The sequence below is a fragment of the Sphingopyxis sp. MWB1 genome (genome assembly GCF_000763945.1).
In the GTDB taxonomy this organism is placed as follows: Bacteria; Pseudomonadota; Alphaproteobacteria; order Sphingomonadales; family Sphingomonadaceae; genus Sphingopyxis.
The window spans coordinates 2,294,795-2,407,590 of record NZ_JQFJ01000002.1; the positions used below are offsets into that span (position 1 = coordinate 2,294,795).

Below are 112,796 nucleotides of genomic sequence, written 5' to 3' on the forward strand. Positions count from 1 at the left end.
CAAAGACCGTATTCAGGTGCTCGAACGCATCGCCACCGACAATAACCGTGCCGTTAGTCTGGACGAGGAAATCGAACGGCTGCGCGACCGGTCCCATCCTTGATGTGACGTGAAAGGAGCCCACTCCATGGCTGCTCTTCCCTCTGACTTCAGTCTGAACCTGTTGTTCGCCGCGGTCTCGCTGAGCGCTATCGCCGTGATCAGCCTAGTTGCACTGCGCGGCTGGCGCGACTGGATCCAGCTCAAGCGTGAAGAATTGGCCGCTTTGCGCGGTCAGGAAATGGCCGATCCTGCGCCCCATCATACGGGCTCGCGGATCGAGATTGCCGACCTCAAGGAACGGCTGCGCAAGCTGGAGGCGATTGCCGCAGGCGTCGATCTTTAACGCGCCCGGACGCCGACAGCATGCACCGCCCCCTTCTTGCGGCCCTATTTTTCCTGCGATAGGCTCGTCCCTCATAATCGGGGCATGAGATGATCGGGGGCGGCAGTGAGTAAAAAATGGATTTATGCCGGGCTGGGCGCGGCCTTTTTGCTGGGCGCCGCCGCTCTCACCTCTCCCTATTATGCGGTGAAGCAGTTTCGCTCGGCGGCGGAGGCCGGGGACGTCAAAGCGCTCGAAAGTGCGGTCGATTTTCCCGCTGTCCGTCGCAGCCTCAAATCGCAGATGACCCTGGCTTTGAACCAGCAAATGGGCGGCGAGTCCCACAGGGCAGGCAATCCGTTCGCAAAACTGGGCAGGGCGGTGGCCCCGGCCTTGGTCGATCGGCTCGTCGACAGGGTTGTGACACCGAAAGGGATGGCAAATCTGGCGAAAAATGGCGGCGTAGGCGAAAAAGTGGGCGCCGCGACCGAGACCCAGCCGCTCCAGGTCTCCTATGGCTACAGCGGCCTCAACCGGTTTCACTTGAAGCTCAATCAAAGCGCGTCCGCCAAAAATGCCGCCACCCTTTATTTCGAACGGGAGGGGGTGTTCGGGTGGAAGGTCAAGCAGGTCGAACTGCCGCTGGGCGCACTGGAATAGCCACGCTGATCCAGGGCCGCTCGGCCCTCGGTGTCGCTGCCCCAGGCCGCACGCCCTCTTCCATCCCGGCGGCACTTCTGCCACTGCGGCGCTATGCGTAGCCTTTCCGATATTTTCGAAGAATATGATTTTCTCGACAGCGATGACCGCTATCGCCTGCTCATTGATCTGGGGCGCGAGCTGGAACCCATGCCCGACGCGCTCAAGACCGACGCCACGCTCGTGCGCGGCTGTTCGGCCAGCGTCTGGGTCTATCCGGTGCCGCAGGGCGACGGACAGGAAGCAGGACGGCTCCATTTCCTGGCTGACAGCAATGCCGCGATCACCAAGGGGATCGTCGCGCTCGTCCTCGCCGCTGTGCAGGACAAGCCCGCCGCTGAAGTCGCCGCAATGGACATAGCGGGCGCCCTCGCCCCCTTCGACCTCACCCGCCAGCTCTCGTCAAACCGAACCCAGGGCGTCCCCAACATGATCGCCCTTGTCCAGCACACCGCCCGCCGCATCGCGGAGGGCTAGGCAAGCGCGCGCGAACCCGCGCCTGCGCCGACCGCTCAAAGCCCCGTAAAAAAGGGCGCGGAAGTCTCCTCCCGCGCCCTGATTTTTTTGCGTGTCGCTGTGGCTTAGAAACCGACGATGATCGAACCAATGAAGGTGCGCGGCGCACCAATTTGGACGAACGGCACCGAATTATTGGCCAGCTGACCATCGAAACCGCCGACGTAAAGTTTGTCGAACAGGTTGGTTACGTTGAACTGGAAATAGGTCTTGTCACCCAGGCCGGCCCATTCCAGGCCCAGCCGCGCGTCCAGGTCGACGAGGGTGTAGCCCGGCGCCTTTGCGCCATAAACGACCGTCTTCGGAACGCCGTTGATCGTTTGATCCAGCGGAGTGTTCTGGTCGTTCACATAACGCGGTCCCGTACGCTTCACCTGCGCGCCCAGTTCCACCGGCCCCAAGATAGCCTGTACGCGGCCACCAAAGGTATAGACCGGGGCACCCGATTCCCGCTTGCCGGCAGTCGGAGCGAAGATCGGATCGCCGATCGCTGCACAATTGGGGCCAACCGCTGGGCAAACGCCATTCTGCACATCGTCCTTGATCTTCGATTTGAGGTACGAACCAAAGGCCGTCACTGCAAATTCGGGGATCGGGCGAACGGCCAGGCTGCCGTCGATGCCGTATTTGTCAACACGGCCAAGGTTACGATAGACGTTACGCTCGGTCTCCGGGTCGAAGGACGAGGCCAGACGATCGTTGAAGATCGTGTACCACAGGCCGACCTGCGCCTGGATCTGGCTGGTCGTATAACGAACGCCCAGATCGAAATTGTCGGTGGTTTCCGGCTTCGGATTGGCCGATTCCGTGTCCGCCGGGAAATAAAAGGCATTATAAAGATTATCGGTTCCCGGGACCTGAACGCCCTTCGAATAATTGGCGAAAAGGCTGACATCGTCGGTGGCATCAAATGTCAGGCCGACGTTCGGGGTGAATTTGTTATACTTGCGAATGCGCTGCTGCGGGCCTTGTACCGGCGCGACGATGTTGCTTGGCGGCGTGGTGGTGCGGTCGATGCCAATCACCACCGTCGGATTGGCAGCGAGCCAGGCGGCGAGACCCGCCTCGTTGGTACCGAAACATTCGACGAAGCCGGTGACGCTCGACGTCGCGCAATAATTGTTCAGCTCGCGCTTGAACATCTTGTACGAACCGCCGACTTGCAGCGTGAGGCGACCGAATTCACCGCGATATTCACCCCCGACGAGGTTCAGGCTGGCGATCGACTTGCGGTCGCGCTTTTGCAGGACATTTCCGTTCACGTCGGTGAGCGGATCATTGACGGGGAAGGGATCGACAGCCGAACCGTCGAGGTTGAGGAAACCCGTTTCCCCCGTCTGGCGATGACGTGCGCGGTCATAGCTGTAAAAGACGCGGAAGGTGTGGATATCCATTTCATAGCGCAGACCGGCGATCAGGCCATAACGGTTGGTCTGCGTCTGGCTCGGTGCAAGAACGCGGACCGAATCGAGAATGTCACCGTCGCCATTGAGGTCGCGGCCATAATAAGGGGAGCCGCCAATATAGCCGGTTTGAAGCGAAACGCCCGGACCGGGATCGACATCGCGGAAACCTTCTTGGCCGACAGCGGTCCCGCCGCCATTCGCTTTCACATATTGAAAGCTGGGATCGACCGTCAGCACCAGGCCTTCGGCGAGGGTGAAGCGCGAATTCAGGCGAACATTGCCCGTGTTGGAAGGGTTCATTCGCTCGTCAAAAGTCGAGCCGCAGCTGTTGGCCGCGTCTACCTGGCCCGGGCGAGCGACGGTGTTGATCTGACAGCGGGCAATACCATAGTCGCGATCTTCCTTGCTCTGCGGGAAGATGTTGGGGACAAAGTTTGACGCGGTATTGTGCAGATTGCGCAGGCCCACGGAACCGAAGAAATTGTTACGGTTCTCATTATAATGGCCCGACAGTGCGACAAAATCACCATCCTCGCCAATGGGCTGATAGATTTTGCCGTTGAACTGCTTCTTGTTGATGCGCCCGCGACGCGATTCAAAGGTCGGCTGGTCGACATTGCCAAAGACCGTGTCGTTCGTTGCGGTGCTGGCCGAGAAGAAGGCGCGGGTGCCCCAGGGCGTCAGGATGCCGGTGTCGACCATGCCAAAGATGCGGAAGAAGTTAAAATCGCCGGCTGAACCGACCATCTTGACGCCAAACTCTTCACCCGGCGTACGGGTGCGATAGTTTACCGTCGATCCCGAAGCGGCGGCAGTCGGGCTGTCGACATCGGTCGAGCCGAGGTTAACATTGACCTGGTCGATCAGCTCGGGGTCGAGCTGCTGGTTCGAGTAGAGGGCGTAATTCCCCGAATCATTAAGGGGGATGCCGTCGAAGGTCTGGTTAATACGGGTGTTGTCGAACCCGCGGATCGTCATCTTGCCGCCCGCCGAGCCAAAGGGGTCGTTATTCTGGAAGCTGACACCCGGCAGCTGGTTAATCAGATCATTAACAGTCTGCCCCGGCGACTGACGCGCGATAAATTCCTGGGTCAATACGACCTTGGCCTTGGGCGTATCCGGCGTAACCACTCCGGCCACGCCCTGGTTGGCGCGCGCGCCCGTGACGATGATCTCATTTTCGAAATCTTGTGAACCGGTCGACTGGGCGAAGGCCGGGGTGGTGAGCGCGAGCGGAAGCAGCGCGGCGCCAGCGGCGAGCGAATGACGTAGGTGCATTTGAGCGTGTCCCCTTGATTGGTAACCATTGGTGGGGGGCGCTAAGGCTTGCGCCGCCCGACCTGCGAGCGCCCCTGACGCCCGCGTGTGGCACGATTGTGACAGCAAATGTGACAGTGCAAGCCAAGCGCGCCGCAGCGGAGGAGGCGAGCCACGGAAAAGCGCGCAATTTCATTGCGCGACCGCTTTTCTTAACCGGCGCGCTTATATTTTTCTCTGCAACTGTTGCTGCAATGCAACATTAAAAAGGCCCGGAGCGGGATTGCGCGCCGGGCCTTTTCGAATCGGGAAAGCGAATCAGGCGGCGTCGCCGGCTTCCTTTGCTTTTTCGGCGTAAACCCGCACGGGCTGCTTGCGCCCTTCGACGACATCCTTGTCGACGACGATTTCGGCGACATCGGCCAGGTCGGGCAGGTCGAACATGGTGTCGAGCAGAATCGCCTCGACAATGGAACGAAGCCCGCGCGCGCCGGTCTTGCGCTCGATCGCCTTTTTGGCGACCGCGATCAGCGCATCGTCGGTGAAGGTCAGCGTGACATCTTCGAGGTCGAACAATTTCTTATATTGTTTGACCAACGCATTTTTGGGCTCGCCCAAAATCTTGACCAGCGCATCGACGTCGAGATCCTCCAGCGTTGCAATGACGGGAAGGCGGCCGACAAATTCGGGAATTAGCCCGAATTTAAGCAGATCCTCGGGTTCGATCTGTTTCAGCACTTCACCCGCACGGCGCTCGTCGGGGCCGGCGACATGCGCGCCGAAGCCGATCGACTTGCCCTGCAAACGGTCGCCGATGATCTTTTCGAGGCCGGCAAAGGCGCCGCCCGCGATGAACAGGATGTTGGTCGTATCGACCTGCAGAAATTCCTGCTGCGGATGCTTGCGCCCGCCCTGCGGTGGAACGCTGGCGGTGGTGCCTTCCATCAGCTTGAGCAGCGCCTGCTGTACGCCTTCGCCCGATACATCGCGGGTGATCGACGGATTTTCGGCCTTGCGGCTGATTTTGTCGATCTCGTCGATATAGACGATGCCGCGCTGCGCCTTTTCGACATTATAGTCGCTGGCCTGCAGCAGCTTCAGGATGATATTCTCGACATCCTCACCGACATAGCCCGCCTCGGTCAGCGTGGTGGCGTCGGCCATGGTGAAGGGCACGTCGAGGAAACGCGCGAGTGTCTGCGCCAGCAACGTCTTGCCGCTGCCGGTCGGACCGACGAGCAGGATGTTCGATTTCGCCAGCTCGACATCTTCACCGCGTCCCGAATTGGCGAGGCGCTTGTAATGATTATGGACCGCGACCGACAGCACGCGCTTGGCGGTGTTCTGCCCGATCACATAGCTGTCGAGATGCTGACAGATTTCGAGCGGGGTCGGCACCGCGCCATCCTTGCGCGCGGCGACGCCGCCCTTGATTTCCTCGCGGATGATGTCGTTGCACAGTTCGACGCATTCATCGCAGATGAAAACGGTCGGGCCGGCGATCAGCTTGCGGACTTCATGCTGCGACTTGCCGCAAAATGAGCAGTAAAGTGTGCTCTTGCTGTCGGAGCCAGAGAGCTTCGTCATAAAATTCCTTCTGACGGCCACAAAAAAATGCCGTCGATCTATCCTAGCCCGCGATGACCCAAATACAATATGGCATTTGGGTGACATGGCGGCACTGTTCCGGTTAGCGACAGGAGGCAAAGGGCACTTCAACAAAAGCGGTTACCGGAACATTGCGGGGTTGCCGCGCGCCCTTGCACCCGCACCCTGTTAAGGCGTGGGGCCTTCGCTCTGGTCGGCGGCCGAAGCGGCGCCTTCCCCGTCGGTCGCGCCCGGCCGGCGATCATAAACATGATCGACAATGCCGAATGCCTTGGCCTCTTCGGCCTCAAGGAAGGTGTCGCGGTCCATCGCCTTTTCAATCTCTTTCAGGCTGCGGCCGGTATATTTGACATAGAGGTCATTCATCCGCCTCTTGATGCGGAGGATTTCCTTTGCCTGAATTTCAATGTCCGACGCCATGCCGCGCGCGCCGCCCGACGGCTGGTGGACCATGACGCGCGCATTGGTGAGCGCGACGCGCATGCCAGGCTCGCCCGCTGCGAGCAGGAAGCTGCCCATCGACGCCGCCTGGCCGATGCACACCGTGCCGACGCGGGGGCGGATATATTGCATCGTGTCGTGGATCGCCATGCCCGCCGTCACGACCCCGCCCGGCGAGTTGATATACATGAAGATATCCTTCTTCGGATTTTCCGATTCGAGGAATAAAAGCTGGGCGACGATCAGCGAGGCCATATTATCCTCGACCTGCCCCGTGACGAAAACGATCCGTTCGCGCAGCAGGCGGGAAAAAATGTCAAAGCTGCGTTCGCCGCGGCTCGTCTGTTCGACGACTACGGGCACCAGGGCGGCTAGCGGATCCATCATCTGAAATTCGTCCTTCATCTTGATATGCGCCGCCAAGGACTGACGGGCGAAGCGTTCCGTCGCTTTACATCGGCGTCGAGCGCGCAGGTTTCAAGGGGAAAACGGCTCCGAAGCCGTCCCTTTGCAGCCTGAATGACAGCGTTAACCACAGCCCGGGCGCTGCCCGCGCATTGTGCACAGGCGCGGCAACCCTTCCGGGGCGCGTGCGGCCAGAAGGCGTGGTTCAGTCGCCTTGGCCGGGTTCGGGCGAGAAGAATTTATCGAACTTGTCGTCGACACCCTTAAATTCATCGGCGTCGGTGGGGCTGTCCTTCTTGACCGTGATATTCGGCCATTCGGCGCTGAATTTGGTGTTCAGCTCCAGCCATTTTTCCAGCCCGCTTTCGGTGTCGGGCAAAATCGCTTCGGCGGGGCATTCGGGCTCGCACACGCCGCAGTCGATGCATTCACTGGGATTGATGACGAGCATATTCTCGCCCTCGTAAAAACAGTCGACGGGGCAAACCTCGACGCAGTCCATATATTTGCACCGGATGCATGCGTCGGTGACAACATAGGTCATGGGTTTTCAGCTCCCTTCGAAGGCGGCGACCCGCCGCATATTCCTAATTGGCCTGCCTCTATGCCGCGCAAAGGCGGCACGTCAACGGTTTCGGACAGTTGCGAATCACTCTCACTGTCCGCCGCTGCTCTAGCGAGGCTGGCGAGCGCCGGGGAGGCAGCTTTTCAACGGACAGACAAAGCGCAGCTTGCCGCGCTTTGCTTAGTCGGCTGGGCTGCTCCTTCACCTTCGATCAGCCTTTTGTAGCAGGCGCGCGCCTCAGGCGGTGGCCCGCGCCGCAGGGGGAGAGAAAGCAGCCGGATCACTTCGATTCGCTCATCCAGCGGCAAAACCAGCGTCTGGCCGCAATGGACCGCACAAGAAGCGCGCGTCACGCGCCGTCCGTCCAGCCGGATATGCCCAGCGGCGATCATGGCCTGCGCGCGGCTGCGCGACCGAGCAAAGCGTAAAAACCAAAGCAGCTTGTCGAGCCGGATCGTCTCGGCCGCGCGCTTTGGGGTCATCCGTCCTTGCGTCCTTGCGCCAAAAGCTTGTCGAGCCCGGCAAAGGGGCTGTGGGGTGAGGGGGCGCGTCGTTGCGCGCCGCGCGCTGCGCGCGTTGCGCCGGCGGGCTCCAATGCCGGATTGTTTCGGCGGTTGGGTTTGCCTCCGCCCTTGCTGCTCCCGTTCCCGCGTCCCTTGGCTTCGCCATTGCCTTTGGCCTTGACGCTGCCGCCGCTCGCTTGGGCGCGGCCCTCGTTGTCCGCCTGCGACTGCGATTGGCGATGCTTGGAATGCGGGCGTTTGCGACGCCCTTTGTCGCGCTTTTTCAGCCCGGCCCAGCGCCAGCGTTCGAGCAAGGGGTCGCCGACGGCGCGAAAGCCAAAGGCTTGCAACAGCGCGCGGCGCGTTTCCTCGTCGAGGCCCAGCGACGTGGCGAGCGCCGGGTCGATGGCAAAACCGGGCGGATCGGCGACGCATATGGCGTCGGGGGTTTCGGCTTCCGCGCCTTGCTCCTCTTCCTGCTGCGCGTCGCCTGCCACCGGCGCGGTGGGCGGGGCGGCTGCCTGCATGCGCGCGGCATGCGCCTGACGCGCCAGCTTTTCGGCCATGTCGATACGTAGCCAGCCCGAGGCACAGCGGCGAAAGCCTGCAATTTCCAGCCCGGCAGGCAGGCCCGCCTTTTGCAGCACCGCGCCATGCGGGGGCAGGGGAGGCAGCGGCGCCGCCTGCTGTGCCGCGATCAGCGCGGCGCGCCAGCGCACCGCTTCGGGCTTCAAAAGCTGCGGGTGGAAAATATCGAGCGATCCGATGGTGAGGCCCAGCTTGCGAAGCTGCGGCCGTTCCTCCGCCGTGATCGCCTGCAGTTGGTCGTTGACCGATGCGCGTGCGATACTCCCGCCGCCATCGACCAATGCCGCCAGCAGCGCGCGAATGCGCGGCGGGGTGAACAAATCGCTGGCGGCGGCCCCCATGGCAGCGAGGGGCGCGGCGTGACGGGCCAATTGGTCGGCGACAAAGCGGTGGAGCCGTTCGGTCATCGCCTGCACCTGCGGCGGGTCGAGCCGGCGCAGCGTGGCATCGACCTGAATTGCGGGCTGCACCAGCGACGATCCCTTGCACAGCGTCGCCACCACCTGACCCCTCCAGCCGAGGCGCGGCGCTTCGTCCGCTTCGCTGATCAGCGCCAGGCCGCTGCCGTCATCTTCGGCCAGCGCCGCCGCCCGGCGGGAAAGCTCACCTTGCAAATGCCGCTCCGCCGCAGCGAGTAACAGCTTATGGTCGCTCGCCCGCGCCACCGGATCGACGCGGAACTGAAAGCCGTGCAGCGTTCCGATCGCTTCGCCATCGACCGCGACCGTGCCGTCGGCGGCAACCGCGACGGGAAGCGCGGCGCGCTTTTGTCCGGCATCGCGCAGCAACAGCGCCAGGCGGCGGTCGACGAAACGCTGCGACAAGGCGGCGTGCAGCGCGTCGGACAATCTGGATTCGAGCGCCTGCGTTTCCTCGGCCCAGCCCGCCGCGCCCGCGATCCAGTCGCCGCGCTGGGCGATGAAACAGAGCGTGCGGACGGCGGCGATGCGGCTTGCGAGCTGGTCAATATCGCCTTCCATCGCGTTCAGCTTCGCCAGGCGGCGGGCGAACCAGTCGGGGTCGATCATCCCGTCGCCCGCGGTGCGCCATTGCCAGAGCTTCAACACGGTGCGGCTGTGATGTTCGGCGCCCAATTGTTCGAAATCGGGCAGGCCGCACACGTCCCACAGGCGCCGGACCGCTTCGGCATCGCGGTCGCGCGCGCGCACCGTCATATCGCCTGCCAGATGCTTGAGCACCGCGAGGTCGACCGCTTCGGGCGCGGGACGCAGCGCCTCATGCGCGGGCGGCCGCGCAAGGTCGGCAAGCAACGTGTCGAGCGTGGCGAAATCGGGGGTGGGATTGCGCCAGAAGAAGCTGTGAAGCGGCGGAAAATGATGCCCCTCGATGGCATGAATTTCCTCGGGCGTGAAGCCGCTCTGCGGCGTGCCGACGGTGCCGAAACTGCCGTCCTGCTGGTGCCTTCCTGCGCGCCCCGCAATCTGCGCCATTTCAGCCACGGTCAGGCGCCGGACGCGCCGTCCGTCGAACTTTTGCAGGCTGGCAAAGGCGACATGGCGGACATTCAGGTTCAGCCCCATGCCGATAGCGTCGGTGGCGACGAGATAATCGACCTCGCCCGCTTCGAACATCGCGACCTGCGCGTTGCGTGTCTTGGGGCTGAGCGCCCCCATCACCACCGCCGCGCCGCCGGAAAAGCGGCGCAGCATTTCGGCGATGGCGTAAACTTCCTCGGCGGAAAAGGCGACAATGGCTGAGCGTTTGGGCAGGCGCGACAATTTGGAGGCCCCGGCATAGCTCAGCGTCGAGAAACGCGGGCGGGTGACAATCTCCGCCTCGGGCACCAGATCGCGCACCAGCCGGGCGGCGCTCGCCGATCCCAGGATCATCGTTTCCTCACGCCCGCGCGCGCGCAGGATGCGGTCGGTAAAGACATGCCCGCGTTCGGGGTCGATGCCGAGCTGTGCTTCGTCGATCCCGACAAAGGCGACGTCGCGCTCGATCGGCAGCGCCTCCATCGTGCCTAACAGATAGCGCGCGTCGGGCGGGATGATTCGTTCCTCGCCCGTTACCAGCGCCACCGCGTTTGCGCCCTTGATCGCTACGACCCGATCATAAACCTCGCGCGCCAAAAGGCGCAGCGGAAAGCCGATCATGCCACTGGCGTGCGCCGTCAGCCGTTCGACCGCCAAATGGGTTTTGCCGGTGTTGGTGGGGCCAAGGACAGCCTTGACCAGATGGGAAGAGGATGGCGCCATTGTCTTTGGCGCTACGCTGGCATGGGCTGCGCCGCCGCGCAACAGCCTATCGCCGCGAAATGGAGGGATGGCGTCTTTTCCTTGCCTGCGTTCCGTCCGTTCCACGTCCATGCCACATCATATCCTGATGAGGCCACGTTTTGCCGCAAGGGGCCGCCGCAGCGCAGCCGTTAAATTGACTTTAAGGGCCTTTGTTTACAGACAGGCAGGACGATTAATGTCGAGCGTCCGGCCAAAGCTTGGGACCGGCCGAGCGGGGGTTGCATCTTGTTTCAACGCCATGAGCCCATAGCGGGGATGTCTGGCAATGCGGCGGCGCTTGCGCTTTCGCAGGCAATTGGGGCGCAGGCAATTGGCCTGCAACCCGGCGATGCCGCGCCCGCCGACGCCGCGCCGACATGGCGCGACCGGCTCGCCAGCCTCGATCTCGTTCCTGACCTTGGCGATAATATCGGGTCCGCCGAATGGTGGCGCGGGCTTGCCACGCTGACTTTGCTGTGCGGGTCGGCGATTGCGACTTTCCCCGGCATGAAGCCGCTCCAAATCGGCGGCGCGCCTGTGCTTGATGCCGCCGATTTCAACGAAGCGCGCGCGCAGATGATCGTTCCGCTTGCCTTCGGCGGCGACAGCGGGCGGCATATGGCGGCGACCGATGCCGTGCGCCCGCTCACCAGCACGCCGGAACGCCCGCAGATCGAACTCACCGCCACCCTGGCGCGCGGCGACAGCTTTGCGCGCCTGCTCGAACGCTCGGGCGTCGGGCGCGACGAGGCGCGGCTGCTCGCCGATCAGGTCGGATCCGCGGTGCCGCTTGGCGATATTGCGCCGGGAACGCGCGTCAATCTGGTGCTCGGTCGCCGCGCCGCGCGCACCATGCCGCGCCCGGTCGAGGCGCTGGCGATGCGTGCGCGCTTTGACCTTCGGATCGAGATAGAGCGGATCGACGGGCGGCTGGTGATGCGCCGCATTCCCATCGCTGTTGATACCACCCCGCTGCGCATTCGCGGCCGGGTGGGTGACAGCCTTTACCGCGCGGCGCGCGCGGCCGGGGCGCCGCCCGAGGCGATCCAGGCCTATTTGCGCGTCATCAGCAAGCAAATCTCGGTCGGCCGCGATATCCGCGCGTCGGATGAATTTGACATCATCGTCGATTATCGCCGCGCCGAAACGGGGGAGAGCGAGACGGGCAAGCTGCTCTACGCCGGCCTGATCCGCGACGGAAAGTCCAAGCTGTCGATGCTCGAATGGACCAAGGACGGGCGCCGGCAATGGTTCGAAGCCTCAGGCGTCGGGCAGCAGCGCGGCGGCATGGTCCGGCCGACCAATGGCCGCGTCACCTCCACCTATGGCATGCGCCGCCATCCGATTTTGGGCTATCGCCGGATGCACAGCGGCATTGATTTTGGCGGCGGCTATGGCGCGCCCATTTACGCCGTCACCGACGGCACCGTCGCCATGGCGGGTCGCAACGGCGGCTATGGCAATTATGTCCGGCTGAACCATGGCGGCGGCCTTGGCACCGGCTATGGTCATATGAGCCGCATCGCGGTGCGCGCGGGCCAGCGGGTCAGCCGGGGGCAGGTGATCGGCTATATCGGTTCGACCGGCCTGTCGACCGGGCCGCATCTGCATTATGAACTTTATCGCAACGGCCGCGCGGTGAACCCCTCCTCGGTCAGCTTTGTCACCCGCGCCCAGCTTGAAGGGCGTGAGCTTTCCGCCTTCCGCGCGCGCATCCGCACCCTCACCGCCATCGCTCCCGGCGCGGCGCTGAAACCCATTGCGCCCAAACAGGCCGAAACCCCGATGCTCGGCTCGCTCGCCGATGTCGCGGCCAAGCGGGCCGAGGGCTCGGCTCCCTGAGCCAGGGGCGCCGCGACCCCAAGGCCAAGGCCCGCCCGCACCGCCCGGACCCACCCACCGCCATTATCCATTTGCCCGGCGGCGAAGCGCGGCTATGCACGGGGCCATGACTCACGCCGCTTTCCCCGCGCTGCGCCTGCGCCGCACCCGCCGCACCGGCTGGAGCCGCGCCATGGTGCGCGAAACCCATTTGTCGCCCGCCAATCTGATCTGGCCCTTGTTCATCTGTGCGGGTGAGGGGGAGGAACAGCCCGTCGCCAGCCTGCCCGGCGTGTCGCGCTGGTCGGTCGATCTTGCGGTTGCGCGCGCGCGCGAAGCGGTGGCGGCGGGCATCCCCTGCCTTGCGCTTTTTCCCTATACGCAGGCCGATCGGCGCAGCGACGACGGGGCAGAGGCGCTCCACCCCGACAATCTGATGTGCCGCGCGGTTGCCGCGATCAAGGATGCGCTGGGCGATGACATCGGCGTGCTCACCGACGTCGCGCTCGACCCCTATACCAGTCACGGGCAGGACGGGCTGCTGGACGAGCGCGGCTATGTGCTCAATGACGAAACCGTCGAAGTGCTGGTTGGACAGGCGCTGAACCAGGCGCGCGCGGGCGCCGATATTATCGCGCCCAGCGACATGATGGACGGGCGCGTCGGCGCGATCCGCGCCGCGCTGGAAGCCGAAGGCTTCGGCCATGTCCAGATCATGTCCTATGCCGCCAAATATGCCTCGGCCTTTTACGGGCCGTTCCGCGACGCCGTTGGCTCGCGCGGCCTCCTGAAGGGCGACAAGAAAAGCTATCAGATGGACCCCGCCAATGCCGAAGAGGCGCTGCGCGAGGTTGAGCAGGATCTGGCCGAAGGCGCTGACAGCGTGATGGTCAAGCCCGGCCTGCCCTATCTCGACATCGTCCGCGCGGTGAAGGAGGCCTTCGCCGTTCCCGTTTATGCCTATCAGGTATCGGGCGAATATGCGATGATCGAGGCGGCCGCCGCGGCGGGCGCGGGCGACCGCGACGCGCTGGTGCTCGAAACCCTGCTCGGCTTCCGGCGCGCGGGCGCGTCCGGGGTGCTGACCTATCACGCGCTCCACGCGGCGCGGCTTCTCGGCGCATGATCGAAAGCGAGCGGCTGCTGCTGCGTCCATGGAGCGACGCCGATGCTGCGCCCTTTCAGGCGATTTGCAGCGACCCCGCCGTCATGGCGACGCTCGGCCCGCCGCTCGACCTTGCCCAGACGCAAGCGCTGATCGACCGGATGCGCGGCATCATGGCCGAACATGGCCATTGCTTCTGGGCGCTGGAGCGACGCGACGATGCCCGCCTGATCGGCTGGTGCGGGATCATTCGCGGCAGCGCCGGACCTGTCGCGGGCAAGGCGGAAATCGGTTGGCGGCTTGCGAGCGACTGCTGGGGCGCGGGCTATGCGACCGAAGCCGCCAGGGCCGCAGTCGCATGGGCGTTCGACAGTCTGGATGACGATGCCCTGTGGGCGATCACCTGGCGCGGCAATGTCCGCAGCCGTGCCGTCATGGAGCGGCTGGGCATGCAATATCAGGCGGGGCTTGATTTCGATCATCCCAAGCTGTCGGAAGGCGATGCTTTGCGCCCCCATGTCACCTATGCCCTGCCGCGCTCGACATGGGATTGTTGATGATCGCGTCCAATTCCCCTCGCCGCTGGCTGTTCGTGCTGACGATCCTCGTCGGCAGCTTCCTCCTCTTCCTCGTCCAGCCGATGGTGGCGCGGATGGTCCTGCCCAAATTGGGCGGCGCGCCGGCGGTGTGGAACAGCGCGATGCTCGTCTATCAGGCGCTGCTTCTGGGCGGCTATGCCTATGCCCATTGGGTGGGGCGTTTCGCGCTACGGCGGCAGGCGCTGATCCATCTCGCGCTGCTGTTGCTCGCCGTCCTGTGGCTTCCCATCGGCATCGCCCATATCGCGCCGCCCGCGCCGGGGCAGGAGGCCCTGTGGGTGCCGCTGCTGCTCATCGCCTCGATCGGCCCGGTCTTCTTTGCCGTCTCGGCGCAGGCGCCGCTCATCCAGCGCTGGTTCGCCGCCGATCCCGCGGCGGGCGACCCCTATTATCTTTATGCCGCCTCCAACCTCGGCAGCTTTGCCGGGCTGATCAGCTATCCGGCGCTGGTCGAACCCAATTTCCCGCTCGCGGCGCAAAGCTGGGGCTGGGCGGCGGGCTATATGCTGCTGCTCGCGCTGGTCGCCGCCGCCGCCGCGTCGCGCTGGCAGGCATCGGGGGCAATGGCGCCGGTCGCCAGCGATGAAAGCGTTGGCGAGGAGCAAGAGGGGGCACCCTCGCTCCGCCGCCGTATCCACTGGCTGCTGATCGCCGCCGTGCCCTCGGGCCTGATGCTCTCGACGACGACGCATCTCACCACCGATATCGTCGCCATGCCCTTGCTCTGGGTATTGCCGCTCGGCCTTTATCTGCTCAGCTTCTCCATCGCCTTTTCGACCCTGTCGCGGCTTCGCGAAATTATCACCTTCATCGCGCCCTCGGCTTTGTTGCTCGTTGGCGGGCTCGCGCTGCTCGGCGCGGGCGGCAGTTCGATGTTCGTCGCCTTTGCCAGCCTGATCATGCTGTTCATCGTCGCGACCGCGCTGCATGGCTATTTGCACTATCTGCGCCCGTCGCCGCGTTACCTTACGCTTTTTTATCTGATCATGTCGGCGGGCGGGGTGCTCGGCGGCCTGTTCGCCGCGCTTGTCGCGCCCTTGCTCTTCGACTGGGTCTATGAACATCCGCTTCTCGTCATCGGCGCGGCGCTGCTGCTGCCGCTTCCCGCGCTCATTCCCTGGGACAAATGGCTGGGCCTTGCGGACGGACGGCTGCGCGTCGCGCTGGGAATATTGCTCGCCATCGCCGCCTTTTGCTGCTGGCATCTGGTCGAACATTGGCGCGGCGTCGCTGATGACGAGGCGTTCCTGTGGGGCGGCGCGCTGGTCGCTATCGGGCTCGCCGTCATTCCCTGGCGCGCCGCCTTTGTCGCGGTGCTGATGATGCTGATGCTGGGGATTGGCGGCTGGAGCACGATCGAGGAAAGCCTGACCGGATCGCGCGTTCGCAGCTATTTCGGCGTCTATACCGTCACCGACGACAGCTATCGCCAGCAACGGCGGCTCGCCCATGGCACGACGCTTCACGGGCTGCAGCGCACCGATGCGGGCCATGAGCATGAAGCGACCACCTATTATGGCCCGCAATCGGGGGTTGGCCTTGCGCTTGGCAAGCTCGACCGGCTGGCGCCAAAGGATGCGGCGGTCGGTATCGTCGGCCTCGGCGCCGGAACGCTCGCCTGCTATCGCCAGCCCGGCCAGACATGGACCTTTTTCGAAATCGACCCGGTGATGGTCGATATTGCGCGCGATTCCGCCAATTTCACTTTCCTTTCCGAATGCGCGCCGCAGGCCGCGATCCGGGTGGGCGATGCGCGGCTGGAGATTGAAAAATTGCCGCCCGCGCAATTTGACATGCTGGTGATCGACGCCTTTTCGTCCGATGCCATCCCGCTCCATCTGCTGACGAAGGAAGCGGTGGGCATTTATGCGCGCGCGCTCAAGCCCGACGGCATTTTGCTCATCCATATTTCGAACCGCTTTTTCGGGCTCGAACCCGTGCTCGATACAGAGGCGCGGGCGCGCGGCTGGGCGGCGGCGATCCGGCTCGATCCCGGGCCGCGCACGCGCGAGTTCACCAATTTCACGGCATCGAGCTGGGTTGCCCTTGCACCCACACAGGCGCGGCTCGATGCCTTCACCGGGGGCACGCGCCCACGCGCGGAAAGTTACGCCGACAATGTCTGGGTCCCGCTTGCGGGCCGGGCGGGCTTTACCCGCTGGACCGACGACTACGCCTCGACCCTGCCTGTGCTCATATGGAAGAATCTTCTGGGGAAACGCGAATGAACTATCCCGATGTCAGCATCATCAGCGTCAACGGAAAGACGCCGCAGATCGACCCCAGCGCCTTTATCGCGCCGGGTTGCCGCATCATCGGCGATGTGGTGATCGGACCCGATGTCAGCATCTGGTATAATTGCGTGCTACGCGCCGATGTCAGCCAGATCCGCATCGGCGCCCGCTCCAATGTTCAGGATGGCAGCGTGCTGCACTGCGACGGGCCGATGCCGCACCGCCCCGACGGCTATCCGACGATCATCGGCGAAGATGTGCTCATCGGCCATATGGCGATGGTCCATGGCTGCACGCTCGATGACCGCGCCTTTGTCGGCCTCAAGGCGACGGTGATGAACGGCTGCCGCATCGGCAGCGGCGCGATGCTCGCCGCCGGGGCGCTGCTCACCGAGCATAAGGAAATTCCCGCGCGCGAACTATGGGCGGGCGCGCCCGCGCGGCGTATTCGTGAGATTGGCGAAGAACAGGCCGCCGGAATGCAGGCCGGGGTCGCCCATTATGTCGAAAATGGCCGGATGCACAAAGCCGCGGTGGAAGGCTGACGCCTGCCCCCTCCCGCAAGCGGGAGGGGAGCGAAGGCCCTAGCTGAAATTCACCATCGCATAGAGCATGGGAATCGACAGCAGAGTGTTGGTGCGCGAAAAGATCATCGCGGTCCGCGCCGCCTTGGCCTTCGCCGCTTCATCGGCTTCGACCAGTCCCAGCGCCTTTTTCTGGTTGGGCCAGATCAGGAACCAGACGTTGAACGCCATAATCAGCCCCAGCCACATGCCCACGCCGATCAGCTGATAGGGCGCCTGCAGGCTCAGCGCCGGAATGGCATATTTGGCATGAAAGGCGATGCCGAGCCCGAAAACCACCGTTAACAGCGCCGCCCAGCGGAACCAGAACAGCGCCGCCGGCGCGATATGCTTGCCCACCGCCGGTTTCAGCTCGGCCGGAATCTTGGGCATCGTCGGCATCTGGACGAAGTTGAAATAATAAAGCAGGCCGATCCACAGCACGCCGAAAAATGTGTGCAGCCAGCGCATGATCGCATTGCCCGCCGCAATGCCATCCTCGAAATTCTGACCGTTCAGACCCAGCATGACGATGACGGCGAGCACCAGCCCCGCCGCCAGCACGGCATGAAGATTTCCGAAAAACCGATCCATCCCTGTTCCCCTCCACTTGCAGGGCGGGGCTTTTGCTCCGCCTAGCAGCTGGTATGCCAGCGGGAGGGGCGCGCATCAACTTTTGTCGGCGGGGCTTTCTTCCGCAATGGCGAGACCGTTTTTCAGCATCACCGGCACCTGCGTCAGCGTGAAGAGGAAGGAAAGCGCGGTAATCCCCCAGACCTTGACCGTCAGCCACAGGTCGAAGCTCATGTCTCCGCGCTGGATCAATTCATACATGACATGGTTGCCGATGCCGAGCGCGGCAAAGAACAGCCCCCAGTTGCGCGACAGAAGCAGCCAGCCTTTCTCGGTCACGCCTTCCAGCGCGGACTGGAGCAGATATTTGAGCAGCGGGCGCCCCGTCCACCAGCCGCCGAGCAGCATCAGCGCAAAGGCGCCATAGATGATCGTCGGCTTCATCACGATAAACCGCGCGTCATGGAACCAGATGGTCAGCGCGCCAAAGCCGATGACGAGCAGGCTCGACATCCACAGCATCGGCGAAATCTTGCCGAGCTTCCATTTCGATACCGCCATCGCGATGACGATGGCGACCATGAAGGCCACGGTGCCCTTGATCGCGCCCGTTGTCGCCGCAAAGGCGCCTTCGCCGCCCGAGGTCAGCTTGTACGCGATGAAAAAGACGAGCAGGGGCCCGAAGTCGATCGCGAAATTCAGCCAGCCATGTTTGGCGGGCGGCGGCGCGGGAACCGGCTCGGGTCCGGCGGGAAGCTGATCGACCGGTGTGTTCATCGGATATTTCCTGCAATAATCCCGGCAATTTCATCGGCGTCAAAGGGGCGCAAATCTTCCATCGTCTCGCCAATGCCGATGGCGTGGATGGGCAGGCCGTGGCGCTCTGCGGCGGCGACCAGCACGCCGCCGCGCGCGGTGCCGTCAAGCTTGGTCATCACCAGCCCCGTCACCCCCGCCACCTCGCGGAAGACGTCGATCTGCGACAGCGCATTCTGCCCGGTGGTCGCATCAAGGACCAGCACCACATCATGCGGCGCGGCGGGGTTGAGGCGGCCGAGCACACGCTTGATCTTGGCCAGCTCGTCCATCAGCTCGCGCTTGTTCTGCAGCCGCCCGGCGGTATCGACGATCAGCACGTCGATGCCCGTCGCCGTCGCTTGTTTCACCGCGTCGAACACAATGCCGGCGGCATCGCCGCCCTCGGGGCCTGCCATGATCGGCACGCCCAGCCGTTCGGCCCAGACCTTGAGCTGCCCGATGGCAGCAGCGCGAAACGTGTCCCCCGCCACCAGCATCACGCCATAATCCTGTTCCTGGAACAGGTGCGCGAGCTTGGCGATGGTCGTCGTCTTGCCCGACCCGTTGACCCCGATCACCAAGATCACCTGCGGGCGCGGAAAGGCATCAATGTCGAGCGGTTCGGCGACGGGGCGCAGCACGGCGGCGATTTCTTCGGCGACGATGCGCCGCAATTCCTCGGTGCCGCCAGCGGCAATGTCGCGGCGTTCGGACAGGCGGTCGCGAATGCGCGCGGCCATCGCCGGGCCAAGATCGGCGGTGATCAGCGCTTCCTCGATGCGGTCGAGATCCTCATCGTCGAGCCGCGCCTTGCCGGTCAGCCCCGACAGATTTTCGCCCAGCCGCTCCGACGTGCGCTTGAGGCCGCCGAGCAGCCTTTCGCTCCAGCTTGCGCCGCTCATGCCGCCTGCTCCTGCACGGCGGTGACATGCAGCCGGTCGCCGTCGCGCGCGCCGATCCGCACCGGCAAAATACTGCCCGGCGCGGCGGGGGCATCCAGCGCCAGCGCCGCAAAATTTTCGGCATGGCCGCTCACCCCGTCGCGTTCGACCAGCATCGCGGCGCGATTTCCGCGCTGTGCGTCGAGCCAGGCGTGACGGCGACGGGCATTGGCCTCGCGCAAGAGGGCGGCGCGCTGCCGCGCCACGCTGCGGCCGACCTGCGGCATGCGTGCGGCGGGGGTTCCGGCGCGCGGGCTATAGGGAAAGATATGGCCGAAGACGATGTCGATATCGTCGATCAGCGCCAGCGAATTGGCAAACATGCGTTCATCCTCGGTCGGAAATCCGGCGATCAAATCGGCACCGATAGCGATGTCGGGCCGCGCCGCCTTCAGCCGCTCGACCAGCCGCACGGCATCGGCGCGGCGGTGGCGGCGCTTCATGCGCGTCAATATCATGTCGTCGCCTGCCTGCAAGGACAGGTGAATATGCGGCATGATGCGCGCTTCCCCTGTGATCAGCGCGAACAGGCGATCATCGACGCGGTCGGGGTCGAGCGAGGACAGGCGCAGCCGTTCGACGGGAAGCGCGAGCAGGGCCTCGACCAGCGCGCCGAGGCTGCTGCCCATATCATCGCCATAGCTCGCCAGATCGACCCCGGTGAGAATGACCTCGCGCTGTCCGCGTTCCAGCGCATTGCGCGCCGCCCGCGCCACCGCCTCGATACTCGCCGACCGCGCGCCGCCTCGCGCGAGAACGGTCGCGCAAAAGGTGCAACTATGCGAACAACCCGTCTGCACCCCCAGAAAGGCCCGCGCATGATCGGCGCCCGAAAGGGCGGGGGTATAGGGGGCAGGGGTAGAGCGCGGGACGGGGGATGCGGCTTGTGCCGCGCCATAGCTTTCCGCCTGTCCCTTGGCGTCATTGGGCACCACACGCGCACCCATATCGGCAAAGCGCTTTGCCTCCAGCTCCGCCGCGCATCCGGTGACAATCACCTCGGCGCCGGGCCGTTCGCGCAGCGCGCGGCGCACCGCCTGCCGCGCCTGCCGCACCGCTTCATCGGTGACCGCGCAGCTGTTGAAGATGATCCGTTCGCGCGCGCTGCCCGGCTGCTGCGCGGCAGCGACGCGCACGGCCTCGCCCTCGGCAATGTTCAGCCGGCATCCGAAATTGACGACCTCGACGCTGTCGCCGCGGCTCATCCGAAATGGGCCCAGTCGGTTTCGCCTTCGAACACGCGGGTCGCCGCGCCGCTCATCAGGATCGGCTCGCCCTCGGCCCAATGGATGACCAGATCGCCGCCGGGCAGGGCGACGGTAACGGGCGACTGCACCAGGCCGCTGCGGATTGCCGCCACGGCGGTGGCACAGGCGCCGGTGCCGCACGCCTGCGTCAGCCCGACGCCGCGTTCCCACACACGCAGTTGCAGGCGGTCGGGGCCATCAAGGCTTGCGACATTGACATTGATCCGCTCCGGAAACAGCGGGTCGGTTTCGATCCGCGGTCCCAGTTCGGCGAGCGGCACCGCATCGGCTTCGGGCACGAAAAAGATGATATGCGGATTGCCGACATTGACCGCGGCGCCATGCTCCAGCTCGTCCCACGCGACGGGCATGTCGCGTGTGTCCATCGGCATGGCGAGCGGGATCGCTTCCCAGTCAAAACCGGGTTCGCCCAGCGTCACTTCGGCGCCGCCATCGGCGGGGGTGACGCGCAGCATTCCGCCCAAAGTCTCGATCACCGCTGGCTTGCCGATCAGCGTCGCGACGCAGCGGGTGGCATTGCCGCACGCCTCCACCTCGCTGCCATCGGCGTTGAAGATACGCATCTTCACCTCGGCCTTTTCGGACGGTTCAAGCAGGATGAGCTGATCGCATCCGATGCCATGGCGGCGGTCGGCGATGGCATGGGCGCGCGCCGGGGTCATCTCGACCGGCGTCTCGCGCGCGTCGATAACGACAAAATCATTGCCGAGGCCGTGCATCTTGGTGAAGCGATCTGCCATAGCCGCGCATGTAAGGGCGCAGGCCCGCGAAGTCTAGCAATGGGTCGTGTCAGGCGCTGTGCCGCAGCGGCTCCGCATCGGGGGCAGCGGCGGCGCCTTCGGGAGTGAGGGGCGCGCGCAGCAGCCCGCGGGAGGCGAGCAGTTTCGCCGTTTCGCCAGCGGAGGCGGCGCGGCCATAATACCAGCCCTGCCCCTTGGCGCAGCCCAGCCGGGTGAGTTCGCGCGCGGTGGCTTCATCCTCGACGCCTTCGGCGGTGATCGGCATCGACAAGCTGTCGCCCAGCCGGACGATGGCGACGACGATGGCCTGTGCATCGGCGCTTTCGCGCAAGGCGGTGACAAAGCTGCGGTCGATCTTGATCCGGTCAAAGGGTAGCGCGCGCAGATGCGACAGCGAGCTATAGCCCGTGCCGAAATCATCGAGGCTGAGCGATACGCCCTGATTTTTGAGGCTGGTGACGATCGAACGGACCAGCGCCAGATTTTCGAACAGCGAGCTTTCGGTAATCTCGACATCGAGCCGGCTGGCGGGAAAGCCCGTTTCGACGAGCAGCTTGGTCAGTTTCTGGCTGAACCAGGGGTCTTTCAATTGGCGCGGCGAAATATTGACCGCGAGGCTGATGGAGGGGTCCCAGTCACGCGCTATATTCATCGCCTGGCGAATGACCTGCAGCGACAATTCACCGATCAGCCCGCTTTCCTCGGCAATGGGGATGAAGCGTTCGGGCGGCACCAGCCCCTGTTCGGGCGAGTCCCAGCGCATCAGCATTTCGAAACCGACGAGGCGACCGGTGGCCATGTCGACCTGCGGCTCGAAATAGGGGATGAACTCGCCGCGCGGCATGCCGTCGCGAATGCCATTTTCAATCTGGTTGCGGACCTGCACCGCCATTTCCATGCCGGTTTCGAACCAGATGTGACGATTGCGGCCCTTTTCCTTGCAATGATACATGGCGATATCGGCCTGGCGGACGACGGTTTCCATCAAGGCATTGCTGTCGCGGGCGAGCGCAATGCCCAGCGAGGCGCCGACCCGGATCTGCTGTGTGTCATGATCGATCGGCTCTTCCAGAGCGCGCAGCAATTGTCCGGCCAGCGCGTCAATATCGTCGCGCGCCGCCGGGTCAAAGGGCAAAAGCGCGACAAATTCGTCGCCGCCGAGGCGCGCTTTCATCGCGCTCGGGGGCAGGGTGGCGGTGATGCGTTCAGCCGCAACCGTCAGCACGCGGTCGCCCGCTGCATGGCCGTGAATGTCGTTGACCGTCTTGAAATGGTCGAGGTCCATCAGGAACAGCGCGACATGGCGCTTTTCGCTCGCCGCCTCGGTCAGCAGCGCCTGCCCCTTGCCGATCAGCGCGCGGCGGTTGACAAAGCCCGTCAGCGGGTCGGTATCCGCCAGATAGCGGGCGCGCTGTTCGGCCTCGGTGCGTTCGCGAATTTCGCGATTGAGGTCTTCATAACGCCGCCAGCCGAACAGGATGAGTGCGATGTTGAGGATCATCGCGGCGGCCAGCGTCTGATCCGGCCCCCCGCCCAGCCCGGCGAGCGTACGGACCGCCGCTTGCATCACCGTGCCGCCCGTGCCGATGAAGAGCAGAATCGCGGCGACGACGATGCCCCCGCCGACGATATCGCGCTGCGCGCTGTCGCGTCGATCCTGCGGTTTCCCGTCGGCCGCTGATTTGGACATCTGGTCATTTCCCCCACTTGACCGCCCCGCTATGGACGGCAAGCGGTGAAATTTGGGTTAAGTCGGGTTAAGACCTGGCTTGCGCGCGTGTCCCCCCGCATTGCCGCTTGTCTTTTGCCGCCAATTTGCGTAAGGGCGCTGCGGTCCGTCCGCATCTTGCGGGCGAACAATCGACATCCGCGACGGAATTTCTGTCCACGGATAGCCGCTGGTTGGCGAGGTTTCGCTCACCGGCGTCTTTTGCGTTGCGGTGTGTCAGAAGGGATTTTTGAGGCGCATGTTCGACAGTCTGAGCAATCGGCTTGGCGATGTTTTCGGAAAGCTCCGCGGTCGCGGCGCGCTGACCGAGGCCGATGTGCGTGCGGCGATGCGCGAGGTTCGCATCGCGCTGCTCGAAGCCGATGTCGCGCTGCCCGTCGTGCGCAGCTTCGTCGATCAGGTCACCGAACTTGCAATCGGCCAGAATGTGTTGCGCTCGGTCACGCCGGGACAACAGGTCGTCAAGATCGTCAGCGACGCGCTGACCGAAATGCTCGGTTCCGAAACTGCCGAGCTGGAGCTGGCCGTCACGCCGCCCGCGGTCATCATGATGGTCGGGCTTCAGGGGTCGGGCAAGACCACGACCACCGCGAAAATCGCCAAGCGGCTGAAAGAAAAAGAGCGCAAGAAGGTGCTGATGGCGTCGCTTGACGTCAATCGCCCGGCGGCGCAGGAACAGCTTGCCGTGCTTGGCACGCAGATCGACGTTGCGACCCTGCCGATCATCGCGGGGCAGCAGCCGACCGAAATCGCGAGTCGCGCGCTGCAAGCCGCAAAGCTTCAGGGTTTTGATGTCCTGATGCTCGACACCGCGGGCCGCCTCCACGTCGATCAGCAGTTGATGGACGAAATGCAGGCGGTGGCGCGCACGGCGAATCCGGCGGAAACGCTGCTCGTCGTCGACAGCCTGACCGGCCAGGATGCGGTGCAGGTCGCGCAGCGCTTCACCGACCAGGTGCCGCTGACCGGCGTTGTCCTCACCCGTATGGACGGCGATGCGCGCGGCGGCGCGGCGCTGTCGATGCGCGCGGTTACCGGCAAGCCGATCAAATTTGCGGGCACGGGCGAGAAGCTGGGCGAGCTGGAGCTTTTCCAGCCCTCACGCATCGCGGGCCGTATCCTTGGCATGGGCGACGTCGTCAGCCTTGTCGAACGCGCCGCCGAAACCATCCAGGCCGAAGAAGCCGAGGCGATGGCGAAGAAGATGGCGAAGGGTCAGTTCGACCTCGACGATCTTCGTACGCAACTGAACCAGATGCGCCGCATGGGCGGCATTGGTGCGCTGGCCGCGATGATCCCCGGCCTTAAAAAGGCACAGGCGGCGGTGGCGCAGAGCGGCACCGACGACAAGACGCTGGTCCATATGGACGCGATCATGGGGTCGATGACCCCCAAGGAACGCGCCAATCCCGCGATTATCAACGCAAAACGCAAGGTACGCATTGCCAATGGCTCGGGCACCAGCGTGCAACAGGTGAACAAGGTGCTGAAAATGCACCAGGAAATGTCCACCGCGATGAAGAAGATCCGCAAGATGGGCGGGCTCAAGGGCCTCGGCGCGCTGTTGGGGCGCGGCGGCGGCATTCCCGGAATGCCGGGCCTTGGCGGCGGCGGAATGGGCGGCGCGGGCGGGATTCCCGGCCTCGGCGGCGGCGCCATCCCGCCCGACCTCGCCAATTTGATGAATAAAAAGAAATAATTCCGGCAGACAAGTTTAAAGCAAGAAGGACAATATCATGGCTACCTCCATTCGCCTTTCGCGCGGCGGTTCGAAAAAGCGCCCCTATTACAAGATCGTTGTTGCCGATTCGCGCAGTCCGCGCGATGGTCGCTTCATCGAACGCATCGGCAGCTACAACCCGCTGCTCGCCAAGGATAATCCGGAGCGCGTCAAGCTCGACACCGATCGCGCCAAGCATTGGCTGAGCGTCGGCGCACAGCCGACCGACCGTGTTGCCCGCTTCCTCGACGCCGCCGGCCTCAAGGAGCGCGCCGCGCGCAACAATCCCAAAAAGGCCGAGCCGGGCGACAAGGCCAAGGAACGCGCCGAGGAAAAGGCTGCTAAGCTGGCTGAAGCCGAAGAAGCCGCCAAGGAAGCCGCTGCGGCTGAATCGGATGCGACCGGTTCGGTGAAGAGCGAAGAAACCGCCGAAGCGGTTGCCGACGCTGTGGCGGACGAAGTCCCCGCCGATACGCCGGCTGAAGACGCCGCTGCCATCGCCGAAGAAGTCGCCGAAGGCGGCCCGGCTCCGGCCGAAGGCGAAGAAAAGGCCGAAGGCTAAACGCCTTGGCGCATGCCGATCGCCCCGTCACCCTCGCCGCCATTGCTGGCGCGCATGGGGTGCGGGGCGAGGTGCGGCTGAAACTGTTTGGCGAAGGCGCGGACACGCTCCGCGCCTTTTCGCATTTTGACGCCGGGGGGCGTCGGCTCACGCTGCAATCGGTCCGCCCCGCCAATCAGGGCGCGGTGGCGAGCTTTGCCGAGCTCACCGATCGCAATGCCGCCGAAGCCTTGCGCGGCACGCTGCTGACTGTTCCGCGCGCGGCGCTGCCGCCGCTTGGGCCCGGCGAATATTATCATCATGACCTGATCGGCTTGCCCTGCCTCACCGCCGACGGGAAAGCCGTCGGGCATGTGGCCGCGGTGGAAAATTTCGGGGCTGGCGATCTTCTTGAAATCGAAAAGCGCGATGGCAAACGCTTCATGCTGCCCATGAATGCGCAGGCTGTCCCTGCGTGGGATGAAGGGGCGGTGACGATCAACCCCCTCTTTGTTGAATAGGCCGGGCAGGGCGGTGCATATCTGACACGGCCATCGGCTCCGCCCGGCCTCTCCTGCCCGGGCGGTTTAGACAATGGCTTGGTTCAGGGGCGCGAGGCGCGCGGGCGGCGACCGTCCAGGGGGCGCGGCGCACCGAACAGCCGCTCTATTCCGGCGCCGATCCGGCCCAGACCGCGATCCATGTCGCGGCGAAAACGGGGCTGCACCTCGTTCCAGTTCCGCATCCAGATTTCATCCTGCATCATTCTTCTCCTGTCGGCCGGGGCATCGCCTTGTTGCGAGCGGACGAGAGATGCGCGTCTTGCTGCGCTTTCGCCAACAAAAGCTTTGGCATAGAGTATAAGCTCAGCTTATAGAGTGCGGATGACCCGTCTTCCGCCTCTGGCCGCCATTCGCGCCTTTGAATCGGCTGCGCGTCTGGAGAATTTCTCGCGCGCGGCCGAGGAGTTGGGGATGACGCAGGCCGCGGTCAGCTATCAGATAAGGCAATTGGAAAGCCGCCTGGGACGGTCGCTGTTCATCCGGGAAAAGGGGCGCGTACGCCTTTCGGAAACGGGGCAGCGACTGCTGCCGGCCATCAGCAATGCTTTCACCCTGATGGGCGATGCCTTTGCCTCGCTCGCGGGCGATGAGGCCGATGTGCTGACGATCAGCGTCGCCACCAGCTTTGGCGGCACCTGGCTTGCGGCGCGCATTGGCGCCTTCCAGCTCGCCTTTCCCGATCTCGCGGTGCGTATGTCGATGAGCAATGCGCTGGTCGACTTTGACACGGGGCAGGTCGATGTCGCCATTCGCATCGGCCCCGGGCATTGGCCGGGGTTGCGTGCCGATTTTCTGATGCGCCAATGTCTGGCGCCCATCTGCTCGCCTGCCTTTGCCGTCGCCCATGATCTGCGCGAGCCTGCCGATCTGCTGCGGGTCGAACGCCTTGCCCCCAATGACAGCTGGTGGGCCGACTGGTTTGCGCTGTCTGGGGTGGAGGCGCCTGCGCTCCCGTCGCGGCGCGGGGTGGAACTCGACAGCCAGCTTCAGGAAGCGAGCGCAGTGCAGGCGGGTTATGGCATTGCGATGATGACGCCGCTCTTTTGGCACTCGGAATTGGCGAGCGGCCGTATGGTTCAGCCTTTCGAGCCGCTGCTCATCTCTGACGCCTCGCTATGGCTCGTGCACCGCGAGGGGCGTGCGGGGGTCCGCAAGATAGAAAGGTTTCGCGAGTGGCTGCGCGCCACGCTGTATAAGGATCGCCACCTTGGCCCCAAGCAGCTATGGGAGCCCCCATCATGACCTTCACCGCCGTCCCATTGACCCTTTATCCCGACATGTTTCCTGGCCCCCTAGGGCACAGCATGGCGGGTCGCGCGCTCGACGGCGGGATATGGCGCTGCGCGCCCGTGCAGATCCGCGATTTCGCCACCGACAAGCATCGCACCGTCGATGATACGCCAGCGGGCGGCGGCGCGGGCATGGTGCTCAAGGCCAATGTGCTGGGCGCAGCGGTCGATCATGCTGTGGCGGCGCATCCCGGCCTGCCGCTGCTGGCAATGACGCCGCGCGGTGCGCCCATCACCCAGCGCCGCATTCGCGATCTGGCGGACGGCCCCGGCGCGATCATCCTGTGCGGCCGGTTCGAGGGATTTGACGAGCGCATTTTTGAAGCGCGCCCGATTGAACAGATTTCGATGGGCGATATCATCCTGTCGGGCGGGGAGATGGGGGCGCTGATGCTGCTTGATGCTTGCATTCGGCTGCTTCCCGGCGTAATGGGCGCGGCTTCCAGCGGTGATGACGAATCATTTGAAAATGGCTCGCTCGAATATCCGCACTATACCCGGCCCGTCACTTGGGAAGGGCGTATGATCCCCGAAGTGCTGCGATCGGGGGATCATGCGAAGATCGCCGCCTGGCGGAAACAAAGGGCGGAAGAAGATACACGGTTACGCAGGCCGGACCTTTGGGAGCGCCATGAGGGCGCTCGGGACCGACCTGCCTCTGGCGCGCGGCAACAGAAGAAGGACTAGAGGCATGAACCTCATCCAGACGATCGAAGCCGAAGAAATTGCCAAGGCTGGCAAGGAAATTCCGACCTTCCGTCCCGGCGACACGCTGCGCGTCGGCGTGAAGGTGGTCGAAGGCGAACGCACCCGCGTCCAGAATTTCGAAGGCGTGTGCATCGCGCGCTCGAACAAGGGCATGGGCTCCAACTTCACCGTGCGCAAAATGTCGTTCGGCGAAGGTGTCGAGCGCGTCTTCCCGCTCTATTCGCCCAACATCGACAGCATTACCGTCGTCCGCAAGGGCGCCGTCCGCCGTGCGAAGCTTTACTATCTGCGCGGCCGCACGGGTAAATCGGCGCGTATTGCGGAACGCCGCGAATACCGGTCGGAAGCCAAGGAAGGCTAAGGAGAGCTTCTCCTTCCTAAAGGCGAAACATCTTTCCAAAACGACCGGTTTTGCCAAAGCGCAGAACCGGTCGTTTTTCGTTTCAGGAACCAATCAAAGGATTATTTCATGGGCTATCGTATCGCAGTCGCCGGCGCGACGGGCAATGTCGGGCGCGAAGTGCTCGCCATCCTCGCCGAGCGTGAATTTCCCATCGCCGAACTGGCCGCGCTGGCATCGTCGCGCAGCCAGGGGACCGAGGTGGAAATTGGCGATACGGGCAAAACCGTGAAATGCCAGAATATCGAAAATTTCGACTGGTCCGGCTGGGACATGGCGATTTTCGCCATCGGCAGCGACGCGACCGCCGAATATGCGCCTAAGGCTGCGGCGGCCGGCTGCGTCGTCATTGACAACAGTTCGCTCTATCGCATGGATCCCGACGTCCCGCTGATCGTGCCAGAAGTGAATCCTGACGCGATCGACGGCTATACGAAGAAGAACATCATCGCCAATCCCAATTGCTCGACCGCGCAGATGGTCGTTGCGCTGAAGCCGCTGCACGATGCCGCGACGATCAAGCGTGTCGTCGTCTCCACCTATCAGTCGGTGTCGGGCGCGGGCAAGGACGGGATGGACGAGCTGTGGAACCAGACGCGCCAGATATTCGTCGGCGATGAAAAGGACATCAGCAAATTCACCAAGCAGATCGCTTTCAACGTCATCCCGCACATCGACAAATTCCTCGATGACGGATCGACGAAGGAAGAATGGAAGATGGTCGTCGAGACCAAGAAGATCCTCGATCCCAAGGTCAAGGTGACCGCGACCTGCGTGCGCGTTCCCGTTTTCGTCGGCCATTCGGAATCGATCAATATCGAAACCGAAAAGGAATTGTCGGCCGAAGAAGCACAGCGCATTTTGCGCGAAGCTCCCGGCATCATCCTTCACGACAAGCGCGAAGATGGTGGTTACACGACCCCGGTCGAATGCGTTGGTGATTTCGCTACCTTCATCAGTCGCGTGCGCGAGGATTCGACGATCGAGAATGGTCTCAACTTCTGGTGCGTCAGCGATAATCTGCGCAAGGGCGCCGCGCTTAACGCGGTGCAGATTGCGGAACTGCTGGGCCGCCGCCATCTGAAGAAGGGCTGAGGCCCGATCGCCCGCGCCGCCTTGTTGGCGAAGGCATGATGTTGCAAGGAAAGGGAGGAGGACGGGCCCCGTCTTCCTCCCTTTTTGCTGTGATCAATGCCCCATATCGGTGGCAGAGGCAGGCGCGCCGCCGCGTTTAGGCGGGCGCAGGAACAGCACCAGCGGCACCGCCGCCAGCGTCATCCACATCATCGCCCAGAAATCGTTGATATAGGCGATCATCGCCGCCTGCCGGTTGATCTCGGCGTTGATCATGGCGAGCGCCGTTTCGCCCATATCGCCAAGCCGGTCGGCGGTGGACGGGTCGAGGATGCTCGTCGTGCTCGCGGTGATATGGGCCGCAAGGTCGGCATGGCTCGTCTGGGTGCTGGTCGCGAGCAGCGTGGTGACGATCGAAATGCCGATCGACCCGCCAATGCTACGGAACAGGTTGAGCAGGCTCGATCCGTCGGTGCGATATTTGGCCGGGATCGTCGCAAAGGCCATGGTGTTGAGCGGGATGAAGATCAGCCCCATGCCCAGCCCCTGAACCAGTCCGCTCATGGCAATGGGGTGCGCATCCATCTCCAGCGACCAATGGCTCATCTGCCACAGCGAAAAGGCGGCGATGACGAGCCCGGTGCCGACAAGCCAGCGCGCATCGACACGGCCCAGCAATTGCCCCGCAACCGCCATGCTGATCAAGATGCCGACGCCCCGCACTGCCAGCACCAGCCCGGTGTCCACGACAGGCCAGCCGAACAATCGCTGCAACATCGGCGGCAACAGCGCCATCGATGCAAACATGACGACGCCGATCACGACCATGAAGCCCATGGCGGTGACAAGATTGCGGTCGGCGAGCATCTGGCGGCTGAACAGCGGCGCGCGCGCAGTGAACATATGGATGGTGAACATCCACAGGCAGGCGATGCACACGCCCAGTTCGATCCAGATTTCGATGCTGTTGAACCAGTCTTCATGCGCGCCGCGGTCGAGCATCAGCTGCAGTGCGGCCAACCCAAGCGCGAGCATGGAAAATCCGAACAGGTCGAACTTGCGCTCGATCTTGCCCGTTGCGGGTAGAAGCGCCCACATCAGCGCCAGCGTGACAAGGCCCACGGGCAGGTTGACGTAAAAGACCCAGCGCCAATTGGCCTGTTCGGTCAATATGCCGCCCAATACCGGCCCCAATATTGGCCCGATCATAATCCCCATGCCCCATATGGACATGGCGCGCGCATGGCGTTCGGGCGGGTTGATGTCGAGCATCACCGATTGGGACAAGGGCCCGATAAAGGCGGCGCTGATCCCTTGCAGGAAGCGGAACGCGACCATCTCTTCCAGATTTTGCGCCGCGCCGCACGCCATGGAGGCAAGGATGAAGCCGACAATGGCGCCCAGAAACAATTGCCGCCGCCCGATGCGGTCGGCGAGCCAGCCGGTGATCGGCATCGCCATCGCTGTGGCGATGATATAGCTGGTGAGCACCCAGTTGACCGTCTCGCTGGTCGCTCCCAGCGAGGATTGCATGTGCGGAATCGCGACATTGGCAATAGTCGTGTCGAGAATCTGCATGATCGACGCACCCATCACCGCCACCGTGAGCAGCCCGCGATAACGGACCCGCTCGTGCAGCGGGATGGATTCGTCAGCGGGCAGTGCCGTGACCGACGGGCGCCGGGGAAAGGAGCGGCTGGCCATCAGGGGATCCGTTTTTCTCTCGCTTGCTTCCAGGGCGCGGGCGCCAACAGGCGTGCGCCGGTGTCCTGCATCACTGGCTCTTCGCCGCCCCTTGGGCGGTAAAGACGGTGACATCGGCCGACAGGCCCGCGATCATTTCGCGCGCAGGCTTTTCGTCAAAGGCGATGCGCACAGGCACGCGCTGGGTGACCTTCACCCAGTTGCCGGTGGCATTTTGCGCCGGCAGCACCGAAAATTCGCTGCCCGTGCCTGCACCGATAGTCAGGACATGGCCTTTGACTTTCAGCCCCGGATAGGCGTCGAAACGAATTTCGGCGGGCTGGCCAATCCGCATATTGGCCAGGTCGGTTTCCTTGAAATTGGCCTCGACCCACGGATGGGCGGTGTCGACCAGCGTAACGGCGGGCAGGCCCGCGACCATCATCTGGCCGATCTGCAGCCGGTCTGACTGGGCAACGCGGCCCGCGCTTGGCGCGCGCACCTCGGTGCGGGCCAGATTGACCTTGGCCTGATCGCGCTGGACGCGCGCGGCCTCGACCTGCGGGTTGACTCCGCTGGCCGGGCCGACCGCCAATTTGGTGCGCGCCTCGGCGGCGCTGGCTTCGGCCTGACGCAGCCCTTCGCGCGCCTGGGTAAGCGCGTGGCGCGCCGCATCATAGGCCGCGCGGGTGGTAAAGCCGCGCTCCATGAGCGCCGCCTGCCGATCGAAATTCACCTTGGCAAAGGCGACATCCTCGCGTGCGGCATTGATATCGACATCGGATGTGCGCGCGCTCGCCGCCAGATTGCCGACCTGCACCTGCGCCGCGTCGATCGCGGCCGTCGCTTCGGCGACCGACAGGCGATAGGGCTCGCCGTCGATGCGGAACAACAGTTGACCTGCCTGCACCTCCTGGCCATCGCGTACCGCCACTTCGGTAATCCGCCCGCCGATCTCGGCCGCAACCGCAACCTTGTCCATCTGGACATAGGCATTGTCGGTCGATACCGAACCGCCGCTTGTCATCCAGTACCAGCCGCCCGCGGCCACCATGGCCAGCGGCACGCCGAACATCAGGAGACGCTTGCGCCACCCGGGTTTGTCCTGGATGGCCGCGGCGTCCGAACTGCCCGCAGGCGCGGGATCGGGGCGCAGAGAGGCGGGGGGAGCCGCGTCATTATGGGGAAGGGTGATGTCGTCCTGCGGACGGAGGGGAGCTTGTTGTTCCATCAGGCTATCTCTTGTTTGCCGACTTGCTTGGGACAGATGCGGCGCGACAAATTGCCGCGTACGCGCTCGACGAGGCGGGTGAGCTGATCGATTTCCGCAGCGCTCAGGCCCTCGGTGGCTTCGGCGACGAGCGCGTCAGTGGTCGGGGCAATGCTGTTGAGCAATTGCTGCGCGTGCGGGGTCAGATAAAGCAGCCAGGCCCGGCGATCGGTGGGATCGGCGCGCCGCTCCATCAATCCCGCTTCGGCCAACCGGTCTACCATGCGTGACAGGGTAATGGGCTCGACTTCGATCAACTCGGCAAGCGGGCCCTGCCTTATGCCTTCGTGGCGGCGCAGATAGATCATCAGCCGCCATTGCAACGCCGTTACCCCGCTGCCTTTGGTGCGTGCGTTGAAGGCACGCCGGAAAAGCCGTGCCGTGTCATTTAACAGAAAGCCCAGAGTTTCACTCATAGCGCGCTATATAATAGCAATAGCTACTATATCAAGATATTGCGAGGGGTGTTTCATTCGCTGCCAAACTGGCCCTTTCCCCGCGCTGCGCTTGCCTCGCGCCCAAATATGGGCAGGATGTGGGCGTGAGCCTCTCCGCTGATCTTTTCTGGTCCTTCCGTTCGCCTTACAGCTATCTGGCCATCGGGCGTTATCGTGCGCTTGCCGCTTCGCATGCGCTGACCATCAATGTGCGTCCGGTTTATCCGTTGGCCATTCGCCAACCCGATTTTTTTGAGCGCAGCCACCCCAATTGGCTCAGCTATACAATGCGCGACATGGTGCGCGTCGCCCAATTCCACGGCATTCCCTTTGGCCCGCCCCGCCCCGATCCAATTGTCCAAAATATCGCCACCCGCGCGATTGCGCAGGAACAGCCGTATATTTATCGGCTGACCCGGCTGGGGCAGGCGGCCTCGCGGCGCGGACAAAGTCTTGCCTTTTGCGAGGAAGTGGCCCGGCTCATCTGGGGCGGGGTGCAGGACTGGCATCAGGGCGACCATATGGCCAAGGCCGCAGCGCGCGCGGGGCTCGACCTCGCCGAACTGGATGCTGAAGCCGCCAGCGACGCCCAGGCGCTCGACAAGGAAATCGCCGCCAATCAGGTTGCGCTCGAAATCTCCGGCCATTGGGGGGTGCCGACATTGGTGTTCGAGGGGGAACCCTTTTTCGGACAGGATCGGATCGACATGGCCAAATGGCGCATGGAGCAAAAGGGGCTGAAGCCGCGATAGGAGGCAGGGGCTGCGATCGCTCCTCTTTCCTGCTGACCACCCCGAACAATCGTCATTCCGGGCTTGATCCGGAATCCATAGCCGCGCCGTTGGGCTGGATCCCGGATCAAGTCCGGGATGACGAGGACGAGGAGGACAATGTCGGCAATCGATCCTTCGCGGCCCGTCCCCCCTTGCCCGGTTGCATGAGCCCGTACAGAGCGCGTAAAGCAGCAGCATGACGATCGATCCCGAATTTTTCGAAGCGCGCGATGGCGTGCGGCTGGCGTGGCGCGAAATGGGGGCAGCGGACGGCCCGGTGTTGATCCTGCTGCACGGTCTCTTTTCCAGCGCAGAGGTGAACTGGATCAAATTCGGCACCGCGGCGCGCATCGCCGAAGAAGGCTATCGGCTGATCCTGCCCGATCTGCGCGCGCATGGCGACAGCGCTGCGCCGCATGAGGCCGATCATTATCCGCCCGATGTGCTGGTGCAGGATCTGGAGGATCTGATCGCGCATCTGGGGCTCACGGATTTTGACCTTGGCGGCTTTTCGCTGGGTGCGCGGACGAGTGCGCGCGCGGTCGTGGGCGGGCTGAAACCCCGGCGTCTCATCCTTGCGGGCATGGGGCTTGCGGGACTTGCGGGCTGGCAAAGGCGCGGCGATTTCTTTCAGCGCGCCATCGCCGAATTTGACACCGCCAAGCGCGGCGATCCGACCTGGCTGTCGATCCAGTTCATGAAGACGATGAAGGTCGACCGCATTGCGGCCGGTCATTTGCTCAACAGTTTTACCGATACGTCGCCCGATGCCTTGTCGGCGCTCGACATGCCGGTGCTGGTCGTTTGCGGTGAGGATGATCAGGACAATGGTTCGGCGGAGGAACTGGCCGACCATCTGGCCGATGCCCGGCTTGCGACTATCCCCGGCACCCATATGTCGAGCGTGACCGAGGCGGCGCTTGGCGAAGCCATCGCCCATTTCCTCACCGCTTGACCCGGCAGGCCGGGAGCGTCAATCTGGAAGGCATAGCGCGCACGAGCGCCCTGTCATTCTTCAGAGGACCAATCCCCATGAGAGCCATGATTTCCAGCCTGTCGCTCGCCATGTCGCTTGCGCTGGCGAGCCCCGTTCTTTCCGCTGAAAAGGCAAAGGATAACGCGACGTCCAAACAGGCGGCGCCGACGGCCGCCGATGCCGACGCCTTTGTCGCGGCGGTCGAAAAGGATCTGTTCGACTATTCGGTCGAGGCGAGCCAGGTCAATTGGGTCAACTCGACCTATATCACCGAGGATACCGACGCGATGGCGGCGCGGATCAATGCGGTGGGAACCGAAAAATCGGTCCAATATGCACTCGAAGCCGCCAAATATATGAATATTCCGGGGCTCAGCGCCGATACGAAGCGCAAGCTCGACATCTTGCGCACCGGCCTCGTCCTGCCCGCGCCAACCAGCCCCGGCGCCGCGACCGAACTTAATCAGATCGCGACAAACCTCCAGTCGCAATACGGCAAGGGCCGCGGCACGCTGAATGGCAAGGAGATTTCGGGATCGGATATTGAGGCGGAGATGGGCAATCTCGACCATAGCCCCGCCGAATTTGCCGAAATGTGGACCAGCTGGCACGATAATGTCGGCGCGCCGATGAAGGATGATTATGCCCGCATGGTGAGCATCGCCAATGCGGGGGCAAAGGAATTGGGTTTTGCCAATACCGGCGCCATGTGGCGGTCAGGCTATGACATGACGCCCGAGGAATTTGCGCAGATGACCGAGCGTCTGTGGCAGGAAGTCAAGCCGCTCTACATGGCGCTTCACACCTATGTCCGTTCCAAACTGAACGAGAAATATGGCGACGCCGTCCAGCCCAAAACCGGCCCGATCCGCGCCGATCTGCTCGGCAATATGTGGGCGCAGGAATGGGGCAATATCTATCCGCTCGTCGCGCCCGAGGGTGCGGGCGACCTTGGCTATGATATTGGCGACCTGCTCAAGGCCAAGGGGCAGGGTCCGCTTGACATGGTGAAGACGGGGGAGAATTTCTATTCCTCGCTCGGCTTTGAACCGCTCCCGGACACGTTCTGGAAACGCAGCATGTTCACCAAGCCTGCTGACCGCGAGGTCGTCTGCCATGCCTCGGCCTGGGATATCGACAACAAGGACGATATCCGCATCAAAATGTGCATCAAGGTGAACGCCGACGATTTCGTCACCATTCACCATGAGCTGGGGCATAATTATTATCAGCGCGCCTATAAGGCACAGCCGTTCCTTTATCTTAACGGCGCGAACGACGGGTTCCACGAAGCGATTGGCGATTTCGTCGCCTTGTCGATTACCCCGCAATATCTGGTGGATATCAACCTTCTCGATCCCGCCACGGTGCCGAGCGCCGGCAAGGATATCGGCTTGTTGCTGCGGCAGGCGATGGACAAGGTCGCCTTCCTTCCCTTTGGCCTGCTGGTAGATCGCTGGCGCTGGGGCGTGTTCGACGGCACGATCAAGCCCGCGAATTACAATCAGGCCTGGACCCAGCTGCGCCTGCAATATCAGGGTATCGTCCCCCCGGGCGAGCGACCGGCCAATGCCTTTGATCCCGGCGCCAAATATCATATCCCCGGCAACACCCCCTATACGCGCTATTTCCTGGCGCGGATCCTGCAGTTCCAATTTTACGAAGCGGCGTGCAAACAGGCGGGCTGGACCGGCCCGCTGCATCGCTGCTCCTTCTTTGGCAACAAGGAAGTGGGCGAAAAGCTGAACGCTATGCTCGAAATGGGATCGTCCAAGCCATGGCCCGACGCGCTCGAAGCCTTTACCGGAACGCGTGAAATGTCGGGCAAGGCGATGGCCGATTATTTCGCGCCGCTCAAAGCGTGGCTCGACGAACAGAATAAGGGCAAGCCGCAGGGCTGGTAATCTTCACCTGTTCAGAAGCGAAAGGCGCCGGGAGGGGCAATCTCTCCCGGCCCTTTTCATGGATGCACTGGCTTCAGTAAGTGATCAGCCGGTCGTCTGCCGAAACCGCGGCAAGAAAGCTGACGACCCCGCCCGCCTTGATACCGTCGACGATGCGGTCTGCGGTGAGGTTGGCGAGCGCAAGTCCCGATTGGCACACGATAATCTCGACCCCGCTTGCCAGCGCTTCGTCGATCAATTCGTTGAGGCCCGGGAGCCCCATAGCGCGCCGCGCGCCGTCGCCGGCAAAGCCCGCAGGTGCACGCAGCATCGCTGCGGCATCGCCCTGCACGAACAGACGCGCCGACTGCCCCAGCGCCACGGCCGCAATGGCGGTCTCCAGCGCAGCGCAAAAACGCCGCCCCTCTGCCGCTGCAATCATGATATTCATCCCCGGCAAATCGGGCACTCCGCTTCCTTGGAGACGCCGACCTCGCGCCAGCGGCGTTCCAGCATGTCAAGGATAGCGAGGCGTCCCGATAGCGACCGGCCCCAGCCGCTCAGCGCCCGTACGGCTTCCAGGGCAGCCATCGTTCCGACCATGCCGGCGATCCCGCCCATCACTCCCGTCTCGGCGCAGTTGATCCCCGGGCGGTCGGGATCATCGCCGACCAGACAGGCATAGCAGGGCCGGTCAGCGCGCCAGCCTTCATAGAGCGCGACCTGCCCTTCAAAGGCGCCGATGGCAGCAGAGAGCAGCGGGATGTGCAGCGCAACCGCCGCACGATTGACCGTCAGCCGCGTCGCGAAATTATCGCATCCATCGAGGATCAGGGACGCGCCCTTCAGCAGCGCCTCGGCATTGCCTGCCTCTATCCGCTCGATACGCGGAACCACCTCGACATGCGGGTTGATCCGCCGGGCGGCCTCTGCCGCGACTGCGGCCTTCGGTGCGCCGATATCGGCATCGGTAAAAAGGGGCTGGCGGTGAAGGTTGGAGCGCTCCACCCGATCATCGTCGATGATCGTCAGCCCCCCAACCCCGGCGGCCGCGAGATAGGTGATAGCGGGACAGCCGATCCCGCCCGCGCCGATGATCGCGACATGCGCCGCCTTCAGCCTGGCCTGACCGGCGCCGCCAAATTGCGGCAGGATGATCTGGCGCGCATAGCGATCAAGTTCGGCGTCGCTGAGCAAGGGTCAGGAGCGCCGTGTCTTGACCGCGGCAAGCGAGCCCATGGCGGCGGGCGCGCCCATGCCGGTCGATCCGAAGCCGCCTGCGCCGCGCGCGGTTTCATCAAGGCTTTCGACTTCGACAAAGGCCGCGCGCTGAACCGGCGCGGGAACGATCTGCGCGATGCGTTCGCCGCGTTTGATCTCGAAATTCTCCTCGCCCAGATTGGCGAGGATGACTTTCACTTCGCCGCGATAATCGCTGTCGATCGTGCCCGGGGTGTTGAGGCAGGTAATGCCATGTTTGAGCGCCAGTCCCGAACGCGGGCGCACCTGCACCTCATATCCCGTCGGAATGGCGATGGCGAAGCCGGTCGCCACCGCATGGCGCGCACCGGGACGCAGGGTCAGCGTTTCAGCCGCGACAATATCCATCCCCGCCGCGCCCTCGCTGGCATAGGCGGGCAGTGGCAGCCCGCCGCCATTGGGCAGGCGCTGAATGGCGATATCAATCGGTTTCGGGGGGGATGCGTCGGTCGAGCTCATCGGCAATTTTTTCCATCAATTTGCGCGCGACTGCTTCCTTGGGCAGGCGCTTCCAACTGTCCACCCCGTCATGGCTGACGATATGGACGCGATTATTTTCGCCGCCCATCGGGTCGGCGGACACGTCATTGGCGACGATCCAGTCGCAGCCCTTGCGAACGCGCTTGGCCTTGGCATGGTCCAGCACGTCATTGGTTTCCGCGGCAAAGCCGACGAGCAGCGCGGGGCGTTTCGGATGCTCGGCCAGCCCCGCCAAAATATCGGGATTTTCGGTCAGTGCCAGCGGAGGCACCTTGCCGCTGCCATCCTTTTTGATTTTTTGCGCGCTGGTATCGGCGGCGCGCCAGTCGGCGACGGCGGCGACCATGATGGCGGCATCGACGGGCAGGCCGTCCGCGACTTCTTCGGCCATTTCGCGTGCGCTTTCGACATCGACGCGGATCACCCCCGGCGGAGTGGGCAGCGATACCGGCCCTGCGATCAACAGCACGTCGGCGCCCGCCTCCGCGGCGGCGGCGGCAATGGCAAAGCCCTGCTTTCCGCTGGAGCGATTGGCGATATAGCGCACCGGATCTATCGGCTCATGCGTCGGCCCCGCGGTGATGAGGATGCGCCGTCCATAAAGCGGACGGCGCCGCGACGGCGCAAAGTCGGGCTGACCTGCCAGCGCCGGCAGCGGCAGGGGGGTGGCCGTCCGCAGCGCCTCGACAATCGCATCGTGGATCGCTTCGGGCTCAGGCAGGCGGCCGGGGCCAAATTCGCCACACGCCATCTCGCCCACATCGGGCTCCATCACCGTCACCCCGTCGCCGCGCAAGGTGGCGACATTGCGCTGGGTCGCGGGATGCAGCCACATGCGGACATTCATCGCGGGTGCGGCAAGCACGGGCTTGTCGGTGGCAAGCAGCAGGGTGGTCGCCAGATCATCGGCAAGGCCCTGGGCCATCTTGGCCATCAGATCGGCGGTGGCGGGCGCGACCACGACCAGATCGGCCTCGCGGCTGAGCTGGATATGCCCCATCTCGACCTCGTCCTTGAGGTCGAACAGGCTGGTATGAACCTTGTTCTCCGAAAGCGCCGCGAGCGTCATCGGCGTTACAAATTGCTCGCCCGCGCGGGTGAGGACGCAGCGCACCTCATGCCCCGATTTGCGAAGCAGGCGCAGAAGCTCGATGCTCTTGTACGCGGCGATGCCGCCGCCGATGATGAGCAGGATGCGTTTTGCGGCCATCGTCAAACCCCCGTCAGCAGCACGTCGAGCGCGTCGATAATGACAAAGCCGTGATCGCCGAGGCTCACGACGAAGTCGCCCAACTGACCAGCCGGAACGGCGGCTGCAAACTGCGTATACATGACATATTCGGCGTCTTCGATCGAGAATAGCGGATTAAGGCGGCAGGCAATCACCTCGAACTGGTCGGCGGGGAGCAAAGGCACGACGAAGCGCGTGTCGAGATGGTCGAGCAGGTCCGACTGGCAATCGACGACCAGATCGCCGTCAGGCGTGCGCCACACGTCGAATTGCGCCATCAGAACAACCGATATTTGGCGAGTGGCAGGCCATGTTTGCGGACATAGTCATTGGAGGCCTCAATCGCGGCGCGATTTTCTTCCTTCCATTTGTCCCAGCGCGCTTTTTTCACCTCTGCGGCCAAACCGGTCTGGCACGCCTCGCTGACATTTATACCGAGCTTCCGCGCCTCTTCGACCAGCTCGGCGCTCAGCGTAACATTGGTGGCTTTCTTCGGCCCCTCGAATCGCGCTGGACGGTTCATCGCCATTCTCCTTGCGCATAAGCTATGCGCATATGGAGCGATGATCAATGACCGACCATGCCGAGGCTCGCGAACGGTTTTTGGTGCTCCCCATATTTGTCGACCATCGTGGCGCTGGCTTCGTTGAGGCCGGTGACCTCGACCGTTTTTCCCTCGCCGCGCAGGCGCAGGACGATCTTGTCGAGCATGCCGGTCGCCGAAATGTCCCAAAAATGCGCTTCGTGCACATCAATGATCACTGTTTCGATCGCATCTTCGCCAAATTCCATCGCTTCATAGAGCATGTCGACCGAGGCGAAGAAGATCTGGCCGCCGATGACATAACGGCGCGTTTTGCCCTCGACCCGCGTCTCGATGGTCAGCAGCTGCCGCACCTTCCACGCAAAGAAAATACCCGACAACAGCACACCGGTCAGCACGCCGATGGAAAGATCATGCGTTGCGACGACCATCACCACGGTCGCGATCATCACGACATTCGACGGCCAGGGATGGTGCAGCGTTTCGGCAAAGCTTTTCCAGCGGAAGGTGGAGATGGAGACGAAGATCATCACCGCGACCAGCGCGGGCATAGGGATTTGCGCGACCCATGGCCCCAGTGCGACGATCAGGATGAGCAGCATCACGCCCGCGACAAAGGTGGAGAGGCGGCGGCGCCCGCCCGATTTTATGTTGATCACCGACTGGCCGATCATCGCACAGCCGCCCATGCCGCCGATGAAGCCGGTGACGAAATTGGCGAGGCCCTGACCCCAGGTTTCGCGCCGCTTGTCGCTGCGCGTTTCGGTCATATCGTCGACGATGGAGGCGGTGAGCAGGCTTTCGAGCAGGCCGACAGCCGCCATGGCGAGCGAATAGGGGGCGATGATCCGCAGCGTCTCCCACGTCAGCGGCACCTCGGGCAGATGGAACCATGGCACGCTGTCGGGCAGATCGCCCATATCGCCGACGGTGAAGACATCGGCGCGGAAATAGATCGACACTGCCGCGAGGAGAATGATCGCCACCAGCGGCGAGGGAATGGCGGTGGTGAGGCGCGGCAGGCCATAGATGATCAGCAATCCCGCCGCGACCATGGCATAGGTGGTTAGCGTCATCGCCTCGCCGGTCAGCTGCGGCAATTGCGCCATGAAGATCAGGATCGCGAGCGCGTTGACAAAGCCGGTAATGACCGACCGCGAGACAAAGCGCATGAGCAGGTCGAGCCGCAGCAGCGCGGCAATGCCTTGGAAAATACCCATCAGGATCGTTGCGGCGAACAGATATTCGACGCCGTGGTCACGCACCAGCGGCACCACCAGCACGGCAACCGCAGCGGTCGCGGCGCTGATCATTCCGGGGCGCCCGCCGACCATCGCAATGATGACGGCGATGGAGAAGCTGGCGTAGAGGCCGACGCGCGGATCGACCCCGGCGATGATCGAAAAGCCGATAGCTTCGGGGATCAGCGCCAGCGCGACGACGAGGCCCGACAAAAATTCGGCGCGCGGGTTTGCGAGCCAGTCGCGGCGAAAGTCGTTGTGAAGGGCCATGCTTGCTCCGGTACGGATGCGCGCAACGGGCCTGCGAGGCCCGCAACATGCGCTTGGAATCGGGAATGCGCGGCCTTTAGGGGGAGATGGCCGCAAAATCCAGAGCGGACCGAAGGGGCGGCCGTCCCATGGTGCTTCATTTCATCGTCATCCCGGACTTGATCCGGGATCCACTCGCGCAACGCTGGAAAAATGGATCCCGGATCAAGTCCGGGATGACGATGGGGGTCTTGTCTTCGCTCGACACTATTCCGGGCCGAAAGTCCCGGACTAAACCGCGAAACCGCCCCACAGCATTGCGGCGACCCCGGCGGCAGCGCCTGCCAGCGCAGTGAGCGCATAGCGCCAGCCCGTCCGGCGTTCGCCCTTGTCCCACATCAGCGGAATGTCGGGGAGCGGCGGGTTGGGCGGGGCGGCGCCCTTGCGGGGAAGTTGTTCGTCGAGGCGGCGGATGATGTCGGGGATCAGCGCCAGCGTCTTGCCCTGTTCGCGAATCCCGTCGGCGAGCGCGGCTTCGGGGCCAAGCTCGTCGCGGATCCAGTTTTTGACGAAGGGTCCTGATACGTCCCACATGTTGATCCGGGGATTGAGCATCGTCGCGACGCCCTCGACCATCACCATGGTTTTTTGCAGCAGCAAAAGGTGCGGCTGGGTCTGCATGTCGAAATCGCGGGTGATGGCAAAGAGGCCGTCGAGCATCTGGCCGACCGAAAGTTCGCTGACCGGCTTGCCGCGCATCGGCTCGCCCACCGCGCGCAGCGCCGTCGCAAATTCATCGACATTGTGATAATCGGGCACATATTGCGCCTCGAAATGAATTTCGGCGACGCGGCGGTAATTGCCGGTGGTGAGGCCATAGAGAATTTCGGCAAGCCAATAGCGCGCCTGCCGGTTGATCCGCCCCATGATGCCGAAATCGACGGCGGCGATGGTGCCATCGGCGCAGACAAATAAATTGCCCTGATGCATGTCGGCGTGGAAAAAGCCCTCGGCAATCGCCTGCCGCAAAAAGGCGTGGACCAGATTTTCGGCGAGCTTTTCCATGTCATGCCCGGCCGCAACGAGCTGGTCGCGGTGCGAGATTTTGATGCCGTCGATCCAGCTCATCGTCATCACGCGGCTGGTCGTGCGGTCCCAGTCGATGGCGGGCACGGCATAGCTGGGCTCTGACGCCATCGCCTCGCCCAGTTCAGACGCCGAGGCGGCTTCGCGCCTCAGGTCGAGTTCGCGCAGCGTCCAGCGGCGAAAATTGGCGATCACCTGCCGCGGGCGGAGCCGCGTGGCTTCGCCGCCAAAAGCCTCCAGATGCGCGGCGGCCCATTCATAGGTTTCGATGTCGCGCGCAAATTGCTTGTCGATGCCGGGACGGCGCACCTTGACTGCAACCTCGCGCCCGTCGGTGGTCACCGCGCGGTGGACCTGCGCGATCGAGGCCGAACCGACGGGTTCGGGATCAAATTCGGCGTAAAGGCTTTCGAGCGGGGCTTCGAAAACCTGCTCGATTTCCTGTTTGATCCGGTCAAAGGCGACCGGCGGCAGCGCATCCTGCAAGGTGAGAAGATTGCGCACCGCATCCTCGCCGACAAGATCGGGGCGGGTCGCGAGCGTCTGGCCGAGCTTGACCGCCGCGGGACCGATCGCCTGAAAGGCGGCGGCATAGTCGGGATATTTGGGCTGGATCGTTCCCAGCCGCGCGATACGGCACAGCCGCTTCACCCCCGCCGGGGTTTCGGGCGCGCTTTCAATCCCGCGCAGCGCGCCGTGGCGCGCGAGGATGCGGCCCCACTTAAGCAGACGGAAAATATGGGCAACAGGCCGCGTCACCGAACCTCCCCTCCCGCTTGCGGGCGGGGGTGACAATATCGTCCGCTCACGCTTTCCACCCGCTGTGGATCGCGACGAGCCCGCCCATTATTGGTTCGACCTTCACCTGCGAAAAGCCCGCGTCGCGGATCATCGCGGCAAATTCGGGCATGGGCGGAAAGCGGCGGATCGATTCGATCAGATAACGATAGCTGTCGGCGTCGCCCGCGATCAGCTTGCCGAGGCGGGGGACCATATGGTGCGAATAGGCATCGTAAATTTCGGCAAAGCCGGGCCATTCATTGGTCGAAAATTCGAGGCAGAAAAAACGCCCGCCATAACGCAGCACACGATGCGCCTCGGCCAGTGCGGCGGGAATGTCGGTGACGTTGCGAATGCCGAAGGCGATCGTATAGGCGTCGAAAAAATGATCGGGGAATGTCAGCTTTTCGGCATTTTGTTCGGACCAGACGAGGCTGTGGATACCGCGTTCGGCGGCGCGTTCCATACCGACGCCCAGCATGTTGGGATTGATGTCGGCGACCGTGATGCTGGCGCCCGATGATTCCATGCGAAAGGCGATGTCGCCGGTGCCGCCTGCCATGTCGAGAATCGCCTCGCCCGCGCGCGGCTTGACCCGGCGCACGAAACGGTCTTTCCACAAGCGGTGGAGCCCGCCCGACATGGCGTCGTTCATAATATCATATTTGCGCGCGACGCGGCTGAACACCTCGCCCACCATGCCGGTTTTCGCGTCGGCGGGAACCTCGTCATATCCAAAGCTGACGGTATCGGAAGCGGCCATGGCCATGCGCCTTTACGAAAAGGGGAGGGGGATTGTCGGGAGGCCTTTAACGTCCCCTTGCCTGCCGCGCAAATGGCGCGTAGCCGAGAGGGCGAGATGCCCGAGCTGCCCGAAGTTGAAACCACCGTGCGAGGCCTTGCGCCTTTTCTGGAAGGGCAGCGGCTGACCGCCGTCACCACCTTTCGCCCCGATCTGCGTCGCCCCTTTCCGGTGGACCTGGCCCAGCGGTTGACCGGGGCACAGGTCACGCGGCTGTGGCGGCGCGCCAAATATGGGATCATTTCCACCGACCGCGACGATCATATGATCTTTCACCTCGGCATGTCGGGGCGCTGGCGGACCGAGGGGGGCGAGGCGGGCAAGCATGATCATCTCCTGTTGCAGACGGGCGCCGGGCACCGCCTGTTCCTGTGCGACCCGCGGCGTTTCGGTTCGGTCGATCTGGTAACCGGCGACCCGCTGGCGGAGTTCCCGCCTTTCACCGCGCTGGGGCCGGAGCCGTTCGCTGATGAATTTGACGCCGCCTGTCTGGCGCGCGCGCTTGTCGGGCGGCGCGCGCCGATCAAGGCGATGCTGCTCGACCAGCGTATCGTCGCGGGACTGGGCAATATCTATGTCTGCGAGGCGCTCAACCTGGCGCGCATATCGCCGCTGAAACCCGCCGCCGATGTGCCGTGCGCGCGGCTTGACGCGCTGGTGCCCGCGATCAAGGCGGTGCTCGTCTCCGCCATTGCCGCGGGCGGGTCGACCCTGCGCGATTATTTAAGCCCCGAAGGGCAGCTTGGCTATTTCGCCAAACAGTGGCGCGTTTACGGGCGCGAAGGCGAGGCGTGCCGATGCGGCGGAACCGTCGCGCGCGTGTCGCAAGGCGGACGTTCGACCTTCTATTGTCTGAAATGCCAAAAATGACCTCGCGGGCAGAGGGTTTTGCCCCGAAAAATATTGACCTTCCTGCGCCTGCCGGCTATGGGCGCACCCTTCGAGCAGGGTCCGGTGTTCCGGAACCGGCTGTATCCGGACGTTGATTCGCTGCACTTCCCGCGATTCGGCTGCTCCGTTATGGCTGTGCTCCGACCGTTGAACTGATTTGGAAATTTTGAGGATATTATGGCCAATACGCCGCAGGCAAAAAAGCGCATCCGCCGCAACAATGCGCGGGCGCTCGTCAACAAGAATCGCGTTTCGCGGGTTCGCACGCTGGTGAAGAAGGTCGAAGCCGCCGTGGCTGCGGGCGACAAGGATGCGGCCACTGCCGCGCTGAAGGCTGCACAGCCCGAAATGGCGCGCAGCGTGGCGAAAGGCGTGTTTCACAAGAATATGGTCGCGCGCAAATTTTCGCGCCTGACCAAGAGCGTCAAAGCCATCGCCTGACGCTTTTCGCCGTTCCGGCATAAAAGACCCGCTGGCTGATGCTGGCGGGTTTTTTTCGTTCTTATTGTTACGGATCCAAGGCGGAACTGTTGCAGCGCGGTAAGTGGCGGATTTATCGCGATTCGTTGTGACCAATTTGGTTGGAACGGTATAAGCTCATGAAAAATAACGATAAAAATACTATCTGACGCTTTCCCTAGGGGGTCTGCGAGTCAAGGTTTTTATTTCACATATTTTACATGGCCGGCCCTTGATCGACTCGGCATCCGCTGACTAGACAATAGGGGTCATCGGCTCTCGCCGACGACCGCCACATCGACATGTTTCGTATTTTTTCGGACCGTGAGTCCGGGACGGGAAGGCTGTGTCCCGGTCCGGGGTAGCGATTGGCCGGTTGTCCGGCGAGGAGCAGATGGTGAACCAAGGGGGCAAGGCAGCGTGAACATGAGCGGGGATAGCCAGAGGGCGGGGGCAGGCGAGGCGACCGTGACCGGAAGCGATGCTGCCCTGCTCTGGCCGCAGGTGGCCGAGGGGCTGCGCCGCGACCTGGGTGCGCGCACCTTTGACCATTGGCTCAAGCCCGTACGCTTTGCCGATTATTGCCGCCTGTCGGGCGTCGTCACGCTGGAGGCCGCGAGCCGCTTTTCGGCCAACTGGATCAACGAACGCTTTGGCGACCGGCTGGTGCTGGCCTGGCGGCAGCATCTGGCCGACGTGCGCAGTGTCCAGGTCCAAGGGGCTGCGGCGTCCAGCGCGGTGCGCGCGCCGATTGCCGGCGAAGCGCCCAGCGCTCCGTCGCTGTCCGCCGATCGTCTGCGCCCCGCGGTGCAAAGCGCGGGATTTGCGGTGCCCAACGTGACCCCGGTAGGTTTTGCGTCTTTTGACGAGCGGCTGTCGTTTGACCGCTTTGTGGTCGCGCGCAGCAACATCCTTGCGGCCAATGCGGCGCGGCGCATGGCGATGGCCGAGGCGCCGCAGTTCAACCCGCTTTACCTGTGCTCGGGCACCGGACAGGGCAAGACGCATTTGCTGCAGGCAATTGCGCAGGCCTATGCGGCGATCCATCCGACCGCGAACATCATCTTGATGTCGGCGGAAAAATTCATGCTCGAATTTGTCGGCGCGATGCGCGGCGGCGACATGATGGCGTTCAAGGCGCGGCTGCGCGCCGCCGATCTGTTGCTGCTCGACGATCTGCAATTTGTGATCGGCAAAAATTCGACGCAGGAAGAATTGCTGCACACGATCGACGATCTGCTCACCACGGGCAAAAGGCTGGTGGTGACCGCCGACCGCCCGCCGGCGATGCTCGACGGGGTCGAGGCGCGGCTGCTGTCGCGCCTGTCGGGCGGACTGGTCGCCGACATTGAGGCGCCCGAAGATGATCTGCGCGAACGCATCATCCGCCAGCGACTGGTTGCGATGCCGATGGTCGAGGTGCCCGATGAGGTGGTCGCCTATCTCGTCAAGCATTTCACCCGCAATATTCGGGAGCTGGAAGGCGCGCTCAACAAGCTGCTCGCCTATGCGGCGCTGACCGGGGTGCGCGTCGATCTGGCGCTCGCCGAGGACCGGTTGGCGGAAAATGTCCGCAGCGCGCGCCCGCGCATCACCATCGACGAGATTCAGCGCGCGGTATGCGCCCATTACAAGCTCGACAAGGCGGAAATGGCATCGAAGCGCCGGGTGCGCGCCATCGCTCGCCCGCGTCAGGTCGCCATGTATCTGGCGAAGGAACTGACGCCGCGCTCCTATCCCGAAATCGGGCGCCGCTTTGGCGGGCGCGACCATTCGACGGTGATCCACGCGGTTCGCACGGTCGAGGCGCTGCGCGTCCATGACAGCGAGCTGGACGCCGAAATCGCCGCCATCCGCCGCAGCCTGAACGGCTGATCCACAGCCTTTGCCGGGCCTTTCCACGGATTTGTCCACAGGCGGCGTGTGTATGCGCTAATCCTCTGGCGTGGTTTCGGTGGGGAAGCGTGTGGATGCGTGGAGCGGAGCCAGACGCTTCGTCATCCCGGATCAAGTCCGGGATGACGAGGATCAAGTCCGGGATGACGAGAGAGAGGGGCGGTTGTTGGTTGCGGGGCCGATCTCTGCTTCCTCCTCCTTGAACACAAAAAAGCCCGCTCTTCGTGTGAAGAGCGGGCTTTTGCTTTATCTCGGGGGCCTTAGCGCTTTTCGGGTGGGGCCACGGTGATCTGCACCTTTTCGCCGGAATTGCCCGGGAAGTCGGTGAACATTGCTTCGACCAGATTGGGGACGATCTGGGTCAGATCATTGTCACGCGACTGCGCTTCGGCGCGGCCTTCGAACAGGCGATAGCCGTCCGCGGCGCGGCTGATCTGCAGATTGAGGTGGCTGGTGTAAACGGTGTAGCTTTCCACATCATTATAGCCCCAGCGCGGGCCGAAACCGCCCCACATGAAGGGATCGCGCCAGCCATAGACATAGCGGCGGCCATTGGGACCGCGCACGATCACCGGGCGATAATAATAGGGATTGCGATAGCCATACCAGGGGTCATAGCCAAAACCCGGCGTGGAACGGACGCGCTCGCGCCCATTGTCGATGCTGTAATCCATGCGGACCAGCATATCGGGCTGTTCGCCCGGCGCGGCGGGGCGGTAGCCGTAACGGGTCAGCTCCCCCGCGACCAGGCTGGCATAATGGCCAAACTCGATCCCGCCATCGAGCGAGGCATCGGTGGCGGTTACGGTAAAGCTTTGCCCCTGCGGCACGGGCAGCTGGGTTTGAAAACGGGCGACATCGGCGCGAAAAGGCGTGGCGGCGCAACCGGCGAGCGCAAGGGCCGCTCCTACCATGGCGGCTTTTCCCAGCCCGCGAAACTTCATCTTGATCATCGTCATGCTCCGTCAATTCGGTGCGCGCTCATCTGCGCTTATTACCATGACTAACCCAATGCGACTTAACCTTGGTTGAACCCGGTTCGTCGCACTTTCGTTCGCCGATCGTTCTGTCGCTCCCTAGCGACACAGGCCCAGCGCCGCATAGCTGGCATCCAAAGTGGGGGTTGCCAATTCACGTGCGCGCTCGGCCCCCTTCGCCAAAATCGCGTCCAGCGCCGCGCTATCTTCCCGCAAAGCGGTAAAGCGCTGATTAATGGGTCCGAGCTTCTCGACCATCAACTCCGCAAGCGCGGGCTTGAACTGGCCAAAGCCCTGGCCTGCAAAATCGCGCAGCACATCGGCAACCGACTGGTTGGCGAGCGTTGCGTAAATACCCACCAGATTGCGCGCCTCTGCCCGGCCTTCCAGCCCTTCGGGTTCGGACGGGAGGGGTTCGGGGTCGGTGCGGGCTTTTTTCACCTTCTGATTCATCAGGTCGGCATCGTCGGTGAGGTTGATGCGGCTCATGTCCGAAGGGTCGGATTTCGACATTTTGGCGCTGCCGTCGCGCAGGCTCATGATCCGGGCGGCCTCTTTCGGAATGATCGGTTCGGGCAGGGTGAAGACCGGCGCGTCGGGCGCGCAATAATCATTGTTGAATTTCTGCGCCACATCGCGGGCGAGTTCGAGATGCTGTTTCTGATCCTCGCCCACCGGCACATGGGTGGTCTGATAGAGGAGCACATCGGCGGCCTGCAGCACGGGATAGGTGAAAAGCGCCGCCGAGGCGCCCTCGCGATTCTTGCCCGCCTTGTCCTTCCACTGGGTCATGCGATTGAGCCAGCCCATGCGCGCGGTGCCGTTGAGCAGCCATTGCAGCTCCGCATGGGCGGGAACCCGCGCCTGGTTGAACAGGATCGAGCGGTCGGTGTCGATGCCGCAGGCGACGAGCGCCGCCGCCATGGCGCGCGTATTGGCGGTGAGCTGCGCGGGATCATGCGGCATGGAAATGGCGTGAAGATCGGCGAGGAAATAAAGACACTGGCCGCCCTGCGCCGAAATTTCCTCCTGCATCCGCACCCAGTTGCGGATCGCGCCCAGATAATTGCCAAGGTGCAGATTTCCGGTGGGCTGGATGCCCGAAAGGACGCGCATGTGAATTTCCCTATGTTTCATCAATCAAAGCTGGCGCCGGCGGAGCTGGCCGAGCGTGTCGCGGTTGACCACGCCGAAGAGGAAGGCGCAACCGAAGAATGTGACCGCACCGGTCGCGACCAGCGCTGCAAGGGCGGTGATACGCTCGACAATGCTGCCGGTGAAAGCATCGCCGCCATAGGGGAGGACGAGCCACAGGCACGCCCCCATGACGGCGGCGGCGAAGCCGATTCGGACGATGCGGCCCGCGACCTTCGTCGTGAGGTGAAAGGCGCCGCGGCGGTGGAGCAGCGCATAGAGAAGCGCGACATTGCACCAGGCGGCGATCGAGCCCGCCAGCGCCAACCCGACAATGCCGAAGCGCGGGATGAGGAGCAGGTTGAGGGCGATGTTGAGGATCAGCGATAGCGCCGCCGTGACCACGGGGGTGCGCGTATCCTTGCGCGCAAAGAAATTGGGAACGAGCACTTTCACCAGCACATAGGCGGGCAGGCCGACGACCAGCCCGCCGACGACGGCGCCGGTCGCAAGGCCATCGGCGCGCGTATATTGGCCGCCGACATAAAAGGCGCTGGTGATGGCCGGACCCGCGACGAACAGCGCGACGGCGGCCGGAACGGTCAGCAGCATGGCAAGCTCGACCGCATTGCTTTGCAGGCGAAAGGCGCCGTCCCTGTCCTCCTGCGCGATGAAGCGCGACAGGGCGGGCAAGATGGCGGTGCCGAGCGCAATGCCGATGATACCGAGCGGCAACTGATTGAGCCGGTCGGCCATGGCGAGATAGGTGATGCTCTTGTCGGGCAGGGTGGCGATGAAGAACAGGTCGATGAAGCGGCTGATCTGATAGACGCCCGCGCCGAACACGGCGGGCAGGATGAGCACGCCCATTTCGCGCACCTCCGCCGTCAGCCGGGGACGCCGCAGCCGGGGCGAAAAACCCGCCTTGCGAACCCAGTAATAGAGCCAGCCAAGCTGGAACAGCCCCGAGGCTGATACGGCAATGGCAAGGTAAAGCCCGGTTGCCGCCTTGCTCGCTTCATCGCCATTGCCCGTCACCATGCCTGTGAGCAGCGCAGCGATGAGGCAGATGTTGAGGAGGATGGGGGCGGCCGCAGCGGCCGCAAAGCGCGACAGGCTGTTGAGCACCGCGGCGAACAGGGTCGCAAGGCTCATGAACGCCAGATAGGGAAAGGCGATGCGCGCCATCAGCACCGCGCGGTCGAAGGTCGCGGCGTCCGCCTCCAGCGCGTCGCTCGCGAACAGTCCCATCACCCAGGGCATGATGAGCAGGAACAGCGCCGAAAAGACGATAAGGATCGGGATGAGCACCGCCATCACCGCTTCGGCAAAGGCGCGTGCTTCGCTATGGTCGCCTTCCTTCGTCATCCGCTGGTTGAACAGCGGGACGAAGGCGGCGGCAAAAGCCCCCTCGGCAAAGAGGCGGCGGAAGATATTGGGAAGCTGAAAGGCGAGCTGCCACGCGTCCGCGATGCCGCCCGCCCCCAGGATGCGCGACAAGAGCATGTCGCGCGCAAAGCCAAAGACGCGGCTCACCAGGGTGAGCCCGCCGATGGTGCCGACGCTTTTGACAAGGCTGCTCATCGTTCGAGCGGCCCCCGCGCGGCGGGATCAGGCCTGGCCGACAGGTGCCGAGGCTTCGCTCTGGCCTTCATCCTGCGCCGCCTGCACCTGCTGCATGAACAGGCCGTGGAAATCGACGGGTTCGAGGAGCAGCGGCGGGAAGCCGCCATCGCGAACGGCATCGGCGACGATGCGGCGCGCGAAAGGAAAGAGGATGCGCGGCGCTTCGGCGAGGAAGAAGGGCTGAAGCTGGTCTTCGGGCACGTTGCGGACACCGAACAGGCCGGCATATTGAAGCTCGATGACAAAGGCGGTGCCTTCATCGGCTTTCGAGGTCACGTCGATTTTCAGCGTCACTTCGAACAGATTGTCGCCCACACCTTCGGCGGCAATATTGAACTGAACGTCGATCTGCGGGGCCGACTGCCACTGGAAAGCGGCGGGAGCGCTGGGGTTTTCGAAGGACAGATCCTTCACATATTGCGAAATCAGGCCGATGGCGGGGCTGGTGTCTTCGCCATTGGGCTGGGGGGCCGGATTGGTTTCGGGGCTGCTCTCGTCGGCCATAGGTCACGCTTTCATTCGGATGATGAAAAAGGGTCGCGCCGCAGCCCGGTCGGGCTTCGACGGACGGTTCGCCGCGGCGCTTAGCAGCGGCGGGACGCAAGCACAATGGGGGGCGGCCGGACGCTTCGAATCGTTGACCTGCCGCCTTCCTGCGGCCATGTGGATTTGAAACCTTGCTGCGGATCGCCTATATTCGCGTTTGATCCCTTTCTTTCCCGTGCATATTGGACTCTTGCCTGTGACCGCATTTTCAATCGTCCTGCTCGCCATGATCGCCGCTTTCCTTGGGATGCGGCTTTATTCTGTGCTGGGGAAGCGTACCGGGCATGAGCAGGAGCCGGTGCTGCCGCGCGGAGATGACCAGCGGCCGGGCCCCCGCGCCCTGCGCGTCGACCAGGACGCACCCGCTGCCCCCGGCGCTGCCGATACGGATCTGGTCTATCACCCGGAGGCAGAAGTCGGATTGCGCCAGTTGCTGGCAACCGATTCGGAATTTGACGCAGGCCGCTTCATGGAAGGCGCCAAGGCCGCCTATCAGATGATTTACGAAGCCTTTTGGGCAGGTGACCGCGAAGCGCTGCGCGATTTGTGCGATGACGACAGCTATGCCGCTTTTGTCGAAGCGATCGAGGCGCGCGAAGCACGCGGCGAACGGCTGGAAAATCGCCTGATGGGGATCGAAGAAGCCAAGATTGTCGCGGTTGAGATGACGCGCGGCGAAGCGCGGATCAAGGTTCATTATCAGGCCGACATCAGCGCCATAACGCGCGATGCCGACGGCAAGATGATCGCCGGTTCGATGAGCGATGCCGTGCCGCTTAACGATTATTGGACCTTCCGCCGCAGCATCGGCAGCCGCGATCCCAACTGGCTGCTCGACGAAGCCGAAACCGCCTGACGGCGATGATGGGGATGTCCGTGGGGAAAGAGCGTCGCGCACGCGCATTCAAGGCCGCTTTTTTCCTGTCGATCCCGTTTTTGGCGGGATGCACATCGGTCATCCCCGATGCGGGAACGCGGCCCGGTACGGCAGCGCCCGCGCCGCGGCCCAGCCCGCCGGCAAGCGCCGCGCGGCCTGACGCGCCGCCACCCAGCTATCAGCCGCGTCCATCCGTTCCGGGGACTGCCGCCGCCAGGCCGATACCCGCCACGCCGCGCCCGCCGCTTGCCGCAGCTCCCGTTCCGGGCGATGCCGCGACGGCGGCGGCGAGCGGGGTGATCGCCGGGCCTGAATTTACCGAATTGGGCGTGAGCCCCGAAGAAGCGAGCGCCGCGCTCAAGGCGTTTCGCATTTCCTGCCCCTCGGTCCAGCGGCGCCAGGACGTCAGCGGGCTGACCCAGACGGGTGAATGGGCCGAAAGCTGCCGCGCCGCCGCCGACTGGCCCGACCGCGATGCGAGCAATTTCTTCAGCCGCTATTTCGGCACGGTGCAGGTGGGGGCGGGCACCGCCTTTGTCACCGGTTATTTCGAGCCCGAAATCGCGGCGTCGCGCACGCGCCAGCCCGGCTATGATGTGCCCATTTATCGCCGTCCTGCCGACCTGGTCGACGTGGATCTCGGCCTGTTTTCCGAATCGCTGAAGGGCCGGAAAATTCGCGGCCGCGTCGAGGGCAGCAATTTTGTCCCCTATTATGATCGTGCGGCGATCGTGCGCGGCGCGCTGGCGGGGCGCGGGCTGGAAATCGCCTGGGCGGCGGATGCAGCCGAATTTTTCTTCCTGCAAATTCAGGGGTCGGGCCGTCTGCGCCTGCCCGATGGCCAGATCGTCCGCATCGGATATGACAGCCAGAATGGCCGCGATTATGTCGGCATTGGCAAGCTGCTTCTCGACCGCGGTGAGCTTCAGTCGGGGCAGACCTCGATGCAGGGCATTCTCGACTATCTGCGCGCCGATCCGGTACGCGGCGCGGCGGTGATGAATGAAAACCCAAGCTGGATTTTCTTTCGCGAATTGACCGGGCCGGGCCCGCTCGGTGCGCTGGGCCTGCCTGTGACGGGGCGCGTCAGCGTCGCTGCCGATCCCAAATTTGTGCCGCTGGGCGCCCCCGTTTTCCTGTCGCTCGACCGCGCCGAACCGGGGCATTTATGGGTGGCACAGGATACGGGCGGCGCGATCAAGGGTGCCAATCGTTTCGACAGCTTCTGGGGCGCGGGCGAAGACGCGCGCGCCATTGCGGGCGGCATGGCGGCGCGCGGATCGGCGCTGCTGCTGCTGCCCCGCGTCAGCGTCGCGCGGCTGACCGCGCGCTGATCGGGCGGTGCCCCGGCGCCTTGCCCCCGACGAAGCCGCGCTGTGGAAAAAGGTCGCGGCGACGGTCGACCCCTTGCCGGGGCGAGTTCCGCCTGCGGCGCCCACCGCGCCGCCGACGGTAAAGCCGCCCAGTCCGGTGGCCAAGGGCGCCCCCGCTGCCGCGCCAGCTTTACGCCGCCTGCCGCCCGCAACGCTGCCGCCGCCGCGCCGCATCCATGGGCAGGCGACGCTCGACAGCCATTGGGACCGGCGGCTGCGCAAGGGGCAGGTGCGGCCCGATATCAGCATCGACCTGCATGGGCACAGCCTTGCGTCGGCGCAGGCGCTGCTGGACGAGGCCATTGCGCGCGCCTTGCTGCGCGGGGCGCGTGTGCTGCTGGTGGTCGCGGGGCGGCTGCGCCCCGGCGCCGACCGCCTGCCCGCCATGCATGGCGAACGCCGCCCGCGCGGCGCGATCCGTGCCTCGCTTGCCGACTGGCTCGCCGCATCGCCCCATGCCGACCAGATTGTCGCGCTGCGCCCCGCGCATATCAGCCATGGCGGCGCAGGGGCGGTCTATGTGATATTGCGGCGCGGGCGCTAGTCGAGCAGCGCGCGCATCAAAATGCCGCGATAAATGGCGGTGAGCTTGTGGAGGTCGGCGACGGCGACCGCTTCGTCGAGCTTGTGCATCGTCGCATTGGTGAGGCCGAATTCGACCACCGGGCAAAGGGCGTGAAGGAAACGCGCGTCGGATGTGCCGCCGGTTGTCGAAAGTTCGGGGCGGAGGTCGGTTTCGGCGTGGATCGCCTCGGCCACCAGTTCGGACAGATCGCCCGGCGGGGTGAGGAAAGCCTCGCCCGATATTCTGCCGAGGATTTTCGCGCGGGGTTCGACCGCATGGGCAATGGCTTCGACGCGTTCGATGAGATCGGCGCCGCGATGCTGGTCGTTGAAGCGGATTGACAGCCGCGCGCGCGCCGAGGCGGGGATGACATTGGTCGCGCCATTGCCCACTTCCATGTCGGTGAATTCGATGTTCGACGGCTGGAACCAGTCGGTCCCTTCATCAAGCGTGACCGCGTCGATCGCGCTCAATATGGCAACGATTTTGGGAATGGGATTGTCGGCGAGGTGCGGATAGGCGACATGGCCCTGCGTCCCCGGCACGTCGATCCAGATATTGACCGATCCGCGCCGGCCTATCTTGACCATATCGCCAAGCCGCTGCACCGACGTGGGCTCTCCAACCAGGATCATGTCGGGGCGGATGCCGCGTGCGTCCATATGCTCCATCAGCGCGCGGGTGCCAAAGACCGCCGCGCCTTCCTCGTCGCCGGTGATGATCAGGCTGATCGTGCCCGCATCGGCGGGAATGGCGGCGACGGCGGCGACAAAAGCGGCAATAGCGCCCTTCATATCGACCGCGCCGCGCCCATAAAGAAGCTCGCCGCGGATTTCGGGGGCAAAGGCGTCGCTGGTCCAGCCGACCCCGGGGGGCACGACATCGAGATGCCCGGCAAAGCCGAAATGGCGCGGGCCGCCGCCCTTGCGGACCGCGAGCAGATTTTCAACCGGCCCGTCGGGCTCGATCCCGTCGATAAAGCGCTCGACTGCAAAGCCGAGCGGGGACAGCGCGGCTTCGAGCACATCAAAGACCGCGCCCGTCGCCGGGGTGACCGACGGGGCGGCGATCAGCGACTGGGCGAGGGCGACGGGGTCGATGGTCTGGGTCATCGCCTGCCCTTACTCCGCCACGGCGCAGCCTGTCGAGCGGGTTGCGCCGAGCGGATCAGGGGCGCAGCGCGCGGGTGACGAGATCGACGAGCGCATCGGCATGATGGGTCGGCGGTTCGGGGGTGAGGCCGGTGAGCCACGACCGCGCGAGCCACTGGCTCGGCCCGAAGACGAGCGCTGCGACGAGCTGCGGGTCGAGCGCGCGCAGCCGCCCGGCGGCGACATGCGGTGCGCCCCAGACCAGAAAGCGCCGGGTGAATTCATCGTTCAGCGCCTGCACCGGGGCGGCATGGGCGTGCATCCAGGTGGAGCTGGCGCATTCGATCATGAAATTATGGCGGCGCGGATGGCTTTGCTGATAATCGAGCGCGGCGCGCACCGCAGCGCCCAACGCCTCGACCGGATCGCCGTTATGGCGCTCGACGGCGGCGAGGGCATGGTCCCAATAGGCGCGCCGCTCGGCCAGATAGACTTGCAGCGCGACGCCATTTTTCGACCCGAAATGATGAAAGAGGCTGCCATTGGAGACGCCCGACGCCTTGCAAATATCCTGCACCGATACGCGGTCGAGTCCTTGCTCGACGAACAGGGGCGTGGCGGCGGCGATAACGCGGCTTTTGGTATCGGGGGCGGCGGAGGTCATGGCAGGCGCCTTGTTCACATTGGATTAATGATCTAGAGTGATAATCTAATACATCGCTCCGGTCCGAGAATAGGAGGAGTGCCGGGGCGCTGCCAATAAGCTTTTGCATTGAAGGGAGATTTCCCATGAGGCTTATCATCGCCGCGGCCTTTGCCATGGCTGCCATCCCGGCCGCATCGGCGCAATATATCAAATTGAATGACCTCGACGGCGAAGCGCGCAAGAAGCAATGCCCGCCGCCTTCGCCGCAGGCCGATGAAGGCATTAACGGCGGGCTTAATCGCGACCTTATTCGCCGAAGGGGCGGGCCTCCGCCTGAACCCAAGCCCAAGCCACAGGAATCGGCAGCCAAGCCGCCCGAGTTGAAGGCATCGGCTGCACAGCGCCGCGCAACGCGCCCGGCCCAGGCGGCAAGGCGTGGGGACATCACGCTTAAACGCGGTGGCTGCTGAACGAGTCTGCGTCGAGGGGAGACGGGGCGGGACGACCGGACGGGTTATTGACAGGTCTTGATCGAGCGCGAATGTTTCAGGCCCAAACCACGCCGCGCCTTCTGGCCCGGCCCCGGAGAGCCTGATGCCCAAGATCGACCTCGCCGCAATCCCGCAGACCAATGCCACCGGCTATCCGCCGCCGTTCGATGAACCGGTGCAGGGGCGCTGGTATCGGCGGATTGCGCCCGCGACGGGTTTGACCGACTTTACCGCCAGCCATGTCGTGCTGAAACCCGGCGCCTGGTCGTCGCAGCGCCATTGGCATGCGGGCGAGGATGAAATGCTGATCATGATCGCGGGCGAAGCGGTACTGGTCGAAGATGACGGGCGGCATATCATGCGCCCCGGCGATATCGCCGTCTGGCCCAAGGGGGTCGAAAATGGTCATCATCTGATCAACGAGACGGACAGCGACTGCGTCTTCGTCGCGCTGGGCGGCGGCAAGGCGCGCGACACCGGCGGCAGCTATTCGGACATCGACATGAAATTCACGCCCGACGGCTATTTCCACAAGGATGGCACGCCCTATCCGACCAAGCGGATTCCTTGACCGTTGAAGAGGCGAGGTCCGAAAAGCAGCCCTACGCCCCGCCCGGTCCTTCAAATTGCTCGATCACCCAATCTTCGGCCTGCGCGCCGCCGATCCATAGCTGCATGTCCGGGTGGGCGATAACGGCTTGGCAATAGGGGACGGCAAAGCGGGGAAGCGGTATCGAATAGGTGATCAGCCGGGTCACCACTGGCGCGAACATCATGTCGGCGGCCGACCATTTGCCGAACAGAAACTCGCCCGCACCGCCAAAACGCGCCCGCGCCTCGGCCCAGATTTGCAGGATGCGCCGCACATCAGCCTCGACATCGGGTGCGAGGTCGGCGGCGGGATAGATGCGGCGGATGTTCATGCTGTGCTCGCGGCGGAGCGCAGCGAATCCGGAATGCATTTCGGCGGCCATGGAGCGGGCCATGGCGCGCGCGGCGATATCGTCGGGCCAGTATCCGCGGGTGCCGCCGGTTTTCTCGTTGAGATAGTCGATGATCGCGAGGCTGTCCCACACGACGATATCATCGCCGTCCCACAGGATGGGAACCTTGCCACCTGATGGCGCAAATTCATCGCCTTCGCGCCGCTGTGACCAGGCTTCGTCATACAGCGGGACGGTGACTTCCTCGAACGGCAGGCCGCTTTGTTTGGCGGCGAGCCAGCCGCGCAGGCTCCAGCTGGAATAGGCTTTGTTGCCGATGAAGAGTTTCATTCTGAACTCAGCTCCCGATTTCCGTTCGCATCGAGCGCAGTCGAGATGCCCCTCGACCATGCGCCAAACCCATGGGTGTCTCGACTTCGCTCGACACGAACGGACGAGACGTCAAGCGTCAAGCCCCGTCAACTCTCCACCGCTTCCAGAACGGCGGTGCGAAGCTCGGCTATTCCCATGCCCTTTTCGCTGCTCGTCGCGATCACCTCCGGGTGGGCGGCGGGATGTTTGCGCGCCTCGGCGATGGTCGCGGCATGAACTTCGGCCAGTGCGCTCGCTTTCACCTTGTCAGCCTTGGTGAGGACGAGGCGATAGCTGACCGCGGCGGTGTCGAGCATTTCCAGCACTTCGCGGTCGACATCCTTGATCCCGTGGCGGCTGTCGATCAGCACCAGCGTGCGTTTCAGCACCTGTCGCCCGCGCAGATAGTCATTGACCAGAAAGCGCCATTTCTTGACGATATCCTTGGGCGCCTTGGCAAAGCCATAGCCGGGCATGTCGACGAGGCGGAACACCAGGGGATTGCCGACGTCGAAATAGTTGAGCTCCTGCGTCCGCCCCGGTGTGACCGAGGTGCGGGCAAGGCCGTTGCGCCCTGTCAGCGCGTTGAGCAGGGAGGATTTGCCGACGTTCGAGCGCCCCGCAAAGGCGATTTCGGGCGCCGACGGCGCGGGCAGATGCTGAAGCGCGGGCGCCGATTTCAGAAAGGCGATGGGCCCTGCAAACAGCTTGCGCGCGCGTTCGGGCAGCGTCGGGTCAATGTCATCGGTCATATAGCCGTGCCCCCGCGAAGGCAGGGGTCCATCTCCTGTTGTTTAAGGTCGAAGCCACCGGCGATGGCCCCGCCTTCGCGGGGACATATGCCGGTGGCTTCGGCATTACTTCGCCGCCGCGGCCTTCAGCGCGGGATATTTGCGATACATCCACTGCTGCTGACCGATCGACAGGATATTGTTGGTGATCCAGTAAAGGAGCAGGCCCGCGGCAAAGGGCGCCATGACGAACATGAACAGCCAGGGCATGATCTTGAACACCTGTTCCTGCACCGGGTCGGTCGGCGTCGGGTTGAGGCGGAACTGGAGCCACATGGTGATGCCCAAGATCACCGCGAGCAGGCCGATGCTGAGCAGCGACGGCGGGGTGAAGGGCAGAAGGCCAAAGAGGTTGAGGATCATCGCCGGATCCTGCGCCGACAAATCCTTGATCCACAGGATGAAGGGCTGGTGCCGCATCTCGATCGTCAGCATCAGCACCTTGTAGAGGGCGTAAAAGATCGGAATCTGGATGACGATGGGAAGGCAGCCGGCCAGCGGATTGATCTTTTCATCCTTGTAGAGCTTCATCAGCTCCTGCTGCATCTTCGGCTTGTCATTCTTGTACCGGTCCTGCAGCGCCTTCATCTTGGGCTGGACGAGGCGCATCTGCGCCATCGACGCAAATTGCTTTTGCGCGATGGGGAACATGACCAGGCGGATGATCAGCGTCAGGATCATGATCGCGACGCCGAAATTGCCGACCTGTTTGAACAGCCAGTCGAGCAGTTTGAAGATCGGCACCTCGAAAAATTCAAACCAGCCCCAGTCGATGGCGTTCGACAGGCGCGGAATGCCCAGCTTGTCCTGATAGGTGGACAGGACATCGACTTCCTTTGCGCCCGCAAAGATGCGGCTGGTCACGCTCATCTGCTTGCCCGGCGCAATCTGCGAAAAATCGCGCGCGAACAGCGTCTGATAATGATTGGCCGACGGCGAGCTGATCGCCGCGGTCACCCGCTCGCCCTTGGAGGGGACGATGGCGGCGAGCCAATATTTATCGGTAAAGCCCAGCCAGCCCGCCGAATTATAGCGGATGCTGCGCGCGTCGGCATCCTCGACGTCGTCATAATCGACATCGAACACCGACTTGCCGCCCAGAAATCCGGTCGGGCCGACATGGATGGTCCAGCTGTCGGCTTCATGCGGGTCGGTCGGCTTGCCCAGCCGGTCGATCAGCGCAAAGCTGCTCGCCGTCACTGGCGCGCTGCCGGTGTTGGCGATCGTCTGTTTCGCAGTGATCAGATAATTTTCGTCAATGCTATATTCGATCCGAAAGGTCTGACCGCTGCCATTGGCCCAGCTCAAGGTGACAGGGGTGGTGGGAGTCAGCTTGTTGCCGCTGGCGGTCCAGAGCGTGTTCGGGCCGGGCACCGTGATGCCCTGTGCCGACCAGCCGAGGCTGGCGAAATAGGCGCCTTTGGTTCCGGCGGGTGCGAACAGGCGAACGGGCGGCGAATCCTTTTTGATCGTCTGGCGATATTTGGTCAGCGTGACATCGTCGATGCGCCCGCCAACCAGATTGATCGAGCCCGACAGGTCGGGGGTTTCGAGCGGAATGCGATTGCCTTCGGCCAAGGCAGCCTCGACCGGGCGGGTCGCTTGTGCAGGCGCGGCGGCGGGGACCCCGGGGGTTGGCAAAGCGCTTGGCTGGCCGGGCGCAGGAGCAGCGGCGGTGGGCGCAGCGTTGTCCGTGCCGGTTCCCGCGACCGTCGTGGTCACATCGGGCTTTGACGGAGTGGGGAAGAATTTTTCGGCCACGAAATTCCAGCCGATCAAAATCGCCACCGACAATAAAATTGCCGCGATCAGGTTTCGCTTGTCTTCCACGCTCTTCGGTCTCTCTTCAATATTTTCGGGGAGTTATCGCGTTACGGAACCGGATCATATCCGTGCCCACCCCAAGGATGGCAGCGCAATAGCCGCTTTATCGCCAGCCAGCCACCCTTGATCGCACCATGGCGTTGCAGGGCGACGATGGCATATTCGCTGCACGAGGGCGCATAGCGGCAGGTCGGCGGCAAAATGCGCGACGGGCCAATTTGCCAGCCGCGCGCGATCAGGATGAGCAGGCGGCGGATCATGGGTGCCCCCCGCAAAAGAGCGCATTTCCAGCGGTGGGGCGTTGCTTACTGATTTCGTCACCCCGGACTTGATCCGGGGCCCATTCACGCGGCGCCGGATGCGCGTATCCCGGATCAAGCCCGGGGTGACGAGGGGATGGGGGAAGGGCCATCACGAGGCCAATTTCTTGGCGGCGCGGCTCAGCGCCTGGTCGAGATGGCCGGCAAGGTCGGAAAAGCTGATGTCATTACCGCCGTTACGGCCGATCATCACATGGTCGGCGCCGACAATGCCGCGCGCGGGCAGAGCGGCGCGCGCGAGTTCGCGAAACCGGCGCTTCATCCGGTTGCGAGTGACCGCATTGCCGACTTTCTTGCTGACCGTATAGCCAATGCCCGGTGTATCGTCGCCGTCGCCGCGCGGGCGGACGAGCAGGACGAAACCGGGCATGGGAAAGCGAAGGCCGCGATTTGCGGCCAGAAATTCGCTACGTTTGCTGAGCGTGCGCACCAGCCGGGGCGGCGCGCCGGCCGATTAGGCCGACAGCTTCTTGCGACCGCGGGCGCGGCGGGCTGCCAGAACCTTGCGGCCGCCGACAGTGGCCTTGCGGGCGCGGAAGCCGTGGCGACGCTTGCGCACAAGGCGGCTCGGTTGATAGGTGCGCTTCATCGCGTAATCCTCAAATCTCTTCGATCATTAAAGAAAAGGGCCGCCAAACGCGGGCGGCCGCCATTGGGGGCGCGAATAAGGGAGTCGCGCGCGAAAGTCAATCGCTAGTCACGCCTTCCTCGCGCGTTGCGCCGATTTGATCGCGCGCACGGCGCCGCGCCGCGCTGACCCGGCGCAGCACCCGGTCGGCCCAGGCGCCATAGCGCGGATGGCGGCGTTTGAACCGGACATAGCGCCGCTTGGCCCAGCGGCTGTTCTGAAGGCACAGCATCAGCCCCGGCGGAAAAAGAATCAGGAACCCCGGTCCCGGCAGCGGACCGATGATGATTCCCGTCGCCATGAGGAGCAGGCCGAAAAGGAACAAGGCCGACCGCCCCCGCGGGTTCGCCCGAAGGCGCTGGTAGAGGGAGAGTCGTGCCATGCCCGCCCATGTGGGAGGCGTAGGAGCGGGTTGCAAGATTGGCGGCGCCGCCCCGCCGCTGCCATGCGGCGGGACGCGCGAAATTCACTGTTTCAGAGCATGGATACGGCCGTCGAGTGTCGCGATATAGACGATCCCTTCGGCAATGGCAGGGGCGACCGCGACCCCGCCGGTGACATAGCCGTTGATTTTGCCTTGGATTTTGGGCGGAGTGAAGCGCCATTTTTCCTGCCCCGTTTCGGCGTCGACGGCGAAGAAGCCGCGCGCCAGGGTCACCCCTTCGAAATAATGGGGAAAGGCGCTGATCGCCCCGATATAGAGCGTGCCCTTATCATGCACCGGCGTCGCCCAGCTCCATCCGCCGGTGGGAAAGGACCAGAGCTGGCGTCCATCCTCCGCTGCATGCGCCGACAGGGTCAGCAGGTCTGAACTGCCGATATAAAAGCGTTCGTCATGAAGCAGGGCCGAGGATTCGACCCAGCTTCCCTCGGGCACTGTCTGGCTCCACAGTTCGGCTCCGCTTGCCGGGTCGAAAGCGACCAGCTTGGCGCTGCGGCTGCCGATGATCAGCCGCTTTGCATCGACCGCAGGGGTCGATTGCACGATGCCGCCCGTGTCGCTGCGCCAACTTTGCTGCCGCGTCGCGAGATTGATTGCATAGACATGATCGTCCCAGCCCCCGAAATAGACATGGCCATTGGCGATGACGGGGGTGCCGCGGATTGCGTCGCTGGTGCCGAAGCGCCACGCGGCCTTTCCGCTTGTCGCTTCGACCACGAAGAGCGTGCCGCTGAGCGACCCGATATAGACATGCCCATCGTGCACCAGCGGCGAGGAATGGAGGAAATCATAATAGGGGTTGGAGAGCGCCGGTTCGCGTCGGTGCAGATCTTGCGATTCGAGACTGAAGCGCCAGCGTTCGGCGCCGGTCATATGGTCGAGCGCATAAAGATAGCCGTCATCGCTTGCCGCGATTACCAAATCGCCCGCGATGGCAGGTTTGGAGCGCAGCTTGCCGCCGGTCGCAAATTTCCATTTGAGCGCACGCTTCGCCGTATCGAGCGCGTAAAGATGTCCGTCATCGCTTCCCACATAAAGGATGCCGCGATCATGGGTGGGCGGGCTCCATATCGCATCGCCGGTTTGAAAATCCCATAAGGGCGTGCCCGCGGGGACGCCGGGCGTCTCCGCCGCTATCGCTGGCGCGGCGAGACCCAGAAGCAGCGCGCCAAGACCGGAAAGGCCGTGCAGCAGCAGGGCACGCAGCGGCGCCAAAAAGGCAAACATATCTCTCTCCCCCAAAAGGCGGGGCCTTGGCCCTCTGCCATGTCGGCGAGTGTTGCAGCGTCAATTTCGTTCGGCAAGCAGCCAGCCCGCTCTATTCGGCCTGCATAGCTATGGAATGATCGGGGCGAGGGGCGCGCCCGCCGGTGACCGGGCGGGCGGTTCAGTTTAGCAGCGCAAAGCGGGCCATGTCGGCGCGAGTAAGATAGCGCACCTCATCAAAAGGCGTGCTGTTGGTCAGCGCATAAAAGGCGCGCGCGCGGGCGGGGTCCATGCCCATTTCGCGATAGAGCGACAGATATTCGGCATGGACCGGATCGTCGGCCGGATAGTCGCGCGCTTCGCGTCCATATTCATCCGCCCAGCTATGCACGCCAAATTCCGCGTCGGGGGCCGCGCTGCGTTTCGCGCCCGCGAGCCATAGCTCGACCGCGCCCGATCGCACCGATCCGCCGCTTGGAACATGGGTTTCGAGCCCTGCGCGGCGGATCGCGCGGGCAAGCGTCAGATTGGCCTCTTCATCGAGGCTGCCGGGGCAATCAAGCATTTCCAGTCTTTGCAGACCGGGAAAGGCGGCCATCATGGCGGCGAACTGACGCGGCGTGATGCTATCGACATCGCCCGCCATGCGGGCCGTGACCCCGTCGATCACGGTAAAGGGGCCAAAGCGCGCCTTGGCTCGCGGCGCCGTGAGGGCGAGAGAAGGAGTGGACGCCGCATAGCGGCGCACCGCGCTGCGTTCGGAAACAGCATCGCCCTCCAGCGACAGCGTCTCGTCGGCCAGCAGGGCCTGGGGTTCCTCGTCCGGCCAGCCCTGTTCGACGTCCGCTGCGTCAACCTCTCCATCCTCCTCAGCGCTCCAGACCGTGGTGATGGTGGTTATGATCACCATTTGCTCCGCCCGCACGGGCGCAAAGGCCAGGGCGGCAGCAAAAAGGGCGATGGTCGCGGTGCGGACAAAGGCGGAAGGCATGGCCATGCCGCCGCTTGTGCGCGCGGTGATGCTGTCAAAAAGAAAAGCGAGACAGTCAGCGCGGCGTTAACCGAAAATAGGCGAGGGGGGTGATGGACGGCGTGGCAGCGCCTTTCCCATTTGCCATTCCCCAGGCAGCGGCCGCAGGCGGGGATGCTTTACGCGCGCGGCCTATCCGGCTTCGCAGAGCGCCTTCAACTGTTCGGCTACCGCGGTCCATCCGGGGGTGAAGCCCATATCTTCATGCTTTTGCCGAGCCTCGTTGGTCCAGTGGCGCGCCCAACCGGTATAGCGGGTGCCATCGCCATCGGGTTCGATTTCCCAGCCGCCGATCATGAAGGCTTCTGACGGCGCGGGCCGCCCATCGGCATCGAGGATTACGGCATCGGTGGAGACGAAACGGCGGCCGGGGATAACCTCCAGAAAAATCCCGTCGCTGGGCATGGTTTCGCCGTTGGGCCCGTGCATCGTCATCGCGCACCGCCCCCCGGTGCGCAGGTCGATATCGTCGAGGGTAACGCTCCACGGTTTGGGGCACCACCATTCGGTCATGCGCTGCGTCATTACCTCCCACACTTTTTCGGGGGTGGCATCAATGTGGATGCTGATCGAAAGCTGATGATTATCGGACATGATTTGCTCCTGAAAGCTGAGGAGAAGGGGGGGAGGACAGGTAAGGGGTCTACCCTTTCACCGCTGCTTCAATAGCAGCAATGTCGATTTTCTTCATTTCCATCATGGCATCGACGGCCCGCTTGGCGGCCGCCTCGTCGGGACCGGTCACTGCAGCCAGCAGCGCGCGCGGGATGATCTGCCATGAGACCCCCCATTTATCCTTGCACCAGCCGCACATGCTTTCCTGCCCACCATGATCGACGATGGCGTTCCACAGGCGGTCTGTCTCTTCCTGCGTGTCTGTATGGACCTGAAAGGAAAAGGCCTCGCTATGCTTGAAGAGCGGCGGGCCGTTCAATCCGACACAGGGCAGGCCGAGAAGGGTAAACTCGACGGTCAGCGCCGCGCCTTCCTCTGCGCCGGGGACATCGCGCGGCGCGCGGTGGACAGCACCGAGGCGACTGTCTGGAAAGGTCGCGGCATAAAATTGCGCGGCCTCTTCGGCGTCGCCTTCATACCAGAGGCAGAGGGTTACAGGGGAGGTGGACATCTTCTCTCTCCTTATGCTTGCAAGACAAGGTGCGGGTCAGCCCTTGCGTGGGCCGACGAGGCCGAAAATGGCGCCCTGCGGATCGCTGCCAACGACCGAAAATTCGCCGCCGGGGATTTGCATGGGATCGTGCAGCAAGGCTCCGCCTTCGCTGGTCACCGCTGCGACCGCACGGTCGATATCGTCGACGCCGATATAATAATACCAGCCGGGCGCCGGGGTTTCGGGCGTCATCGGCATCACCGCACCGACTCCCTCCTGCCCCTTTTGGACAAAGTGATATTGGCCCATCTCGCCCATGTCGACGCCGCCTTCCTGTTCCCAGCCGAAATGCTTTTTATAAAAGGCGATGGCGGCATCGGGATCGGGTGCGGCGAGTTCGTTCCAGCGGATATGCTGCGCCTCGGTCATCGAAAAGACGCCGCTCACCCGCTTTTCCTTCCCCGCGGGCGGGATGGGGTTCATGAGGTAAAAGACCGCGCCTTGCGGGTCGGAGACCATCGCCATGCGCCCGACGGGCAGGTCATGCGCGCCCATATGGACGGCGCCGCCATCGGCGACGATGGCATCGACGGCTGCATCGACATCGGCGGCATAAAGATAGCCGAGCCAGCCGGGATGCGCGCCGCCCGCGATCATCTCGGCGCCCAGGCGCAGCACGCCGCCCGCATGGCTGCCGTCCCCGCGCACGATCATACGGTAATCGACGCCGCCGGGGGCACCGGGATCGCTGTGCGCGGCGATCGCCCAGCCGATAACCGCGCCGTAAAAGCGCGCTGCTGCATCGGGGTCGGGCGTCATCAGTTCATACCAGATGAAGCTTTCGTCGGATTGGGTCATGAACGCTACTCCTTCGATAAACGGGGGGAGGGGGCTGGTCAGAGGCGGTAAAAACGCAAAGGCCTTGTCGCAGCGCGCGCCATTTGTCCCCGCGCTTCTAGATCGAGCTGTACGCCCTTTTGCCACCAGCCCGCCTTGGCACCGCCCGGAAACAGGGCGTCGGGCAGCAGGGGCAGCAGCTTCGTCTTTATCTCGGCAGCGGTCAATCCGGGCGGGGAAGCCGGAACCACCGCCAGCATCGCATCGCGCATCGCTTCATATTTGGCGCGGTCGACCCGCACGACATGATGGAGGCTGTTGATGTTCAGCATTTCGATCCGGGCATCGTCGTCCTTCATGCGGCGTCTCTCAAAATGCGCGCCATCGGGGGCGTCCGAAAGCCCATGGCGACCCATGCCGCGAGCAGGCGCCACATGAAGCGGGCCGAATGATGCGACAGATTGGGCACATCGTCGGGCAGCTCGATATGCGGCGGCTGGTCGGCGGTCATCGTTCGCAGCTCGACCGGCGGGCGGTCTCCCACTGGCAGGCGATCGCGATAGATGCTGAGCCAATGGCCCTTTTCAAATTCGAGGAACATCGGCGTGTTGCAGCATGCGGCGACCACCCGCCGCGTCGGGGCATCGGGGGACAGGCGATAATCGGCGAGCCGTTCGCTCCCCGCGATACAGCGCACCCGGTCCTTGCGGAACATTACAACGGGGGTGCCGGCATAGTCGTCGAGCGTCGACGTGCCCGTCGCCGCAAAATGCGCGCCCGCTGTCTGGCAGCTTTGGCACTGGCAACTGACCGTCATTATCGGTTCGCGGCTGAGTTCGAACGCCACCTGCCCGCAGGAACAGGCGGCGCGGCGGGGATGTTGATGGACGTGGCGGCTCATGAATATATCCCGAGATGTCAGCGGATCAGCGGTCGATCACGGGCACAAAGCCGCCATAGATGATCCGCATGCCGTCAAAGGGTGTCTTGTCGCTGTCGCCCTGCATCGCTCTCATTTTTTCCCAGCCCGCGGTGCGCGTCGCCTTGTCGGGCCATTCGACCCAGCTGAAAATGGCGACTTCATCGCCGCTTATGTGGAGCGCGCGGGCATAATCGGTAACCTCGCCCGTGGGCACATCATCGGCCCAGCCCTCGACGACACGGGTGGCACCGCATTCGACGAATTTCGGCGCCATCTTTTCGGCAAGCGCGCGATAGGCGTCCTTGTTTCCGGCGGGCACCGGGACAAGATAGCCGTCGGTATAGCCCATGGCGCCGCCGGGGCCCTGGTCGAGCAGCACCGCAAAACCGCCGACGATCATCCGCTTGCCGTCAAAGGGCATTTCGGCGCCCATTTTCTGCATGCGCGGGTCGCTCATCATTTTCTGGGTCGCGCTGTCGCGCGTTGCCTTGTCAGGATATTCGAACCAGCTGAAAACGATGCTTTCGTCGGGCTTTGCCTGTACCGCGCCCCGAAAGTCGTTCACCTTGCCGTCGGGGACATCGTCGCCCCAGCATTCGGCCATTCGCACAACGCCAAATTCGCTGAACAAGGGCCAAGCCGCTTCGGCATGGCGGACATAGGCTTCCTTGTTGGCGGTGGGGACGGCGCACACAAATCCTTCAACATAGGTCATTGTCGCTCTCCTTTGGGCAGGGGGGATATCAGGCTGCGACCGGATTGAGGCGCAGGCTTGCGAGCTGCGCCTCGAGCGCGCGGGTGAAGGCGGGGCGTGCCGTGCAGCGGTCGAGATAGGCTGACAGGTGCGGAAATTCAGCGACCAGCCCGGCCTCGACGCCTTCGCGCAGCACAGTCGCCATCGCGATATCGGCGACCGAGAAATCGTCGAGCAGATAGTCCTTCTCGCCCAGCGCGTCGGACAGGCGGGTGAGGCGGGTGCGGATAAAGTCTATCAGGCCGGGGCGGCGCAGCTTGGCCCACTCCTCATCCTTTGCGAAAATATCGACATTGCCCAGTTCGAACATCATCGGTTCGACACTGTTCAGCGCCGCAAAGACCCAGGCGATCGCGTTGGCACGGCGCTGCGGGTCGGCGGGCATCAACCGCTCATCCTTTTCGGCGAGATGAAGCAGGATGGCGCCGCTTTCGAAAATCGTCACTTCGCCATCGCGCAGCACCGGCACCTGACCCCAGGGCTGGAGCCGATAATGATCGGCGGGCCGCTCCATCGCGCTGATCAGATGCTCGGCATAATCGAGCCCCAACTCCTCGCACGCCCAGCGCGGGCGCAGGTCGCGGACAAAGCCGCGCGCGAAATCGGGAACCCAGTCAAAAGCGGTGATGACGATATCGGCCTGGTCGGTCACGGGCATATTCTGTCTCCTTGCAAAAAAGGGAGGGAGGAAGGGTGCTACGCTTGTCAGAAAAAACCTTCGGGCATGGGCGGCGCTTGTTCGTCGAGAAAGGGCAGGGCCTGCGCCGCGATGGTCGCGGCTTCGGCCATGACGCCGATGTGCGATGTCGCGGGCAGCACCGACAGGCGCGCCTTGGGCGGTGCGGTCATAAAGCCCTGGGTGGCGGTGGCGATATCGCTGCCGCCGCGCAGCCGGAACAGCTTGACCGCATGGTCGAGCGTCAGCCCGTCAGCATCGCCCAAGATGATCATCGTCTTGCCCGGAATGGCGCGCAGGTCGGCATCGCTATAGGCAAAGGGCACCGTATCAATATGCTTGATGGCCTCGACCAGCCGGGGAAAGGCATCGGGGGTCGGCGACAGCCGCTTGTAATCGCGTTCCATCGGTGTCCCCGCAAAAAATTCGGGGGTCAGCGTGGCTATGCCCTCCAGCACTTCGGGCACCCAGCCGTCGAGGCTGGCGCTGCCGGAAATGACGATCTGCTTGTCGATCAGCGCGGGGTGGCGGACCGCCATCGCAATGGCGGTGCTGCCGCCCATCGAATAGCCGAGCACATCGGCGCGCTTCACCCCCAGCGCGGCAAGCACCCCTGCGGCATCGTCGGCCAGTTGGTCATAGCTGAAAGTTCCGGCGATATCGCCAGTGCGGCCATGGCCGCGCGCATCGATGGTGATGACGGGGCGGGATGCGGTGAAGGGGGTGACCAGCGGTTTCATCGCCTCGCCCGACATGAAGGCGCCGTGCAGCATCAGCAGCGGCTTTTTGTCCGACGCCAGGTCGCCATGCACTTCATAATGAAAGCGGGCGCCCTTCACCTCAGCATAACCGGACCGGCTCTTGCTCTTTGCGGTGGTATCACTCGCCTTGGACGCGGGCGACTGGGCGTAAAGCGGCTGCGATGGGGCGGTGAGCGCCGCCATCCCTGCTATCAGAACGAGGGCAGCGGCAAGGCCGGGGTGCCGCCGACGGAGGAAAGGTGCTGGTGAGGGCATCGGATCATCCTTTTTGCAAAAAATGTGGCCAAGGCAGGGGGTCAGCTTCGCTTGCCCTTGATCCACGCGACAATGGTCATGGCGTGGCCATGACCCAGATCATGATCGGCCTTCAGCCAGTCGATGATGGCCCCGGCCTTCACGCCGGGGGCAAGGCCTGTGTCATCGGCCAGCCCTTGTTGCCGGGCCTCGGCATGCAGTTCGGCGGGCGAGCGCCCCGTCCTGGTTTCGATATAGTCGAGATAGCTTTGGAAAGACATGATCAGCTCTCCTTTTCATAAGAGGCGAAGGCCGTTTTTTGCGCTTCAAAGGCACGGGTAAAGGCAGGGCGCGCCGTGGCCCGCGCGACATAGGCAGTGATATTGTCGAAAAGCTCATACAGCCCCGCCCCCTCGATCCGGCGCAACACGCTGACCATCGCAAGGTCACCGACGCTGAAATCGCCGTCGAGCCAATCGGCCTTTCCCAGCCGCCGCGACAAATCGGTGAGCCGCGACCGGATAGCCTGGTCGAGGAGCGGCATGCGCTGGGCGTACCATGGCTCATCCTTTTCCAGATAATGCGCTCGCTCGCGGTCGAGGATGGGCGGCTCGATGGTGGAGAGAGCCGCGAATAGCCAGCCGATGGCGCGTGCGCGGACATGGGGCTCGGCGGGCAGGAGGCCGGGATAGTGGCTGGCGATATGCAGCAGGATCGCCCCCGATTCAAAAAGCACCAGCCCGCCTTCTTCGAACGTCGGTATCTGGCCGAAGGGATGACGCGCCCGGTGCGCGTCCGCCTTCATCGCGGCAAAGGACAGCGGGCGTGTCGTATAGGGCCTGCCCACTTCCTCAAGTGCCCAGCGGACGGGCATATCGCGCGCGAGGCCCCGCCCCTGATCGGGAGAGCGTTCAAAGACACTGATCATGATCCGGGGAGAGGGGAGGCGCGGCATCGGGAGCGCTTTTGGTCAGACCGCGGTTTCGGCGGGCATGTCGCCGCTCGCCGCCGCAGGGTCCATCCACATGATTTCCCAGATATGGCCGTCGGGATCTTCAAAGCTCCGGCCATACATGAAGCCGCCATGATCCTGTGTCGGCGTCGGGTCGGCCTTGCCGCCCGCTACAACCGCTTTGGTAACCTGTTCATCGACCTCTTCACGGCTGTTCATCGTTAGGCACAGCAGCACCTGCGCGCTTTGATGTGCGTCGGCGATGGTCTTGCTGGTGAATTGTGCCCATTTTTCATGGGTCAGCAGCATGGCATAGATGCTGTCGGTAAAGACCATGCAGGCCGCCGTTTCGTCGGTAAAGGCGGGATTATTCGCCGCGCCCACGGCTTCATAAAAGGCCTTGGACCGATCCAGATCGGTCACGGGCAGGTTCACGAAAATCATCTTGGCCATCGTTGTTCTCCTTGGGCTGAACAGATGATTGGGGGATGTTCCTTCTTGGGTCATGGATGCAATTACGCAGCGGGTAATTGCGGTTATCGCTGGCCATCCTTGCCAAAGAGCAGGAGGATATAGCGCTTTAAATGGGTGACGCTGTCGCGTGCGATGGCGGGGTCATTGGTGGTCTTGGCCATGATGAAGGCGCCTTGCAGCACCGCCTGCACATGGTGCGCGAGGCTGATGGCGGACACGCCGTGCGAAATGCCGTGGCGGGTGATAGCGGCTTCGATATCGGGGGCGAGCGCTTCGCAATAGGCGTTGATGCTGCCTTCGCACGCGCGGCGGATCGCGTCGCTGGTTGCAAAGGCTTCCTGCACCATTGTGCCCACGAAGCAGGTGAAATCCTCTACCGGCCCCTCCAGCATCGCCAGCCGGAAATCAATATGGCCGAGCAAACGGTCGAGCGGATCCTCCAGCTTTGTATGCGGCGGCATTTCGAACATGGGGCGGGCGCGCTCGGTCCAGCCTTCCGCTGCCGCAACCGCCAGCGCTTCCTTCGATTCGAAATGATGGAAAAAGGCGCCCTTGGTCACCCCGGCGGCCGCGCAAATCTGGTCGACCGTCGTGGCGGCATAGCCTTGCTTGCGTACCGTCTGATGCGCCGCCGCGATCAGCTTGTCGCGCGCGCTGCCGCGCGGGGTGCGAGAGGAAGGCAAAGGGTGATTCGTCATCATGATCATTTGCATACCGACTGGTTGGTATGTTGTCAAACGGCGCCGATAAGGGTGGAGCCTGCGCAGTGGGCATGAAGGGCGACCGCTCCCTGCACTGCCCCCGCAAGGCAATGCTGCGAGACCGGCAGTAATAGCGCTCGCGCTTCCTCGGACGGCTCGTAAAACAGGCCTCCTGTCAAAGCGGGCGGAGCGCTCGCCGCGTGGGGGCTGCTACATGGTCGCGATCATTTCCACTGTCGCCTATCTGGGGCTGGAGGCGCGCGCGGTGGAGGTGCAGTGCCAAGTGGCGCCGGGCGTTCCCGCCTTTGCGGTCGTCGGCCTGCCCGACAAGGCGGTCGCCGAAAGCCGCGAGCGGGTGCGCGCCGCGCTCTCGGCCATTGGCCTGGCGCTGCCGCCCAAGCGGATCACCGTCAATCTGTCGCCCGCTGATCTGCCTAAAGAAGGGTCGCATTATGACCTGCCTATTGCGCTCGCGCTGCTCGGCGCCATGGGGGTGGTCGACCCCGAAACGCTCGCCGCTTATGTAGTCGTCGGCGAATTGGGGCTGGACGGGCGCGTCGCCGCATCGCCCGGCGTGCTGCTCGCCGCGCTGCATGCAGGCAGTGTGGAACGGGGGCTGATCTGTCCCGTGGCGCAAGGGGGGGAGGCGGCTTGGGCAGGGAATGTGGAGGTGTTGGCTGCGCCGGATATTCTCGCTCTGCTTAACCATTTCAAGGGGCATGCCCCGCTGCTGCCGCCGGTGCCGGGGGTGGTCGAGGCGCCGGTGCGCGGCGCCGATCTGGCGCAAGTGAAGGGGCAGGAAACCGCCAAGCGTGCGCTCGAAATTGCGGCGGCGGGCGGACATAATCTGTTGATGGCAGGCCCGCCGGGCGCGGGAAAATCGCTGATGGCGGCGTGCCTGCCCGGCATTTTGCCCGACCTGACCGCGTCCGAAGCGCTGGAAGTGTCGATGATCGCCTCGGTTGCGGGGCAGCTGGAGGGCGGGCGGCTGATCCGCGCCCGGCCCTTTCGCGCGCCGCATCATTCAGCGTCCATGCCCGCGCTGGTCGGCGGCGGCCTGCGCGTACGGCCCGGCGAAATCAGCCTCGCGCATCTGGGCATTCTTTTCCTTGATGAACTGCCCGAGTTTCAACGCGCGGTGCTCGACAGCCTGCGCCAGCCGCTGGAGACCGGCGAGGTCAGCGTTGCGCGCGCGAACGCCCATGTGACCTTCCCCGCGCGCTTTCAGCTCATTGCCGCGATGAACCCCTGCCGCTGCGGCCATTTGGGCGACCCGTCGCTCGGCTGCAGCCGTGCGCCGCGCTGCGCCGCCGATTATCAGGCAAAGCTGTCAGGCCCGCTGCTCGACCGCATCGACCTGCATGTCGAGGTCGAAGCGGTGAGCGCCGCCGACCTCGCCCTGCCGCCCCCCGCCGAAGGCAGCGCCGAAGTGGCCGCCCGCGTTGCGGCGGCGCGCGCGGTCCAGACCGAACGCTATGCCAGGGAAAAGGCGCGCACCAATGCCGAGATCGACGGCGCGCTGCTAGAAAAAGTCGCAACTCCTGACGCGCCGGGCTGCAAGCTGCTGGCGCAAGCCGCGGAGGCCATGCGTCTGTCGGCCCGCGCCTATACGCGCATATTAAGGGTCGCGCGCACCATCGCCGATCTGGCGGGCGCCGACGCGGTTGGGCGCGTTCACGTGGCCGAAGCGCTTTCCTATCGTCGTCAGCCCCCGCGCGCCTGATCATTTCCGGCTTGTTTGCGGCCGATCCACTGCGCCATGCCGATCGAGGCGGGAGCGGTCGGGGCGAAGCCATATTGGGCGTAGAGGTGATGCGCATCGCCATCGGCGATCAGGCTGATATATGCCTCTGCCGGAGCGATTTCCCGCAGGCGCGCCATCAAGCGCGCCATGATCATCTTGCCTAGCCCGCGCGCCTGGTGCGCGGGTTCGACCGCCATATCGACGATCTGATAGAAAAGCCCGTCGCCCACCGCGCGGCCCATGGCGACGGCGCGGCCCTGGTGCCGCACGACGACACCGACGATCGTGTGGGGGAGCCCGGCGGCGGCGGCGGTTTCGCTGCGCGGGGTCAACCCCGCCTCGGCGCGCAGGCGGCAATAATCGGCGACCGACGGCGTTTCAAAGGCGGCAATATAATCGTCCATGGGCCTCATCCGTTTATTGCGGCGAAGAGCAAGTCTGGCGATGATATAGTGGCCCCGCAAGCGCCGGTCAGGAAGAATACGGATCTTCTTCCCCACCTTTTTTCGGCGCCATGCACACCCCGGCGCGCAAAAGCTTGTCAATTGCTGTTCCGAAATGGCACAGGGCCGCAAAGCCAAAAGCGGGGCAGTAAAGAAATCCCAAGCTTTTGATGCGAGGGGTGAAATATGTGGGTGGGGGCATCTCGGACATATTGGCGCGGCTGCTGGGCTTTGCTGGCGGTCCTGATCCTTTTTGCGCCCTTTTCCGCCCGCGCCACCTCGCTCCACGTCAATGATCCGCTGTGCCATGCTGTCAGTTCGCGAACGCTGACCGATCAGGATTTTTCCACCCTGGCATTTCAGTGCAGCGGGACGCCGCGCGGCTATCAGGAAGAGAGCCTGTGGCTGCGCGCCGATCTGACGGATTTGCCGGAGCATGGGAACACGGTCGCGCTGATGGTGCGGCAGACGCGCACCGACCGGCTGGCGGTCGCCTTTGTCTATGCCGATGGCGCCGTGCACTGGGATCATGTCGCGCAAGGCGCCTTTGGCAATCATTGGCGCGCGGGCGGACAGATTATGTTCGAAGCGCCGGAACGATCGGCGCCGCTTACCCATGTCATGCTGCGGTTCGATGGCCTTGCGGGCCATGAATTTCTGAATGCGCGCCTCTTGCCCCGCGAGGAAGCCGCGATGCAGTCCGCGACGCTGGCGGCGGCGGTCGGGGCGGCGCTGACCTTGCTGCTTGTCGGCTGCATCTATTGCGTCTCGCTCGCCGTGGCGGTGCGCCGCGACTATCTGGCATGGCAGGCGGGATGGTCTGCGACGATGCTGCTGTGGGGCGCCATCTGGTCGCAGGTGCATCTGGCGCTTTTCCCCGGGCTGGCGGGAAGCGTGTCGGCGCAGCTTGCGACTTTTCTTGCCTGCTTGGCCGTCGCGCTCGCCACGCTGAGCGCGGTGAAGGCGGTAGCGGTGGATGCGGCCCCGGCGCCCTTGCGGCTGACCGCGCTGCTGCTTGGTATCGGGGTGGGGCTGGCGGGCGTTCCGCTTGCGATGATGCGCACGGGGGAGCTTGGCCTGCTGTCGCAGATTCTGGGTTTTGTCATTCTGGCCGATCTTGCGATTGTCATCCTCTATCTGGCCTGGGCCTGGCGCCGGGGATCGGTGGAAGCACGCGATTTTCTCGCGGCTTGGGGATTGCCGATGGCGGCGCTCGCCTTTGTTCATCTGGTCGATGTCGGCCATGGATTCTGGGGCGGCGGGTCACAGCTGCCAGTGCTGCTCGCCGCGGCCTGGCAGGCCCTGTGGCTGGCGGCGTCGGCCACAAGGCGCTTTGCCCGGCTGCGCATCGAACGCGACCATGCCCGCGCGGCAGAGGCGCAGGCGCAGCGGCTCGCGCGGCACGATCCGCTGACGGGGCTTCTCAATCGCCGGGGCTTTACCGACAATGTAGCTCCCTTGCTGGACGCAGCCAGTGCGCAGGCGATTCCGGTCGCGCTGCTGCTGGTCGATGTCGACCGGTTCAAGTCCATCAATGATGCCTTTGGCCATGAAGCGGGTGACGAGGTGCTGTGCGGTATCGCCGCCTGCCTTGCCCGGTGGGAGGGGGAGGCATGCACGGTTGCGCGGCTGGGCGGAGAGGAGTTCGGCCTGCTGGTTATCGGCCTGGACGGCATGATGCTCGACGGTTTTGCCGAAAGCGTGCGGCGCGCCATCGCCGAATGCGATCATGGCGCGGTGCTGGGCGAGCATTGCGTCACCGCCAGCATCGGCGTGGCCGAAATTTATCCGGCCAGCGATTTTCAGGGGCTTTACCGCCTGGCGGATGCCGCCCTTTATGATGCCAAGCGCGCCGGGCGCAACCGGGTGCGCGTGCGGCGCGGCGCGGCCTGCGCCGATGGAACCGGCGCGGCGGCGTCGCTGGCAGCGCCCATGGGCGCGCTGGGTTGACGATAGCGGCTGTGGCGGCCCGGAGATAGCGGGCCAGCCTTTTGCCGGGATCAGCTGTTCTGGACGACTTCCAGCGGGGGCGGCAATTTGGCGGTGCCTTCGCCCTGACGGCGGTGGCTTAGCCGGCCTTCGACCTTGCCGCCGGTTTCGATGGTGATGCTTTCATAGGCAACGTCGCCGGTGATGCGCGCGCTGGCGTGAATGACCAGCGTTTTCGCCTCGATCGACCCGTCGATCAGCCCGGCGATCTTGGCGGTCTCCGCCATGACCGCGCCCTTGATCTCGCTCGCTTCGCCCTGCACCAGATTGGCGCATTTCAGATCGCCTTCGATGCGGCCATCGACATGCAGATCGACGCTGGCCGAGACATTGCCGGTGACGACCACGTCCGATCCCAGGATCGAAAAAGTGGTATGATGCGCCCCGGTCGCCATCTTAGCTGGCGCCCCGGGCGACGGAGCCGACGCGCTGGCGGGCGTCTGCTTTGACTTTGAGAACATCGGCTTTTGCCTCCAGAAAACGGCGCGGATTGACCGCGACGCCGTTCAAACGGACTTCGAAATGCAAATGGCTGCCGGTCGAACGACCAGTCGAACCCATTTTGGCGATTTGCTGCCCCGCGCGCACCTGTTCGCCCACCTGGGCGGTAAAGGCGGACAAGTGGGCATAGCGGGTCATGATTCCCTGGCCGTGATCGACCTCGACGACATTGCCATAGCCCGATTTGCGCCCGACAAAGCTCACCCGGCCCGGCGCGGCGGACAGGATGGGGGTGCCGATGGGGCCGCGGAAATCGAGGCCCGAGTGCATGGCGCTCGCGCCGGTGAAGGGGTCGCGGCGATGGCCGAAGCCCGATGACATCATCAGGACGTCGGCGGGATTGCCCGAAGGCACGGCGACAAGCGTGCGTTCGAGCACTTCCATGCGGAACAGCGCGCCTTCGAGCGCGGCAAAGGACGGGCCAAAGGCCTTTGCCTTGCCCTTGCCCTTGCCGCGATAGGGGATGAAAGGACCACCGCGACCGGCCGATGCGTTGCGAACCAGTTCGGTGGGGTTCAGGCCCAGCTTGGCCACGGCGACTTCAGCCTTGTCCGCCCGTTCTTCGACCGCGGAGAGCAGGCGGGTTGCAAAATCCTCCTGCCGCGCGGCAAGCTTGGCCAATATCTGCGCCTCGGGGGGCAGCTTGGGATCGATGACAGCGCTGGTCTTAACCGGCTGGCTGGTGGTCTCGGCGTCCTTGACGGCGCCGTCCGCACCGTCCGCGCCGTCTTCCGGCGCCTGGATCGCACCGGGCTCGACGCCGAAATGCACCTTCGACCATTCTTCGAGCTGCGCCTGCCGCTCGTCAAGGTCGGCGGCCATTTCGCCCACGCGGTTGCGATAGCGGGCAATGCGCTGTTCAGCGGCAGCGGCAGCGGCTTGTTTCTGCGCGACCTCAGCCCGTTCATCGGCGGTCAGCATCTGGTTGACCAGAAAGGCCAAGGTCACGCCGGCCCACAGAATGAGCACAGCGCCAAGCAGCATGGCCGCGCGCTTTTGCAAGCGAGCGCTGATCCGCAGAAAGCGCACTTGCCCGTGCGTGCGGATAAAAATTTCATGGTCCTGAAACAGCGCGGATAAGCGCTGGCGCCACTGGCGCAGGCCCGTTGTTTGCGAAGACAAGTCCCGACCCCGTCTTTATTTTGTAAGGAGCCCTCCGCCCCATGTGGTCAGCGCCAATATCAGGGCAGAGGGGGCGGCGCGAATCTTTGCCGCCCGAGTCGCGGCGAATCGAACCGGAGACGGGGTGAGTGGTGTCAGGGTGAGGGAACGCTGCCGATTTGGCGTTATTTTCCAGCCTCGAATCGGTGCAAATATTATTGACGGCTTGCTTACCATTTTCAGCTAGGGCGTGCCCATGACCGCGACGCAAGACCCTATCGCCCAGGGTGGGCAGCCGGACACTGCTTCCGCCAGCATTCCCGCTACCCGACCCCGCTCGGCTGTCAGCACGGGGGTTGGCATTGCCGGGATCGTCGGCCTTTTCTCCTATCTGCTGCTGGCGCGCTATGCGCCCGAGGTCGCGGCCTTTCTGGGCATCGACTGGGGGAACCGCGGCGTGATGAGCGGGCCCGGATCGGCGGTGGCCAGCGTGCTTGCCTGCGCCATTCCCATGGTGCTCTGGTCGATCTTCATCGACAAGGTGCACCGCAACCCGACCACCGGCATCGATTGGTCGCTGGAGCGGCCCTTTGGCGATACGCTGGATATCAGTCTGACCAAGATTGTCGGCCTGTGGGCGACCTGGGGGCTGATCGCCGCCGCCTATATCGTGCTGCGCTATTATTGGTCGGGCCAATATCTGTTCGCGATGGAATTGCTGGCGGCGGTGGCGCCCTGGCTGCTGCTGGCTTCGGTGCCCTATATATTGATCATCGACCGCCGTTCGGTCGAGCCGCGCGACGGTTGCTATGCCTTTGGGCGCTGGCTGCTGACGGCGGGGGGCGAGGCCGACCGGCGCGCCATCGGCCATCATTTTCGCGCTTGGGCAGTGAAGGGTTTTTTCACCGCCTTCATGCTGTCGATCGTGCCCGGCAATTTCTCGGCGCTGGTCAGCGTGCCGATACGCGACGTGCTCGCCAATCCCTATATGATCGCCATCTGGACGATCAATCTTCTCTATCTGGTCGATGTCCATGTCGCGACGGTTGGCTATATTTTGACGCTGAAACCGCTCGACGCGCATATCCGCACCGCTAATCCCTATGGCATGGCGTGGGTGGCGGCGCTTATCTGTTATCCTCCCTTCATCCTGATGAATGGCGGGCCGCTCGATTATCGGGTGAATGGCGCTGACTGGGGCCATTGGCTGGCAGGCAATGAGACATTGATGATCATCTGGGGCGCCCTGCTCTGCCTGCTGATCGCGGTCTATAGCTGGGCGACCATGGCCTTTGGCCTGCGCTTTTCCAATCTGACGCATCGGGGCATCATCACCCATGGGCCCTATCGCTTTACGCGCCACCCGGCCTATGTCGCGAAAAATCTGAGCTGGTGGATCGGCGCCCTGCCCTTCCTCGTCACCGGTGGCGGATGGATCGAAGCGGTACGCAATGTCGTGCTGCTCGGCCTTGTCAGCGGCGTTTATTATTGGCGGGCCAAGACCGAGGAAAAGCATCTGCTCGCCGATCCCGCCTATGTCGCTTACTGGAACTGGGCGCAGCATCATGCGCTGGTCCCGCGTCTGTTCGCGCGATTGACGGGGCGGAGCCGGCCCCTGATCCGGCTGGAGCCCGATCCGCGCGTCGGCCCGGTTGCCTGAGGCGAAGTTCACAAAAAAGCCCGCCGCCGGATGATCCGGGGCGGGCTTTTTATGGATCATTTGGTGCCTAGCAGACGCAGCGCGGCTTGGGCTTCGCCTTGGGCCGGGGTTTCCAGCTTTTCTTCTTGGCAATGCGTTTGCGCGTGGGCACATTTTCATAATAGGTGCGCGTCGTCGTCTCGACCGTTTCGGTGACCGCGGGCGCGCCGCTGGTGATGGTGGTCACCACCACGACCCCCGGCGAATACCAGCCATAGCCGTAACCGCCGTGATAGGCGCTGGAATATCCACCCTGATAATATCCGCCCGGATGGCCCTGATAATATCCGCTGCCTTGATAATGGGTCGAACGGCTGGCCCACCATTGTTCGCATTTCTTGCGGTCGGCGGCATTGCCGATCGCGGCCCCGGCCAGCGCGCCCACGCCGCCGCCGATCAGCGTCCCGGCGGTGCGATTGCCCTTGCCTGCGATACGGTTGCCGGCAAGACCCCCCACAAGTCCGCCGACAACCGCGCCCCCCACCTGACTGCCATGGCCGCAGCGCCTGGCCATGTCCTGATCTTCCGCCGACATATATCCGCCCGGATAGCCGCCCGGCGGCGGCGCATAGCCATAGGCCTGGCCATGCTCATATCCCGGACGGCCCTCGACCGTACCTTCATAGCGCCCGTCATAGCGGCGCCCGTCGCGCGTTTCGTAGGTGCCGTCCCAAGTGCCCGTCCAGCGACCCTCGGCATCATAGCTGCCGTGGAAGGTCGCATCGGCGGGCGGCGGCGGGGCATAGCTGGTGCCGCTATGCCGATAGCTTTGATGATAGCTTTCCGCGCTTCGATATTCGACTTCGCTCGGCACCCGGTCGGGATGCCCGGTATAGACGCGCGTATCCACCGTGGCGGGCGCCCCATAATCGAGCCGGGGGGCTTGCGTTTCGGTGCCCGCCGCCTGTCCGGCCAGCAGCAGCGACCCGGTGGCCGCGCCCAAAAGCAAGATGCTGCGCATGTCTAACTCCCTGTATCGCGTCCGGCCATAAATCGGATGGGCCGGCTGGTTAACAGTGTGTTAGCAAATATGACCCGTTTGCGCGAATCCGTTAACCTTCCGCCCTGCGTCCCATAATGGGGCAGGGGGTAAGGAAGCGGGGTAAATGGCGGGTGGTGGCAGCGGCGCCGGTCAGCCGAGCGCCGGGGCGATGCGCGCGACCAGCGCTTCGGCCCCTGCCTGATCAGCTGCGCTGAAGCGCGCGGGCAGGGGGCTGTCGAGGTCGAGGACGCCGATCAGCCGGTCATTGACCACAATGGGCACCACCAGTTCGCTGCGGCTCGCCGCATCGCAGGCGATATGCCCCGGAAAGGCATGGACATCTTCGACCCGCTGGGTGGCGCGCAAGTGCGCGGCGGCGCCGCACACGCCCTTGCCCAGCGGAATGCGGATGCACGCCGCCTTGCCCTGAAAGGGGCCGAGCACAAGTTCGGTCCCGTCAAAGCGATAAAATCCTGCCCAGTTAAGGTCGGGAATCGCCTGCCAGATGAGCGCGGCGACATTGGCCATATTGGCAATGGCGTCGGGCTCGCCGGCAACCAGCGCGGCGGCGGCTTCACCGGCTTCGGCCCAGCGCTCGGCAGGCTCCGTCGCCCCAAAGCTGAGGTCATAGGACATGGGGCAACGGCTCCTTTGGTTGTGGACCTATTCGACCGTCAGGCCGGTCCATTTGGCGGCAAAGGCATATTTGTCCGCCGCCTCGGCAATGATCTTGTCGGTCGGCTTGCCCGACCCGTGACCCGCGCGCGTTTCGATGCGGATCAGATGGGGCTTGTCGCCCGCCTCGGCATGTTGCAGCGCGGCGATATATTTGAAGCTGTGCCCCGGCACGACCCGGTCGTCGGTGTCGGCGGTCGTCACCAGCACGGCCGGATAATCCACGCCGTCCTTGATGTTATGATAGGGCGAATAGGTCAGCAGATATTTGAAATCGGCCTCTTTCGACGGATAGCCATAATCATCGACCCAGTAACGCCCGGCGGTGAAGCGGTCGAAGCGCAGCATATCCATCACCCCGACGGCGGGCAGGGCAGCGGCGAAAAGATCGGGGCGCTGGTTGGTCACCGCACCGACGAGCAGACCGCCGTTCGATCCGCCCTCGATGGCCAGCTTGCCCTTGGCGGAAATGCCCTCGGCAATCAGATATTCGCCCGCGGCGATGAAATCGTCGAACACATTCTGCTTGTTCTGCAGACGGCCCGCGTCATGCCATGCCTTTCCATATTCGCCGCCGCCGCGTAGATTGGCGATGGCGAGCACGCCGCCCTTGTCGACCCAGGCAAGGCGCGTCGGCGAAAAACCGGGGGTCAGCGAGACGTTGAACCCGCCATAGCCATAAAGCAGGGTGGGGGCGCCGCCGCTGCGGTCGATCCCCTTCTTGCTCACCAGGAACATCGGCACTTTCGTCCCGTCCTTTGACGTGAAGAAACGCTGCTCGACGTTGAAATCATCGGGGTTGAAGGTCAGCTTGGGCTCTTCAAATATCTCGCTTTTTCCGGTTTCGCTGTTCAGCCGGTAGATGGTGGTCGGGCGCGCAAAGCTGGAAAAGGCGTAAAAGGTTTCGGGGTCGCCCGCCTTGCCGCCAAAGCCCGATGCCGATCCGATCTGGCCGAGCTGGATATCGCCGACCGGCTTGCCGTCGAGCGCGACCATGCGCGCCTGCGACTTGGCATCGCCGAGGTAGGAGAGGATGATACGCTTGCCGACGCGCGAACCGCCAATTAAGGTCGCCTCATTTTCGGCGACCAGTTCGGTGAGCGCGCCGGGATTGGCGATGTCCATCGACACCAGCCGCTGGCGCGGCGCATCCTTGTTGGTGACAAAGGTAAAGCGCGTACCTTCGTTGGTCACATATTCCCAGTTGTTCGCAAAATCATCGACCAGTGTGACCGGCGCGCCAATGCCGCCCTTGATGGGATAAAGCGTCAGGCCATAGCGCTCGTCGGTGCCTTCGGACCCGATGACCAGCAGATACGCGCCGTCATCGGTGACGATGGCGCTGTTGTTGAGCTTGGGCTTGTCGGGGGTGGCATGGACCAGCACATCCGCACTTTGCGGCGTGCCCAACCTGTGGAAATAGACGGTGTGATTTTCGTTGAGCGACTGAAAGGCGGCGCCTTCGTCCGGCTCGGGAAAGCGCGAATAGAAAAAGCCGCCGCCATCCTTGGCCCAGTCAATCGCCGAAAATTTCACCCAGCGGATCTCGTCGGGCAGATCCTTGCCGGTCGCAACATCCTTGACGCGCAGGATGCGCCAGTCGGTGCCGCCGTCCTGCACGGCATAAAGAAGATATTTGCCATCTTCCGACGGCGTCCATTCGGCAAGCGCCGTCGCGCCGTCCTTGGCCCATAAATTGGGGTCGATCAGCACCCGGCCTTCGCCCTTCAGCCCGTCACGGACATAGAGGACCGATTGCGGCTGCAGCCCGTCGTTGCGGCTGTAGAAATAGCGCTTCCCTGCCTTTTTCGGGAGGCCGAAACGCTCATAATTATAAAGCTCGGTCATGCGGCCGGCGAAAATGTCGCGGCCCGGGAGCGTGTCGAGATAGGCGTCGGTCAGCTTGTTTTCCGCCGCGACCCACGCCGCGACCTTGGGATTGACGCGAACATCATCTTCCAGCCAGCGATAGGGGTCGGCGACATTGACGCCAAATTGCGGATCGACCGTGTCGCCGCGCGGCGTGTCGGGATAGGAAAGCGGCAAAGCCATGGCGCTGGTCGCGGCATCATCGGCGGCTGTGGCGGCTGTGGGCAGCGTCATCATCAGCGCGAGCGCCAGCGGCGTACGGAGCAATTTGCGGGGCATGGCTTTGGGGAACATGGCAAGGCGATCCTCATTGGCTTCATTGAAATGTCATTGGATAAGAAATTATCGTGCGCGCCAATGTAAGCATCGTAAGCAGCGCGGCAAGAAGATTTGGCAAGCCCGCTTGCCTCGCGCGAATGGCCGGTCGATCCGCCAAAACAAGAGAGGCGGCCCGCAGGCCGCCTCCCGATAGCGCCTGTAGCGCCTATGATATTTGCGAGGTCAGCGCGCCGCGAGGCGAAGCTGTTGCGCGCGGGCGGCCCACTGAATTTTCTCGCTGCCTTCCATCGAACGGATGAAACAGGGCTGACCCTGTGCCTTCAGCCGGACGCACAGATTGTCGGCATCGGTGCGGCTCGCCAGCCCGTTGACCGTCAGCCGGTGAAAGGTGCGTCCCTTCACCACCGCAGCATGGCTTGATGCCGGATAATTGGCGAGGACGCCATTGGCGCGCTTCAGCGAATCCCATTTTTCCTTCGCGACCGCCAGGCTGTCATAGGCGCCCAGCTGCACCGCCCAGCCGTCGGGCTTTTTGGCGTTGAAGGCCAGCGCCTTGGGAATGATGTCGGTGGCGAGTTCCAGCGCCTGACGCTGCGCGGGGCGCAGCCGCTCGGCGGGCTTTGCCGCATCTTCGGGCGCCGCGCGATAGGGGGTGTTATCGGCCAGAATGACTTCGGCGGAGGCCGCGGGGGCGGGTTCGGGCAGTTCGGCGACCGGCTCGACGCCGCTCGCTCCGCGTTTCGGCATCGGCAGCTCGACGCTGCGAATCGCGCCCGCGCTCGCCATATCGGCCGGCGGCGGGGGCGGGGCATAGGCTTCGACCGGCGCTGGGTCGGCCATGGCGAACCGCACCGGGGCCGAGGGGGCCTGGCTTTCTTCTGCCGCGCCGGCATCAGCAAAACGGGTTTCAGGGAAATTGGCGAGCGCGAGGCGGATCGGCATTCCGGCGTCATCGCCCTGCGCCTTGGTGCCGATCAGGCTGGCGACGCGGATGCTGCCATCGCCTTGCTCGGCAAGCTTGGCCCATTCGGCCATGCGCGGTTCGACCTTGTCGAGCGGCAGGTCCTGCGCGGCAAGGACGCGCGCCTGGGCCCAGCGCCCCGACAGGGCGAGCGCCAGCGCCAGATTCTGGCGCGTGCGGGCATCGGCGCCCGGGGCACGCGCCGCCTCGGTCAGCACATAAAGCGCGCCGCTATTGTCGCCTGCCAGCGCCAGCGCCAGCCCAAGGTCGGCAGCCGGAATGCTGCGCCGATGTTCGGTGAGCAGATTAACCGCGGCGCGCTGGCGATCATTGGCGATGTGGGCAAGGCTGAGCGCGATGATCACATTATGATCGTCGGCGCCCAATTCCATGGCTTCGCCGAGCGCCGCGCTGGCGGCAGCAAATCGACCGGCGTTGAGATAGGCCTGACCCAGCAACGCGCGATAGGCGGCGTCGCGCGGGCTTGCGGCGACCGCGGCTTCAGCCAGGGCGACGGCCTTGGCGGCCTTGCCCTTTTCCAGCGCTTCGCGTGCCTTGTCCGCCGATTTGACGGCGCTATCGGGCGTGCCGAGCATATTGCTGGGCGCATTGGCCATTTTGCTCATGCTGCACCCGGTGCCGGTGACCCCGATCACCAGGCCCGATACGGCGAGTTTCATCAACAGCTTGCGGTTCACGTTCAGTCCCCCTTGTTCCGTGCGCTCGCTTTGGTCTTGCGGGCGGGCGGAGCCGCAGGAAGGCGGCTCGCCATCGCGTCGATCTCGGGCAGCGAGGCCAGATAATCGTCGAGCAATTCGATCAATATGGTCTGCGCCGACCGGTTGGTGATTGCGCTGGCAAGGCGCAGGCGCAAATGGCGTTCGGCATCGAGGCGCAGGGTAAAGGCGGCCTTGTCACGGGCGCGTTCGCCTCGTCCACTGCCGCCGCCGCGCGCACCCGATTTTTTCGGCGCGGGCGCTTCGGTCGATTCTACCTTGCGCGCCACTGCCGCAACCCGGTCCTTCAGCGATTTTTGCTGGCGGACGACTTCGGGCGGGTCAGCGGCGAAAATATCGGCGCTGGCGGAGCGCGATGCGCGTTCGGCAAGCGCGTCGACCATCGGCGCAAGGCTCGCTGGCTCTGCTGCGGACGCGGGCGCGGAGGCCTGCGGCGCTTGAGCCTCTGGCACCACTTCCTCGCCGGACGGGTCGAGATTGCTGCCAGCCGACAAATCATCCTGCGCCGCCGCGTCGTGCGGCATCATCGATCCCGGCAGCAAAGGTTTCAGATCGACGCGCGTTGCGTCGTCCGAATGCGCGGGGTCGACATCATAGCCCATGTCATTCCAGCCGAGGTCGTCATAGCCCGTCTGGCCCATCGGCACGGGGCCGCTGCCCAGCGGCTGGCGGCGCATGGCAGGACGTGCGCCGCCCTTGCGTGCCAGAAGACCGGCGCTCAGCGATGCGAGGGGTTTGGGTTCGCCCATTGCTCCACGCTCCCTTACTGGCCCGCGATGCGGCGGCCAAAGCCACCGCCCATCGGGCGGACCGCGCCATATCCGCCCTGCGCGGGCATCGGCGCGGCAAAGATGGTGCGGCGGAAATTCTTCTCCAGCCGGTCGTTCATATAGGACCAGAGCTGGCGGACCTCGTCGGCGGAGCGGCCATTGGGATCGACCTCCATCACCGTGCGCCCGTCGATCATCGAGGCGGCATAGTCGGTGCGGTGGTGCAGCGTGACGGGGGCGACGGTGCCATGCTGCGACAGGGCGACAGCGGCCTCGCTGGTGATTTTCGCCTTGGGGGTGGCGGCGTTGACGACAAAGACCAGCGGCTTGCCCGCGCGTTCGCACAGGTCAACGGTGGCGCCGACGGCGCGCAGGTCGTGCGGGCTGGGGCGTGTCGGCACCACGATCAGTTCGGCGACCGAAATCACGCTCTGGATCGCCATGGTGATGGCGGGGGGCGTGTCGATCACGGCCAGCTTGAAACCCTGCTGGCGCAATATTTCAAGGTCGGACGCAAGGCGCGCCACCGTGGTCTGGGCAAAGGCGGGAAGATCGGTTTCGCGCTCGTTCCACCAGTCGGCAAGCGACCCTTGCGGATCAATGTCGATCAGCACGACGGGACCGGCGCCCGCAAGCTGCGCTTGCACGGCCAGATGGCCTGACAGAGTCGTTTTTCCCGACCCGCCCTTTTGTGAAGCCAAAGCCAAAACCCGCACCTTCGTCCCCCTCGGAAATGCCAATAATCGCGGGGGCAATGACATGGGGGCCGCTAAAATTGCGTTAACGTCGCCGATACCATGGTGAATCGATTGCGGAGGAAGATGGTAAATAAAGGCTTTTCCGGACGCTTTTTATCCCTTGTCCCAATATTGGGCAGTTTATGGGGGTAAAGAATGTTGCTAACGCGCTGTTAGCCATTTGAACCTATCCATGCCCGCGACCCTTGGCCGCGTTTCGCGCGGTCTCGCGCCTTTGGAGAATTACGATGCTGCCTGTCCGCGCTGCTGCGACCCTGGCCTTGCCCTTTCTCGCCGCCACCTTGGCTGTGCCCGCCTATGCCGATGTAAAGGCCGGGGTCGATGCGTGGCAAAAGGGGGATTATCAGGCGGCGGTCGCCGAATGGCGTCCGCTGGCGCTCGCGGGTAATCCCGACGCGCAGTTTAATCTGGGCCAGGCCTATAAGCTGGGACGCGGGGTCGCGACCGATCTGGCGCAGGCGGAAAGCTGGTATCGCCGCGCGGCGAACCAGGGGCATCTGCAGGCGCAGGATAATCTCGGCCTGATCCTTTTCACCGCCAATCGGCGCGAAGAGGCGATGGACTATATCATTCGCTCGGCGGCGCGCGGCGAACCGCGCGCGCAATATGTGCTGGGCACCGCCCATTTTAACGGCGATCTGGCGACAAAGGACTGGCCGCGCGCCTATGCGCTGACCAAACGCGCCAGCGATGCCGGGCTGGAAATGGCCTCGGCGCGGCTGTCGCAGCTTGATCAGCTGATCCCGCTCGAACAGCGGCAGCGCGGCCTCGCCATGCTGCCGCAGATGGAAAAGGATGAGGCGCACGCGCGGCTGGCCGCAGTCAATGCCGCCGCACCGCCGCCGCCCGCGCAGCCCGCCTCACCGATCAAGAGCGCGGCGGTGCCGCCCTCGGCACCGGGCACCAGCTATGCGCCGCCGCCGGTCATCGCTTCCGCCACGCCGTCCAGCCCCGCCGCCGCGCGCGCGGCAGAGGCGGCGAGTGAAGCGGCGCGTGCGGCCGCCGCCGTCACCACCCAGCCCGGCACCAGCTATGCCCCGCCGCCGACCAGCGGCCCGCTGCCACCGGCTTCAACGCCTGCCGCGCCCGCGCAGCCAGTTGTCGCGGCGCGGCCCGCGCCCGCGCCTGCACCCGCGCCCGCACCCGTGCCGACCCCCGCTGCTGCGGGGGACAGCCCGTGGCGCGCGCAGCTTGGCGCCTTTGGCGTCGAGGCCAATGCCCGCAATTTGTGGAAATCGCTGGAAGGCAAATATCCCGCGGTTGCGAGCCGCCAGCCCTATCTGGTCAAGAGCGGCAAGGTCACCCGGCTGCAGGCGGGGGGCTTTGCGAGTAAGGGCGATGCCAACAGCTTTTGTGCCGAGATGCGCCGCGGCGGCCAGGCCTGCCTGGTCGTCGAGCGTTAAGGCCGCATAAGCCTTCCTCCGTCGTCATTGCGAGCCCGGCGCAGCTGGGCGACGCAATCCCCAGCCATCGGCCTGCACTGCCGACAGCAGGAGATGGCTTCGTCTCCCGGACAGGTCCGGGACTCCTCGCCATGACGGTGTAGAAGAAGGAGGGGGCTTATTGCGCCCCTGCGCCCGCTTCGCCCCGTTCCTTCAAGAGCCGCGCCTCCAGCCGCTGCTGGGACTGTTCGGCATAGGTGCGGCAGGCGCCGGGGGCGTCGATATAGCGTTTGTCGGCGCCTGCGGGGTGGGAGGTAATCAAAAGGTCGCACGGAATTGTTTTCATCACGGCAAAGCTGTGGGCAAAGCCTGCAACGATGGGCGCACTTTCCGGGGCGCTATAGCGATAATCATCGCCTGACACGGCGTTGAGGCTGGCAGCGAAAACGATGGTGCGGCAGTTGTCGGCCTCGCAGGCGGGCCAGCTCCAGCTCATGCTCGCCATGGTATGGCCGGGGGTTGCATGGGCGGTGATCCGCGCATCGCCCAGCGCCAGCACTTCGCCATCGCGCATCGCGCGGACCGGTGCGGCGACGCCGGGAAAGCTGTGGTCATAGGAAAGCTGCGGATCGTCGGCGTCGAGCCGCCCGCTTTTCAGCGCCTTCACCCCGCGCGCGCCGGTCAAAACGGTCGCGCCCGTATCGCGCGCGAGCGCCGGGATACCGCCTCCATGATCGAAATGCGGCTCGGTGCTCAGAATAAATTTAATGTCTTTGGGGTCAAATCCCAACTTGCGGACATTCGCCAGCACATCGGGTGCAGACTGCGGCATCGCGCCATCGACGAGTATCAGCCCATCGCCCGTGTCGATCAGCGCGACGCTCAGCCCGCCGAAACCGACCAGATAGCTGTTGCCGAATAATTTTTCAGGCGGAACCGGGGCCAGCCATTGCTCTGTATAGGAAGAAGGGACGGGGCGGGTCAGCGGGTCGTCGGCCTGGTCATGGCCATGCCCCATCGCTGCTGTCATCGCGGCCAGTCCTGCCATCATCATTGTCGCACCGAACATCTGCGCCTCCTTCCTTATCTGTTGTTGCTGCCGCAAAATGCCCGGAGGCAAGGCGCGCGACAAAGCATGATTTCTCGACAAAGCCATGAATTTAATTAATGGACAGACTATATGGATCGCGCTCAACTTCCCCTGAATGCCTTGCGCGCTTTTGAGGCGGCGGCGCGTCATTTGAACTTCACCCGCGCGGGGCTGGAGCTGCATGTCAGCCAGGGGGCGGTCAGCCATCAGGTGGCGCAGCTTGAACAAAGGCTGGGCACCCGCCTTTTCCACCGCCTGCCGCGCGGGCTTGCGCTCACCGATGAAGGCCATGCGCTTGTTCCGGTGCTCGCCGAAATGTTCGACCGCGTTGGGGCGACGCTCGACCGTTATGCCGATGGCCGTTTCCGCGAGGCGCTCAAGGTCGGGGTGGTCGGCACTTTTGCGACCGGCTGGCTGTTGCCGCGCCTCGGCGATTTCGCCCGCGCGCATCCGATGGTCGACCTGCGCCTGTCGACCAACAACAACCGGGTCGATATGGCGGGCGAAGCGCTCGACTATGCCATCCGCTTCGGCGATGGCGCCTGGCATGGCACCCATGCCGAGCCGCTGATGGAGGCGCCGATGGCGCCGCTTGCCGCGCCCATCATCGCGCGGCGGCTCGCCGCCCCCGCTGATCTGGCCGCGCAGCCGCTGCTGCGTTCCTATCGCAGCGATGAATGGGCGCGCTGGTTCGACGCGGCGGGGCTGCCCGCGCCGCTGCTGCGCGGTCCCATGTTTGACAGTTCGGCGCTGATGGCCTCTGCCGCCGCCGCCGGGCTGGGGGTCGCGCTCGCGCCGCCGTCGATGTTCGCCCGCGAACTCGCCGCCGAACAGCTTGTCCAGCCCTTTGCGCTCAGCGTCGATCTTGGCCGCTATTGGCTCACTCGGCTGATCTCGCGACCAGAAAGCGACGCGATGCAGCGTTTTCGCAGCTGGCTTTTGGCGCAATAGCCGGACGGGCTTGGGCTGGCCGCCGCGCCGTGCTAGGCGCGCGCCGATGTTGACGATCAACGACCTGACCGTTCGCCTTGGCGGGCGCACCATCCTCGACCGGGCGAGCGCGAGCCTGCCCGGCAAAAGTCGTACCGGGCTGATCGGGCGCAATGGCGCGGGCAAATCGACCCTGATGAAGGTGATGATCGGTCAATTGGAGGCCGACGAGGGCGGTATTGAAATGCCGCGCAAGACGCGCGTCGGCTATATCGCGCAGGAAGCGCCGAGCGGCAGCGCGACGCCCTTCGAGACGGTGCTCGCCGCCGACACCGAACGCGCCGAGCTGCTCGCCGCGTCCGAAAGCGTCACCGACCCCGACCGGCTGGGCGATATTCACGAGCGACTGATCGCCATCGACGCCTATACCGCGCCCGCACGCGCCGCGCGCATCCTGACCGGCCTGGGTTTCGACGAGGAGATGCAGGGGCGCCCGCTCGACAGTTTTTCGGGCGGGTGGAAGATGCGCGTCGCGCTCGCCGCCTTGCTCTTTTCGAACCCCGACCTGTTGCTGCTCGACGAACCGTCGAACCACCTCGACCTTGAAGCGACGATGTGGCTCGAAAGCTTTTTGCGCGCCTATCCCGGCCAGCTTGTCGTCATCAGCCACGAGCGCGACCTCTTGAACAATGTCGTCGATCATATCCTGCATCTCGAAGGCGGGAAGGTCACGCTTTACCCCGGCGGCTATGACGCGTTCGAGCGCCAGCGCGCCGAACGCGCGGCACAGCTTGCGGCGGCGAAGGCGGCACAGGATGCGCAGCGCGCGAAGCTTCAGGATTATATCGCCCGCAACAGCGCGCGCGCCTCGACCGCGAAGCAGGCGCAGTCGCGCGCCAAGCAGCTTGCGCGGATGCAGCCCATCGCCGCCGTGGCCGAAGACCCCAGCCTGGCATTTGAATTTCCCAGCCCCGGCGATGAATTGCGCCCGCCGCTGATCACGCTCGACCTCGCGAGCGTCGGCTATGCGCCGGGCCAGCCGGTGCTGAGCCGGCTCAACCTGCGGATCGACCCCGACGATCGCATCGCGCTCTTGGGCCGCAATGGCAATGGCAAGACGACGCTCGCGCGGCTGCTGGCGGCGCAGCTTAAGCCTCAGGACGGCGCGATGGCGGCGTCGGGCAAGATGCGCGTCGGTTATTTCACCCAATATCAGGTGGAAGAACTCGACGGCAGCGATACGCCGTTGGGCCATATGACGCGCGTGATGGCGGGCAAGACGCCCGGCGCGGTGCGCGCGCAGCTTGGCCGCTTCGGTTTTTCGGGCAACAAGGCGACGACCGAGGTCGGCAAGCTGTCGGGCGGCGAACGCGCGCGGCTCGCGCTCGCGCTGATCACCCGCGAGGCGCCGCACCTCCTGATCCTAGACGAGCCGACCAACCACCTTGACGTCGATGCGCGCGAGGCGTTGGTGCAGGCGCTCAATGGCTTTGAGGGTGCGGTGATCATCGTCAGCCATGATCGCCATATGCTCGAACTTAGCGCCGACCGGCTCGTGCTCGTCGACAATGGCACCGCGCGCGAGTTCGACGGCAGCATCGACGATTATGTCGCCTATATCCTCGGCAAATCGGACGAAGGGGGCGAGGCCCGATCCTCCGCCTCAAAGCCCAAGGATGCGAAGCTTGCGCGGCAGGAAGCGGCCAAGGCGCGCGAGGCGCAGGCCACGCTCCGCAAGAGAGCCAAGGAGCATGAGGCGCGCGCCGCAAAGCTCGCCGCCCAGATTAGCGCCATCGACCGCGCGATGTTCGACCCCGCCAGCGCCGAGCCGGCGCTTGCGAAGCTGACGATGGGCGACCTTGCGCAGCGGCGCGGCAAGCTGGCGTCCGAACTGGAGAGCGTCGAGGCGGCGTGGATGGGCGCGCTCGAGGCGATCGAGACGGCGGCGGCCTGACCGCCTTCCTCCATTAAATCGTCATTGCGAGCCCCGTAAAGCCGGGCGAGGCAATTCCCAGCGGGCGTCCTTGCAAGGCCGATAGCAGGAGATTGCTTCGTCCCCCGGGCGGGTCCGGGGCTCCTTGCCATGACCAGCGCGCCCGGCGAGACGCCCGAAGGTTCGCGCAGAGAGCGCAGAGAGCGCAGAGATTGGGTTCGCGCGGAGAGGAGAAAGAGGAGGGAGGAGATGTGGGCTTTGCCGCCTTCTTGCCACTGGTTCGGACGCCAGCGTCGAATGGACCCCGGATATAGTCCGGGGTGACGAGGGAGGGGCGACGCGGCTATTCTCTCTGCTCTCTCTGCGGCTCTGCGCGATTCCTTTTCCTCCTCCCGCCCCGATTGACTCACGCGCGCCCTTCCATCATAATAGTTACAAATGAAACCATATGAGGAAATGATGCATGGCTGACCTGTTCGACAATCCCCTGGGCCTCGACGGATTCGAATTCGTCGAATTCTCCGCGCCCGAAAAGGGCATGCTCGAGCCGGTCTTCGAGCGCATGGGCTTTACCCGCATCGCGCGCCACCGGTCGAAGGATGTCGAGCTGTGGCGCCAGGGCGACATCAACCTGATCGCCAATTACGAGCCGAAATCGCCCGCCGCCTATTTTGCCGCCGAGCACGGCCCGTCGGCGTGCGGCATGGGCTGGCGCTGCCGCGATGCCGCCAAGGCCTATGCCGAGGCCATCGAACGCGGCGCCGAGCCGGTCGAGGTCAAGACGGGGCCGATGGAACTCCGCCTTCCAGCGATCCGCGGCATCGGCGGGTCGATCATCTATCTGATCGATCGCTATGGCGACGAGCTGTCGATCTATGACATCGACTTCGTCTACGAAGAGGGCGTTGATCGCCATCCGGTCGGCGCGGGGCTGAAGGTCATCGATCACCTGACGCACAATGTCTATGGCGGACGCATGGCGCATTGGGCCGCCTTTTACGAGCGCATCGCGGGCTTCCGCGAAATCCGCTATTTCGACATCAAGGGCGAATATACGGGCCTCACGTCGAAGGCGATGACCGCCCCCGACGGCAAGATCCGCATCCCCTTGAACGAGGAAGGCGCCGGCGGCGGCGGGCAGATCGAGGAATATCTGCGCGCCTATAATGGCGAGGGCATCCAGCATATCGCCTTTGCCTGCGACGATCTTTACGCCGCGTGGGACAAGCTGAAAGCGCTGGGCAATCCTTTTGCGCCCGCGCCGCCCGAAACCTATTATGAAATGCTCGCCGAGCGCCTGCCCGGCCATGGCGAACCGGTCGAGGAACTGCAGTCGCGCGGCATCCTGCTCGACGGGTCGACGACCGAAGGCGATCCGCGCCTGCTGCTCCAGATTTTCGGGCAGACGGTGATCGGCCCCGTCTTCTTCGAGTTCATCCAGCGCAAGAAGGACGAGGGGTTCGGCGAGGGCAATTTCACCGCGCTGTTCAAGTCGATGGAGCTCGACCAGATTCGCCGCGGCGCGCTCAATGTCGAGGAGCCTGCCGAATGACCAGCCCGATCAAACTCGGCGGCGTCCACCACGCCGCCTATCGCTGCAAGGACGCGAAGGAAACGGTCGAATGGTACAGCCGTATGCTCGGCATGACCTATACGACCGCCTTTGCCGAGGATCATGTGCCGTCGACCGGCGAATATGATCCGTACATGCACGTCTTCCTCGACGCGGGGAATGGCAACATCCTCGCCTTTTTCGAGCTGCCCAATCAGCCCGACATGGGGCGCGATGCCAACACCCCGGCGTGGGTGCAGCATCTGGCGTTCAAGGTCGGCAGCTATGACGAGCTGACCCAGGCGAAGGAGCATCTGGAGGCGAATGGCGTCGAGGTGCTGGGCCCGACGCACCACGGGATTTTCAAGTCGATCTATTTCTTCGACCCCAACGGGCATCGTATCGAGCTGGCGTGCGACATCGGTACCGACGAGCAATATGCCGAACTCCGCCGCGTTGCGCCGCTGATGCTCGAGGAATGGAGCCAGACCAAAAAGGCCCCGCGCCACGCCGACTGGCTGCACGCGGCGGCGAACGAGTAGCAGGAAAGACGGCTTTCCCTCCTATCGTCATCCCGGACTTGATCCGGGATCCACAAGCACGGCGTTGGCGCGAATGGACCCCGGATCAAGTCCGGGGTGGCGAACTATGGGCGCCTATTTCCTCTCCAGCCCCACGCTCTCCCACGTCGCGTTGCTGCACGCGTCCGCGGTCTTCTCGCCGTCGCCTGACAGCAGCCCGATCACCAGAAAACCGCCGATCACCAGCGCGACGAAGGCGGTGGTCACCATCCCCAGATATTTCTCGATAAACGCCTTGATCGGCGCGCCGAACAGGCGGAACAGCAGGCCGACCGCCATGAAGATCATGCCGCGCCCGACGATGCTGGCGCCGATGAAGGTCCAGATATTCATCCCCGCAAAACCCGCCGTCAGCGTCATCAGCTTGAACGGGATCGGCGTCGCGCCCGCGATGATGATCGCCTCCGCGTCATATTCATTGAGGTAACAGACGGCGGTGGGGAATTTGTCGGTCAGGTGCAGCGCGCCCAGCAGCCACAGGCCGATGCTTTCATAGAGGAAATGGCCGATGGCATAGCCGAACAACCCGCCCAGCACCGACCCTGCGGTGCAGATGGCGGCAAAGCGCAGCGCGCGCTTCGGATCGGCGAGGCACATGAGACCCAGCACCGGGTGCGGCGGGATCGGGAAAAAGCTCGATTCGATAAAGGCGATGGCGAACAGCCATGCTTCGGCGTGACGGTGCGTCGCCTTGGCGATCGTCCAGTCATAGAGGCGCTGGAGCAGCGACGACAAAGAGACTTTATTGGTCATGAGGGCCCTTTTTGCCGTCGTTACGGTCCGCCCTCTATGCCGTTGGCGTCGAGCGAAGTCGAGATGCGCTTTGGACGCGCATGCTTCGCGTGTCTCGACTTCGCTCGACACGAACGGAGGGTGTTTTTTAGTGGCGGAAGTGGCGCATCCCGGTGAAGACCATCGCAAGGCCTGCTTCGTTCGCCGCCGCAATCACCTCATCGTCGCGGATCGAGCCGCCCGGCTGGATGACGCAGGTCGCGCCTGCCTCGACCGCCGCCAGCAGGCCATCGGCGAAGGGGAAGAAGGCGTCGCTCGCGACCGCGCTGCCGACGGTGCGCGGGCTTGTCCAGCCATGGCTTTCGGCGGCCTCGCGCGCCTTGGCGGCGGCGATGCGCGCGCTGTCGCGGCGGTTCATCTGGCCCGCGCCAATGCCCGCGGTCGATCCGCCCTTGGCATAGACGATGGCGTTCGACTTCACATGCTTGGCGACCGTCCAGGCGAAGAGCGCGTCGGCAAGTTCCTCGTCGGTCGGCGCGCGGTCGGTCACGATCTTGAGGTCATCGCGCGTGATGCGGCCATTGTCACGGCTCTGCGCGAGCCAGCCCCCGGCGATCGTCTTCATCATCAGCCCGCCGCGCGCCGGGTCGGGCAGTTCGCCGGTCAGGAGCAAGCGGAGGTTCTTTTTCTTCGCGAACACCGCGCGGGCATCGGCATCGGCGTCGGGAGCGCAGACGACTTCGGTGAAGATGGCGCTGATCGCTTCGGCGGTCGGGCCGTCGAGCGGGCGGTTGACCGCGATGATGCCGCCGAATGCCGACACATCGTCGCATTTGAGCGCGGCGTCATAGGCTTCGGTCAGGCTGGCCGCGCTCGCGACGCCGCACGGGTTGGCGTGCTTGACGATGACGCAGGTCGGATCGGCGTCGCGAAATTCGGCGACCAGTTCGAGCGCGGCGTCGGCGTCATTGATATTATTGTAGCTGAGCTCCTTGCCCTGCACCTGTTCAGCCTGTGCGATACCGCGTGCGGCAGGACCGGCGGGGAGGTAGAGCGCCGCCTGCTGGTGCGGATTTTCGCCATAGCGCAGTTCATTGGCGAGCTTTGCGGTCATCGGCAGCGTGTCGGGGAAGAGCTTGCCCTGATCGGCAAAGGCGAACCAGCTCGCGATCATCCCGTCATAGGTGGCGGTGTGGGCAAAGGCGGTCGCGGCGAGGCGCTTGCGGAGCGCAAGGCTGGTCGCGCCGCCGTTTGCGTCCATTTCGGCGATCACCGCAGCATAATCCTCGGGTTCGGTGACGATGCCGACAAAGGCGTGGTTTTTCGCTGCCGAACGCACCATCGCGGGGCCGCCGATGTCGATATTCTCGATAATATCCTCGCGCGGCGCGCCCTTCGCGACCGTCGCGGCAAAGGGGTAGAGGTTGACGACGACGAGGTCGATCGCGCCGATGCCGTGCGCGTCCATCGCCGCGACATGCGCCGTATCATCACGCACCGCCAAAATGCCGCCGTGGACATTGGGGTGCAGCGTCTTGACGCGCCCGTCCATCATTTCGGGAAAGCCAGTGAGGTCGGCGACGTCGCGCACCTCATGCCCCGCATCGCGCAGCGCCTTGGCCGTGCCGCCGGTTGACACCAGCTCGACGCCATGGCGTACCAGCGCGGCGGCCAGATCGGCAAGCCCCGCCTTGTCACTGACGGACAGAAGGGCGCGGCGGACGGGAATGAGATCGGTCATGGGAAGGGCGGCCTTTTGCGTAACGGGAAAGACGCGCGCTCCCTAGGCGGCTATGCCTCTTATCGCAAGCGTTCCGGCGCAAAAGGCCGTGTGCTCCCGCCGGCGCGGGAGCACAGATGCCTTTATGTGTCCGCGCGGACGCTAAAGTCCCAGCGCCGCTGCAATATGGTCCCAGCGCACCAGCTTGAAATTCTGTGCCTTGGGCGCATTGTCGCCATCCTGCGCGATGAACAGTCCATCGGGAAAGGCGCTGCCGAAATTGCCAGCGACCGCCTCGATCCCGTCGGTTTCACTCACCGCGCCCAGCGCGCCCGCCGCGACCGAAAAGCGCCCGACATAATCCATGGCGGGCAGGCGAAAGACGGCGAACGCATTGTCGCCCTGGCTCGATGCGATCAGATAGCGCGCGCCCTTATGGTCGATGGTCGCGAGTCCTTCGACGTCGGCGACCAGCCGCTGATTGTCGACCGGCGCGACCATGGCGGCCTCGATCCCGTTCGGGCCGGGCGTCAGCCGCCAGATGCCCGCATCCTCTTCGCCGACATAAAGTGTGTCGCCGTCAAAGACGCAGCCTTCGCTCTGGGTCGGAATCTTGTGCTCCCATGTGACGGCAAAGCGGGGCGTGCCGTCGGTTGTCAGCGTGCCGACGCGCACCATGCCATCCTTGACGATCAGCGCGGCGGTGATCGGCTCGCCCGGCGCGCTGCGCTTGAGGCACAGGCCATAGGCTTCGCCCGGCCCCGCCGCCGCGCGCCCCAGCGGCGTGATGCCGGGGGCGTGGGGGTCGAGGCGGAAGACCGCCAGATGCGCGTTTGCCCCGTCATTGCGGTCGCTCGCGACGATGACGTCGCCCGCGACATCGACATTGTTGACCAGCCCCGCCTTGGCAAAGGCAACGCCCTTGCCGCTGAGGTCATAGACGTGCAGCCCCGCCTTTTTGTCGGTCGCGACGATCAGCGCGCGCGACGGATTGGCGGGATCGACCCAGATCGCCGGATCGTCGGCGGCATCGGCGCGGCTGGTGCCGACCGGTGCGGTTTCGCCGCTTGCGGTGACCGGAACGGGCGGCAGGCCGGTAAAGACCGGCTCATGCGCCGCACAGCCCGCGAGCGCGAGGCCGAACGCCGCGCCCGCGACAAGATGAAATTTCCGCATCTTCCTCATCCCCCGATCAGAAGTTCGCCGCCACGCCAAATTTGGCGGTCCAGCTATAATCTTCATATTGGAGCAGGCGGCGGCGGCCTTCATATTGCTGATAGGCAAAATAGGGCGCATCGGTGATGTTGATCCATTCGGCAAAAATTCGCACGCCGGGGGTGATGCGATATTTGGCCGACAGATCGAGTTTGAACTGGTCGGCAACGATCCGGTCTTCCTCGGCCTTGCCGCCCAGCTCGTCGAGATATTTGTCGCGATAGGTGCCCGCGACGCGCAGCGAAATCGGCCCCTTTTCATAACCCAGCACCGCGTTCAGCGTATGCTTGGACGAAGCGGGCAGATAGATGCTGCGCGGATCGTCGATATCGCCGTCGGTATACACCGTCCCCTTGGCATCGGTGTAGGTATAGTTGATCTGGGTCAGCAGCCCGTCAAAGGGCGCGGGCAGAAAGTCGAACGACTGGCTATAGCTGAACTCAAAGCCCTTGATCTTGGCCTTCTCGCCATTGATCGCGGTCGTCGCTTCGTCGAGCAGGACCCCATTATAGGTGACGTCCTGTTCGGTCAGGTCGACGATATAATCGCTGATGTCTTTCCAGAAGACCCCCGCCGACACCGCCGCATTGCGCCCGAAATAATATTCGGCCGAGAGGTCGATGTTCCAGGCGCGATAGGGCTTCAGATCGGGGTTGCCGAACTCTCCCTCATTATCCTCGATCACCGCGCGCGGCGCGAGCTTCGACAACTTGGGGCGCACGAGGCTTTTGTAACCGCCCGCGCGCAGTACGACATTGGCGGCCGGCTCATAGCGGATCGTTACGCTCGGCAGCCAGTCGGTGTAGCTGCGGCGGAAGGTCTGCGGGGTGATAATGACATCTTCTTCCTGGATCACCTCGCCCTGATCATCTTCCTCTTCGGGGATGAAGGTCAATATATTGCCGGTGATGATATTCTTGGTGCGCTCCATGCGCACCCCGCCGATGACGCGCAGCACATCGCTGTCCCAGCGGCCGAGCAGATAGGCGGCGGTCACATCCTCATCGACGCTGTAATCTTCCTCGGCCGAGGTTGCCTTGGTGTCGAGCGGATCGAGTTCGAAGCCCGCGATATTATCGCGGAAGAAGGAGCGAAAGCTTTTCTTGCCGGGAACGGGGTCGATGATGGCCAGGTCATAATCCTGCGCGCCGACAAAGCCTTCGAGCGTCAGATCATCCTCAAAGCCATCATAAATGTCGAACTGGCCGTCATAGCTTTTCTTGCGCCAGCGCTGTTTCGCGCCCGCCTGGATGGTGAAATCGCCGCCGGTCATGGCAAAGCTGCGCGCGACATCGGCCTTGATCGCCCATTCCTCATCCTGCGCGCTCGACAGGGCAGTTTCCTCAACCTTGTCGAATTCATATTCGGTGGGATCGAGGAAGACTTCGCTGCCTGCGGTGATGGCATAGGGGATGATCTTGTCGCGGCGATAATCGAAATCGACGCCGAAATCCTCGCCTTCAAATTTGCGTTCGAAGACGACGGGGTCGATCGAACCTTTTTCGCGCTCGCTCGCTTTGGCCCAGCTTCCCGAATATTTCAGATTCCAGGGGCCGCTTTCGGTCTCGCCGCCCAGGGTCAGGCTGCGGATGCGCTGGCGTTCGAACCGATCCTTCAGGTCGCGCTGAACGGCAATTTCGCCATCCTGCGCGTCAAAGCTGACGCCATCGGCATCGCCGTCGCTCGGCACTTCGTCCATTTCAAAAATCAGGCGGCGGCGAAATTCCTGATCGTCAAACTGGCTGTACAGGCCGCGCGCATAAAGGGTCGTGCTGTCCCCAACACGAAAGTCAAAGGAAAGCGAGGCGCTGATCCGCTCGCGCTCGACGTCATAGTCGCGATATTCAACGGCATCGGCATAGACGAGGCCATCTTCCTCGCCCCAGCCATCGACTTCCTGATTATTGGTTGCGAATTTCCGCTTATAATAGCTAAGGCCGCCGGCGACGCCGATATTGTCGCTGAGTTTCGTCGAAAAGTCGAAGCTGCCCTTGGGCGACAGGCTGTTGGTCAGGTCATTATAGCTGCCCTCGGCCTTGACGACGAGCAGGTCTTTCTTGCGGTCAAAGGCGCTGGTGGTGTTGATCTCGATCGACGCGCCGATGGTATCGCCGTCCATGTCGGGGGTCAGCGATTTCTTCACTTCGATCGATTCGATGATGTCGCTCGAAATCACGTCGAGCGCGACCGAGCGCACATCGCTTTCGGGCGCGGGCAGGCGCACGCCATTGACCGAGGCGGCGTTGAGTTCGGGGTCGAGCCCGCGCACCGAGACGAAGCGGCCCTCGCCCTGATCGTCGAGGATGTTCAGGCCGGGCAGGCGGCGCAGCGATTCGGCGACATTCTGGTCGGGGAACTGACCGATGCCATCGCGGGTCAGCACGCTTTCGACGCCATCGGCGGCGCGCTGGCGCGACAGGCTGCTCGACAGGTTTGCCGACTGGCCGACGACCAGGATCGACCCGTCGGTGCCCATGACGATATTGGCGGTAACAACACCATCGGCGGGCACGTCGAGCTTGCGCGTGACCGGCGCCGCGCCGACATAGCGCGCCTCCAGCGTATAGCTGCCGGCCGGCACATCGTTGAAGCGAAACCGGCCATCGCGGCCCGCCTCGGCCTCGCGGTTCAGCTCAACGATGCGAAGCTGCGCGCTCTGCAAGGCGCGCGTGTCGCTTGCGTCGGTGACCGTGCCGACGACTTCGGACGCCAGCGCCGCACCCGGCGCGATCAGCGCCAGCGATGCGGCGGTGCCAAGCAGGATGCGCGAGCGTTTTGCGAAAAGCGATGTCATGAAATTCCCCCAGCTGGAAAGCAGCGGCCCGACCGGGTCCGCCGAGTCGAGGGGGCATTGGCAGCGCCAAATGACCGCTGCGTTACACCGGTGTCACATGATCGTCATGAAAGGCGCATGGTCAGGGGAGGGGGAAAGGGGGGGAGGCGACTTCGGTTCCGCACCCGCCAGTGCCTGCTGCTTCCCGCCCGGCCCAGCGCATATGGTCCCTTACACCATCGTCACCCCGGACTTGATCCGGGGTCCAGCTGATGTCGTGCGAGGGCGAGGTGAGAATGGATCCCGGATCAAGTCCGGGATGACGAGGGAGCGAACAGGGTCGGCTTCCGCCTGCTGCCTAGCCGATATGTTTGAAAATCCAGCCGATGCTCGCCCCGCCAGCGGGGGCGCTGGCGCTCACCACCAGTTGCTGGGTCGGGTGCGGGCGGCCTTCGCCATCGACCCACAGGCTTTCCTCTATGTCGAGCGTGCCGTCGGACGTGCGGAATTGCCACAGTGGTCCGCCCTCGATCCGCAGCAACGCGCCCAGCTTGTCGGCGGTCAGGCTGGGCGAGACATTGCGCCCGAGATGAAAGCGCAAGGTGAAATGCTTGTCGCCCTTGCGGCGGCTGCGGGGCGCGGGCAGCAGCATATCCTCGCCGCGCAATTCGCGGCCATTGGGCGAGAGGATCAGCAGGCGGCGGTGGATCAGCCCGTGGCGCCGCGCATAGCCGTCATGGCTCATCTCCAGCCGGCTGCCCTGCGGCGTCTCGCGCCGGTCGAGTTCCACCTCGGTCACCCCTTTGCCCAGCGCGCCGCTGGGCAGGATGGCGGTCGAATTGCTATCGGCGAGCGTCAGCGTCGAATGCGCCGCCGTGGTCCGCAGCCCGCGCGCAAGCTCCGCCGGGATGGTCGCGCCGGTCAGCGCCGCGCCGCCGCAATTGACGATCAGCCGCTCCGGCCCGTCGGACAGTTCAAAGGCGAGGGTGGAGGCGCATCCCGCCTCGGTCACCCGTGCGATCGGCGGCGGCGCCGCATCGGCGAGCAGCACCACCTTGGCAGCGACCAGCCGCTGATAGCCCCAGTCGCGCGCCTGTTTCAGCGGGCGCGTGCGAATGCCGCTCGCGGTGATCACCGCCTCGATATGCGCCGCGGGGGTCGCGCCGCTGCCCTGCCAATTGCCCATGCCGCCGTCCGAATGGAGAAGGCCGAGCAGCGCAGGCACCGCGCGCGCCAGCACCTCCTGCAAAAAGGCGGGAATCTCCATGCGCCGCATGTCATAGATGCGCGCGAGCATCGCCAGCGCCATCACGGCATCAAGCTGAGCCTGCGGCGAACGGGCGATATTGCCGCCATCGGCGTAAAAGCTGGTTTCAATGACCTTGCGCAGCCCCGCCTCACCGAACACCTGCCGCGGCTCGCCGCCGGGCATGAGGAGCGAGGCCGCGACAATGCCGACCCAGACGACAAGCTGACCGGTGCCGGGGCGCGTCTTGTCGGCGGCGCGGTCGAGATGGCGGGCCGCGCGCGCCAGATGGTTGAGCACGGCGGAGCGATAGACAAGATCGCTCGACGACAGGATCAGCGGCGCGTGAAACGCCCAGAAAAGAATGCGCCAGCCGCTGTTTTCGGCGTCCCACGCAGGCTCGCTCACCGCTTCGCCATGCGCGGCGAGCCAGCGGCGTACCATCGCCTCGGCAATCGGAGCGCCATCGGCGCGCGTCGCAGCGGTCGACAGGTCGCGCAGCCAGGCGAAGCTGTGCAGATAATCGGCAAAGGCCGGCGCAACCTTCAGCGTCGCAAAATCCAGCTCGGCAAGCGGCAGCTTCAACCCGCGGTGAAGGAAATGGCCTGCGCGGATTGCGGTGCCCGCGCGCATGTCGCCCGGAATGGGATCGTCAGGCACGCCGAGCAGTTTCAGGGGAAACCGCCCTTTCAGATGAAAGGCGTGGAGCGGCGTGCGCCAGGTCAACCGGGTAATATGATTGGCGATGCGTTCGCCCAGCGACAGGCCCTTTTCGGCGGGAAGGCGGATCAGCCTTTTGCCCGGCTCGATGCTGTCCTCGACCTGCGGGGCATCATCCCCCGTGGTCGGAAACGGATCAACGGGAGCAGCGGTCAACGGTCTCCCCTTCATCGATCAGGCGCCGCGCAGCCGCCGGATATTGTCGGCATAGGCGTCCGGCCCGCCCTTGAAAGTGGCGGTTCCGGCGACCAGCACGTCGGCGCCCGCCGCTATCGCCTGCGGCGCGGTATTGGCGTCGATGCCCCCATCGACCTCCAGCCTTATGTCGCGGCCCGATTTGTCGATCATCTTGCGCACCGCCTCAATCTTGCGAAGCTGGCTTGCAATAAAGCTCTGCCCGCCAAAGCCGGGGTTGACGCTCATCACCAGCACCAGGTCGATCTCGTCGATCAGATAATCGAGCATCTTCGCCGGCGTCGCGGGATTGAGCGACACGCCCGCCTGCTTGCCCAGCGATTTGATATGCTGGATGCTGCGGTGGACATGCGGTCCCGCTTCGGGGTGGACGGTGATGATATCGGCCCCCGCCTCGGCAAAGGCGTCGAGAAAGCCGTCGACCGGCGAAATCATCAGATGCACGTCAAAGGGCAATTTGCTGTGCGGGCGCAGCGCCTTCACCACCGCCGGGCCGATCGTCAGATTGGGGACGAAATGGCCGTCCATCACGTCGATATGCACCCAGTCGGCGCCCGCTTCCTCAATCGCGCGCACCTCTTCGCCCAAGCGGGCAAAATCGGCGCTGAGGATGGACGGGGCAATGCGGACGGCGGGATTTGGGGCGCTCATGGCTTTCGGCCTTAACCATCCTATCGGTGCGGGGCAAGCGGGGTCAGCATCCCGGGGGGACTGGCGTACAATATTTCGTCATTCCTCCTTGGGCGGGCGGCCACGCCGGGGAGGGCGGGGGGGCTCCACCTTCACCCCGCGCCGGGCGAGCGCTTCGCGAAGCAGCACCTCAATCTCGGCATTGGCGCTGCGCAATTCACCCGCCGCCAACCGCTCAATTGCCGCATAAAGGGCAGGGTCAAGACGAAGGGCAAAGGCTTTTTTACCGGGCGGAGACATGGGCTAACCTTAATCCCCCTTCCCGTCGGCGCCTGGCTCGACAGGAAGGGAGGACAGTATCAATAAAGCGAACCGGCGTTGACCACCGGATGCGTGTCGCGTTCGCTGCACAGCACGACCATCAGGTTCGACACCATCGCCGCGCGGCGCTCGTCGTCGAGATGGACGACACCCTTGGCGCTCAATTGTTCGAGCGCCATTTCGACCATGCCGACCGCACCCTCGACAAGCTTGCGGCGCGCGCTGATGACGGCTTCGGCCTGCTGGCGGCGGAGCATCGCGCCGGCGATTTCCTGGGCATAGGCAAGGTGCGTGAGCCCGCATTCGTCGACGGTGATTCCCGCGACGCTCAGCCGTTCGATCAGCGCCTTGCGCAGTTCGCCGCCGACCTCCTCGTGATTGCCGCGCAGGGTGATTTCCTCATGCTCGATATCGTCATAGGGATAGCGCGAGCCGATCGAGCGCACCGCCGCCTCGATCTGGGCGATCACGAACTCCTTGTAATCGTCGACATCGAACAGCGCCTGCGCGGTGTCGGTGACGCGCCAGACGACCTGCGCCGCCATTTCGATGGGGTTGCCGCGCAGGTCGTTGACCTTGATCTTTTCCGAAATGATGTTGTTCGCCCGCACCGCGATCTTCTTGCGCGTCAGCCACGGGAGAACCCAGCGCAGCCCCGGCGTGCGGTCGGTGCCCTTGTAGCTGCCGAACAGCTGGATCGCCGCGGCCTCATTGGGGTTGATGAGGTAAAAGCCGGAAAGGATCAGCGTGCCGACCACTGCAGCCACGACGACAAGAATCCATTTCCACGCGGCCATCACCTCGGCATTGGCGTTGGTGATGCCCGCCCATAGCGCGACAGCCAGCAGCACCAAAAACAGGAACAGCATTGTATAGCCGCTCGCGGTGGCGGCACGCACCTCGCGGGTGGGGTTGAGACCCGCCGCTCCACTCGAATCACTCATCACATTCTCCGATATAAATGTGATATCATATTTATATCGAATGTGGCGGCGGTCAAGCGGAATCGAAGAGACGGGCTTTTCTTGATTCGCCATCCCGGATCAAGTTCGGGATGACGTCGAGGCGGAACCCTAACGCCGATCTTCGGGCGCGCTGCGCACGCGTCCAAAACAAAGGGGGCCGAAGCCCCCTTTGCCTTGTTCATCGTCGATCAGCCGATTATTCGCCCGTCGGAAAGCCGCGCTTTTCGAGCAGCGCCTTCACATCGGGGTCGCGGCCGCGGAAGGCGCGATAGGCCTCGGCGCGGTCGGTTTCATTGCCGGTCATCAACAGGATGGTGCGGAATTTGTCGGCGACATTGCGGTCCCAGGGGCCACCCGCTTCCATAAAGGCCGCCCAGGTGTCGGCGTCCATCGTTTCGGACCAGAGATAGCTGTAATAGCCCGCCGAATAGGCGTCGCTGGAGAAGAGATGGCCGAACTGGGGCAGGCGGTGGCGCATGACGATTTCCTTCGGCATGCCGATTTCCGCCAGCGTCTCGCGCTCGAACTTGTCGACATCGGTCGGCGGCACCTTGCGATTGTGCAGCTTCATATCGACGATGGCGCTGCCCAGATATTCGACCGTTTCAAAACCCTGGTTGAACTTGCCCGAAGCGAGGATCTTGTCGACCAGCGCCTGCGGGATGGGTTCGCCCGTTTCATAATGCGTCGCAAATTGCGACAGCACTTCGGGCGTCATCAGCCAATTTTCATTCACCTGGCTTGGATATTCGACAAAGTCGCGCGGCACCCCGGCGAGCGCGGGATAATAGACCTGCTGCAACAGATAATGAATGCCATGGCCGAATTCGTGGAACAGGGTCGAGGCATCGTCGATGCTGATCAGCGTCGGCTGGCCCGGCGCGGCTTCGGTGAAATTATTATTGTTCGACGCCAGCACATTGCGTTCGCCGCCCAGCGTCTGCTGGCTGCGATAGGTGGTCATCCACGCGCCCGAACGTTTGCCGTCGCGCGCGAAATTGTCGAGGTAAAAGACGCCGACATTCTCGCCGGACTTGAGATCATAGACCTCGAACGTCCGCACCTTGGGGTCGAATACGGGGATTTGCCCGGTATTTTCGCGGAAGCCCAGGTCGTAAAGCTGTCCGGCGGCCCAGAACATGCCATCGACCAGCTTGTCGAGCTGGAAATAGGGCTTCACCTCGCTTTCATCGAGGTCATATTTCGCCTTGCGGACCTTTTCCGCATAATAGCGATAATCCCAGGGTTCGATGGTGATCTTCGGACCCTTGCCGGCCTTGGCTTCGGCGTCGGCAATCGCCTGCATGTCGGCGACTTCTTCCTTCACCCGGGCGACAGCACCCGGCCACACCTTCATCATCAGGTTCATGGCATTTTCGGGCGTCTTGGCCATGGTGTCGGCCATGCGATAATGGGCGTGGGTCGGGAAGCCCAGCAGCTGGGCGCGCTGTTGGCGCAGCTTCAGAATATCGGCAATCACCTGATTGGTGTCGTTGGCATCGCCATTGTCCCCGCGATTGACGAAGGCGCGCCAGACTTTTTCGCGCAAAGCGCGGTCATGGGCGCCCTGCAGTACCGGCTGCGCCGACGAGCGGGTGTTCTTGATCGCCCATTGGCCCGGCTTGCCCTGCGCCTCGGCGGCGGCGGCGAGCGAGGCGATAAAGCCCGGCTCCAGCCCGGCAAGCTGCTTTTCGTCGGTGACGAAGGTATAAAGCTTCTCGTCGGCGAGCAGCTTCGACGAAAAGCTGGAAAACAGCGCTTCCAGCTCGGCATTCATCGCCACCAGCTTCGCCTTGTCGGCCTGCGACAAATTGGCGCCATCGCGCACCATTTCGTCATAGGCGCGCTCAACGATGCGGATCTGCTGCGCGTTGAGGCCGCTTTCGTGCCGCTTGTCATATACCGCCTTGTACCGGGCGAACAGCTTGGGGTTCAGGAACAGCTCGGTGAAGAAGGTCGAAAGCTTCGGGCTCCATTCGGCGTCGATTTCCTGAACGCGCGGGCTCGACTTGTTCGACGTCTGCACACCCCACAGCGCATAGACGCGCTCCATCATATCGCCCGCCAGCATCATCGGGATATGGGTGTTTTCAAAGGTCGGCGCTTCGGGATTGTCGATCACCGCCTGCACCTCGGCGCGGGTCGCGGCCATCGCCTTTTCAAAGGCGTCGGGGAACAGTTCGGGGTCCAGCTTGTCCCACGGCGGCACCCCTTCATAGGGACCGGTCCATTCGGCGGTCAGCGGATTGGCATCGGCGGGCGCGGATGCGGCAGGTTCGGCGGCGGTGGCGGTCATGGACCCATAACCCACGAACAACGCGGCGGATGCAAGCAGCATCGCCAGACGGCGGGCCGATTTGGGCGAGGAAAGGCGGGGCGCGATGCGCGGCATGTCTGGATTCTCCCGGTGGTCAGGTTTCGGATGAAACCATTATCGGAAGGCGTCTTAACCCGACATGACAGCAGCGCGCAAGCGGGGTGAGGGGGAAGGGTGTCAACGCGATGCGTCGCCCCGCGGCGCCAGCAACGACCGGAGGGGGCAAGCCGCACCCTGCAGCCCCGAAAACTATCAGCCCGCAAAGTCCGGTTGCGCCAACCCCGGCACATCGACGCGGAAGCTGAAGACCCCGCCCGCATGCGGTTGGCGCGCGCGTTCCTCGTCGGTCAGATTCTTGCCCGCGCTGGTGACAAAGGCGGTTTGCAGGTCATCGCCGCCAAAGGCGATCATCGTCGGGCGCTGCACGGGCAGTTCGACCGTCTGCAAAATCTCGCCCTCGGGCGACAGGCGCACGACGCGCCATCCGTCCCACAGCGCCGACCAGTAACAGCCCTCGGCATCGACCGCCGCGCCGTCGGGGCGGCCCTTGCCGGTTTCGAACTGGTGGAAAATCCGCCCTTCGCCCAGCGTTCCGCTGGCAGGATCGACGTCAAAGACGCGAATGGCATGGGTGGGGGTGTCGGCATGATAGAAACGCGTGCCATCGGGGCTGAAGGCCGCCCCATTGCTCGTCATCAGGCCGCCGAACATTGCGGTCATCTCGCCGTCGGGGTCGAGCCGATAGAGCGTTGCCTGCGGATTGGCCTTGTCGCTCGTCAGGCTGCCGACCCACAGCCGCCCGGCGGCATCGACGCAGCCATCGTTGAACCGCTGTTCGGCGATCCCTTCCAGCGGCGCGGGGCCAAAGCGGCGCGCATCGCCGTCCCAGTGATCGATCAGCGCGCAGCCATCCTTCATCGCCGCGATCAGCCCGCCACCCGCGCGCAGCGCGATACAGCCAACGGGCTGGTCGAACTGCATCACCGAATCGGCGCCAGTGGCCATATCGGTGCGGTGAATGCGAAAGGCGTCGATATCGACCCAGTAAAGATGCGAGTCGCGCGGATTCCAGCGCGGCGATTCGCCGAGCAAGGCCCCGGCATCAAGAAACAGATCAACCATGGCCCCTGTGTAACGCGCCCGCGCGCGCCTGCCCAGCACCCGCAAACCTATTCGGCCCCCAGCCTTTGCCCGGCCAGCAGGTGCGAAATGCTTAGTTTACGAAGAAACTTTTCTGCCGTAGCGTCATTTCCGCTTGACGTGGACGTAAACGTAACGTCATTTGCATCCTTGTAAGGTCACGCTGCGTGGCACTTCAAACATCCGCGCCCGTTTCGAAGGCGCGGGCTGCAGGGAAGGGAAAAACGTGTCGCTCGATAAGCTCTCGCGCTCCGTCTATACCGAGGATCATGAGGCGTTTCGCGCCACGGTTCGCCAGTTCCTCGAAAAGGAAGTCGCCCCCCATCAGGCCGAATGGGCCGAAGCAGGCGTGGTGCCCAAGACGCTGTGGCCCAAGGCGGGCGAACTTGGCATGCTTTGCCCGACGGTGCCCGAGGAATATGGCGGCCTCGGCCTCGATTTCGGCTATAATGCCATCGTCGACGAGGAAAGCGCCTATTATGGCCGCGTCACCACGGGCTTCTCGCTCCAGTCGGACATCGTCACCAACTATATCGTCCGCTATGGCAGCGAAGAGCAGAAGAAGCACTGGCTTCCCAAAATGGTCTCGGGCGAGGTGATCACCGCCATCGCCATGACCGAACCCGGCACCGGCAGCGACCTTCAGGGTATGCGGACGAGCGCCAAGAAGGATGGCAATCATTATGTCATCAACGGGTCCAAAACCTATATTACCAATGGCCAGAATGCCGACCTGATCCTCGTCTGTGCCAAGACCGATCCCGATGCCGATCCCGCCTGGAAGGGCGTGTCGATCATCCTTGTCGAAGCCGACCGCGAAGGCTTTGAGCGCGGGCGCAACCTCGACAAAATCGGGCAGGATGAAGCCGATACGTCGGAGCTTTTCTTCAACGACGTCCGCGTCCCAATCACCAACTGTCTGGGCGAAGAGGGGCAGGGCTTTATTTATCTGATGAGCGAATTGCCGCAGGAACGGCTGTCGATCGCCGTCTCCGCACAGGCTTCGGCGCAGCGCGCCTTTGACGATACGGTCGAGTATACGCGCGAGCGCAAGGCGTTCGGCAAGCCGATCCTCGATTTCCAGAACAGCCGCTTCGTCCTCGCGGACCTCAAAGCCAAGCTGCAGGTCGGCTGGGCGCACCTCGACTGGGCGCTTGCGCGGCACCTGAAGAAGGAGCTGACCCCCGAAGAGGGCGCGGCGGCCAAGCTGTGGCACACTGACCTCCAGTGGGAGGTGATGGACAAATGCCTCCAGCTCTTTGGCGGTGCGGGCTATATGAATGAATATCCCATCGCCCGCGCCTGGCGCTCGGCGCGCGTGACGCGCATCTTTGGCGGCACCAACGAGATTATGAAGGAGTTGATCGGGCGGAAGCTTTAAGCCCGTCACCCCCGCGAAAGCGGGGGGCGCTGGCCTTCTGAACGGGTGTTGCGCAACGCCTCCAACGGCCCCTGCCTTCGCAGGGGTGACGATAGTTTGAAAGGAATTCTCCCATGGCCACTGCTTATATTGTCGATGCCGTCCGAACTGCCGGCGGCAAGCGTGGCGGCAAGCTTGCCGGGGTTCATCCCGTCGATCTGGGCGCCGCTGTCTATGACGCGATCGCCGACCGCAATGACTTCGACCCCGCCGCCATCGACGATGTCATCACGGGATGTGTGATGCAGGGCGGCGAGCAGACGATGGACGTCGGCCGCAACGCCGTGCTCGCGTCGAAACTGCCCGACTCGATTCCCGCGGTCACCATCGACCGCCAGTGCGGATCGTCGCAGCAGGCGATGATGTTTGCGGCGCAAGCGGTGATGTCGGGAACGCAGGACATCGTGCTCGCGAGCGGCATCGAAAGCATGACGCGCGTGCCGATGGGCTCGACCGCGATGCTCTATATGAAGGAAGGCATGGGCAATTATAAATCGCCCCGGCTCGAGGAAAAATATCCCGGCATCATGTTCAGCCAGTTCATGGGCGCCGAGATGATCGTCAAGAAGCATGGCTTCACCAAGGACGACCTTGATGCCTTCGCGCTCGAAAGCCACCGCCGAGCCAAGGCGGCGACCGAGGGCGGGCATTTCCAGAAGGAAATCGTCGGGATCGAAATTGAAACGCCCGAAGGCAAGGAAATGCACCTGGTCGACGAAGGAATTCGTTTCGATGCGACGCTGGAAGGCATTGCCGGGGTCAAGCTGCTTCAGGAAGGCGGGTCGATCACGGCCGCGACGGCGAGCCAGATTTGCGACGGCGCCTCGGCGGCGCTGATTGTGTCCGAACAGGCGCTGAAGGACCATGGCCTGACGCCGCGCGCGCGCATCCACCATATTTCGGTGACCGCGGGCGACCCCGTCATCATGCTCGAAGAACCGCTGTTCGCGACCGAAAAGGCGCTCAAGAAGGCGGGGATGAAGCTTGAGGATATCGACGCCTATGAGGTCAACGAGGCGTTCGCGCCGGTGCCGCTCGCGTGGATGAAATATCTCGGCGGCGATCATGCGCGGTTGAACCAGCATGGCGGCGCGATCGCGCTTGGCCACCCGCTCGGCGCGAGCGGCACCAAGCTGATGGCGACGCTGCTCGGCGTGCTCGACGCGACGGGGGGCAGATATGGCCTCCAGACGATGTGCGAAGGCGGCGGTCAGGCCAACGTCACGATCATCGAGCGGCTTTGATATTTGGCGTCGCCCCGCCTGCGCGGGGGCGACGATTTAAGGGAGAATGACATGAAACTCGATTCCAGCATATCCGCCGTTGTCACCGGCGGCGCGTCGGGCCTTGGCGCGGCGACTGCGCGTTCGCTTGCGGCGAAGGGTGTGAAGGTCGCGATTTTCGACCTTCAGGAAGAAAAGGGCCTCGCCATCGCCGAGGAAATTGGCGGTGTGTTTTGCGAATGCAATGTCACCGATGATGCGAGCGTCGATGCCGCCTTTGCCAAGGCGCGCGAGGCGATCGGGCAGGAGCGTATCCTCGTCAATTGCGCGGGTACCGGCAATGCGATCAAGACCGCGAGCCGGTCGAAGGAAGATGGCAGCATCAAGCATTTCCCGCTCGATGCCTTTAACTGGATCATCCAGATCAACCTTGTCGGCACCTTCCGCTGCATCGCCAAATCGGCGGCCGGGATGATGACGCTTGATCCGATGGAGGATGGCGAGCGCGGCGCGATCGTCAACACCGCGAGCGTTGCAGCCGAGGATGGCCAGATCGGTCAGGCCGCCTATTCGGCGTCGAAGGGCGGCGTCGTCGGCATGACGCTGCCGATTGCGCGCGATCTGGCGAACGAGAATATTCGCGTCAACACCATCCTGCCGGGGATTTTCAACACCCCGCTGCTCGCGGCGGCGCCGCAGAATGTGAAGGATGCGCTTGCTGCATCGGTGCTCAATCCCAAGCGTTTGGGCGATCCGGCCGAATATGCCAATCTGGCGATGTGCATGATCGAGAACAGCTATTTCAACGGCGAGGATGTCCGCCTCGACGGCGGCATTCGCATGGGGCCGCGCTGATATGGCCAAACCGGAAGGCTGGCGGCTCAACCCCGCCAGCTATCCTGTCCATGACAGCATGCAGACGCGCTTTCAGGACCTGGATCTCAACGGCCATCTCAACAATGTCGCCTTTGCCGCGCTGTTCGAGAGCGGGCGGGTGCTGATGAACCGGCGGGTTCGGCGGTTCGACGAACAGCCGGCCAATGAGCGTACGATGGTTGCGGCGGTCGAGATCAACTATCTGGCCGAGGGACATTTCCCCGATCCGGTGGACCTTGCGACGGGGATCGGGCGCATCGGCACGTCGAGCTGGTCGATTGTGCAGGCGATGTTCCAGAAGGGGCGCTGTATCGCCACCTGCGATACGGTGGTGGTGTGCCGCACCGATGGAGCAGCGAAGCCGCTGCGCGCCGGTATGGTGGCGGAGCTGGAAGCCAATCTTGCCCATCCCGCCGATTGAGGGCGATGGCGAAGGAAGCCTCAATCGGGGTGTGCGGAAGTTGGCGAAAGTGTCACGGAACGTTGGTTCGGAAAGCTCAGGGTGTTCCGATTTTATCTATATTTATCAGACATTTAATTGGCCATAAAGCGATTCTGGAAAGGATGACGTGCGGGAATGGTGATGCGCGGCGTCCCAGATAGGCATCAAAGCGTCGGGTCGGCTTCCGGCACCGAGCGGATGAGGTCGCGGGCGAAGCCGATCAGGCCGACCTGACGGCGGCGTTTCAGCCGTTCGGCGCGTAGGATGGCCATGACTTCGCCGAAACAGCCTTCGACATCATCGTTGATGAGCACATAATCATAGCCGTCCCAGTGGCTGATCTCGTTCGCCGCGCGCGCCATGCGCGCCGCGATCACTTCGTCACTGTCGGTCTTGCGCGCGCGCAGGCGGCGTTCCAGCTCTTCCATCGTCGGGGGGAGGACGAAGACGCGCACCACATCGGGCCCGGCTTCCTGATAAAGCTGCTGCGCGCCCTGCCAGTCGATATCGAAGAGGACATCCTTGCCCGCCGCCAGCATCGCCTCGACCGGGCCGCGCGGCGTGCCATAGCGGTGGCCGAACACATGCGCCCATTCGAGAAATTCGCCGTCAGCCGCCATTTGCTTGAAACGATCGACATCGACGAAATGATAGTCCTTGCCGTCCACTTCGCCCGGACGCGGCGGGCGCGTCGTGGCGGATACCGACAGCGCGATATCGCGGTCGGCGGCGAGCATTTTTCGCGAAATGGTGGTCTTTCCTGCGCCCGAGGGGGAGGAAAGGACGAAGAGGACGCCGCGACGGTCGAGATGCACTTTTTCAGCCATTGGGGCTATTTGCGCGACGAAACGCCGCGGTCAAGCGCCAAGCCTTGTAAAGATGCCCCCCTTCCCATCGCGCATCAATGCGCGTGGGGCTGTTTTCCGTTGCCGCCGGCAGGGATGGACGGGGGCAGGGCGTCGGCGATTTTCTCGCCATCAGGAATGCCCGCCGTGCCCGCATAGGGGGCCACCATGCCCTCATATTGCAGTGCCTCGGCCTCCCGCATCCGCTTTCTTTCATCGGCGCGTTCGGCCCATCTTTTGGTAAGATAGGCGGCGGCGACCGTCGCGCCGAGAACGGCATAGCGTTGGGGCAGGAGGCGCCGCGCGGCCATCATCGCACCCGCGCCGATGACCGTCCCGGCAATGGTGTGGTTACCTTTTTCGCGGCCAATGGCCCTGCCGAGCATGCCGCCGATCATTCGGCCAATCATATCTGTCTCCTTTCAGGTACGAGCGCCATGCAGCGCTGGTAGCCTGCAAATGTCGATCCGACCTAATCTATTAATCGCCGGATGGGGACGAGGGTTCCGGACCCAGCATTTTTCGCGGATCGACCAGCTGGTCGAAGGTGGCGGCATCGA

General features: G+C 63.9%; 114 protein-coding genes (2 of these 114 running past the window's edge). 39 read left to right on the plus strand and 75 right to left on the minus strand.

All coding sequences use genetic code 11. From position 1 onward, the window contains the following. From JV18_RS0111460 to JV18_RS0111475, 4 genes are all read left to right on the plus strand, one after another. Positions 1-103, plus strand: the 3' end of a protein-coding gene (locus JV18_RS0111460) for a hypothetical protein (protein ID WP_033074593.1). It extends 161 nt beyond the left edge of the window; only the last 103 of its 264 coding nucleotides appear in the window; its start codon lies off the left edge, out of view; it ends in the stop codon at positions 101-103. Positions 104-127: 24 nt separating this feature from the next. Continuing rightward, the gene (locus JV18_RS0111465) at positions 128-385 is read left to right on the plus strand and encodes a hypothetical protein (protein ID WP_052071937.1); all 258 of its coding nucleotides are present in this window, start codon (positions 128-130) and stop codon (positions 383-385) included. Positions 386-490: 105 nt separating this feature from the next. Next, positions 491-1,024 carry a DUF2939 domain-containing protein gene (locus JV18_RS14750; protein WP_052071939.1) on the plus strand — a complete coding sequence of 178 codons (534 nt, stop codon included), beginning with the start codon at positions 491-493 and terminating at the stop codon, positions 1,022-1,024. Between the two features lie 93 nt (positions 1,025-1,117). Further along, positions 1,118-1,540: a SufE family protein gene (locus JV18_RS0111475; protein ID WP_033074594.1), complete on the plus strand. Its 423-nt coding sequence runs from the start codon at positions 1,118-1,120 to the stop codon at positions 1,538-1,540. Positions 1,541-1,644: 104 nt separating this feature from the next. Here the strand turns inward: JV18_RS0111475 and JV18_RS0111480 are convergent, their stop codons facing one another. The 6 genes from JV18_RS0111480 to JV18_RS0111505 form a co-directional block, all read right to left on the minus strand. After that, a complete protein-coding gene (locus JV18_RS0111480; protein ID WP_033074595.1) occupies positions 1,645-4,263 on the minus strand; it encodes a TonB-dependent receptor in 2,619 nt (872 codons plus the stop codon). A gap of 297 nt (positions 4,264-4,560) precedes the next feature. Next, on the minus strand, positions 4,561-5,829 hold the full coding sequence (gene clpX, locus JV18_RS0111485; RefSeq protein WP_033074596.1) for an ATP-dependent Clp protease ATP-binding subunit ClpX: 1,269 nt from the start codon (positions 5,827-5,829) through the stop codon (positions 4,561-4,563). Between the two features lie 189 nt (positions 5,830-6,018). Further along, positions 6,019-6,678: an ATP-dependent Clp protease proteolytic subunit gene (locus tag JV18_RS0111490; protein ID WP_033075293.1), complete on the minus strand. Its 660-nt coding sequence runs from the start codon at positions 6,676-6,678 to the stop codon at positions 6,019-6,021. 223 nt (positions 6,679-6,901) lie between these two features. Then, the gene (gene fdxA, locus JV18_RS0111495; RefSeq protein ID WP_033074597.1) at positions 6,902-7,240 is read right to left on the minus strand and encodes a ferredoxin FdxA; all 339 of its coding nucleotides are present in this window, start codon (positions 7,238-7,240) and stop codon (positions 6,902-6,904) included. A 164-nt stretch (positions 7,241-7,404) separates the two neighbouring features. Then, entirely contained in the window at positions 7,405-7,743 is a 339-nt protein-coding gene (locus JV18_RS0111500) for an RNA-binding S4 domain-containing protein (RefSeq protein WP_052071940.1), read from the minus strand. Then, on the minus strand, positions 7,740-10,571 hold the full coding sequence (locus tag JV18_RS0111505) for a helicase-related protein (RefSeq protein WP_033074598.1): 2,832 nt from the start codon (positions 10,569-10,571) through the stop codon (positions 7,740-7,742). The genes JV18_RS0111500 and JV18_RS0111505 overlap by 4 nt, the downstream gene beginning before the upstream one ends. Positions 10,572-10,868: 297 nt before the next feature. Here JV18_RS0111505 and JV18_RS0111510 point away from each other — a divergent pair, with 297 nt between their 5' ends. From JV18_RS0111510 to JV18_RS0111530, 5 genes are all read left to right on the plus strand, one after another. Then, complete coding sequence (locus tag JV18_RS0111510; protein ID WP_052071943.1) at positions 10,869-12,434, plus strand: M23 family metallopeptidase; 1,566 nt, start codon at positions 10,869-10,871, stop codon at positions 12,432-12,434. A 106-nt stretch (positions 12,435-12,540) separates the two neighbouring features. Continuing rightward, positions 12,541-13,539: a porphobilinogen synthase gene (gene hemB, locus JV18_RS0111515; protein ID WP_033074600.1), complete on the plus strand. Its 999-nt coding sequence runs from the start codon at positions 12,541-12,543 to the stop codon at positions 13,537-13,539. After that, the gene (locus tag JV18_RS0111520) at positions 13,536-14,075 is read left to right on the plus strand and encodes a GNAT family N-acetyltransferase (protein ID WP_033074601.1); all 540 of its coding nucleotides are present in this window, start codon (positions 13,536-13,538) and stop codon (positions 14,073-14,075) included. The genes hemB and JV18_RS0111520 overlap by 4 nt, the downstream gene beginning before the upstream one ends. Further along, entirely contained in the window at positions 14,075-16,345 is a 2,271-nt protein-coding gene (locus tag JV18_RS0111525) for a fused MFS/spermidine synthase (protein ID WP_033074602.1), read from the plus strand. Before JV18_RS0111520 ends, JV18_RS0111525 begins: the two co-directional genes overlap by 1 nt. Then, positions 16,342-16,896 carry a gamma carbonic anhydrase family protein gene (locus JV18_RS0111530; protein WP_033074603.1) on the plus strand — a complete coding sequence of 185 codons (555 nt, stop codon included), beginning with the start codon at positions 16,342-16,344 and terminating at the stop codon, positions 16,894-16,896. Before JV18_RS0111525 ends, JV18_RS0111530 begins: the two co-directional genes overlap by 4 nt. A 39-nt stretch (positions 16,897-16,935) precedes the next feature. Here JV18_RS0111530 and JV18_RS0111535 read toward each other — a convergent pair whose 3' ends face one another. From JV18_RS0111535 to JV18_RS0111560, 6 genes are all read right to left on the minus strand, one after another. After that, a complete protein-coding gene (locus tag JV18_RS0111535) occupies positions 16,936-17,508 on the minus strand; it encodes a urate hydroxylase PuuD (RefSeq protein WP_033074604.1) in 573 nt (190 codons plus the stop codon). A 75-nt stretch (positions 17,509-17,583) separates the two neighbouring features. Continuing rightward, positions 17,584-18,264: an inner membrane-spanning protein YciB gene (locus JV18_RS0111540; protein ID WP_033074605.1), complete on the minus strand. Its 681-nt coding sequence runs from the start codon at positions 18,262-18,264 to the stop codon at positions 17,584-17,586. Continuing rightward, a complete protein-coding gene (gene ftsY / locus JV18_RS0111545) occupies positions 18,261-19,187 on the minus strand; it encodes a signal recognition particle-docking protein FtsY (RefSeq protein ID WP_033074606.1) in 927 nt (308 codons plus the stop codon). The genes JV18_RS0111540 and ftsY overlap by 4 nt, the downstream gene beginning before the upstream one ends. Next, positions 19,184-20,431, minus strand: a complete 1,248-nt coding sequence (locus JV18_RS0111550; protein WP_033074607.1) for a MiaB/RimO family radical SAM methylthiotransferase — start codon at positions 20,429-20,431, stop codon at positions 19,184-19,186. Before JV18_RS0111550 ends, ftsY begins: the two co-directional genes overlap by 4 nt. Then, the gene (gene dapF, locus JV18_RS0111555) at positions 20,428-21,234 is read right to left on the minus strand and encodes a diaminopimelate epimerase (protein WP_033074608.1); all 807 of its coding nucleotides are present in this window, start codon (positions 21,232-21,234) and stop codon (positions 20,428-20,430) included. Before dapF ends, JV18_RS0111550 begins: the two co-directional genes overlap by 4 nt. Before the next feature lie 49 nt (positions 21,235-21,283). Further along, entirely contained in the window at positions 21,284-22,924 is a 1,641-nt protein-coding gene (locus JV18_RS0111560; protein WP_033074609.1) for a putative bifunctional diguanylate cyclase/phosphodiesterase, read from the minus strand. A gap of 277 nt (positions 22,925-23,201) precedes the next feature. Between JV18_RS0111560 and ffh the strand changes: the two genes are divergently transcribed. Genes ffh through rimM form a run of 3 tightly spaced genes read left to right on the plus strand, consistent with a single transcriptional unit; the run spans position 23,202 to position 25,745 of the window. Next, positions 23,202-24,662 carry a signal recognition particle protein gene (gene ffh, locus JV18_RS0111565; protein ID WP_033074610.1) on the plus strand — a complete coding sequence of 487 codons (1,461 nt, stop codon included), beginning with the start codon at positions 23,202-23,204 and terminating at the stop codon, positions 24,660-24,662. A gap of 37 nt (positions 24,663-24,699) precedes the next feature. Then, complete coding sequence (gene rpsP / locus JV18_RS0111570) at positions 24,700-25,245, plus strand: 30S ribosomal protein S16 (protein WP_033074611.1); 546 nt, start codon at positions 24,700-24,702, stop codon at positions 25,243-25,245. Between the two features lie 5 nt (positions 25,246-25,250). Beyond that, positions 25,251-25,745: a ribosome maturation factor RimM gene (gene rimM, locus JV18_RS0111575; RefSeq protein ID WP_033074612.1), complete on the plus strand. Its 495-nt coding sequence runs from the start codon at positions 25,251-25,253 to the stop codon at positions 25,743-25,745. A gap of 83 nt (positions 25,746-25,828) precedes the next feature. Here rimM and JV18_RS15445 read toward each other — a convergent pair whose 3' ends face one another. Next, entirely contained in the window at positions 25,829-25,990 is a 162-nt protein-coding gene (locus JV18_RS15445; RefSeq protein ID WP_160174196.1) for a hypothetical protein, read from the minus strand. 118 nt (positions 25,991-26,108) lie between these two features. On the opposite strand from JV18_RS15445, the gene JV18_RS0111580 reads away from it, so the two are divergent. From JV18_RS0111580 to JV18_RS0111595, 4 genes are all read left to right on the plus strand, one after another. Further along, the gene (locus JV18_RS0111580; protein ID WP_033074613.1) at positions 26,109-27,029 is read left to right on the plus strand and encodes a LysR substrate-binding domain-containing protein; all 921 of its coding nucleotides are present in this window, start codon (positions 26,109-26,111) and stop codon (positions 27,027-27,029) included. After that, positions 27,026-27,763 (plus strand): tRNA (guanosine(37)-N1)-methyltransferase TrmD, encoded by a 738-nt coding sequence (gene trmD, locus JV18_RS0111585; protein WP_033074614.1) that lies wholly within the window; start codon positions 27,026-27,028, stop codon positions 27,761-27,763. Before JV18_RS0111580 ends, trmD begins: the two co-directional genes overlap by 4 nt. A 4-nt stretch (positions 27,764-27,767) precedes the next feature. Then, a complete protein-coding gene (gene rplS / locus JV18_RS0111590) occupies positions 27,768-28,145 on the plus strand; it encodes a 50S ribosomal protein L19 (RefSeq protein ID WP_033074615.1) in 378 nt (125 codons plus the stop codon). Positions 28,146-28,253: 108 nt separating this feature from the next. After that, positions 28,254-29,279 (plus strand): aspartate-semialdehyde dehydrogenase, encoded by a 1,026-nt coding sequence (locus tag JV18_RS0111595; RefSeq protein ID WP_033074616.1) that lies wholly within the window; start codon positions 28,254-28,256, stop codon positions 29,277-29,279. A gap of 93 nt (positions 29,280-29,372) precedes the next feature. On the opposite strand, the gene JV18_RS0111600 is transcribed toward JV18_RS0111595, so the two are convergent. From JV18_RS0111600 to JV18_RS0111610, 3 genes are all read right to left on the minus strand, one after another. After that, on the minus strand, positions 29,373-30,962 hold the full coding sequence (locus JV18_RS0111600; RefSeq protein WP_052071944.1) for an MDR family MFS transporter: 1,590 nt from the start codon (positions 30,960-30,962) through the stop codon (positions 29,373-29,375). A gap of 70 nt (positions 30,963-31,032) precedes the next feature. After that, a complete protein-coding gene (locus JV18_RS0111605; protein ID WP_033074617.1) occupies positions 31,033-32,172 on the minus strand; it encodes an HlyD family secretion protein in 1,140 nt (379 codons plus the stop codon). Further along, entirely contained in the window at positions 32,172-32,627 is a 456-nt protein-coding gene (locus JV18_RS0111610) for a MarR family winged helix-turn-helix transcriptional regulator (protein WP_033074618.1), read from the minus strand. The genes JV18_RS0111605 and JV18_RS0111610 overlap by 1 nt, the downstream gene beginning before the upstream one ends. Positions 32,628-32,752: 125 nt before the next feature. On the opposite strand from JV18_RS0111610, the gene JV18_RS0111615 reads away from it, so the two are divergent. From JV18_RS0111615 to JV18_RS0111625, 3 genes are all read left to right on the plus strand, one after another. Further along, positions 32,753-33,400: a 2-hydroxychromene-2-carboxylate isomerase gene (locus JV18_RS0111615; protein WP_033075296.1), complete on the plus strand. Its 648-nt coding sequence runs from the start codon at positions 32,753-32,755 to the stop codon at positions 33,398-33,400. Positions 33,401-33,617: 217 nt separating this feature from the next. After that, positions 33,618-34,376 (plus strand): alpha/beta fold hydrolase, encoded by a 759-nt coding sequence (locus JV18_RS0111620; protein WP_033074619.1) that lies wholly within the window; start codon positions 33,618-33,620, stop codon positions 34,374-34,376. A 77-nt stretch (positions 34,377-34,453) separates the two neighbouring features. Next, entirely contained in the window at positions 34,454-36,301 is a 1,848-nt protein-coding gene (locus JV18_RS0111625; RefSeq protein WP_033074620.1) for a M2 family metallopeptidase, read from the plus strand. A gap of 73 nt (positions 36,302-36,374) precedes the next feature. Here the strand turns inward: JV18_RS0111625 and JV18_RS0111630 are convergent, their stop codons facing one another. The 9 genes from JV18_RS0111630 to JV18_RS0111670 form a co-directional block, all read right to left on the minus strand. Beyond that, on the minus strand, positions 36,375-36,749 hold the full coding sequence (locus JV18_RS0111630; protein WP_235303183.1) for a DsrE family protein: 375 nt from the start codon (positions 36,747-36,749) through the stop codon (positions 36,375-36,377). Next, positions 36,728-37,477 carry a HesA/MoeB/ThiF family protein gene (locus tag JV18_RS0111635; RefSeq protein WP_033074622.1) on the minus strand — a complete coding sequence of 250 codons (750 nt, stop codon included), beginning with the start codon at positions 37,475-37,477 and terminating at the stop codon, positions 36,728-36,730. Before JV18_RS0111635 ends, JV18_RS0111630 begins: the two co-directional genes overlap by 22 nt. A gap of 3 nt (positions 37,478-37,480) precedes the next feature. Continuing rightward, complete coding sequence (dut, locus tag JV18_RS0111640) at positions 37,481-37,999, minus strand: dUTP diphosphatase (RefSeq protein WP_033074623.1); 519 nt, start codon at positions 37,997-37,999, stop codon at positions 37,481-37,483. After that, a complete protein-coding gene (coaBC, locus tag JV18_RS0111645; RefSeq protein ID WP_033074624.1) occupies positions 37,962-39,230 on the minus strand; it encodes a bifunctional phosphopantothenoylcysteine decarboxylase/phosphopantothenate--cysteine ligase CoaBC in 1,269 nt (422 codons plus the stop codon). The genes dut and coaBC overlap by 38 nt, the downstream gene beginning before the upstream one ends. A gap of 2 nt (positions 39,231-39,232) precedes the next feature. Next, complete coding sequence (locus JV18_RS0111650; RefSeq protein ID WP_033074625.1) at positions 39,233-39,529, minus strand: CcdB family protein; 297 nt, start codon at positions 39,527-39,529, stop codon at positions 39,233-39,235. After that, positions 39,529-39,774: a type II toxin-antitoxin system CcdA family antitoxin gene (locus tag JV18_RS0111655; protein WP_033075297.1), complete on the minus strand. Its 246-nt coding sequence runs from the start codon at positions 39,772-39,774 to the stop codon at positions 39,529-39,531. Before JV18_RS0111655 ends, JV18_RS0111650 begins: the two co-directional genes overlap by 1 nt. A gap of 44 nt (positions 39,775-39,818) precedes the next feature. Continuing rightward, positions 39,819-41,306, minus strand: coding sequence for a SulP family inorganic anion transporter (locus tag JV18_RS0111660; RefSeq protein ID WP_033074626.1), 1,488 nt, complete (start codon positions 41,304-41,306; stop codon positions 39,819-39,821). 270 nt (positions 41,307-41,576) lie between these two features. Continuing rightward, on the minus strand, positions 41,577-43,130 hold the full coding sequence (ubiB, locus tag JV18_RS0111665; protein ID WP_033074627.1) for a 2-polyprenylphenol 6-hydroxylase: 1,554 nt from the start codon (positions 43,128-43,130) through the stop codon (positions 41,577-41,579). Between the two features lie 46 nt (positions 43,131-43,176). Beyond that, positions 43,177-43,914 carry a class I SAM-dependent methyltransferase gene (locus JV18_RS0111670; RefSeq protein WP_443027782.1) on the minus strand — a complete coding sequence of 246 codons (738 nt, stop codon included), beginning with the start codon at positions 43,912-43,914 and terminating at the stop codon, positions 43,177-43,179. Positions 43,915-44,010: 96 nt separating this feature from the next. On the opposite strand from JV18_RS0111670, the gene mutM reads away from it, so the two are divergent. The 3 genes from mutM (at position 44,011) to dnaA (ending at position 47,178) form a co-directional block, all read left to right on the plus strand. Continuing rightward, positions 44,011-44,823 (plus strand): bifunctional DNA-formamidopyrimidine glycosylase/DNA-(apurinic or apyrimidinic site) lyase, encoded by an 813-nt coding sequence (mutM, locus tag JV18_RS0111675; RefSeq protein ID WP_033074629.1) that lies wholly within the window; start codon positions 44,011-44,013, stop codon positions 44,821-44,823. A gap of 198 nt (positions 44,824-45,021) precedes the next feature. Continuing rightward, a complete protein-coding gene (rpsT, locus tag JV18_RS0111680) occupies positions 45,022-45,285 on the plus strand; it encodes a 30S ribosomal protein S20 (protein WP_033074630.1) in 264 nt (87 codons plus the stop codon). A gap of 444 nt (positions 45,286-45,729) precedes the next feature. Further along, entirely contained in the window at positions 45,730-47,178 is a 1,449-nt protein-coding gene (gene dnaA, locus JV18_RS0111685; protein WP_052071946.1) for a chromosomal replication initiator protein DnaA, read from the plus strand. A gap of 281 nt (positions 47,179-47,459) precedes the next feature. Here dnaA and JV18_RS0111690 read toward each other — a convergent pair whose 3' ends face one another. From JV18_RS0111690 to secB, 4 genes are all read right to left on the minus strand, one after another. Further along, positions 47,460-48,158, minus strand: coding sequence for a DUF4136 domain-containing protein (locus JV18_RS0111690; RefSeq protein ID WP_235303185.1), 699 nt, complete (start codon positions 48,156-48,158; stop codon positions 47,460-47,462). A gap of 117 nt (positions 48,159-48,275) precedes the next feature. Next, a complete protein-coding gene (gene trpS / locus JV18_RS0111695; protein WP_033074631.1) occupies positions 48,276-49,292 on the minus strand; it encodes a tryptophan--tRNA ligase in 1,017 nt (338 codons plus the stop codon). A 24-nt stretch (positions 49,293-49,316) separates the two neighbouring features. Beyond that, positions 49,317-50,894 carry a murein biosynthesis integral membrane protein MurJ gene (gene murJ, locus JV18_RS0111700; protein WP_033074632.1) on the minus strand — a complete coding sequence of 526 codons (1,578 nt, stop codon included), beginning with the start codon at positions 50,892-50,894 and terminating at the stop codon, positions 49,317-49,319. A gap of 27 nt (positions 50,895-50,921) precedes the next feature. Next, complete coding sequence (secB, locus tag JV18_RS0111705) at positions 50,922-51,440, minus strand: protein-export chaperone SecB (protein ID WP_033074633.1); 519 nt, start codon at positions 51,438-51,440, stop codon at positions 50,922-50,924. 238 nt (positions 51,441-51,678) lie between these two features. On the opposite strand from secB, the gene JV18_RS0111710 reads away from it, so the two are divergent. From JV18_RS0111710 to JV18_RS0111720, 3 genes are read left to right on the plus strand one after another with little or no spacing between them, the layout of a single operon-like run. After that, positions 51,679-52,338, plus strand: a complete 660-nt coding sequence (locus JV18_RS0111710; RefSeq protein ID WP_144243925.1) for a Tim44/TimA family putative adaptor protein — start codon at positions 51,679-51,681, stop codon at positions 52,336-52,338. Positions 52,339-52,352: 14 nt separating this feature from the next. Beyond that, a complete protein-coding gene (locus tag JV18_RS0111715; protein WP_443027796.1) occupies positions 52,353-53,693 on the plus strand; it encodes an MltA domain-containing protein in 1,341 nt (446 codons plus the stop codon). A gap of 7 nt (positions 53,694-53,700) precedes the next feature. Next, positions 53,701-54,276 carry a Smr/MutS family protein gene (locus JV18_RS0111720; RefSeq protein WP_033074634.1) on the plus strand — a complete coding sequence of 192 codons (576 nt, stop codon included), beginning with the start codon at positions 53,701-53,703 and terminating at the stop codon, positions 54,274-54,276. Here JV18_RS0111720 and dapE read toward each other — a convergent pair. Both dapE and JV18_RS0111730 read right to left on the minus strand, forming a co-directional pair. Beyond that, positions 54,273-55,409: a succinyl-diaminopimelate desuccinylase gene (gene dapE, locus JV18_RS0111725; RefSeq protein ID WP_033074635.1), complete on the minus strand. Its 1,137-nt coding sequence runs from the start codon at positions 55,407-55,409 to the stop codon at positions 54,273-54,275. The genes JV18_RS0111720 and dapE overlap by 4 nt on opposite strands. Positions 55,410-55,464: 55 nt before the next feature. After that, positions 55,465-56,052 carry a TetR/AcrR family transcriptional regulator gene (locus JV18_RS0111730; RefSeq protein WP_144243926.1) on the minus strand — a complete coding sequence of 196 codons (588 nt, stop codon included), beginning with the start codon at positions 56,050-56,052 and terminating at the stop codon, positions 55,465-55,467. A 125-nt stretch (positions 56,053-56,177) separates the two neighbouring features. On the opposite strand from JV18_RS0111730, the gene JV18_RS0111735 reads away from it, so the two are divergent. After that, positions 56,178-56,504 carry a hypothetical protein gene (locus JV18_RS0111735; RefSeq protein ID WP_033074637.1) on the plus strand — a complete coding sequence of 109 codons (327 nt, stop codon included), beginning with the start codon at positions 56,178-56,180 and terminating at the stop codon, positions 56,502-56,504. A gap of 124 nt (positions 56,505-56,628) precedes the next feature. Beyond that, a complete protein-coding gene (locus JV18_RS0111740; RefSeq protein ID WP_200879097.1) occupies positions 56,629-57,096 on the plus strand; it encodes a cupin domain-containing protein in 468 nt (155 codons plus the stop codon). A gap of 31 nt (positions 57,097-57,127) precedes the next feature. Here the strand turns inward: JV18_RS0111740 and JV18_RS0111745 are convergent, their stop codons facing one another. The 21 genes from JV18_RS0111745 to JV18_RS0111845 form a co-directional block, all read right to left on the minus strand. Beyond that, the gene (locus JV18_RS0111745) at positions 57,128-57,799 is read right to left on the minus strand and encodes a glutathione S-transferase family protein (RefSeq protein ID WP_033074639.1); all 672 of its coding nucleotides are present in this window, start codon (positions 57,797-57,799) and stop codon (positions 57,128-57,130) included. A 128-nt stretch (positions 57,800-57,927) separates the two neighbouring features. Next, the gene (gene yihA, locus JV18_RS0111750) at positions 57,928-58,572 is read right to left on the minus strand and encodes a ribosome biogenesis GTP-binding protein YihA/YsxC (RefSeq protein ID WP_033074640.1); all 645 of its coding nucleotides are present in this window, start codon (positions 58,570-58,572) and stop codon (positions 57,928-57,930) included. A gap of 105 nt (positions 58,573-58,677) precedes the next feature. Continuing rightward, on the minus strand, positions 58,678-60,441 hold the full coding sequence (gene yidC / locus JV18_RS0111755; RefSeq protein WP_033074641.1) for a membrane protein insertase YidC: 1,764 nt from the start codon (positions 60,439-60,441) through the stop codon (positions 58,678-58,680). 41 nt (positions 60,442-60,482) lie between these two features. Further along, positions 60,483-60,695, minus strand: a complete 213-nt coding sequence (yidD, locus tag JV18_RS0111760) for a membrane protein insertion efficiency factor YidD (RefSeq protein ID WP_033074642.1) — start codon at positions 60,693-60,695, stop codon at positions 60,483-60,485. 151 nt (positions 60,696-60,846) lie between these two features. Further along, positions 60,847-61,125 (minus strand): ribonuclease P protein component, encoded by a 279-nt coding sequence (rnpA, locus tag JV18_RS0111765; RefSeq protein WP_235303193.1) that lies wholly within the window; start codon positions 61,123-61,125, stop codon positions 60,847-60,849. An 84-nt stretch (positions 61,126-61,209) separates the two neighbouring features. Continuing rightward, a complete protein-coding gene (rpmH, locus tag JV18_RS0111770) occupies positions 61,210-61,344 on the minus strand; it encodes a 50S ribosomal protein L34 (protein WP_003046693.1) in 135 nt (44 codons plus the stop codon). A 97-nt stretch (positions 61,345-61,441) separates the two neighbouring features. After that, positions 61,442-61,765 (minus strand): PGPGW domain-containing protein, encoded by a 324-nt coding sequence (locus JV18_RS0111775; protein ID WP_052071948.1) that lies wholly within the window; start codon positions 61,763-61,765, stop codon positions 61,442-61,444. Between the two features lie 84 nt (positions 61,766-61,849). Beyond that, positions 61,850-63,052 carry an outer membrane protein assembly factor BamB family protein gene (locus JV18_RS0111780; protein WP_052071950.1) on the minus strand — a complete coding sequence of 401 codons (1,203 nt, stop codon included), beginning with the start codon at positions 63,050-63,052 and terminating at the stop codon, positions 61,850-61,852. Between the two features lie 160 nt (positions 63,053-63,212). Beyond that, complete coding sequence (locus JV18_RS0111785) at positions 63,213-64,028, minus strand: alpha/beta hydrolase (protein WP_033074644.1); 816 nt, start codon at positions 64,026-64,028, stop codon at positions 63,213-63,215. Between the two features lie 165 nt (positions 64,029-64,193). Then, the gene (locus tag JV18_RS0111790; protein WP_033074645.1) at positions 64,194-64,655 is read right to left on the minus strand and encodes an SRPBCC domain-containing protein; all 462 of its coding nucleotides are present in this window, start codon (positions 64,653-64,655) and stop codon (positions 64,194-64,196) included. A gap of 49 nt (positions 64,656-64,704) precedes the next feature. Continuing rightward, positions 64,705-65,187 (minus strand): VOC family protein, encoded by a 483-nt coding sequence (locus JV18_RS0111795; protein WP_033074646.1) that lies wholly within the window; start codon positions 65,185-65,187, stop codon positions 64,705-64,707. A gap of 36 nt (positions 65,188-65,223) precedes the next feature. Beyond that, positions 65,224-66,027: a VOC family protein gene (locus JV18_RS0111800; RefSeq protein ID WP_033074647.1), complete on the minus strand. Its 804-nt coding sequence runs from the start codon at positions 66,025-66,027 to the stop codon at positions 65,224-65,226. A 38-nt stretch (positions 66,028-66,065) separates the two neighbouring features. Next, positions 66,066-66,365, minus strand: a complete 300-nt coding sequence (locus tag JV18_RS0111805) for a DUF6958 family protein (RefSeq protein ID WP_033074648.1) — start codon at positions 66,363-66,365, stop codon at positions 66,066-66,068. Next, positions 66,362-66,907, minus strand: a complete 546-nt coding sequence (locus tag JV18_RS0111810; RefSeq protein WP_033074649.1) for a GFA family protein — start codon at positions 66,905-66,907, stop codon at positions 66,362-66,364. Before JV18_RS0111810 ends, JV18_RS0111805 begins: the two co-directional genes overlap by 4 nt. A gap of 25 nt (positions 66,908-66,932) precedes the next feature. Further along, on the minus strand, positions 66,933-67,643 hold the full coding sequence (locus JV18_RS15790; RefSeq protein WP_033074650.1) for a DUF1428 domain-containing protein: 711 nt from the start codon (positions 67,641-67,643) through the stop codon (positions 66,933-66,935). Between the two features lie 28 nt (positions 67,644-67,671). Continuing rightward, a complete protein-coding gene (locus tag JV18_RS0111820; RefSeq protein WP_033074651.1) occupies positions 67,672-68,340 on the minus strand; it encodes a glutathione S-transferase family protein in 669 nt (222 codons plus the stop codon). A 47-nt stretch (positions 68,341-68,387) separates the two neighbouring features. Then, on the minus strand, positions 68,388-69,374 hold the full coding sequence (locus JV18_RS0111825; protein WP_081944777.1) for an alpha/beta fold hydrolase: 987 nt from the start codon (positions 69,372-69,374) through the stop codon (positions 68,388-68,390). Between the two features lie 41 nt (positions 69,375-69,415). Beyond that, the gene (locus JV18_RS0111830; protein ID WP_033074652.1) at positions 69,416-69,634 is read right to left on the minus strand and encodes a DUF4287 domain-containing protein; all 219 of its coding nucleotides are present in this window, start codon (positions 69,632-69,634) and stop codon (positions 69,416-69,418) included. Positions 69,635-69,636: 2 nt separating this feature from the next. Continuing rightward, positions 69,637-70,281 carry a glutathione S-transferase family protein gene (locus JV18_RS0111835; protein ID WP_235303200.1) on the minus strand — a complete coding sequence of 215 codons (645 nt, stop codon included), beginning with the start codon at positions 70,279-70,281 and terminating at the stop codon, positions 69,637-69,639. Positions 70,282-70,323: 42 nt separating this feature from the next. Beyond that, complete coding sequence (locus JV18_RS0111840) at positions 70,324-70,758, minus strand: VOC family protein (protein WP_033074654.1); 435 nt, start codon at positions 70,756-70,758, stop codon at positions 70,324-70,326. 83 nt (positions 70,759-70,841) lie between these two features. After that, a complete protein-coding gene (locus JV18_RS0111845) occupies positions 70,842-71,480 on the minus strand; it encodes a TetR/AcrR family transcriptional regulator (protein ID WP_235303207.1) in 639 nt (212 codons plus the stop codon). A gap of 214 nt (positions 71,481-71,694) precedes the next feature. Between JV18_RS0111845 and JV18_RS0111850 the strand changes: the two genes are divergently transcribed. Then, positions 71,695-73,203, plus strand: coding sequence for a YifB family Mg chelatase-like AAA ATPase (locus tag JV18_RS0111850; protein WP_033074655.1), 1,509 nt, complete (start codon positions 71,695-71,697; stop codon positions 73,201-73,203). On the opposite strand, the gene JV18_RS0111855 is transcribed toward JV18_RS0111850, so the two are convergent. After that, positions 73,185-73,628 carry a GNAT family N-acetyltransferase gene (locus JV18_RS0111855; protein WP_033074656.1) on the minus strand — a complete coding sequence of 148 codons (444 nt, stop codon included), beginning with the start codon at positions 73,626-73,628 and terminating at the stop codon, positions 73,185-73,187. The genes JV18_RS0111850 and JV18_RS0111855 overlap by 19 nt on opposite strands. A 270-nt stretch (positions 73,629-73,898) precedes the next feature. Here JV18_RS0111855 and JV18_RS0111860 point away from each other — a divergent pair, with 270 nt between their 5' ends. Next, entirely contained in the window at positions 73,899-75,617 is a 1,719-nt protein-coding gene (locus JV18_RS0111860; protein WP_235303214.1) for a GGDEF domain-containing protein, read from the plus strand. 50 nt (positions 75,618-75,667) lie between these two features. Here the strand turns inward: JV18_RS0111860 and JV18_RS0111865 are convergent, their stop codons facing one another. Both JV18_RS0111865 and JV18_RS0111870 read right to left on the minus strand, forming a co-directional pair. Then, positions 75,668-76,051, minus strand: coding sequence for a bactofilin family protein (locus JV18_RS0111865; RefSeq protein WP_235303216.1), 384 nt, complete (start codon positions 76,049-76,051; stop codon positions 75,668-75,670). A 1-nt stretch (position 76,052) separates the two neighbouring features. Continuing rightward, on the minus strand, positions 76,053-77,279 hold the full coding sequence (locus JV18_RS0111870; RefSeq protein WP_052071959.1) for a M23 family metallopeptidase: 1,227 nt from the start codon (positions 77,277-77,279) through the stop codon (positions 76,053-76,055). 235 nt (positions 77,280-77,514) lie between these two features. Between JV18_RS0111870 and JV18_RS0111875 the strand changes: the two genes are divergently transcribed. After that, the gene (locus tag JV18_RS0111875; protein WP_052071961.1) at positions 77,515-78,918 is read left to right on the plus strand and encodes a methyltransferase family protein; all 1,404 of its coding nucleotides are present in this window, start codon (positions 77,515-77,517) and stop codon (positions 78,916-78,918) included. A 67-nt stretch (positions 78,919-78,985) separates the two neighbouring features. Here the strand turns inward: JV18_RS0111875 and JV18_RS0111880 are convergent, their stop codons facing one another. The 6 genes from JV18_RS0111880 to JV18_RS0111905 form a co-directional block, all read right to left on the minus strand. After that, positions 78,986-79,918: a glycine zipper 2TM domain-containing protein gene (locus JV18_RS0111880; protein WP_033074658.1), complete on the minus strand. Its 933-nt coding sequence runs from the start codon at positions 79,916-79,918 to the stop codon at positions 78,986-78,988. Between the two features lie 171 nt (positions 79,919-80,089). Next, positions 80,090-80,575 (minus strand): GAF domain-containing protein, encoded by a 486-nt coding sequence (locus JV18_RS0111885; protein WP_033074659.1) that lies wholly within the window; start codon positions 80,573-80,575, stop codon positions 80,090-80,092. Between the two features lie 27 nt (positions 80,576-80,602). Next, the gene (locus tag JV18_RS0111890; protein WP_033075309.1) at positions 80,603-82,762 is read right to left on the minus strand and encodes a prolyl oligopeptidase family serine peptidase; all 2,160 of its coding nucleotides are present in this window, start codon (positions 82,760-82,762) and stop codon (positions 80,603-80,605) included. A 222-nt stretch (positions 82,763-82,984) separates the two neighbouring features. Continuing rightward, a complete protein-coding gene (locus tag JV18_RS0111895) occupies positions 82,985-84,421 on the minus strand; it encodes an SPOR domain-containing protein (protein WP_033074660.1) in 1,437 nt (478 codons plus the stop codon). Between the two features lie 2 nt (positions 84,422-84,423). After that, on the minus strand, positions 84,424-85,209 hold the full coding sequence (locus tag JV18_RS0111900) for a hypothetical protein (protein WP_033074661.1): 786 nt from the start codon (positions 85,207-85,209) through the stop codon (positions 84,424-84,426). A gap of 14 nt (positions 85,210-85,223) precedes the next feature. After that, positions 85,224-85,946, minus strand: a complete 723-nt coding sequence (locus JV18_RS0111905; protein ID WP_033074662.1) for a ParA family protein — start codon at positions 85,944-85,946, stop codon at positions 85,224-85,226. Positions 85,947-86,215: 269 nt separating this feature from the next. On the opposite strand from JV18_RS0111905, the gene JV18_RS0111910 reads away from it, so the two are divergent. Then, positions 86,216-87,391, plus strand: a complete 1,176-nt coding sequence (locus tag JV18_RS0111910; RefSeq protein ID WP_052071963.1) for an SPOR domain-containing protein — start codon at positions 86,216-86,218, stop codon at positions 87,389-87,391. Between the two features lie 157 nt (positions 87,392-87,548). Here the strand turns inward: JV18_RS0111910 and bla are convergent, their stop codons facing one another. Continuing rightward, the gene (gene bla / locus JV18_RS0111915) at positions 87,549-88,439 is read right to left on the minus strand and encodes a subclass B3 metallo-beta-lactamase (RefSeq protein WP_033074663.1); all 891 of its coding nucleotides are present in this window, start codon (positions 88,437-88,439) and stop codon (positions 87,549-87,551) included. 111 nt (positions 88,440-88,550) lie between these two features. Between bla and JV18_RS0111920 the strand changes: the two genes are divergently transcribed. The 4 genes from JV18_RS0111920 (at position 88,551) to JV18_RS0111935 (ending at position 93,417) form a co-directional block, all read left to right on the plus strand. Next, a complete protein-coding gene (locus JV18_RS0111920) occupies positions 88,551-89,411 on the plus strand; it encodes a LysR family transcriptional regulator (RefSeq protein ID WP_033074664.1) in 861 nt (286 codons plus the stop codon). Positions 89,412-89,457: 46 nt separating this feature from the next. Beyond that, positions 89,458-91,344: an ABC-F family ATP-binding cassette domain-containing protein gene (locus JV18_RS0111925; protein WP_033074665.1), complete on the plus strand. Its 1,887-nt coding sequence runs from the start codon at positions 89,458-89,460 to the stop codon at positions 91,342-91,344. 442 nt (positions 91,345-91,786) lie between these two features. Then, the gene (hppD, locus tag JV18_RS0111930) at positions 91,787-92,875 is read left to right on the plus strand and encodes a 4-hydroxyphenylpyruvate dioxygenase (protein ID WP_033074666.1); all 1,089 of its coding nucleotides are present in this window, start codon (positions 91,787-91,789) and stop codon (positions 92,873-92,875) included. Continuing rightward, entirely contained in the window at positions 92,872-93,417 is a 546-nt protein-coding gene (locus tag JV18_RS0111935; RefSeq protein ID WP_033074667.1) for a VOC family protein, read from the plus strand. The genes hppD and JV18_RS0111935 overlap by 4 nt, the downstream gene beginning before the upstream one ends. Before the next feature lie 114 nt (positions 93,418-93,531). Here the strand turns inward: JV18_RS0111935 and JV18_RS0111940 are convergent, their stop codons facing one another. The 10 genes from JV18_RS0111940 to JV18_RS0111985 form a co-directional block, all read right to left on the minus strand. Next, positions 93,532-94,182, minus strand: a complete 651-nt coding sequence (locus JV18_RS0111940; protein WP_033075311.1) for a YqaA family protein — start codon at positions 94,180-94,182, stop codon at positions 93,532-93,534. Positions 94,183-94,336: 154 nt separating this feature from the next. After that, complete coding sequence (purH, locus tag JV18_RS0111945; RefSeq protein WP_033074668.1) at positions 94,337-95,929, minus strand: bifunctional phosphoribosylaminoimidazolecarboxamide formyltransferase/IMP cyclohydrolase; 1,593 nt, start codon at positions 95,927-95,929, stop codon at positions 94,337-94,339. A gap of 141 nt (positions 95,930-96,070) precedes the next feature. After that, positions 96,071-97,084, minus strand: a complete 1,014-nt coding sequence (locus tag JV18_RS0111950; RefSeq protein WP_033075312.1) for a phytase — start codon at positions 97,082-97,084, stop codon at positions 96,071-96,073. 16 nt (positions 97,085-97,100) lie between these two features. Further along, a complete protein-coding gene (locus tag JV18_RS0111955; protein ID WP_033074669.1) occupies positions 97,101-99,917 on the minus strand; it encodes a TonB-dependent receptor in 2,817 nt (938 codons plus the stop codon). 337 nt (positions 99,918-100,254) lie between these two features. Further along, positions 100,255-102,033 carry a heparinase II/III family protein gene (locus JV18_RS0111960; RefSeq protein WP_081944779.1) on the minus strand — a complete coding sequence of 593 codons (1,779 nt, stop codon included), beginning with the start codon at positions 102,031-102,033 and terminating at the stop codon, positions 100,255-100,257. 3 nt (positions 102,034-102,036) lie between these two features. Then, positions 102,037-102,708 (minus strand): ribulose-phosphate 3-epimerase, encoded by a 672-nt coding sequence (gene rpe / locus JV18_RS0111965; protein WP_033074670.1) that lies wholly within the window; start codon positions 102,706-102,708, stop codon positions 102,037-102,039. 78 nt (positions 102,709-102,786) lie between these two features. Next, complete coding sequence (locus JV18_RS0111970; protein WP_033074671.1) at positions 102,787-102,987, minus strand: hypothetical protein; 201 nt, start codon at positions 102,985-102,987, stop codon at positions 102,787-102,789. Between the two features lie 59 nt (positions 102,988-103,046). Further along, positions 103,047-103,952, minus strand: a complete 906-nt coding sequence (locus JV18_RS0111975; protein ID WP_033075314.1) for an SPFH domain-containing protein — start codon at positions 103,950-103,952, stop codon at positions 103,047-103,049. A gap of 217 nt (positions 103,953-104,169) precedes the next feature. Next, on the minus strand, positions 104,170-106,365 hold the full coding sequence (locus JV18_RS0111980) for a M3 family metallopeptidase (RefSeq protein WP_033074672.1): 2,196 nt from the start codon (positions 106,363-106,365) through the stop codon (positions 104,170-104,172). A 177-nt stretch (positions 106,366-106,542) separates the two neighbouring features. Continuing rightward, positions 106,543-107,412: an SMP-30/gluconolactonase/LRE family protein gene (locus JV18_RS0111985; protein ID WP_033074673.1), complete on the minus strand. Its 870-nt coding sequence runs from the start codon at positions 107,410-107,412 to the stop codon at positions 106,543-106,545. Between the two features lie 244 nt (positions 107,413-107,656). Here JV18_RS0111985 and JV18_RS0111990 point away from each other — a divergent pair, with 244 nt between their 5' ends. From JV18_RS0111990 to JV18_RS0112005, 4 genes are all read left to right on the plus strand, one after another. Further along, positions 107,657-108,811, plus strand: coding sequence for an acyl-CoA dehydrogenase family protein (locus tag JV18_RS0111990; RefSeq protein ID WP_033074674.1), 1,155 nt, complete (start codon positions 107,657-107,659; stop codon positions 108,809-108,811). Between the two features lie 113 nt (positions 108,812-108,924). Further along, complete coding sequence (locus JV18_RS0111995) at positions 108,925-110,094, plus strand: acetyl-CoA C-acetyltransferase (protein WP_033074675.1); 1,170 nt, start codon at positions 108,925-108,927, stop codon at positions 110,092-110,094. A gap of 51 nt (positions 110,095-110,145) precedes the next feature. Next, a complete protein-coding gene (locus JV18_RS0112000) occupies positions 110,146-110,928 on the plus strand; it encodes an SDR family NAD(P)-dependent oxidoreductase (protein ID WP_033074676.1) in 783 nt (260 codons plus the stop codon). 1 nt (position 110,929) lies between these two features. Beyond that, a complete protein-coding gene (locus JV18_RS0112005; RefSeq protein WP_033075315.1) occupies positions 110,930-111,370 on the plus strand; it encodes an acyl-CoA thioesterase in 441 nt (146 codons plus the stop codon). Between the two features lie 185 nt (positions 111,371-111,555). Here JV18_RS0112005 and gmk read toward each other — a convergent pair whose 3' ends face one another. From gmk to fumC, 3 genes are all read right to left on the minus strand, one after another. After that, a complete protein-coding gene (gmk, locus tag JV18_RS0112010) occupies positions 111,556-112,218 on the minus strand; it encodes a guanylate kinase (protein ID WP_033074677.1) in 663 nt (220 codons plus the stop codon). A gap of 74 nt (positions 112,219-112,292) precedes the next feature. Next, positions 112,293-112,646, minus strand: coding sequence for a hypothetical protein (locus JV18_RS0112015; protein ID WP_033074678.1), 354 nt, complete (start codon positions 112,644-112,646; stop codon positions 112,293-112,295). 70 nt (positions 112,647-112,716) lie between these two features. Then, on the minus strand, positions 112,717-112,796 hold the final stretch of the coding sequence (fumC, locus tag JV18_RS0112020; protein WP_033075316.1) for a class II fumarate hydratase. It continues 1,336 nt past the right edge of the window; only the last 80 of its 1,416 coding nucleotides appear in the window; its start codon lies off the right edge, out of view; the stop codon is at positions 112,717-112,719.

Coding starts and splice junctions, on each gene's coding strand:
- mutM (WP_033074629.1), top strand. CDS start 44,011: ATGCCCGAGCTGCCCGAAGTTGAAACCACCGTGCGAGGCCTTGCGCCT.
- JV18_RS0111580 (WP_033074613.1), top strand. CDS start 26,109: ATGACCCGTCTTCCGCCTCTGGCCGCCATTCGCGCCTTTGAATCGGCT.
- JV18_RS0111830 (WP_033074652.1), bottom strand. CDS start 69,634: ATGTCTTTCCAAAGCTATCTCGACTATATCGAAACCAGGACGGGGCGC.
- JV18_RS0111745 (WP_033074639.1), bottom strand. CDS start 57,799: ATGAAACTCTTCATCGGCAACAAAGCCTATTCCAGCTGGAGCCTGCGC.
- JV18_RS0111560 (WP_033074609.1), bottom strand. CDS start 22,924: ATGTCCAAATCAGCGGCCGACGGGAAACCGCAGGATCGACGCGACAGC.
- JV18_RS0111960 (WP_081944779.1), bottom strand. CDS start 102,033: ATGAAGGGGAGACCGTTGACCGCTGCTCCCGTTGATCCGTTTCCGACC.
- secB (WP_033074633.1), bottom strand. CDS start 51,440: ATGGCCGACGAGAGCAGCCCCGAAACCAATCCGGCCCCCCAGCCCAAT.
- JV18_RS0111730 (WP_144243926.1), bottom strand. CDS start 56,052: ATGACCTCCGCCGCCCCCGATACCAAAAGCCGCGTTATCGCCGCCGCC.
- JV18_RS0111890 (WP_033075309.1), bottom strand. CDS start 82,762: ATGCCCCGCAAATTGCTCCGTACGCCGCTGGCGCTCGCGCTGATGATG.
- fdxA (WP_033074597.1), bottom strand. CDS start 7,240: ATGACCTATGTTGTCACCGACGCATGCATCCGGTGCAAATATATGGAC.
- JV18_RS0111530 (WP_033074603.1), top strand. CDS start 16,342: ATGAACTATCCCGATGTCAGCATCATCAGCGTCAACGGAAAGACGCCG.
- clpX (WP_033074596.1), bottom strand. CDS start 5,829: ATGACGAAGCTCTCTGGCTCCGACAGCAAGAGCACACTTTACTGCTCA.
- JV18_RS0111690 (WP_235303185.1), bottom strand. CDS start 48,158: ATGACGATGATCAAGATGAAGTTTCGCGGGCTGGGAAAAGCCGCCATG.
- JV18_RS0112005 (WP_033075315.1), top strand. CDS start 110,930: ATGGCCAAACCGGAAGGCTGGCGGCTCAACCCCGCCAGCTATCCTGTC.
- JV18_RS0111845 (WP_235303207.1), bottom strand. CDS start 71,480: ATGATGACGAATCACCCTTTGCCTTCCTCTCGCACCCCGCGCGGCAGC.
- JV18_RS0111600 (WP_052071944.1), bottom strand. CDS start 30,962: ATGGCCAGCCGCTCCTTTCCCCGGCGCCCGTCGGTCACGGCACTGCCC.
- JV18_RS0111825 (WP_081944777.1), bottom strand. CDS start 69,374: ATGCCCTCACCAGCACCTTTCCTCCGTCGGCGGCACCCCGGCCTTGCC.
- dapE (WP_033074635.1), bottom strand. CDS start 55,409: ATGACCCAGACCATCGACCCCGTCGCCCTCGCCCAGTCGCTGATCGCC.
- JV18_RS0111610 (WP_033074618.1), bottom strand. CDS start 32,627: ATGAGTGAAACTCTGGGCTTTCTGTTAAATGACACGGCACGGCTTTTC.
- JV18_RS0111510 (WP_052071943.1), top strand. CDS start 10,869: ATGTCTGGCAATGCGGCGGCGCTTGCGCTTTCGCAGGCAATTGGGGCG.
- JV18_RS0111660 (WP_033074626.1), bottom strand. CDS start 41,306: ATGGCCCTTCACAACGACTTTCGCCGCGACTGGCTCGCAAACCCGCGC.
- yidD (WP_033074642.1), bottom strand. CDS start 60,695: ATGATCCGCCGCCTGCTCATCCTGATCGCGCGCGGCTGGCAAATTGGC.
- trpS (WP_033074631.1), bottom strand. CDS start 49,292: ATGCGCGTCCTTTCGGGCATCCAGCCCACCGGAAATCTGCACCTTGGC.
- yihA (WP_033074640.1), bottom strand. CDS start 58,572: ATGACCGATGACATTGACCCGACGCTGCCCGAACGCGCGCGCAAGCTG.
- trmD (WP_033074614.1), top strand. CDS start 27,026: ATGACCTTCACCGCCGTCCCATTGACCCTTTATCCCGACATGTTTCCT.
- JV18_RS0111935 (WP_033074667.1), top strand. CDS start 92,872: ATGACCAGCCCGATCAAACTCGGCGGCGTCCACCACGCCGCCTATCGC.
- JV18_RS0111540 (WP_033074605.1), bottom strand. CDS start 18,264: ATGAACACACCGGTCGATCAGCTTCCCGCCGGACCCGAGCCGGTTCCC.
- JV18_RS0111800 (WP_033074647.1), bottom strand. CDS start 66,027: ATGACCCAATCCGACGAAAGCTTCATCTGGTATGAACTGATGACGCCC.
- JV18_RS0111820 (WP_033074651.1), bottom strand. CDS start 68,340: ATGCCCGTGACCGACCAGGCCGATATCGTCATCACCGCTTTTGACTGG.
- JV18_RS0111625 (WP_033074620.1), top strand. CDS start 34,454: ATGAGAGCCATGATTTCCAGCCTGTCGCTCGCCATGTCGCTTGCGCTG.
- JV18_RS0111740 (WP_200879097.1), top strand. CDS start 56,629: ATGCCCAAGATCGACCTCGCCGCAATCCCGCAGACCAATGCCACCGGC.
- JV18_RS0111885 (WP_033074659.1), bottom strand. CDS start 80,575: ATGTCCTATGACCTCAGCTTTGGGGCGACGGAGCCTGCCGAGCGCTGG.
- JV18_RS0111520 (WP_033074601.1), top strand. CDS start 13,536: ATGATCGAAAGCGAGCGGCTGCTGCTGCGTCCATGGAGCGACGCCGAT.
- JV18_RS0111995 (WP_033074675.1), top strand. CDS start 108,925: ATGGCCACTGCTTATATTGTCGATGCCGTCCGAACTGCCGGCGGCAAG.
- murJ (WP_033074632.1), bottom strand. CDS start 50,894: ATGAGCAGCCTTGTCAAAAGCGTCGGCACCATCGGCGGGCTCACCCTG.
- JV18_RS0111985 (WP_033074673.1), bottom strand. CDS start 107,412: ATGGTTGATCTGTTTCTTGATGCCGGGGCCTTGCTCGGCGAATCGCCG.
- JV18_RS0111975 (WP_033075314.1), bottom strand. CDS start 103,952: ATGAGTGATTCGAGTGGAGCGGCGGGTCTCAACCCCACCCGCGAGGTG.
- JV18_RS0111835 (WP_235303200.1), bottom strand. CDS start 70,281: ATGATCAGTGTCTTTGAACGCTCTCCCGATCAGGGGCGGGGCCTCGCG.
- JV18_RS0111850 (WP_033074655.1), top strand. CDS start 71,695: ATGGTCGCGATCATTTCCACTGTCGCCTATCTGGGGCTGGAGGCGCGC.
- JV18_RS0111480 (WP_033074595.1), bottom strand. CDS start 4,263: ATGCACCTACGTCATTCGCTCGCCGCTGGCGCCGCGCTGCTTCCGCTC.
- coaBC (WP_033074624.1), bottom strand. CDS start 39,230: ATGGCCGCAAAACGCATCCTGCTCATCATCGGCGGCGGCATCGCCGCG.
- JV18_RS0111715 (WP_443027796.1), top strand. CDS start 52,353: ATGTCCGTGGGGAAAGAGCGTCGCGCACGCGCATTCAAGGCCGCTTTT.
- JV18_RS0111525 (WP_033074602.1), top strand. CDS start 14,075: ATGATCGCGTCCAATTCCCCTCGCCGCTGGCTGTTCGTGCTGACGATC.
- rpmH (WP_003046693.1), bottom strand. CDS start 61,344: ATGAAGCGCACCTATCAACCGAGCCGCCTTGTGCGCAAGCGTCGCCAC.
- JV18_RS0111650 (WP_033074625.1), bottom strand. CDS start 39,529: ATGGCGCAATTCGACGTGTGGCGCACGCCTGACGGCGATCTGGTCGTC.
- JV18_RS0111620 (WP_033074619.1), top strand. CDS start 33,618: ATGACGATCGATCCCGAATTTTTCGAAGCGCGCGATGGCGTGCGGCTG.
- JV18_RS0111805 (WP_033074648.1), bottom strand. CDS start 66,365: ATGAAGGACGACGATGCCCGGATCGAAATGCTGAACATCAACAGCCTC.
- rplS (WP_033074615.1), top strand. CDS start 27,768: ATGAACCTCATCCAGACGATCGAAGCCGAAGAAATTGCCAAGGCTGGC.
- rpe (WP_033074670.1), bottom strand. CDS start 102,708: ATGAGCGCCCCAAATCCCGCCGTCCGCATTGCCCCGTCCATCCTCAGC.
- JV18_RS0111780 (WP_052071950.1), bottom strand. CDS start 63,052: ATGTTTGCCTTTTTGGCGCCGCTGCGTGCCCTGCTGCTGCACGGCCTT.
- rpsP (WP_033074611.1), top strand. CDS start 24,700: ATGGCTACCTCCATTCGCCTTTCGCGCGGCGGTTCGAAAAAGCGCCCC.
- hppD (WP_033074666.1), top strand. CDS start 91,787: ATGGCTGACCTGTTCGACAATCCCCTGGGCCTCGACGGATTCGAATTC.
- ffh (WP_033074610.1), top strand. CDS start 23,202: ATGTTCGACAGTCTGAGCAATCGGCTTGGCGATGTTTTCGGAAAGCTC.
- JV18_RS0111950 (WP_033075312.1), bottom strand. CDS start 97,084: ATGCGGAAATTTCATCTTGTCGCGGGCGCGGCGTTCGGCCTCGCGCTC.
- ftsY (WP_033074606.1), bottom strand. CDS start 19,187: ATGAGCGGCGCAAGCTGGAGCGAAAGGCTGCTCGGCGGCCTCAAGCGC.
- JV18_RS0112000 (WP_033074676.1), top strand. CDS start 110,146: ATGAAACTCGATTCCAGCATATCCGCCGTTGTCACCGGCGGCGCGTCG.
- JV18_RS0111605 (WP_033074617.1), bottom strand. CDS start 32,172: ATGGAACAACAAGCTCCCCTCCGTCCGCAGGACGACATCACCCTTCCC.
- JV18_RS0111785 (WP_033074644.1), bottom strand. CDS start 64,028: ATGGCCATGCCTTCCGCCTTTGTCCGCACCGCGACCATCGCCCTTTTT.
- JV18_RS0111970 (WP_033074671.1), bottom strand. CDS start 102,987: ATGTCTCCGCCCGGTAAAAAAGCCTTTGCCCTTCGTCTTGACCCTGCC.
- JV18_RS0111735 (WP_033074637.1), top strand. CDS start 56,178: ATGAGGCTTATCATCGCCGCGGCCTTTGCCATGGCTGCCATCCCGGCC.
- JV18_RS15790 (WP_033074650.1), bottom strand. CDS start 67,643: ATGACCTATGTTGAAGGATTTGTGTGCGCCGTCCCCACCGCCAACAAG.
- JV18_RS0111875 (WP_052071961.1), top strand. CDS start 77,515: ATGACCGCGACGCAAGACCCTATCGCCCAGGGTGGGCAGCCGGACACT.
- JV18_RS15445 (WP_160174196.1), bottom strand. CDS start 25,990: ATGATGCAGGATGAAATCTGGATGCGGAACTGGAACGAGGTGCAGCCC.
- JV18_RS0111980 (WP_033074672.1), bottom strand. CDS start 106,365: ATGCCGCGCATCGCGCCCCGCCTTTCCTCGCCCAAATCGGCCCGCCGT.
- hemB (WP_033074600.1), top strand. CDS start 12,541: ATGACTCACGCCGCTTTCCCCGCGCTGCGCCTGCGCCGCACCCGCCGC.
- JV18_RS0111670 (WP_443027782.1), bottom strand. CDS start 43,914: ATGGCCGCTTCCGATACCGTCAGCTTTGGATATGACGAGGTTCCCGCC.
- dapF (WP_033074608.1), bottom strand. CDS start 21,234: ATGGCAGATCGCTTCACCAAGATGCACGGCCTCGGCAATGATTTTGTC.
- JV18_RS0111925 (WP_033074665.1), top strand. CDS start 89,458: ATGTTGACGATCAACGACCTGACCGTTCGCCTTGGCGGGCGCACCATC.
- JV18_RS0111790 (WP_033074645.1), bottom strand. CDS start 64,655: ATGTCCGATAATCATCAGCTTTCGATCAGCATCCACATTGATGCCACC.
- JV18_RS0111550 (WP_033074607.1), bottom strand. CDS start 20,431: ATGAGCCGCGGCGACAGCGTCGAGGTCGTCAATTTCGGATGCCGGCTG.
- JV18_RS0111465 (WP_052071937.1), top strand. CDS start 128: ATGGCTGCTCTTCCCTCTGACTTCAGTCTGAACCTGTTGTTCGCCGCG.
- JV18_RS0111795 (WP_033074646.1), bottom strand. CDS start 65,187: ATGTCCACCTCCCCTGTAACCCTCTGCCTCTGGTATGAAGGCGACGCC.
- JV18_RS0111500 (WP_052071940.1), bottom strand. CDS start 7,743: ATGACCCCAAAGCGCGCGGCCGAGACGATCCGGCTCGACAAGCTGCTT.
- JV18_RS0111475 (WP_033074594.1), top strand. CDS start 1,118: ATGCGTAGCCTTTCCGATATTTTCGAAGAATATGATTTTCTCGACAGC.
- bla (WP_033074663.1), bottom strand. CDS start 88,439: ATGTTCGGTGCGACAATGATGATGGCAGGACTGGCCGCGATGACAGCA.
- JV18_RS0111920 (WP_033074664.1), top strand. CDS start 88,551: ATGGATCGCGCTCAACTTCCCCTGAATGCCTTGCGCGCTTTTGAGGCG.
- dut (WP_033074623.1), bottom strand. CDS start 37,999: ATGAGCTCGACCGACGCATCCCCCCCGAAACCGATTGATATCGCCATT.
- rpsT (WP_033074630.1), top strand. CDS start 45,022: ATGGCCAATACGCCGCAGGCAAAAAAGCGCATCCGCCGCAACAATGCG.
- JV18_RS0111910 (WP_052071963.1), top strand. CDS start 86,216: ATGCTGCCTGTCCGCGCTGCTGCGACCCTGGCCTTGCCCTTTCTCGCC.
- JV18_RS0111595 (WP_033074616.1), top strand. CDS start 28,254: ATGGGCTATCGTATCGCAGTCGCCGGCGCGACGGGCAATGTCGGGCGC.
- dnaA (WP_052071946.1), top strand. CDS start 45,730: ATGAGCGGGGATAGCCAGAGGGCGGGGGCAGGCGAGGCGACCGTGACC.
- JV18_RS0111490 (WP_033075293.1), bottom strand. CDS start 6,678: ATGATGGATCCGCTAGCCGCCCTGGTGCCCGTAGTCGTCGAACAGACG.
- JV18_RS0111535 (WP_033074604.1), bottom strand. CDS start 17,508: ATGGATCGGTTTTTCGGAAATCTTCATGCCGTGCTGGCGGCGGGGCTG.
- JV18_RS0111955 (WP_033074669.1), bottom strand. CDS start 99,917: ATGACATCGCTTTTCGCAAAACGCTCGCGCATCCTGCTTGGCACCGCC.
- JV18_RS0111655 (WP_033075297.1), bottom strand. CDS start 39,774: ATGAACCGTCCAGCGCGATTCGAGGGGCCGAAGAAAGCCACCAATGTT.
- JV18_RS0111865 (WP_235303216.1), bottom strand. CDS start 76,051: ATGGCGACCGGGGCGCATCATACCACTTTTTCGATCCTGGGATCGGAC.
- JV18_RS0111880 (WP_033074658.1), bottom strand. CDS start 79,918: ATGCGCAGCATCTTGCTTTTGGGCGCGGCCACCGGGTCGCTGCTGCTG.
- JV18_RS0111505 (WP_033074598.1), bottom strand. CDS start 10,571: ATGGCGCCATCCTCTTCCCATCTGGTCAAGGCTGTCCTTGGCCCCACC.
- purH (WP_033074668.1), bottom strand. CDS start 95,929: ATGACCGATCTCATTCCCGTCCGCCGCGCCCTTCTGTCCGTCAGTGAC.
- rnpA (WP_235303193.1), bottom strand. CDS start 61,125: ATGCCCGGTTTCGTCCTGCTCGTCCGCCCGCGCGGCGACGGCGACGAT.
- JV18_RS0111775 (WP_052071948.1), bottom strand. CDS start 61,765: ATGGCACGACTCTCCCTCTACCAGCGCCTTCGGGCGAACCCGCGGGGG.
- JV18_RS0112015 (WP_033074678.1), bottom strand. CDS start 112,646: ATGATTGGCCGAATGATCGGCGGCATGCTCGGCAGGGCCATTGGCCGC.
- JV18_RS0111855 (WP_033074656.1), bottom strand. CDS start 73,628: ATGGACGATTATATTGCCGCCTTTGAAACGCCGTCGGTCGCCGATTAT.
- JV18_RS0111900 (WP_033074661.1), bottom strand. CDS start 85,209: ATGGGCGAACCCAAACCCCTCGCATCGCTGAGCGCCGGTCTTCTGGCA.
- JV18_RS0111810 (WP_033074649.1), bottom strand. CDS start 66,907: ATGAGCCGCCACGTCCATCAACATCCCCGCCGCGCCGCCTGTTCCTGC.
- JV18_RS0111840 (WP_033074654.1), bottom strand. CDS start 70,758: ATGGCCAAGATGATTTTCGTGAACCTGCCCGTGACCGATCTGGATCGG.
- gmk (WP_033074677.1), bottom strand. CDS start 112,218: ATGGCTGAAAAAGTGCATCTCGACCGTCGCGGCGTCCTCTTCGTCCTT.